127 protein-coding genes, 2 tRNA genes and 1 other RNA gene (2 of these 130 running past the window's edge) are annotated in these 106,864 nt (G+C 67.8%); 64 read left to right on the forward strand and 66 right to left on the reverse strand.

Annotated elements, in window-relative coordinates; all coding sequences use genetic code 11:
- Positions 1–89 carry the 5' portion of an NUDIX hydrolase gene (locus LI334_RS04920; RefSeq protein ID WP_227262058.1) on the reverse strand. It extends 472 nt beyond the left edge of the window, so only the first 89 of its 561 coding nucleotides appear in the window; its start codon is at positions 87–89; its stop codon lies beyond the left edge, outside the window.
- Between the two features lie 155 nt (positions 90–244).
- Between LI334_RS04920 and LI334_RS04925 the strand changes: the two genes are divergently transcribed.
- The 7 genes from LI334_RS04925 to LI334_RS04955 all read left to right on the forward strand — a co-directional run bounded on the left by LI334_RS04925 (position 245) and on the right by LI334_RS04955 (position 4,230).
- Entirely contained in the window at positions 245–424 is a 180-nt protein-coding gene (locus tag LI334_RS04925) for a DUF1918 domain-containing protein (RefSeq protein WP_227262059.1), read from the forward strand.
- A gap of 60 nt (positions 425–484) precedes the next feature.
- Positions 485–901 carry an RNA-binding protein gene (locus LI334_RS04930; protein ID WP_227262060.1) on the forward strand — a complete coding sequence of 139 codons (417 nt, stop codon included), beginning with the start codon at positions 485–487 and terminating at the stop codon, positions 899–901.
- Positions 901–1,596: an RNase P subunit p30 family protein gene (locus LI334_RS04935; RefSeq protein WP_227262061.1), complete on the forward strand. Its 696-nt coding sequence runs from the start codon at positions 901–903 to the stop codon at positions 1,594–1,596. Before LI334_RS04930 ends, LI334_RS04935 begins: the two co-directional genes overlap by 1 nt.
- Entirely contained in the window at positions 1,580–2,188 is a 609-nt protein-coding gene (locus LI334_RS04940) for a class I SAM-dependent methyltransferase (RefSeq protein WP_227262062.1), read from the forward strand. Before LI334_RS04935 ends, LI334_RS04940 begins: the two co-directional genes overlap by 17 nt.
- Entirely contained in the window at positions 2,185–2,664 is a 480-nt protein-coding gene (locus LI334_RS04945) for an Rpp14/Pop5 family protein (RefSeq protein ID WP_227262063.1), read from the forward strand. Before LI334_RS04940 ends, LI334_RS04945 begins: the two co-directional genes overlap by 4 nt.
- Positions 2,665–2,667: 3 nt before the next feature.
- Positions 2,668–3,426 carry an archaeal proteasome endopeptidase complex subunit alpha gene (gene psmA / locus LI334_RS04950; RefSeq protein WP_227262064.1) on the forward strand — a complete coding sequence of 253 codons (759 nt, stop codon included), beginning with the start codon at positions 2,668–2,670 and terminating at the stop codon, positions 3,424–3,426.
- A 78-nt stretch (positions 3,427–3,504) separates the two neighbouring features.
- Positions 3,505–4,230, forward strand: a complete 726-nt coding sequence (locus LI334_RS04955; protein ID WP_227262065.1) for a ribosome assembly factor SBDS — start codon at positions 3,505–3,507, stop codon at positions 4,228–4,230.
- Here the strand turns inward: LI334_RS04955 and LI334_RS04960 are convergent.
- From LI334_RS04960 to LI334_RS04975, 4 genes are all read right to left on the reverse strand, one after another.
- The gene (locus tag LI334_RS04960) at positions 4,227–4,853 is read right to left on the reverse strand and encodes a helix-turn-helix domain-containing protein (RefSeq protein WP_227262066.1); all 627 of its coding nucleotides are present in this window, start codon (positions 4,851–4,853) and stop codon (positions 4,227–4,229) included. The two genes, LI334_RS04955 and LI334_RS04960, sit on opposite strands and share 4 nt — an antisense overlap.
- 45 nt (positions 4,854–4,898) lie before the next feature.
- The gene (locus tag LI334_RS04965) at positions 4,899–5,285 is read right to left on the reverse strand and encodes a group I truncated hemoglobin (RefSeq protein WP_227262067.1); all 387 of its coding nucleotides are present in this window, start codon (positions 5,283–5,285) and stop codon (positions 4,899–4,901) included.
- Between the two features lie 117 nt (positions 5,286–5,402).
- Complete coding sequence (locus tag LI334_RS04970; protein WP_227262068.1) at positions 5,403–6,155, reverse strand: hypothetical protein; 753 nt, start codon at positions 6,153–6,155, stop codon at positions 5,403–5,405.
- A 213-nt stretch (positions 6,156–6,368) separates the two neighbouring features.
- Entirely contained in the window at positions 6,369–6,689 is a 321-nt protein-coding gene (locus LI334_RS04975) for an FUN14 domain-containing protein (protein WP_227262069.1), read from the reverse strand.
- Between the two features lie 81 nt (positions 6,690–6,770).
- Here LI334_RS04975 and hflX point away from each other — a divergent pair, with 81 nt between their 5' ends.
- The gene (hflX, locus tag LI334_RS04980; protein ID WP_227262070.1) at positions 6,771–8,078 is read left to right on the forward strand and encodes a GTPase HflX; all 1,308 of its coding nucleotides are present in this window, start codon (positions 6,771–6,773) and stop codon (positions 8,076–8,078) included.
- Here hflX and moaC read toward each other — a convergent pair.
- The 4 genes from moaC to LI334_RS05000 are packed head-to-tail and all read right to left on the reverse strand — an operon-like array spanning position 8,075 to position 11,201.
- Positions 8,075–8,548, reverse strand: coding sequence for a cyclic pyranopterin monophosphate synthase MoaC (gene moaC / locus LI334_RS04985; protein WP_227262071.1), 474 nt, complete (start codon positions 8,546–8,548; stop codon positions 8,075–8,077). The genes hflX and moaC overlap by 4 nt on opposite strands.
- Positions 8,541–9,968: an NAD(P)H-hydrate dehydratase gene (locus LI334_RS04990; RefSeq protein ID WP_227262072.1), complete on the reverse strand. Its 1,428-nt coding sequence runs from the start codon at positions 9,966–9,968 to the stop codon at positions 8,541–8,543. Before LI334_RS04990 ends, moaC begins: the two co-directional genes overlap by 8 nt.
- 38 nt (positions 9,969–10,006) lie before the next feature.
- Positions 10,007–10,285 (reverse strand): acylphosphatase, encoded by a 279-nt coding sequence (locus LI334_RS04995; protein WP_227262073.1) that lies wholly within the window; start codon positions 10,283–10,285, stop codon positions 10,007–10,009.
- Between the two features lie 25 nt (positions 10,286–10,310).
- Positions 10,311–11,201 (reverse strand): DNA-3-methyladenine glycosylase family protein, encoded by an 891-nt coding sequence (locus LI334_RS05000; RefSeq protein ID WP_227262074.1) that lies wholly within the window; start codon positions 11,199–11,201, stop codon positions 10,311–10,313.
- A 94-nt stretch (positions 11,202–11,295) separates the two neighbouring features.
- Between LI334_RS05000 and LI334_RS05005 the strand changes: the two genes are divergently transcribed.
- On the forward strand, positions 11,296–11,631 hold the full coding sequence (locus LI334_RS05005) for a DUF555 domain-containing protein (RefSeq protein WP_227262075.1): 336 nt from the start codon (positions 11,296–11,298) through the stop codon (positions 11,629–11,631).
- Positions 11,632–11,669: 38 nt separating this feature from the next.
- Here the strand turns inward: LI334_RS05005 and LI334_RS05010 are convergent, their stop codons facing one another.
- Positions 11,670–11,903, reverse strand: coding sequence for a UPF0058 family protein (locus LI334_RS05010; protein ID WP_227262076.1), 234 nt, complete (start codon positions 11,901–11,903; stop codon positions 11,670–11,672).
- Positions 11,904–12,029: 126 nt separating this feature from the next.
- Between LI334_RS05010 and LI334_RS05015 the strand changes: the two genes are divergently transcribed.
- Positions 12,030–12,428 carry a translation initiation factor IF-2 subunit beta gene (locus LI334_RS05015; protein WP_227262077.1) on the forward strand — a complete coding sequence of 133 codons (399 nt, stop codon included), beginning with the start codon at positions 12,030–12,032 and terminating at the stop codon, positions 12,426–12,428.
- Here LI334_RS05015 and LI334_RS05020 read toward each other — a convergent pair.
- The 3 genes from LI334_RS05020 to LI334_RS05030 are packed head-to-tail and all read right to left on the reverse strand — an operon-like array spanning position 12,425 to position 13,377.
- Positions 12,425–12,610 carry a DUF7836 family putative zinc-binding protein gene (locus LI334_RS05020; RefSeq protein WP_227262078.1) on the reverse strand — a complete coding sequence of 62 codons (186 nt, stop codon included), beginning with the start codon at positions 12,608–12,610 and terminating at the stop codon, positions 12,425–12,427. The two genes, LI334_RS05015 and LI334_RS05020, sit on opposite strands and share 4 nt — an antisense overlap.
- Before the next feature lie 43 nt (positions 12,611–12,653).
- Positions 12,654–13,046 carry a DUF2267 domain-containing protein gene (locus LI334_RS05025; RefSeq protein WP_227262079.1) on the reverse strand — a complete coding sequence of 131 codons (393 nt, stop codon included), beginning with the start codon at positions 13,044–13,046 and terminating at the stop codon, positions 12,654–12,656.
- A 46-nt stretch (positions 13,047–13,092) separates the two neighbouring features.
- Positions 13,093–13,377: a DUF357 domain-containing protein gene (locus LI334_RS05030; protein ID WP_227262080.1), complete on the reverse strand. Its 285-nt coding sequence runs from the start codon at positions 13,375–13,377 to the stop codon at positions 13,093–13,095.
- 98 nt (positions 13,378–13,475) lie between these two features.
- Here LI334_RS05030 and LI334_RS05035 point away from each other — a divergent pair, with 98 nt between their 5' ends.
- The 3 genes from LI334_RS05035 to LI334_RS05045 are packed head-to-tail and all read left to right on the forward strand — an operon-like array spanning position 13,476 to position 15,369.
- On the forward strand, positions 13,476–14,801 hold the full coding sequence (locus tag LI334_RS05035) for an FAD-dependent oxidoreductase (RefSeq protein ID WP_227262081.1): 1,326 nt from the start codon (positions 13,476–13,478) through the stop codon (positions 14,799–14,801).
- Positions 14,802–14,846: 45 nt separating this feature from the next.
- On the forward strand, positions 14,847–15,065 hold the full coding sequence (locus LI334_RS05040) for a hypothetical protein (RefSeq protein WP_227262082.1): 219 nt from the start codon (positions 14,847–14,849) through the stop codon (positions 15,063–15,065).
- Between the two features lie 22 nt (positions 15,066–15,087).
- Positions 15,088–15,369: a DUF7545 family protein gene (locus LI334_RS05045; protein WP_227262083.1), complete on the forward strand. Its 282-nt coding sequence runs from the start codon at positions 15,088–15,090 to the stop codon at positions 15,367–15,369.
- A 1-nt stretch (position 15,370) separates the two neighbouring features.
- Here the strand turns inward: LI334_RS05045 and LI334_RS05050 are convergent, their stop codons facing one another.
- Complete coding sequence (locus LI334_RS05050; RefSeq protein WP_227262084.1) at positions 15,371–16,120, reverse strand: CehA/McbA family metallohydrolase; 750 nt, start codon at positions 16,118–16,120, stop codon at positions 15,371–15,373.
- Between the two features lie 39 nt (positions 16,121–16,159).
- Positions 16,160–16,840 (reverse strand): 2,5-diamino-6-(ribosylamino)-4(3H)-pyrimidinone 5'-phosphate reductase, encoded by a 681-nt coding sequence (locus tag LI334_RS05055; protein ID WP_227262085.1) that lies wholly within the window; start codon positions 16,838–16,840, stop codon positions 16,160–16,162.
- An 80-nt stretch (positions 16,841–16,920) separates the two neighbouring features.
- Here LI334_RS05055 and LI334_RS05060 point away from each other — a divergent pair, with 80 nt between their 5' ends.
- The 3 genes from LI334_RS05060 to LI334_RS05070 are packed head-to-tail and all read left to right on the forward strand — an operon-like array spanning position 16,921 to position 20,362.
- Positions 16,921–18,192, forward strand: a complete 1,272-nt coding sequence (locus LI334_RS05060) for a Single-stranded DNA binding protein (RefSeq protein ID WP_227262086.1) — start codon at positions 16,921–16,923, stop codon at positions 18,190–18,192.
- Positions 18,189–19,625: an RPA family protein gene (locus LI334_RS05065; protein WP_227262087.1), complete on the forward strand. Its 1,437-nt coding sequence runs from the start codon at positions 18,189–18,191 to the stop codon at positions 19,623–19,625. The genes LI334_RS05060 and LI334_RS05065 overlap by 4 nt, the downstream gene beginning before the upstream one ends.
- On the forward strand, positions 19,625–20,362 hold the full coding sequence (locus tag LI334_RS05070; RefSeq protein WP_227262088.1) for a metallophosphoesterase: 738 nt from the start codon (positions 19,625–19,627) through the stop codon (positions 20,360–20,362). The genes LI334_RS05065 and LI334_RS05070 overlap by 1 nt, the downstream gene beginning before the upstream one ends.
- A 136-nt stretch (positions 20,363–20,498) precedes the next feature.
- Here the strand turns inward: LI334_RS05070 and LI334_RS05075 are convergent, their stop codons facing one another.
- The gene (locus LI334_RS05075) at positions 20,499–21,266 is read right to left on the reverse strand and encodes a creatininase family protein (protein ID WP_227262089.1); all 768 of its coding nucleotides are present in this window, start codon (positions 21,264–21,266) and stop codon (positions 20,499–20,501) included.
- 95 nt (positions 21,267–21,361) lie between these two features.
- On the opposite strand from LI334_RS05075, the gene LI334_RS05080 reads away from it, so the two are divergent.
- Positions 21,362–24,193 (forward strand): DEAD/DEAH box helicase, encoded by a 2,832-nt coding sequence (locus LI334_RS05080; RefSeq protein ID WP_227262090.1) that lies wholly within the window; start codon positions 21,362–21,364, stop codon positions 24,191–24,193.
- Here LI334_RS05080 and LI334_RS05085 read toward each other — a convergent pair.
- Genes LI334_RS05085 through LI334_RS05095 form a run of 3 tightly spaced genes read right to left on the reverse strand, consistent with a single transcriptional unit; the run spans position 24,190 to position 26,569 of the window.
- The gene (locus LI334_RS05085) at positions 24,190–24,756 is read right to left on the reverse strand and encodes a response regulator (RefSeq protein WP_227262091.1); all 567 of its coding nucleotides are present in this window, start codon (positions 24,754–24,756) and stop codon (positions 24,190–24,192) included. The genes LI334_RS05080 and LI334_RS05085 overlap by 4 nt on opposite strands.
- The gene (locus LI334_RS05090; RefSeq protein WP_227262092.1) at positions 24,753–25,847 is read right to left on the reverse strand and encodes a sensor histidine kinase; all 1,095 of its coding nucleotides are present in this window, start codon (positions 25,845–25,847) and stop codon (positions 24,753–24,755) included. Before LI334_RS05090 ends, LI334_RS05085 begins: the two co-directional genes overlap by 4 nt.
- Positions 25,848–25,888: 41 nt before the next feature.
- On the reverse strand, positions 25,889–26,569 hold the full coding sequence (locus LI334_RS05095; RefSeq protein ID WP_227262093.1) for an HAD family hydrolase: 681 nt from the start codon (positions 26,567–26,569) through the stop codon (positions 25,889–25,891).
- Between the two features lie 114 nt (positions 26,570–26,683).
- Between LI334_RS05095 and LI334_RS05100 the strand changes: the two genes are divergently transcribed.
- From LI334_RS05100 to LI334_RS13060, 4 genes are read left to right on the forward strand one after another with little or no spacing between them, the layout of a single operon-like run.
- On the forward strand, positions 26,684–27,754 hold the full coding sequence (locus LI334_RS05100; RefSeq protein ID WP_227262094.1) for a hypothetical protein: 1,071 nt from the start codon (positions 26,684–26,686) through the stop codon (positions 27,752–27,754).
- Positions 27,755–28,822, forward strand: a complete 1,068-nt coding sequence (locus LI334_RS05105; protein WP_227262095.1) for an ABC transporter — start codon at positions 27,755–27,757, stop codon at positions 28,820–28,822.
- A gap of 1 nt (position 28,823) precedes the next feature.
- Positions 28,824–29,480, forward strand: a complete 657-nt coding sequence (locus LI334_RS05110; protein WP_227262096.1) for an ATP-binding cassette domain-containing protein — start codon at positions 28,824–28,826, stop codon at positions 29,478–29,480.
- 32 nt (positions 29,481–29,512) lie between these two features.
- Positions 29,513–29,647, forward strand: a complete 135-nt coding sequence (locus LI334_RS13060) for a DUF7128 family protein (protein WP_264476819.1) — start codon at positions 29,513–29,515, stop codon at positions 29,645–29,647.
- On the opposite strand, the gene LI334_RS05115 is transcribed toward LI334_RS13060, so the two are convergent.
- Positions 29,648–30,067 (reverse strand): DUF5796 family protein, encoded by a 420-nt coding sequence (locus LI334_RS05115; protein ID WP_227262097.1) that lies wholly within the window; start codon positions 30,065–30,067, stop codon positions 29,648–29,650. It lies immediately after the preceding gene.
- A gap of 92 nt (positions 30,068–30,159) precedes the next feature.
- On the opposite strand from LI334_RS05115, the gene LI334_RS05120 reads away from it, so the two are divergent.
- From LI334_RS05120 to LI334_RS05130, 3 genes are all read left to right on the forward strand, one after another.
- The gene (locus tag LI334_RS05120; protein WP_227262098.1) at positions 30,160–31,023 is read left to right on the forward strand and encodes a shikimate kinase; all 864 of its coding nucleotides are present in this window, start codon (positions 30,160–30,162) and stop codon (positions 31,021–31,023) included.
- Positions 30,951–31,286, forward strand: a complete 336-nt coding sequence (locus LI334_RS05125) for a chorismate mutase (RefSeq protein WP_343749969.1) — start codon at positions 30,951–30,953, stop codon at positions 31,284–31,286. Before LI334_RS05120 ends, LI334_RS05125 begins: the two co-directional genes overlap by 73 nt.
- Positions 31,287–31,358: 72 nt before the next feature.
- Positions 31,359–32,627 carry an outer membrane protein assembly factor BamB family protein gene (locus tag LI334_RS05130; protein ID WP_227262100.1) on the forward strand — a complete coding sequence of 423 codons (1,269 nt, stop codon included), beginning with the start codon at positions 31,359–31,361 and terminating at the stop codon, positions 32,625–32,627.
- A gap of 15 nt (positions 32,628–32,642) precedes the next feature.
- Here the strand turns inward: LI334_RS05130 and LI334_RS05135 are convergent, their stop codons facing one another.
- From LI334_RS05135 to LI334_RS05150, 4 genes are all read right to left on the reverse strand, one after another.
- Positions 32,643–35,069, reverse strand: a complete 2,427-nt coding sequence (locus tag LI334_RS05135) for a DUF2309 domain-containing protein (protein WP_227262101.1) — start codon at positions 35,067–35,069, stop codon at positions 32,643–32,645.
- Positions 35,059–36,543 carry a proton-conducting transporter transmembrane domain-containing protein gene (locus LI334_RS05140; RefSeq protein ID WP_227262102.1) on the reverse strand — a complete coding sequence of 495 codons (1,485 nt, stop codon included), beginning with the start codon at positions 36,541–36,543 and terminating at the stop codon, positions 35,059–35,061. The genes LI334_RS05135 and LI334_RS05140 overlap by 11 nt, the downstream gene beginning before the upstream one ends.
- 175 nt (positions 36,544–36,718) lie before the next feature.
- Positions 36,719–37,201, reverse strand: coding sequence for an Lrp/AsnC family transcriptional regulator (locus tag LI334_RS05145; protein ID WP_227262103.1), 483 nt, complete (start codon positions 37,199–37,201; stop codon positions 36,719–36,721).
- A gap of 69 nt (positions 37,202–37,270) precedes the next feature.
- On the reverse strand, positions 37,271–37,951 hold the full coding sequence (locus tag LI334_RS05150) for a carbonic anhydrase (RefSeq protein ID WP_227262104.1): 681 nt from the start codon (positions 37,949–37,951) through the stop codon (positions 37,271–37,273).
- A 129-nt stretch (positions 37,952–38,080) separates the two neighbouring features.
- Here LI334_RS05150 and LI334_RS05155 point away from each other — a divergent pair, with 129 nt between their 5' ends.
- The 3 genes from LI334_RS05155 to LI334_RS05165 all read left to right on the forward strand — a co-directional run bounded on the left by LI334_RS05155 (position 38,081) and on the right by LI334_RS05165 (position 39,665).
- Positions 38,081–38,275 carry a cold-shock protein gene (locus tag LI334_RS05155; protein ID WP_145848151.1) on the forward strand — a complete coding sequence of 65 codons (195 nt, stop codon included), beginning with the start codon at positions 38,081–38,083 and terminating at the stop codon, positions 38,273–38,275.
- A gap of 114 nt (positions 38,276–38,389) precedes the next feature.
- A complete protein-coding gene (locus LI334_RS05160; protein WP_227262105.1) occupies positions 38,390–39,223 on the forward strand; it encodes a geranylgeranylglycerol-phosphate geranylgeranyltransferase in 834 nt (277 codons plus the stop codon).
- Positions 39,224–39,254: 31 nt separating this feature from the next.
- Positions 39,255–39,665 (forward strand): CoA-binding protein, encoded by a 411-nt coding sequence (locus tag LI334_RS05165; RefSeq protein WP_227262106.1) that lies wholly within the window; start codon positions 39,255–39,257, stop codon positions 39,663–39,665.
- Positions 39,666–39,703: 38 nt separating this feature from the next.
- Here the strand turns inward: LI334_RS05165 and LI334_RS05170 are convergent, their stop codons facing one another.
- The gene (locus LI334_RS05170) at positions 39,704–40,684 is read right to left on the reverse strand and encodes a PLP-dependent cysteine synthase family protein (protein ID WP_227262107.1); all 981 of its coding nucleotides are present in this window, start codon (positions 40,682–40,684) and stop codon (positions 39,704–39,706) included.
- Positions 40,685–40,711: 27 nt separating this feature from the next.
- Entirely contained in the window at positions 40,712–40,951 is a 240-nt protein-coding gene (locus LI334_RS05175) for a DUF5798 family protein (protein WP_227262108.1), read from the reverse strand.
- An 88-nt stretch (positions 40,952–41,039) separates the two neighbouring features.
- Here LI334_RS05175 and ffs point away from each other — a divergent pair.
- Positions 41,040–41,356, forward strand: an RNA gene (gene ffs / locus LI334_RS05180) — signal recognition particle sRNA.
- 37 nt (positions 41,357–41,393) lie between these two features.
- On the opposite strand, the gene LI334_RS05185 is transcribed toward ffs, so the two are convergent.
- From LI334_RS05185 to LI334_RS05195, 3 genes are read right to left on the reverse strand one after another with little or no spacing between them, the layout of a single operon-like run.
- Positions 41,394–41,579 carry a hypothetical protein gene (locus tag LI334_RS05185; protein ID WP_227262109.1) on the reverse strand — a complete coding sequence of 62 codons (186 nt, stop codon included), beginning with the start codon at positions 41,577–41,579 and terminating at the stop codon, positions 41,394–41,396.
- Between the two features lie 31 nt (positions 41,580–41,610).
- A complete protein-coding gene (locus LI334_RS05190; protein WP_406675870.1) occupies positions 41,611–42,489 on the reverse strand; it encodes a mechanosensitive ion channel family protein in 879 nt (292 codons plus the stop codon).
- On the reverse strand, positions 42,486–42,731 hold the full coding sequence (locus tag LI334_RS05195) for a YhbY family RNA-binding protein (protein WP_227262111.1): 246 nt from the start codon (positions 42,729–42,731) through the stop codon (positions 42,486–42,488). The genes LI334_RS05190 and LI334_RS05195 overlap by 4 nt, the downstream gene beginning before the upstream one ends.
- 96 nt (positions 42,732–42,827) lie before the next feature.
- Between LI334_RS05195 and LI334_RS05200 the strand changes: the two genes are divergently transcribed.
- Positions 42,828–42,992 carry a hypothetical protein gene (locus LI334_RS05200; protein ID WP_227262112.1) on the forward strand — a complete coding sequence of 55 codons (165 nt, stop codon included), beginning with the start codon at positions 42,828–42,830 and terminating at the stop codon, positions 42,990–42,992.
- A gap of 67 nt (positions 42,993–43,059) precedes the next feature.
- Here LI334_RS05200 and LI334_RS05205 read toward each other — a convergent pair whose 3' ends face one another.
- Together LI334_RS05205 and LI334_RS05210 are read right to left on the reverse strand one after the other, a co-directional pair.
- A complete protein-coding gene (locus LI334_RS05205) occupies positions 43,060–43,335 on the reverse strand; it encodes a ribonuclease P protein component 4 (RefSeq protein WP_227262113.1) in 276 nt (91 codons plus the stop codon).
- A gap of 137 nt (positions 43,336–43,472) precedes the next feature.
- A complete protein-coding gene (locus tag LI334_RS05210) occupies positions 43,473–44,675 on the reverse strand; it encodes an outer membrane protein assembly factor BamB family protein (protein WP_227262114.1) in 1,203 nt (400 codons plus the stop codon).
- A gap of 138 nt (positions 44,676–44,813) precedes the next feature.
- Between LI334_RS05210 and LI334_RS05215 the strand changes: the two genes are divergently transcribed.
- On the forward strand, positions 44,814–45,875 hold the full coding sequence (locus LI334_RS05215) for a glycosyltransferase family 4 protein (RefSeq protein WP_227262115.1): 1,062 nt from the start codon (positions 44,814–44,816) through the stop codon (positions 45,873–45,875).
- A 24-nt stretch (positions 45,876–45,899) separates the two neighbouring features.
- Positions 45,900–46,997: a glycosyltransferase gene (locus tag LI334_RS05220; protein WP_227262116.1), complete on the forward strand. Its 1,098-nt coding sequence runs from the start codon at positions 45,900–45,902 to the stop codon at positions 46,995–46,997.
- Here the strand turns inward: LI334_RS05220 and LI334_RS05225 are convergent.
- Positions 46,994–47,398, reverse strand: a complete 405-nt coding sequence (locus tag LI334_RS05225; protein ID WP_227262117.1) for a hypothetical protein — start codon at positions 47,396–47,398, stop codon at positions 46,994–46,996. The two genes, LI334_RS05220 and LI334_RS05225, sit on opposite strands and share 4 nt — an antisense overlap.
- A 102-nt stretch (positions 47,399–47,500) precedes the next feature.
- Here LI334_RS05225 and LI334_RS05230 point away from each other — a divergent pair, with 102 nt between their 5' ends.
- The gene (locus tag LI334_RS05230; RefSeq protein WP_227262118.1) at positions 47,501–47,671 is read left to right on the forward strand and encodes a cytochrome P450; all 171 of its coding nucleotides are present in this window, start codon (positions 47,501–47,503) and stop codon (positions 47,669–47,671) included.
- Here the strand turns inward: LI334_RS05230 and LI334_RS05235 are convergent.
- A complete protein-coding gene (locus LI334_RS05235) occupies positions 47,668–48,831 on the reverse strand; it encodes an NAD(P)/FAD-dependent oxidoreductase (protein ID WP_227262119.1) in 1,164 nt (387 codons plus the stop codon). The two genes, LI334_RS05230 and LI334_RS05235, sit on opposite strands and share 4 nt — an antisense overlap.
- 39 nt (positions 48,832–48,870) lie before the next feature.
- Positions 48,871–49,848, reverse strand: coding sequence for a phosphomevalonate decarboxylase MvaD (gene mvaD, locus LI334_RS05240; protein WP_227262120.1), 978 nt, complete (start codon positions 49,846–49,848; stop codon positions 48,871–48,873).
- Between the two features lie 68 nt (positions 49,849–49,916).
- Between mvaD and LI334_RS05245 the strand changes: the two genes are divergently transcribed.
- On the forward strand, positions 49,917–51,299 hold the full coding sequence (locus LI334_RS05245; protein WP_227262121.1) for an NAD-dependent succinate-semialdehyde dehydrogenase: 1,383 nt from the start codon (positions 49,917–49,919) through the stop codon (positions 51,297–51,299).
- 30 nt (positions 51,300–51,329) lie between these two features.
- On the forward strand, positions 51,330–52,013 hold the full coding sequence (gene nth / locus LI334_RS05250; RefSeq protein WP_227262122.1) for an endonuclease III: 684 nt from the start codon (positions 51,330–51,332) through the stop codon (positions 52,011–52,013).
- A gap of 107 nt (positions 52,014–52,120) precedes the next feature.
- Here nth and LI334_RS05255 read toward each other — a convergent pair whose 3' ends face one another.
- Complete coding sequence (locus tag LI334_RS05255; protein WP_227262123.1) at positions 52,121–53,173, reverse strand: M42 family metallopeptidase; 1,053 nt, start codon at positions 53,171–53,173, stop codon at positions 52,121–52,123.
- Between the two features lie 45 nt (positions 53,174–53,218).
- Positions 53,219–54,283, reverse strand: coding sequence for a polyprenyl synthetase family protein (locus tag LI334_RS05260; RefSeq protein ID WP_227262124.1), 1,065 nt, complete (start codon positions 54,281–54,283; stop codon positions 53,219–53,221).
- Between the two features lie 92 nt (positions 54,284–54,375).
- On the opposite strand from LI334_RS05260, the gene LI334_RS05265 reads away from it, so the two are divergent.
- The 4 genes from LI334_RS05265 to LI334_RS05280 all read left to right on the forward strand — a co-directional run bounded on the left by LI334_RS05265 (position 54,376) and on the right by LI334_RS05280 (position 56,963).
- On the forward strand, positions 54,376–54,642 hold the full coding sequence (locus LI334_RS05265) for an MTH865 family protein (RefSeq protein ID WP_227262125.1): 267 nt from the start codon (positions 54,376–54,378) through the stop codon (positions 54,640–54,642).
- A 66-nt stretch (positions 54,643–54,708) separates the two neighbouring features.
- Positions 54,709–54,849, forward strand: a complete 141-nt coding sequence (locus LI334_RS05270; RefSeq protein ID WP_227262126.1) for a hypothetical protein — start codon at positions 54,709–54,711, stop codon at positions 54,847–54,849.
- Positions 54,850–54,913: 64 nt separating this feature from the next.
- Positions 54,914–56,221: a M28 family peptidase gene (locus LI334_RS05275; protein ID WP_227262127.1), complete on the forward strand. Its 1,308-nt coding sequence runs from the start codon at positions 54,914–54,916 to the stop codon at positions 56,219–56,221.
- Positions 56,222–56,225: 4 nt separating this feature from the next.
- Positions 56,226–56,963: an NAD(+)/NADH kinase gene (locus LI334_RS05280; protein WP_227262128.1), complete on the forward strand. Its 738-nt coding sequence runs from the start codon at positions 56,226–56,228 to the stop codon at positions 56,961–56,963.
- A gap of 12 nt (positions 56,964–56,975) precedes the next feature.
- Here the strand turns inward: LI334_RS05280 and LI334_RS05285 are convergent, their stop codons facing one another.
- Positions 56,976–57,479 carry an SRPBCC family protein gene (locus LI334_RS05285; protein WP_227262129.1) on the reverse strand — a complete coding sequence of 168 codons (504 nt, stop codon included), beginning with the start codon at positions 57,477–57,479 and terminating at the stop codon, positions 56,976–56,978.
- 81 nt (positions 57,480–57,560) lie between these two features.
- On the opposite strand from LI334_RS05285, the gene LI334_RS05290 reads away from it, so the two are divergent.
- Positions 57,561–58,283: an NAD(P)-binding protein gene (locus LI334_RS05290; RefSeq protein WP_227262130.1), complete on the forward strand. Its 723-nt coding sequence runs from the start codon at positions 57,561–57,563 to the stop codon at positions 58,281–58,283.
- Between the two features lie 221 nt (positions 58,284–58,504).
- Here the strand turns inward: LI334_RS05290 and LI334_RS05295 are convergent, their stop codons facing one another.
- Positions 58,505–58,996, reverse strand: a complete 492-nt coding sequence (locus tag LI334_RS05295) for a hypothetical protein (RefSeq protein ID WP_227262131.1) — start codon at positions 58,994–58,996, stop codon at positions 58,505–58,507.
- Positions 58,997–59,086: 90 nt separating this feature from the next.
- Between LI334_RS05295 and coaBC the strand changes: the two genes are divergently transcribed.
- Positions 59,087–60,253, forward strand: coding sequence for a bifunctional phosphopantothenoylcysteine decarboxylase/phosphopantothenate--cysteine ligase CoaBC (gene coaBC / locus LI334_RS05300; protein WP_227262132.1), 1,167 nt, complete (start codon positions 59,087–59,089; stop codon positions 60,251–60,253).
- Positions 60,254–60,278: 25 nt separating this feature from the next.
- Complete coding sequence (locus tag LI334_RS05305; RefSeq protein ID WP_227262133.1) at positions 60,279–60,533, forward strand: hypothetical protein; 255 nt, start codon at positions 60,279–60,281, stop codon at positions 60,531–60,533.
- Here LI334_RS05305 and mnhG read toward each other — a convergent pair.
- Genes mnhG through mbhE form a run of 7 tightly spaced genes read right to left on the reverse strand, consistent with a single transcriptional unit; the run spans position 60,530 to position 66,450 of the window.
- Entirely contained in the window at positions 60,530–60,856 is a 327-nt protein-coding gene (gene mnhG / locus LI334_RS05310) for a monovalent cation/H(+) antiporter subunit G (RefSeq protein WP_227262134.1), read from the reverse strand. The genes LI334_RS05305 and mnhG overlap by 4 nt on opposite strands.
- Positions 60,853–61,149 (reverse strand): monovalent cation/H+ antiporter complex subunit F, encoded by a 297-nt coding sequence (locus LI334_RS05315; protein WP_227262135.1) that lies wholly within the window; start codon positions 61,147–61,149, stop codon positions 60,853–60,855. Before LI334_RS05315 ends, mnhG begins: the two co-directional genes overlap by 4 nt.
- A complete protein-coding gene (locus LI334_RS05320) occupies positions 61,139–61,720 on the reverse strand; it encodes a Na+/H+ antiporter subunit E (RefSeq protein ID WP_406675869.1) in 582 nt (193 codons plus the stop codon). Before LI334_RS05320 ends, LI334_RS05315 begins: the two co-directional genes overlap by 11 nt.
- The gene (locus LI334_RS05325; RefSeq protein WP_227262136.1) at positions 61,717–63,279 is read right to left on the reverse strand and encodes a complex I subunit 5 family protein; all 1,563 of its coding nucleotides are present in this window, start codon (positions 63,277–63,279) and stop codon (positions 61,717–61,719) included. Before LI334_RS05325 ends, LI334_RS05320 begins: the two co-directional genes overlap by 4 nt.
- The gene (locus LI334_RS05330) at positions 63,276–63,605 is read right to left on the reverse strand and encodes a sodium:proton antiporter (RefSeq protein ID WP_227262137.1); all 330 of its coding nucleotides are present in this window, start codon (positions 63,603–63,605) and stop codon (positions 63,276–63,278) included. The genes LI334_RS05325 and LI334_RS05330 overlap by 4 nt, the downstream gene beginning before the upstream one ends.
- The gene (locus tag LI334_RS05335; protein WP_227262138.1) at positions 63,602–64,063 is read right to left on the reverse strand and encodes an MnhB domain-containing protein; all 462 of its coding nucleotides are present in this window, start codon (positions 64,061–64,063) and stop codon (positions 63,602–63,604) included. Before LI334_RS05335 ends, LI334_RS05330 begins: the two co-directional genes overlap by 4 nt.
- Positions 64,060–66,450 (reverse strand): hydrogen gas-evolving membrane-bound hydrogenase subunit E, encoded by a 2,391-nt coding sequence (gene mbhE / locus LI334_RS05340; protein WP_227262139.1) that lies wholly within the window; start codon positions 66,448–66,450, stop codon positions 64,060–64,062. The genes LI334_RS05335 and mbhE overlap by 4 nt, the downstream gene beginning before the upstream one ends.
- 83 nt (positions 66,451–66,533) lie before the next feature.
- Here mbhE and hpt point away from each other — a divergent pair, with 83 nt between their 5' ends.
- From hpt to LI334_RS05385, 9 genes are all read left to right on the forward strand, one after another.
- On the forward strand, positions 66,534–67,100 hold the full coding sequence (gene hpt, locus LI334_RS05345; protein WP_227262140.1) for a hypoxanthine/guanine phosphoribosyltransferase: 567 nt from the start codon (positions 66,534–66,536) through the stop codon (positions 67,098–67,100).
- Between the two features lie 158 nt (positions 67,101–67,258).
- Positions 67,259–69,217 (forward strand): ABC transporter substrate-binding protein, encoded by a 1,959-nt coding sequence (locus tag LI334_RS05350; protein ID WP_227262141.1) that lies wholly within the window; start codon positions 67,259–67,261, stop codon positions 69,215–69,217.
- 35 nt (positions 69,218–69,252) lie between these two features.
- Entirely contained in the window at positions 69,253–70,233 is a 981-nt protein-coding gene (locus LI334_RS05355) for an ABC transporter permease (protein WP_227262142.1), read from the forward strand.
- Between the two features lie 3 nt (positions 70,234–70,236).
- Positions 70,237–71,400, forward strand: a complete 1,164-nt coding sequence (locus LI334_RS05360) for an ABC transporter permease (RefSeq protein ID WP_227262143.1) — start codon at positions 70,237–70,239, stop codon at positions 71,398–71,400.
- Positions 71,397–72,446 carry an ABC transporter ATP-binding protein gene (locus tag LI334_RS05365; protein ID WP_227262144.1) on the forward strand — a complete coding sequence of 350 codons (1,050 nt, stop codon included), beginning with the start codon at positions 71,397–71,399 and terminating at the stop codon, positions 72,444–72,446. The genes LI334_RS05360 and LI334_RS05365 overlap by 4 nt, the downstream gene beginning before the upstream one ends.
- Positions 72,443–73,771, forward strand: a complete 1,329-nt coding sequence (locus LI334_RS05370) for an ABC transporter ATP-binding protein (RefSeq protein ID WP_227262145.1) — start codon at positions 72,443–72,445, stop codon at positions 73,769–73,771. Before LI334_RS05365 ends, LI334_RS05370 begins: the two co-directional genes overlap by 4 nt.
- A 57-nt stretch (positions 73,772–73,828) precedes the next feature.
- Positions 73,829–74,563, forward strand: a complete 735-nt coding sequence (locus tag LI334_RS05375) for a DJ-1/PfpI family protein (protein WP_227262146.1) — start codon at positions 73,829–73,831, stop codon at positions 74,561–74,563.
- A gap of 65 nt (positions 74,564–74,628) precedes the next feature.
- A tRNA-Met gene (locus LI334_RS05380) sits at positions 74,629–74,703 on the forward strand.
- A 230-nt stretch (positions 74,704–74,933) separates the two neighbouring features.
- Entirely contained in the window at positions 74,934–77,168 is a 2,235-nt protein-coding gene (locus tag LI334_RS05385) for a DUF2298 domain-containing protein (protein WP_227262147.1), read from the forward strand.
- Here LI334_RS05385 and LI334_RS05390 read toward each other — a convergent pair.
- Both LI334_RS05390 and LI334_RS05395 read right to left on the reverse strand, forming a co-directional pair.
- Entirely contained in the window at positions 77,165–77,428 is a 264-nt protein-coding gene (locus LI334_RS05390) for an HAH_0734 family protein (protein WP_227262148.1), read from the reverse strand. The genes LI334_RS05385 and LI334_RS05390 overlap by 4 nt on opposite strands.
- Positions 77,429–77,454: 26 nt before the next feature.
- Complete coding sequence (locus tag LI334_RS05395; protein WP_227262149.1) at positions 77,455–78,447, reverse strand: hypothetical protein; 993 nt, start codon at positions 78,445–78,447, stop codon at positions 77,455–77,457.
- Between the two features lie 104 nt (positions 78,448–78,551).
- Between LI334_RS05395 and LI334_RS05400 the strand changes: the two genes are divergently transcribed.
- The 5 genes from LI334_RS05400 to LI334_RS05420 are packed head-to-tail and all read left to right on the forward strand — an operon-like array spanning position 78,552 to position 80,736.
- Positions 78,552–78,836, forward strand: coding sequence for a 50S ribosomal protein L44e (locus LI334_RS05400; protein ID WP_227262150.1), 285 nt, complete (start codon positions 78,552–78,554; stop codon positions 78,834–78,836).
- Positions 78,836–79,009, forward strand: coding sequence for a 30S ribosomal protein S27e (locus tag LI334_RS05405; RefSeq protein ID WP_227262151.1), 174 nt, complete (start codon positions 78,836–78,838; stop codon positions 79,007–79,009). Before LI334_RS05400 ends, LI334_RS05405 begins: the two co-directional genes overlap by 1 nt.
- The gene (locus LI334_RS05410) at positions 79,006–79,809 is read left to right on the forward strand and encodes a translation initiation factor IF-2 subunit alpha (protein ID WP_227262152.1); all 804 of its coding nucleotides are present in this window, start codon (positions 79,006–79,008) and stop codon (positions 79,807–79,809) included. The genes LI334_RS05405 and LI334_RS05410 overlap by 4 nt, the downstream gene beginning before the upstream one ends.
- Positions 79,806–79,976 carry an RNA-protein complex protein Nop10 gene (locus LI334_RS05415; protein ID WP_227262153.1) on the forward strand — a complete coding sequence of 57 codons (171 nt, stop codon included), beginning with the start codon at positions 79,806–79,808 and terminating at the stop codon, positions 79,974–79,976. The genes LI334_RS05410 and LI334_RS05415 overlap by 4 nt, the downstream gene beginning before the upstream one ends.
- Before the next feature lie 4 nt (positions 79,977–79,980).
- Positions 79,981–80,736 (forward strand): proteasome assembly chaperone family protein, encoded by a 756-nt coding sequence (locus LI334_RS05420; RefSeq protein ID WP_227262154.1) that lies wholly within the window; start codon positions 79,981–79,983, stop codon positions 80,734–80,736.
- Positions 80,737–80,794: 58 nt separating this feature from the next.
- Here the strand turns inward: LI334_RS05420 and LI334_RS05425 are convergent, their stop codons facing one another.
- Positions 80,795–81,574 (reverse strand): DUF7839 domain-containing protein, encoded by a 780-nt coding sequence (locus LI334_RS05425; RefSeq protein WP_227262155.1) that lies wholly within the window; start codon positions 81,572–81,574, stop codon positions 80,795–80,797.
- A gap of 236 nt (positions 81,575–81,810) precedes the next feature.
- On the opposite strand from LI334_RS05425, the gene LI334_RS05430 reads away from it, so the two are divergent.
- From LI334_RS05430 to LI334_RS05440, 3 genes are read left to right on the forward strand one after another with little or no spacing between them, the layout of a single operon-like run.
- On the forward strand, positions 81,811–83,004 hold the full coding sequence (locus LI334_RS05430) for a threonine synthase (protein ID WP_227262156.1): 1,194 nt from the start codon (positions 81,811–81,813) through the stop codon (positions 83,002–83,004).
- Between the two features lie 48 nt (positions 83,005–83,052).
- On the forward strand, positions 83,053–83,721 hold the full coding sequence (locus LI334_RS05435) for a metal-dependent transcriptional regulator (RefSeq protein WP_227262157.1): 669 nt from the start codon (positions 83,053–83,055) through the stop codon (positions 83,719–83,721).
- Complete coding sequence (locus LI334_RS05440) at positions 83,718–84,452, forward strand: TMEM165/GDT1 family protein (protein WP_227262158.1); 735 nt, start codon at positions 83,718–83,720, stop codon at positions 84,450–84,452. Before LI334_RS05435 ends, LI334_RS05440 begins: the two co-directional genes overlap by 4 nt.
- Here the strand turns inward: LI334_RS05440 and LI334_RS05445 are convergent.
- The 11 genes from LI334_RS05445 to LI334_RS05495 form a co-directional block, all read right to left on the reverse strand.
- Positions 84,449–85,135 (reverse strand): HD domain-containing protein, encoded by a 687-nt coding sequence (locus LI334_RS05445; RefSeq protein WP_227262159.1) that lies wholly within the window; start codon positions 85,133–85,135, stop codon positions 84,449–84,451. The genes LI334_RS05440 and LI334_RS05445 overlap by 4 nt on opposite strands.
- A gap of 113 nt (positions 85,136–85,248) precedes the next feature.
- On the reverse strand, positions 85,249–85,566 hold the full coding sequence (locus LI334_RS05450) for a hypothetical protein (protein ID WP_227262160.1): 318 nt from the start codon (positions 85,564–85,566) through the stop codon (positions 85,249–85,251).
- A 69-nt stretch (positions 85,567–85,635) separates the two neighbouring features.
- Positions 85,636–85,708, reverse strand: a tRNA-Gln gene (locus LI334_RS05455).
- A 116-nt stretch (positions 85,709–85,824) separates the two neighbouring features.
- Positions 85,825–86,172, reverse strand: coding sequence for a hypothetical protein (locus LI334_RS05460; RefSeq protein WP_227262161.1), 348 nt, complete (start codon positions 86,170–86,172; stop codon positions 85,825–85,827).
- A 37-nt stretch (positions 86,173–86,209) separates the two neighbouring features.
- On the reverse strand, positions 86,210–86,650 hold the full coding sequence (locus LI334_RS05465; protein ID WP_227262325.1) for a metal-dependent transcriptional regulator: 441 nt from the start codon (positions 86,648–86,650) through the stop codon (positions 86,210–86,212).
- A 34-nt stretch (positions 86,651–86,684) separates the two neighbouring features.
- Complete coding sequence (locus LI334_RS05470) at positions 86,685–87,179, reverse strand: ferritin family protein (RefSeq protein WP_227262162.1); 495 nt, start codon at positions 87,177–87,179, stop codon at positions 86,685–86,687.
- Between the two features lie 50 nt (positions 87,180–87,229).
- A complete protein-coding gene (locus LI334_RS05475; protein WP_227262163.1) occupies positions 87,230–87,727 on the reverse strand; it encodes a GNAT family N-acetyltransferase in 498 nt (165 codons plus the stop codon).
- A 34-nt stretch (positions 87,728–87,761) separates the two neighbouring features.
- The gene (gene sufD, locus LI334_RS05480) at positions 87,762–88,976 is read right to left on the reverse strand and encodes a Fe-S cluster assembly protein SufD (protein ID WP_227262164.1); all 1,215 of its coding nucleotides are present in this window, start codon (positions 88,974–88,976) and stop codon (positions 87,762–87,764) included.
- Positions 88,973–90,400, reverse strand: a complete 1,428-nt coding sequence (gene sufB / locus LI334_RS05485) for a Fe-S cluster assembly protein SufB (protein ID WP_227262165.1) — start codon at positions 90,398–90,400, stop codon at positions 88,973–88,975. The genes sufD and sufB overlap by 4 nt, the downstream gene beginning before the upstream one ends.
- Positions 90,401–90,409: 9 nt before the next feature.
- Positions 90,410–91,315, reverse strand: coding sequence for an ABC transporter ATP-binding protein (locus LI334_RS05490; protein ID WP_227262326.1), 906 nt, complete (start codon positions 91,313–91,315; stop codon positions 90,410–90,412).
- A 120-nt stretch (positions 91,316–91,435) separates the two neighbouring features.
- The gene (locus LI334_RS05495; protein WP_227262166.1) at positions 91,436–94,135 is read right to left on the reverse strand and encodes a DNA-directed DNA polymerase; all 2,700 of its coding nucleotides are present in this window, start codon (positions 94,133–94,135) and stop codon (positions 91,436–91,438) included.
- 95 nt (positions 94,136–94,230) lie between these two features.
- Here LI334_RS05495 and LI334_RS05500 point away from each other — a divergent pair, with 95 nt between their 5' ends.
- Genes LI334_RS05500 through LI334_RS05510 form a run of 3 tightly spaced genes read left to right on the forward strand, consistent with a single transcriptional unit; the run spans position 94,231 to position 95,172 of the window.
- Positions 94,231–94,425 carry a DUF7331 family protein gene (locus tag LI334_RS05500; RefSeq protein WP_206022045.1) on the forward strand — a complete coding sequence of 65 codons (195 nt, stop codon included), beginning with the start codon at positions 94,231–94,233 and terminating at the stop codon, positions 94,423–94,425.
- 31 nt (positions 94,426–94,456) lie between these two features.
- Positions 94,457–94,750: a DUF7322 domain-containing protein gene (locus tag LI334_RS05505; RefSeq protein WP_227262167.1), complete on the forward strand. Its 294-nt coding sequence runs from the start codon at positions 94,457–94,459 to the stop codon at positions 94,748–94,750.
- Complete coding sequence (locus LI334_RS05510; protein ID WP_227262168.1) at positions 94,747–95,172, forward strand: DUF7346 family protein; 426 nt, start codon at positions 94,747–94,749, stop codon at positions 95,170–95,172. Before LI334_RS05505 ends, LI334_RS05510 begins: the two co-directional genes overlap by 4 nt.
- On the opposite strand, the gene rad50 is transcribed toward LI334_RS05510, so the two are convergent.
- The 3 genes from rad50 to LI334_RS05525 are packed head-to-tail and all read right to left on the reverse strand — an operon-like array spanning position 95,159 to position 99,294.
- The gene (rad50, locus tag LI334_RS05515; RefSeq protein WP_227262169.1) at positions 95,159–97,825 is read right to left on the reverse strand and encodes a DNA double-strand break repair ATPase Rad50; all 2,667 of its coding nucleotides are present in this window, start codon (positions 97,823–97,825) and stop codon (positions 95,159–95,161) included. The two genes, LI334_RS05510 and rad50, sit on opposite strands and share 14 nt — an antisense overlap.
- On the reverse strand, positions 97,822–99,003 hold the full coding sequence (mre11, locus tag LI334_RS05520) for a DNA double-strand break repair protein Mre11 (protein ID WP_227262170.1): 1,182 nt from the start codon (positions 99,001–99,003) through the stop codon (positions 97,822–97,824). Before mre11 ends, rad50 begins: the two co-directional genes overlap by 4 nt.
- 42 nt (positions 99,004–99,045) lie before the next feature.
- Positions 99,046–99,294: a MarR family transcriptional regulator gene (locus LI334_RS05525; protein WP_145848011.1), complete on the reverse strand. Its 249-nt coding sequence runs from the start codon at positions 99,292–99,294 to the stop codon at positions 99,046–99,048.
- A gap of 111 nt (positions 99,295–99,405) precedes the next feature.
- Between LI334_RS05525 and pan1 the strand changes: the two genes are divergently transcribed.
- From pan1 to LI334_RS05540, 3 genes are all read left to right on the forward strand, one after another.
- Entirely contained in the window at positions 99,406–100,617 is a 1,212-nt protein-coding gene (gene pan1, locus LI334_RS05530) for a proteasome-activating nucleotidase Pan1 (RefSeq protein ID WP_227262171.1), read from the forward strand.
- A 193-nt stretch (positions 100,618–100,810) separates the two neighbouring features.
- A complete protein-coding gene (locus LI334_RS05535) occupies positions 100,811–101,614 on the forward strand; it encodes an aminoglycoside N(3)-acetyltransferase (protein ID WP_227262172.1) in 804 nt (267 codons plus the stop codon).
- A gap of 97 nt (positions 101,615–101,711) precedes the next feature.
- Positions 101,712–102,986: an ABC transporter substrate-binding protein gene (locus LI334_RS05540; RefSeq protein ID WP_227262173.1), complete on the forward strand. Its 1,275-nt coding sequence runs from the start codon at positions 101,712–101,714 to the stop codon at positions 102,984–102,986.
- Positions 102,987–103,061: 75 nt separating this feature from the next.
- On the opposite strand, the gene LI334_RS05545 is transcribed toward LI334_RS05540, so the two are convergent.
- The 4 genes in view from LI334_RS05545 to LI334_RS05560 are tightly spaced (each overlapping or abutting the next) and all read right to left on the reverse strand, a layout consistent with a single transcriptional unit that may run on beyond the window.
- Positions 103,062–103,808, reverse strand: a complete 747-nt coding sequence (locus tag LI334_RS05545; RefSeq protein ID WP_227262174.1) for an ABC transporter ATP-binding protein — start codon at positions 103,806–103,808, stop codon at positions 103,062–103,064.
- Positions 103,805–104,683, reverse strand: coding sequence for an ABC transporter ATP-binding protein (locus LI334_RS05550; protein ID WP_227262175.1), 879 nt, complete (start codon positions 104,681–104,683; stop codon positions 103,805–103,807). Before LI334_RS05550 ends, LI334_RS05545 begins: the two co-directional genes overlap by 4 nt.
- Positions 104,676–105,983, reverse strand: coding sequence for a branched-chain amino acid ABC transporter permease (locus tag LI334_RS05555; RefSeq protein WP_227262176.1), 1,308 nt, complete (start codon positions 105,981–105,983; stop codon positions 104,676–104,678). Before LI334_RS05555 ends, LI334_RS05550 begins: the two co-directional genes overlap by 8 nt.
- On the reverse strand, positions 105,980–106,864 hold the 3' portion of the coding sequence (locus tag LI334_RS05560; RefSeq protein ID WP_227262177.1) for a branched-chain amino acid ABC transporter permease. 402 nt of this gene lie beyond the right edge of the window; only the last 885 of its 1,287 coding nucleotides appear in the window; its start codon lies beyond the right edge, outside the window; the stop codon is at positions 105,980–105,982. The genes LI334_RS05555 and LI334_RS05560 overlap by 4 nt, the downstream gene beginning before the upstream one ends.

Here is a 106,864-nt window from a genome sequence, read left to right on the forward strand (position 1 = left end):
TCGTCGTGGGCGTCGCTGATGCGGTGGTAGGCGCGTTCGGCGGTCTGTTCCGCGCGTTGCGCGAGGAACCACGTGTCGTCAATCGGCATTGCTCGGTGGTTCGTGCGCGTGACTCCGGGGGCGGTTCGGCGTGCGCGTGGTGTGGGCGTAAAGTATCATGGGTTTCTGTTGACGACAAGGCGGCATAACGTTTCTGTCGGGGCGAACCGGGGGGCTTTTGGCCGGGCCGCGGGAATCCCGAGGTATGAGCTTCGAAGAAGGTGACACGGTCGTCCTGCACGACGAGCACAGCGACTTCGACGGTGAGACGGGCGAAATCACGCAGAAGGTCGAGACGATGTTCGGCGACGCGAACTACACGATTTCCTTCGAGGACGGCCAGGAGGCCGGCGTCCCCGAGGACAACCTCGAAGCCGCGGAGTAATCTTCGAGAGCGGTTCCGCGAACAACCGCGTTTTTCTCCCTCGGGTTCGTAGAGCGAGTAATGAGTTCGGTTCCGTTCCACTACATCGACCTCCGCGCGTTCTGTTACGAGACGGAGGCTGACGACCGCGTCGAGTCGGCGCTCCGCTACTTCCTGCCGGAGGACGCGGAGGTACAGCGCGCGGAGAGCCGCGGGCACAACGGCGACCGCATCGTGGTGTTCTCGGCGCGCGTGGAGCTGGCGGACGACCTCCGCCACGTGCTCGAACGCCTCCGAGAGGGCGCGGACATCGACCGACTGCGCGACGAACTGGACGACCGGGTGACGGAGAACTGCGAGTTCTTCGCGCACCTCGACAAGCAGGCCGCGTTCGACGGTGAGGCGGAACTCGGGGACGGCATCTCGCTGCGCGCGAAGGTCGAGGCGTACCCGGCGAAGCGCGAGGCGGCGCTGGAGAACGCGCGGGAGGCCCTGTGATGTACGAGGCCGTGTTCGCACATCCGGACGGCGCGAGCACGGTCTCGCGGTTCGCGGACGCGCTCGCGGGCGTCGAGTACGACGGCGTCGTCGTCCGGAGCAGGGCGGGCGACCGCCCCGAGTTCGACGCGGAGCGCGTGCGCGAGGAGCACGGAATCGACGTGGTCGATGGGGTGACGGTGGCGGCCGACGACCCGACGGGGGCGAGCGGCGCGGTGGCGAACCTCCGGTCGGACGCGACGGTGCTCTGCGTGCGGGGAGGGGACGCGACGATGAACCGGTACGCGGTCGAGGAGGAGAAGGTGGACGTGCTCTCCCGGCCGGGGAGCGACGTGAACCACGTGATGGTGAAGGCGGCGAAGCGCAACGCCGTCCGGCTGGAGTTCGACTTCGGGCCGGCACTGCGCGAGTCCGGGGGCGAGCGCGTGCGGGCGCTCCGCGGCCTCCGGAAGCTCCGCGAAATCGTCGAGCACTACGACGCGCCGTACGTCGTGAGCGCCGCGCCCGCGAGCCACCTGGACGTTCGCGCGCCCCGGGAACTCGTCGCCGTCGCGGAACAGGCGGGGTTCGGCGAGGCGTGGGTTCGCGCGGGTCTCCGGGAGTGGGGGGTTCTCGCGGCGCGGAACCGGGAGCGGATGTCCGCCGACTTCATAGCGCCCGGCGTGCGTAGGGGACGGTATGAAGAAGACGCTTGACGAGCACGCCGCGCGTTTCGACGACATCGCCGCGGAGTACGACGAGAACAAGAGCGAGGAGTACAACGAGTGCGTCCGCCTCGTCGTCGAGCACGCCACGGCCGGTCTTTCGGGCGACGAGACGGTGCTCGATTTGGCGACGGGGACGGGCGCTATCGCGCTCGCCGTCGCGGACGCGGCGGGCCGCGTGGTCGGCCGCGACATCAGCGAGGGGATGATGGCGGAGGCGCGCGCGAAGGCCGACGAGCGCGGCGTCGAGAACGTCGAGTTCGGCGAGGGGCGGTTCCGGAGTCCGAACTACGACGGCTCCGTGGACGTGGTGACGTCGAACTTCGCGATGCACCACCTCGCGGACGACGAGAAGCGCGAGGCCATCGACGTCATCGCCGGCCTCGACCCCGAGAAAATCGTGCTCGGGGACGTGATGCTATTCGGGGAACCGAACCCCGAGGAACCCTTTTTCAGTCCCGACGTGGACGACCCGGCGACGGTGGGCGTGCTCGCGGACGCGTTCACGGACGCCGGCTACGCGCTCACGGCGGTCGAGATGGTGCACGACCACGTCGGCGTGCTGGTCGCCGAGCGCGCATGAAGCACCTCCCGAAGCACTTGCGGCCGCGCTGGCGGTACCTCGCCGTGGAACTCGAAGGCTGGCCGGACGCCGCGTTCTCGCGGGGGGCGTTCCAGCGCGCGCTCTGGTACGCCGCGGGCAACCTCCTCGGCGACCCGGGGAGCGCGGACGCCGACCTGCGCGTGTTCTCCTTCGCGTTCGCGGACGGAACGGGGGAAGCCATCGTGCGGGCGCGCCGCGGCCACGTGAGCGAGGCGCGGGCGGCGCTCGCGTGCGTGACCGCCGTCGACGGCGAGGCCGTTCGCGTCGCCGTCCGCGGGGTTTCGGGGACGGTGCGTGCCGCGGAAGAAAACTATTTAGGACGCGCGAGTTTAAGTACGGGCGAGGAAGAAGTCGTGTTCAGGAACGCCACCCGGCGCGCCGTCGCTCGCGACGGCCGCATCGACATCGACGTCGAGGGTGCGTACGTGGGCGCGACCCGCTCTGATTTGGACTAAACTATGCAGGGTCAAAACCAGCAGCAAGCATACGACCGAGGTATCACGATCTTCTCCCCGGACGGTCGGCTCTATCAAGTGGAGTACGCCCGGGAGGCCGTCAAACGAGGCTCCGCGTCCATCGGGGTGCGCGCCGAGGACGGCGTCGTCCTCCTCGTGGACAAGCGCATCCGCTCCTCCCTGATGGAGGAGACGAGCGTCGAGAAGATTCACAAGGCAGACAACCACATCGGCATCGCGTCCGCGGGCCACGTCGCCGACGCCCGCCAGCTCATCGACTTCGCGCGCCGGAACTCCCAGGTCAACCGCCTCCGCTACGACGAGGCCATCGGCGTGGAGACGCTGACGAAGGACATCACCGACCACATCCAGCAGTACACGCAGGTCGGCGGCGCGCGGCCGTTCGGCGTCGCGCTCCTCATCGGCGGCGTGGACGAGGACGGCAGCCCCCGGCTGTTCGAGACCGACCCGTCCGGCACGCCGAACGAGTGGAAGGCGCTCGCCATCGGCTCCGGCCGCGACGACATCCAGAGCTATCTGGAGGAGAACTACCAGTCCGACCTCGAACTCGACGAGGCCGTCGGCCTCGCGCTCCGCTCGCTCGCGGAGAGCCACGAGGAGGGTCTCACCGCGTCCGGCATCGGCGTCGCCACCGTGGACGCCGAGTCCCGGAGTTTCGTCGAACTGACGAACGACGAGATAGACGAGTACCTCGACGACTTCGACCTGCAGGCCGAGTCCGACGACGAGAGCGAGGAGTAATCCCGTCGCTTTCTTTCGCTTTCCGCTCCGGGAGCGACGGCTACCACCTTTTTCCCGTCCGGGGGCGTAGCGGCTGGTATGATTTCGCTCGACGAAGCCGTAACAGCGCGGTTGGAGTCTCACGGGGAACGCTTCGAGGTGCTCATCGACCCGGACGCGGCGCTCGCGATGAAGCGCGGCGAGTTCGACGGCGACCTGGAGGACGTCATCGCCGCCCGGGACGTGTTCGAGAACGCCAGTCGCGGCGACCGGCCCGCGGAGGAAGACCTCGAAACCGTGTTCGGGACGACCGACCCTCTCGAAATCATCCCCGAAGTCGTCGAGCGCGGGGAGATTCAGATTACGGCGGAACAGCGAAAGGAGATGCAGGAGCAAAAGCGCAAGCAGCTCATCAACACCATCGCGCGGAACGCGGTGAACCCCCAGATGGACAACGCGCCGCATCCGCCCGACCGCATCGAGAACGCGCTGGAGCAGGCGGGGTTCACGGTCGACCCGATGGAGCCGGTGGAGAACCAGGTTGACGACGCGCTCGACGCGCTGCGGCCCGTGATTCCGATTCGGTTCGACGAGGTGACGGTGGCGGTGCAGGTGCCCGCGGACTACGCGGGGAGCGCGCAGGCCCAGATTCGGCAGTTCGGCGACCTGGAGCGCGAGGAGTGGCAGGCGGACGGCTCCTGGGTCGGCGTGCTGACGTTCCCGGCGGGGATGCAGAACGAGTTCTACGACCTCGTGAACGAGCACACGAGCGGCGAGGCGGAGACGCGCATCATCAAGGAGAAGGACGAACTCTCGACGCGCTAACTGTCGAGGTGGGCGTGGACGAGCGCGCGCTCGGCGCGGTGGAGGATACCGCTCACTGTCGATTTTGCGAGGCCGACGTCTTCGGCGACGTCCGTGAGCGAGCACGCCCGGGGTTCGTCGTAGTAGCCCGCGGCGGCCGCCGCCTCCAGTACGTCCCGTTGGCGGTCGGTCAGCGGGTCGCGCTCTCCGGTCGCGTCCGCGTCCACGCGCTCCAGTCGGTAGTCCACGCCGCGCGCGTCGAGTTCGTCGCCGAGCCGCGAGAGGCGTTCGTGGGTGGCGGTGAGCGTCCAGCGCGCGACGCCGTCGCTGACCTCGAACGGGAAGTCGAGCGGGAGTTTCGCGGAGCGGGTCGCGGAGAGCAGGGTGGGGGTGCGCGTCTCGAACTGCACGAGCACGCCGTCCTCTGCGGGGAGCACGTCACCGTCGCGGAGCGCGTCGCTCGACGCGACAACCGCCGCCATCTCGTCTGACGGGATGCCGCGCGCTTCGACGAGGCCGACGCCAGCGCCGTCCTCGGCCGGGAGCGCGGAGAGCACGCGGAACGTCGCGTCGGGGTTCTCGCGGGTGACGGGGGCGAGCCACATCTCGTCGGGGAGCGTGATGGCGAGCGTCGCGCGGGTCACGGCCGCGGATAGGGGGGTCGCGGAAAAAACTCCGCCGATGCCGGCCTACACTGCGCCCGCGGGCGCTTCGACGTCCTCCTCGACGACGGGGTCGCGGAGCGCCTCGACCTCGTCCAGAATCGCCTCGACGTGTTCGTCGGGCACGTCGTTCTCGCGGAGCGCGGCTTCGAGGTTCTCCGCGGTTCGGTCGAACGCTTCGTGCGTGATACCCATGCCGTCGTGCGCGGATTCCATGTCGTCGCCGTCGTACTCGACGGGGCCGCCCGCGACGGCGCTGATGAACTGTACCTGGTGGGCGAACAGCGCTTGCTTGTCCACGCCGTCGAAGTACGGCGTGAGGTCGTCGTCGGCGAACATGCGGTCGTAGAAGTCGGAGACGACGGACTCGACGGCGTCGCGGCCGCCGATGTCCGCGTAGATGCTCTGAGCCATTGCAGTCGGTACTCGGGGCGCGCGACCGGAGTACCTACGCCCGAACGTGTTCGCACTGCGGGACGCTACCACGGCTCACGAGCGGTGGTGCGAAAGAAGAATCGGTCGCGGGCGGGGTTACGCCCAGGCGGGTTTCGTGACGGTCACGTCCCCGCGCTCGAACGTGAACTGCTTCGAGACGGTCGCGGGTTCGCCATCGATGGTGGTCGTGTAGCTCACGGAGATGTCGGTGACGAAGCCGTTCGGCGTGACGGTCGCACTCAGAGTTTCCGTGGCGGCCTCGCCGTACTCGGTGCTGACGTTGACGGCGTCGGTCGCGCGGAGCTCGACGTTCCCGTCGTCGGTCTCGGAGACCTCTAGCTGGCCGGCCGCGAGGAGCGTGTAGAGGTACTCGCTCCACTGGTCGGGCGTGCGGACGAGGTCGGTGTCACCCGGGCCGCCGACGGTCGCGGTGGTGGTGTTGCCGTCGTCGTGCGTGTACTGGACGGTGCCGGTGGTGGCGTTCGACCAGAACGCGACGCTACTGTAGTCGTTGCCGGGCGGGGTGGCGCTGTAGCCCCGGGACGCGGATAGCGTGTCGCCGCTGGCCTTCGTGGTCTGCATGTAGGCCTCGTAGCCCGAGCCGTTGACGCGGACGGACGTGATTTCGGTAACCTCGTAGTCGGACGTCCGGAGCGCCTCGGCGTGCGCGTCCGTGAGGTCGAACCCGCTCTCGACGCCGGCAGCGGTGACGCCCGGCGGGTAATCGACGGACGCCTGGGTCGTGGTGGTGTTCGTGGTCGGTGCGGTCGTGCTCCCGCCGGTGCCGCCGCAGCCCGCGAGTGCGAGCATGGCTGCGAGCGCTACCGCGAGGAGGGCAGTCCTTCGCATGCTTTCGAATCGAAGCACCCCTCGGATAAGTAAGTTCTCTTACAGTACTGTTATGGGTACACATACCACGAAAATACGGCCCGAAACCGACCGAACCCGCAGAAAAGAACCCGCCGAATACTATCCGCGCCGGAACCCGACGAGGAAACCGCCCGTGAAGCCCCACTTTTTCCGGGCGCTGGCACGCGCCCGGAAAACCTGGAGGAAAAACCGTTATCCGCGCCGGAATCCGACGAGGAAACCGCCCGTGAAGCCCGCGGAGATGGAGAGCGTGGAGAGGATGGTGTTAATCCACTCGGGCGGGGTGCCGTTCTGTGCGGCCTCGCTGGCCTGCACCGCGCCGGCAGTGAGGCGTTCCCAGTCCACGGTGAGGATGCCGCGGGATTCGAGGAACTTGAACAGCGCGAGCTCGATGCCGACGAGGACGGCGATGAGTTTCGCGACTTTCTTCGCCGCGAACCCGATGATGCCGCCGATGACCGCGCCGCTCCCGAACTCGATGCCGAGGGAGGTCGGGTCGATGTTGACTGCCATACCGTATCCGTCGCCGTCCGCTTTTAAGGCTCTTGTGCCGCGCCCGGTGCTTAAGTATTCTCGGCCCCTACCCTCGTGTAAGTGACAGGCGCACGTACACCTGACACGGCCGTCGTCGCGAAGCGCGTCGATTCGGGCACCGCGGACACGGACGAGGTTCGCGACCTGGTTCGGGCGGCGGGCTACGACGTCGTCGGCGAGGTCACGCAGGCACGGAAAGCCGACCCCGCGCTCCAGCTCGGCGAGGGGAAGGTCGAGGAGCTCGCGACGCTGGTGCGGGACACCGGCGCGGACACGGTCGTGTTCGACAACCGGCTCGGCCCCTACCAGATCTTCAACCTCGGCGGGAAGCTCCCGGACGGGGTGGAGGTCGTCGACCGGTTCACGCTCATCCTCGACATCTTCGGCCAGCGCGCGCACACCCGGAAGGCCCAGTTGCAGGTCGAACTCGCGGAACTCCGGTACGAACTCCCGCGCGCCGAGGCGAAGACGAGTCTCGCGAAGCGCGACGAGAAACCCGGGTTCATGGGGCTCGGCGAGTACGACGAGAGCCGCGAGCAGGACATCAAAGACCGCATCAGCCGCATCCGGGACGAACTCGCGAACATCGAGAAGACGGAGGAACACCGGCGCGACCAGCGCCGCGAGTCCGGGTTCGACCTCGTCGCGCTCGCCGGGTACACGAACGCCGGGAAGAGCACGCTGATGCGGTCGCTCGCCGCCGACCTCGACGTGGACGAGAACGAGGAGCGCCACCCCGACCTCGACACGACCGCGGAGTCCCGCGACATGCTGTTCACGACGCTCGGAACCACCACCCGGCGACTCGACATGGAGAACCGGGACGTGCTCCTCACGGACACCGTCGGGTTCATCAGCGACCTCCCGCACTGGCTCGTCGAGTCGTTCAAGTCCACGCTCGAATCGGTCTACCAGTCCGACCTCGTCCTCCTGGTGGTGGACGCAACCGAGTCCGTCGAGGACATCCGGGAGAAGCTGGTGACGAGCCACGACACGCTCTACGAGCGCAACGAAGCCCCCATCGTCACCGTCCTCAACAAGGTGGACGAGGTGCCCGAGGACGAACTCGCGGAGAAGCGAGCGGCGCTCTCCGCGCTCGCGCCGAACCCCGTCGCGGTCTCAGGGAAGGAGGAACTGAACCTCGACGCGCTCCGCGAGCGCATCCACGACGAACTCCCCGACCGGGAGCGCGAACGCCTCGTGATGCCCCTGACGGACGACACGATGAGCGTCGTCTCCTGGGTGCACGACAACGCGCACGTCCGCGACGTGTCCTACGGCGACGACGAAGTGGTCGTGGACTTCGAGGCCCGACCGAGCATCGTGGAGAAGACGCGCTCGAAGGCGAGCAACCTCGCGGAAGCCTAGTTCTTCTCCTTCGCCACGACCTCGACGTTCTCGATGCGCGTCCCCGGGTACTGGCCCGATTCGTCCTTCTCGGCGGCTTTCACCATGTCCCAGACGACGTTCAGCCCAGTAGTGACGCCCTCCAATGCCTCCATCTCGCAGCCGGTCTTTCCCGTGGTTTCGACGGCAACCTCCAGCACGACGCGGTCGTCGCGCACGTCGAAGTCGGTGTCCACGTTCGTGATGGGTATCTGGTGGCACATCGGAATCGTCTCCCACGTGTGCTTCACGGCCTGTATCGCGCCGACGCGCGCGGTGGCGAGGACGTCGCCCTTCCCGATTTCGTCCGCGCGAACCGCGTCCACCGTGGACTCGGAGAGGTGAATCTCGCCGCGCGCGACCGCGCGGCGCTCGCTGTCCGGCTTCTCGCCCACGTCCACCATCTGCACGTCGCCCTCGTCCGTGGTGTGCGTCAGGTCGTCGTCAGTCATCGTCGTAGAGTGCGTGCGGGAGCCTCGTAAGCAGGTCGCTCGCGAGCAACCCGTAGCCGTTCTCGGCGACGGCGTCGTCGCCCGCGCGACCGTTCGCGTACGCGGCGAGCGCGCCGGCGTCCACGGGCTCGGTGACGGAGAGGAGCGCGCCGGTCGCGCCCGCGAGCACGTCCCCGGTTCCGCCGACGGTCATTCCGGGGTTGCCCGTGCGGTTCGCGCGCGTCGCCTCGCCGTCCGTGACGATGTCGTACGCGCCCTTCACGAGTATCGTGTGCCCGAGGTCGGCGGCGAACGACTCTACCGCCGCCATGCGGTCGCGCCACTCGGACTCGCGCGGGCCGCCCATTTTCACCAACTCGCCCTGATGGGGCGTGCAGACGAGCGTCGCCTCGGTGTCGACGTCCGGAACGACCTGGAGGGCGTCGGCGTCCACGACCGCGCGCCCCTCGTAGTCGGCGAGGAACTGGCGGACGGCGCGCAGGGTGTCGTCCGCGTCGCCGAGCCCCGGCCCCAGCACGACCACGTCGCGCTCGCTCGCGCGGTCGAGGAGCGTCTCGACGTGCGTCGGCTGGAGGCGCGTGCCGACGAACGGTTCGACGATGAGGTCTTCGCTGTACCCCTGCACCTCGTCCGCGACCGGTTCGGGGCAGGCGACGTACGCGAGGTCAGCGCCCGCGCGGAGCGCCGCCTGCGCCGACAGCGCCGGCGCGCCCGTGTACGGCCCGCCGCCGATGACCGTCACCTTCCCGAAGTCGCCCTTGTGCGCCTGCGGGTCGCGCCCGAGGACGTTACGGTCGCCCGGCCCGACGAACAACTCGGCCGCCTCGGGGATGCCGATGTCAGCGACCGTGACGGTCTCCCCGTCCAGTCCGGGTTTCGCGTCGTGGAAGGTGACGACGCGGTCGGCGTCCACGACCGCGCCCGGCGTCTCGCCCGTGTCCGCGTCCATGCCCGACGGCACGTCCACGGAAACGACGGTCGCCTCGGACTCGTTGATGGCGTCGATGGCGGACGCCTCGGGTTCGCGGGGCGCGCCCGACACGCCCGTTCCCAGCAGGGCGTCCACGAGCACGTCCGGCTCCCCGAAGTCGAGCGCGCGCGAGTCCGAGACTTCTTCCGCGGGGATGTCGCTCTCCGCGAGCGCGCCCCAGTTCTCCCGACTGATCGCGGTGGTGATGGTCTCGCGGCGGCCGAGAAGGTGGACGGACACGTCGTGGTCGGCGAGGAAGCGCGCGGCGACGAACGCGTCCCCGCCGTTGTTCCCGCGGCCCGCGACGACCGCCACGGACGCGCCCGGGTCGGCGACCTCGCGCACCTCGCGCGCGACCGCGTTCCCGCTCGACTCCATCAACTGCTTGCGTGAGACGCCGAGCGCCTCCGCGTTCTCGTCCACGGCGGCCATCCGCCTGCTCGAAATCATACTCTACTCCTCTGTCTCGGCCGCCGTAAATCCGCGGGCTACCGCCGAATCTCGAACGACTCGACGCCCGCCGGCTCCCCGTACTCCACGGATACGTCCGTCACGTCGGCCCGACGACTCCCTGTGTGACACCACTCCACCATCTCTTCCACGGCGTCCTCGTCGCCCTCGAAGACGGCTTCGACGCGGCCGTCCGCGAGGTTCTTCACCCAGCCGTCCACGCCGCGCTCGCGGGCGGCGTCCCGCGTGCTCGCCCGGTAGTAGACGCCCTGCACGGTTCCGGAGACGAAGACGTGCGCGCGGATTCGCTCGCTCATACGTCGCTCTGGTGGCGGGTCGGACTTAGTTCCCGCCGCCGTTGCGCAGGTGATGGAACAGATACGTCTGGGTGTAGCCGGCGTACGGTCCGAACTGTTCGCGGAGCGCGCGCGAGGTGTCGGCGTAGTTCCCGCGGGCGCAGTCGGGGTAGTAGTCCTCGATGGCGGTGCGAATCCAGGTGTCGAGCGGGACGGCGTCGAGGTAGTCGAGCGAGAAGAGCAGGACGCAGTCCGCGACCTTCTCGCCGACGCCGACGAACCCCGTCATCGCGTCGCGGGCGTCCTCGTAGTCCAGTCCACGGATGTCGTCTCTGGTGAGTTCGTCGGACGCGACGAGTTCGGCGGTGCGCTGGACGTAGGGCGCGCGGTAGCCGAGGCCGAGGTCGCGGAGTTCGTCCTCGGTCGTCTCGGCGAGCGCGTCGGGCGTCGGGAACGCGTGGTAGGTGCGGCCGTCGAACTCGATGCGCTCGCCGTACGCCTCCCGGAGGGACTCCTGCATGGCGAAGATGCGTTCGACCCGCATCTGCGCCGAGCAGATGAACGATATCAGGCAGCCGAAGAATGGGTCGGAGACGATGCGCATCCCCCAGTAGCGGTCGTACGCGGCGTCCACGAGGTCGTCGGTGTTCGCGGCGGCGCGTATCGCGTCGAGGTCGTCGTCCAGTCGGAGGAGGTCGTGGAGGCGGGCGTCGGCGTCGGTGGTGGCCTCCCAGACGAGTTCGTCGTCGGTCTGCCGCACCCGAATCACGTCGCCGTCGGCGACGGTGGCGTACCAGGCGTCGCCGCCGTGCGCGCCGTCCGTCTCGTAGGTCGCGCCGTCCTCGCGCGTCCAGAGGTAGGACTGGCCGGATTCGAGGGTGGACTGGAGGTCGAACGCTGACGCGAGGGAGTCGAGGGGTATCGACCCGGTTTCCATACCTCCTCTCGGTCGCGTCCCGGCCAAGTGTCCGTCGGTCTCGCGTGCTAACGCGGGGCAAAGAACTATAGCGGCGTGGGAGAGACGCCCCGCTATGGACTGCCGCGTCGTCCTGGAGGCCGCCGTCCCCGTCTACGACGTCGAGACGCCCGACGAAGCCGTTCGCATCGCGGTTTCGAAGACGGGCGAACTCCTCAACCCCGACCTGAACTACGTCGAAATCGGCCCCGCGACCCGCGAGTGCCCGAACTGCGGCGACTCCGAGGACGCCGCGTTCGTCGCCGCGGACGAGGGACTGGTCGCGCTCGAACTCGAACTCACCGTCTACAACGTCGACCGCGACGAACACGCCGCCCGCATCGCGCGCTCGGAGCTCGGCCAACACCTCACGGACATCCCGCTCGCCGTCAGTCGCGTGACGGACGCGTAGCTACGTCGTGTGCGTGTACCGCGAGAACTCTCGATGGGTTAGTCAGCCTGCGCAGCGACCTTCTCGGTCTCGGGCTCCACGGACGTCGTGATGCCGGACGCCAGTGCGAACACTGCTGCTTTGTGTTCGGTTTTCGATTTGTGGATGGATGTCGGTCGCACCCCCAGATCCTGGTATTCGTCGAGCGTGACGCCGTCGTCTTCCACGCCCTCGTAGAAGTTGCTTACTTCGGCGAGCAGTCCGTGCAGGTGGATGAGCTCCTGCTTCTTCATGACAGCACATTCTAACGGCTACGGGGACTTAGTAGTATCTTGAGGAAGGTTAACACACTTCTCTGTGGGTGGCTCAGCGCGTCTCGTGCCGAACCGCTTTTACGTCCTCTCGCCCCATTTCCCGGTATGGATTACGAGGAGCAACTCGACCGAGCGATGAGCGAGAAGCCCGACGTCGCCGGGAGCGAGAGCCGGTTCGACGTCCCCGAACCCACCGTCCGCAAGGAGGGGAACGTCACTGTCTACGAGAACTTCCAGGCGACCATCGACCGCCTCGGCCGCGACGAGGAACACGTCCTCAAGTTCATCCAGGACGAACTCGCGACGAGCGCCCAGATAGACGAGAGCGGCCGCGCGCGCTTCACCGGCGAGTTCGGCGGCGACCGCGTCGAAGCCGTGCTCGACGACTACGTCGATACGTACGTCCTGTGTCCCGAGTGCGGCCTCCCGGACACGAACCTGGAAACGGAGAACGGAACGGAACGCCTCCACTGCGAGGCGTGCGGTGCGCGCTCTGCGGTCTAACTCTGGAGTTCTTTGAGGTTTTCGAGGTCGCGGTCCGTCCGCATGAACTCGGCCGTGCGGCGGGTCGCGTGACAGTCCGGACAACTGTAGTTCTCGTCGTGTGCGGGGAGTTCGCTCGGCGTCATCTCCCAGTCCTTACTGCATTCCGGACAGAGCAACTGCACGTACGCTTCGTGTGCCATACGTCTGCGTGTGCACGGTGCTCGGAAAAAGATTACCGCCGCACTACTCGTAGTAGTCCTCGCCGACGAGGTCGAAGAGGTCGTCGTATTCCTCGGGGAGCTGGCTCGTCACGTCGAGCAGTTCGGTGGACTGCGCGGATTCACCAACTACGTCCGTCACGACCTGCGCGTAGTAGTGCGCGTCCGCGGGGTCTGCGTTCGCGCGCTCCGCGACGCGTTGCGTGAACTCCTGGTAGTCGAATAGCTGTCCCGAGTCCGCGTTGTGGAGGAAGTAGTCGATTTCGAGCGGGAGTTCGGCGGCGAGGTCGCTCGCCTCGTTCGGCTGGAGGCGCTCGCCGAGCGTCGTCAACACCGCCCGGGTCGCCCGGATGGCGCGCCCGCGGGACGGGAGTTCCGCTCGATGCTGGACTTCGCCCACGAACTCGTCGTGCTTCATGACAGCCGTTCGTTTCCGCCCTCGACCGAAAGAAGTGGTGGCCGGACTACTGCGTGAACAGGTGGCCGTCGGTGGGAACGTCGAACACGCCGATGCGCGCGCCGGCGTCCATCCAGCCGTGGCCGTACGAGAAGGACGCGAGCGCGTTCACGAGGTCGTCCTGTTCGCGGAAGTGCCGGCCGTCTTCGAGGTAGGACTGCGCCATCTCCTCGAACTCCAGCGCGGCCTCCCCGAGCGGCGTGTCCGCGGGCGGCGCGACCTCCGCCGCGTCGAGCGCCTCCGCGAGCAGTCGCTCGTACCGGTTCGTCTTCTCTTCGAGGTCTGCGGGCATACGGGATACGCCGCGAGTGCGGCGGGTAAGCGCTTCGACTGTCGGCGGGACTCCGCGCCAGCGCAACCTACATACTTCCACGGGCCCGAATTCACGGTATGAGCGAGCAGCCCCACGTGGAGATATACACGAAGACGGACTGTCCCTATTGCGAGAAGGCGATGGATCTCTTCGACGCGAAGGGCGTCGAGTACGTGACGTACAACGTCACCGGCGACCCCGAGAAGTTCGAGGAGATGAAGGAACGCGCGAACGGCCGGGAGACGGCTCCCGAGGTGTTCATCGACGACGAACTCATCGGCGGTTGGGACGACACGCACGAACTCGACCAGACCGGCGAACTCGACGAGAAACTCGGCATCGCGGACGACGCACCCGACGGCGTGGAAGAACACCGGAAGCTCGTCATCACGGGCACGGGCATCGCGGCGCTGACCGCGGCCATCTACGCGGCGCGTTCGAACAACGACCCGCTCCTGTTCGAGGGCGACGAACCGGGCGGCCAGCTCACCCTCACCACGGAGGTCGAGAACTATCCGGGGTTCCCGGAGGGCATCTCGGGGCCCGACCTCATCAACAACATGAAGGAGCAGGCCCAGCGCTTCGGCGCGGAACTGAAACACGGCGTCGTGGAGAACGTGGAGCGGGCCGAGCGGCTGTTCCGCGTCGAACTCGCGAACGGCGACGTGTACACGGCCGATTCGGTCATCGCGGCGTCGGGCGCGAGCGCGCGGACGCTCGGCATCCCGGGCGAGGACGAACTGATGGGGTACGGCGTCTCGACGTGCGCGACGTGCGACGGCGCGTTCTTCCGCGGCGAGGACATGGTCGTCGTCGGCGGCGGCGACGCGGCGGCCGAGGAGGCGTCGTTCCTGACGAAGTTCGCGGACACGGTCTACCTCGTGCACCGCCGCGACGAACTCCGCGCGGAGGACTACTGGCAGGAACGCATCGAGGAGCACGTGGAAAACGGCGACATGGAAGTCCTCTGGAACACGGAAGCCACCGAAGTCCACGGGTCGCCCGAGGACGGCGTGGAGTCCGTGAGCCTCGTGCGGAACCCCGCCGGGCATCCGTCGGAGAAACCGGACGACCCCGAGACGGAGTCGTTCGACCTCGACGTGGGCGCGTTCTTCGTCGCCATCGGCCACACGCCGAACACGGACTACCTCGAAGGAACCGACGTGGAACTGGACGACGAGGGCTACATCGTCACGCAGGGCGGCGCGGGCGGCGGGCAGACCGCGACCGGCGTCCCCGGCCTGTTCGGCGCGGGCGACGTGGTGGACTACCACTACCAGCAGGCCGTCACCGCGGCCGGGATGGGGTGTAAGGCCGCGCTCGACTGCGACGCGTGGCTCGAAACCGAGGCCGACCTCGCCGAGTCCGAACCGGCGAGCGGCGAAGCGCCCGCGGACGACTAACGTCACCGAACTGCTTATTTTCCCTCGGTTCGTGGCGCTTCATTAATGACGCCCGCCGACCCACGCGACCTTATTCGGCGGAGCGACTCGTTCACGCTCGCGGAGTTCCACGAGATGGTGGACGACGCGGAGACGATTCTCGAACTCCAGCAGACGGCGCGCATCGACCGCGTGCGAACGATCCGCCTCCTGAAGGCGTGCGGGCGGTACGACGAGTTCGACCGCGGGCCGGTCGAACGCTTCCGCGAACCGCAGGACTCGTAGTACTGGACGTACTCGATGGGGTATGGATTCCGTTTCCTTCACCATCGAGGGTCCTGACGGTAGCGACGACGTCGAACTCCCCGCCGGTCTCATCGACCTCCTGAGCGAGGAAGAAGACGAGTCGTCGGCGCAGGTCGTCGGCGACATCGCCGTGATGGCGTTCACGTCCCGCGCGCACGCCATCGCCCACCACTCCGACGGCGAACCGAGCGACGAGATTCAGTCGCTCGAATCCGAGATGCTCGACGCGTTCGAAGACCGCTTCGGCATGACGTACGGCGAAGCGACCGGCCACCAGCACTAATCTAGAACTGCTGGGCGTACGACGACGGCACCGTCGGCACGAGCGGCGTGCGCGACGTGACCTCGAACAGTCCTTTCTTCACGGCACCCATCGCGTACTGGCGAGCACTCCGGTGGATTGGCGTGCGGCGGCCGCGGACGCCCGTCGAACCGTCCCGGATGGCGGCCACCACGTCGCTCGCCGTCACCGCGGACTTCTCGGGGGCGTCCACGTCGAGTTCGGTGTACGCGCGCCCGACGTTCATCACGTGGTGGGCGTCGCTCGACCCCATTCCGGGGTAGTTCCGGTTGCGCGCGTACCGGCGCGCGCGGCGGTTCCGGAACCCCGTGAACAGCATCGAATTGTAGACTTCGACGGCGTCCACGGCCGTGTCGTCGAGGTAGCGCTTCCGGACGCCGTGTCGGCTCCGCTGGAACGGATGGGGGACGACGGCCGCGCCGCCCAGTTCGCGGACGGCGGCGACGGTGTCCGCGAACGACTCGCCCTTCGGCGGGCGCTCGGTGACGCCGATGGCGAGCAGGTGGCCGTGCCGGGTGGACACTTCGACGCCCGGAATCCCGACGAGACCGTAATCGGGCGCGAGACGTGCGGCGCGCAGGGACGCCTCGATGGCGTCGTGGTCGGTGACGACAATCGCATCGAGACCGATGTCGCTCGCGTGTTCGAGCAGGAGTTCCACGGGCTCGTGCCCGTCGTACGACCCCTCTGAGTGCACGTGCGGGTCGACGCGGAGCGTCACGCGGTCGTCCATTTGCTCCTCGTACGTTCCGCTCCGTGAAAGGCGTACAGGCTAGTCCCCGCCGTTCCGACCGAGCACGTCGTACGTGAGGAGGACGCCGTCGTCCAGCCGTTCCACGTCCGTGAGGTCGAGGCGGGGGAAGTCGTCGGTGAATCCCTCGCCGTCCACGAGCGTGGGGGCGTCCCGGCCGCCGACGACCATCGACCCGACGAAGATGGAGAGGGCGTCCACGAGGTTGTCCGCGAACAGCGAGAAGAGGAGTTCGCCGCCGCCCTCGACCATCACGCGCTCCACGCCCTGAGATTCGAGTTTCGCGAGCGCGTCGGGGAGGGCGACGCGGTTGTTCCCGGCCACGACGCAGTGCGCGCCCGCGCGCTCCAACTCTCGAACCCGCGAGTCGGGGGCGTTCTCGGAGACGAGGACGTACGTGTCGGCGTCCGGGCCGAGGACGCTCGCGTCCGTCGGCGTGCGCGCCTGGGAGTCCGCGACGACGCGCGCCGGGTGCGGGGACTCCTCGCGTTCCGCTCGGGCGGCCGCGAGGTCGGCGTCCTTCAGAGTGAGTGAGGGGTCGTCCGCGAGGACGGTGCCGACGCCGACCATCACCGCGTCGAAGTCGGCGCGGAGTTCGTCCACGCGTTCGAAGTCCTCCGCGCCGCTTATCGCGAACTGCGTGCGTTCCCGCGTGGAGAGCTTTCCGTCGACGCTCGTCGCGGCGTTCACGCGGACGTGCATGCTCCGGGGTTGCGGGGGGCGGGAGAAACGGATTTCGGTCCGCGAACGCTTTTTATTCGCGCCGTCCGAACCGTCGAGTGATGAACATCGACGACCATGCTGAGGATCTCGCCTCCGACCTCGGCGTTGACAAACAGGAGGTCAAGGAAGGACTCGAAAACTTAGTCGAGTACAGCGTCCCCATCGACGAGGCGAAGCAGAGCCTCCGACGCAAGTACGGCGGCGGAGGCGGCGGCGAGAGCACCGGGCCGTCCGCCGCGGACATCGCCGATATCGACACGGAGAGCGGGAGCGTCACCGTGACCGCCGTCGTACTCACGGTCGGCACGCGCTCGATTCGCTACCAGGGCGACGACCACACGATTCTGGAGGGCGAACTCGCCGACGAATCCGGGACGATCTCGTACACCGCGTGGGAGGAGTTCGACCTCGAACCCGGAAAGACGGTCACCATCGGGAACGCGAGCGTCCGCGAGTACGAGGGCCGTCCCGAACTCAACTTCGGGGAGTCCTCGACCGTCGAACCGGCGGACGAACCGCTTGACGTGCCGTACGAGGTCGGCGGCGACCGCGACCTCGCGGAGCTGCGCGCGGGCGACCGCGGGCGGAACGTCGAAGTCCAGGTGGTGGAAGTCGAGACCCGAACCATCGACGGCCGGGACGGCGAGACCGAAATCCTCTCCGGCGTGCTCGGCGACGAGTCCGCGCGCCTCCCCTTCACGGACTGGAATCCACACGAGGAACTCAGCGAGGGCGCGTCCGTCCGCATCGAGGACGTGTACGTCCGCGAGTTCCGCGGCGTCCCCTCCGTGAACGTCTCCGAGTTCTCCACCGTCACCGAACTTCCCGACCCCATCGAACTCGGCGGCCCGACCCGGATGGCGCTTCGGGACGCCGTCGGCCGCGGCGGCGCGTACGACGTGGAACTCCAGGGGAACGTGCTCGAAGTCCGGGACGGAAGCGGTCTCATCCAGCGCTGTCCCGAGTGCGGGCGCGTCACCCAGAAGGGCCAGTGCCGCCAGCACGGTGAGGTGGACGGCGAGGACGACCTCCGCGTGAAAGCCATTCTCGACGACGGCACCGCCACCGTCACGGCGATTCTCGGCCGCGACCTCACCGAACAGGTGTACGGCGGCGGCCTCGAAGACGCACGCCAGCAGGCCCGGGACGCGATGGATCAGGAGGTCGTCGCGGACAGCATCCGGGAGGAGGTCGTCGGCGGCGAGTACGTCGTGCGCGGCCACCTCTCCGTGGACGAGTACGGCGCGAACCTCGAAGCGACCGCGTTCCGGCCCGCGGACGACGACCCGGCCGCGCGTGCCGAGGCCTTCCTCGCGGAGGTGGACGCATGAGTTCGAACTCGACCCCCGACGACCGACCGAGCCGGGAGGTCGCGTGGCGGGTGTTCGCGGCGGAGTTCGACGACGCGGACTTCAGTTACGCCGAGTCGGACGAGGAGCGCGCGCCGAACTACGTCGTCACGCCGACGGGAGCGCGCGTGAACCGGCTGTTCGTCGTCGGCGTGCTCACCGAAGTGGAGCAGGTGAGCGACGACGTGCTCCGCGCGCGCATCGTCGACCCGACGGGCGCGTTCGTGGTGTACGCCGGGCAGTACCAGCCGGACGCGCTCGCGTCGCTCGAACGCCTCGACGCGCCCGCGTTCGTCGCCATCACCGGAAAAGCGCGGACGTTCGAACCCGAGGACGCCGACACCGTCTACACGTCCGTCCGCCCCGAGTCCATCAGCGAGGTGGACGCGGACACCCGCGACCGCTGGGTCGTCCGCACCGCCGAACAGACCGCCGAACGCGTCGGCGTGTTCGCGGACGCGCTCGGCCGCGAGGAACGCGGCACCGACCTCCGGAACGCCCTGAGCGAGGCGGGCGTCCGCCCCGACCTCGCCGCGGGCGTTCCGCTCGCCATCGACCACTACGGCACCACCGAGACCTACCTCGACGACCTCTGCACGGTTGCCCGACAGGCCGCCGAAGTCGTCGCCGGCGACCGCGACGAAGTCGCCGCCACCACGCCCGCCCCCGACGCGGGCGGCGCGGTCGACACTGACCTCTCCGCCGACCTCGACGACGAGACCGAGACCACGGCCGAAACGGAACCGGCGGAACCAGCGACGGAGAGCGAATCCGCGCCCGAATCCGAACCAGTCTCCGAACCGACGACTACCGAATCCGAACCCGAGTCGGACGCCGCGTCCGAACCGGTCGCGGAGCAGGACTCCGAGTCGGAGACGGTGTCGGCGGTCGAAGCGGAACCCGACGCCGCGGACGCCGGGGACGTCGGGACGACCGAGGAGCTCGCGGAGTCCACCGCGCCGGAACCCGAGGCCGTCGAACCCGAACCCGAGGAGTCCGAGAGCCTCGGCGACTTCGAGACGGGGACGGACGAGATGTACGAGTTCGACGAGGAGGAACGCGAGGAGATAGAGGAGGAGTTCGACATGGACTTCTCCACGGGCGACGACATCCCCGAGGCCGGCGAGGCCGGCATCGAACCCGAGGCCGCCGACCCGGACGAGTCCGAGGATTCCTTCGAATCCGAGGCGGCAGACGAGGAAGAGTCGGACGCGTTCGAGGGCGACCTGGAGGACTTCGTCGTGGACACGATGGACGACCTCGACGACGGCGACGGCGTCGACCGCGACGAGGTGATTCGGACGGTCGTGGAAGCGACCGACGAAGACCCCGGTGACGTGGAGGACGCCATCCAGAGCGCGCTGATGAGCGGGCGGTGCTACGAGTCCGGGGAGGACACGCTCAAGGCCATCTGATGGCGCGCGTCGAACCCGTGCCGGACGCGCCCGCGGCGGTCGCGGACGTCGGCGGGGAGTCGGCGCTCGTGGTCGCGGACTACCACGCGGGCATCGAGCGGTCGCTCCGCCGCGAGGGCCTGGAAGTGGATTCGCAGGCGGACGCGCGCCGGGAGCGACTGCTGTCGCTGGTCGTTCGGGAGGGCGTGGAGCGCGTGGTGTTCCTCGGCGACCTCGGCCACCAGATCGGGACGCCGGAGGGCGCGGAGCGCGAGGAACTCGAAGCGCTCGTCCGGGAGTGTCCGGTGCCGGTGACGCTCGTGCGCGGGAACCACGACGGCAACCTCGACGACGTACTCGGCGTCGAGGTGACGCCCGGCGAGGGTGCGCGGTTCGGCGACGTGGGATTCGTGCACGGGCACACGTGGCCGTCGCGGGAGGTGCTCGACGCGGACGTGGTCTGCATGGGCCACGAACACCCGGCCGTGCGGCTGGAGGACGAGGTCGGGGGGTCGCGGGTGGAGCGCGCGTGGCTCCGCGGCCCGCTCGACCCGGGGCCGTTCCGCGAGCACCTCGGGGAGCGCGTCGAGGTGGACGCGGAGCTCGTGGTGTGCCCGGCGTTCAACGACCTCTGCGGGGGGACGTGGGTGAACGTCGAGGGACAGGGGTTCCTCGCGCCGTTCCTCCCGGAGGCGCTGCCGTCGGCGGACGCCTACCTCCTCGATGGCACGCGGCTGGGTGACTACCGCTACCTGTAGGGCGTGCGGCCGACGCGTTCGCGTCCGCGGGCCGTGCGTCGCCAGTACCCGAACGGGTGTCGTCGGGGGACGAGAGTCGAGTCGGCGGCCCGCGGGCAATCGCTAGAACACGCCCGGAGTGGCCGCGGCTTCCTACTTAGACTCTCTCCGGCGGGAGGAGCGCCTCGAACGGCTGGTCGTCGAGCCAGGTGGCGAGCTGGCAGAGTTCGTCGAGCGCGGCGTCGAACAGTTCTTCGCCCTTCTCGGGGGTGGCGTCGGTCTGGTCGCCGAACACGCCGTTCTCGCTGTTCTCGACGGCGTCGTAGAACGTGCGCGCGCCGTTCCGGACGGTGTCGAGGTCGGCGAGCGATTCGACGCCGCCCTCGTGGGCGTCCTGGAGGCGGTCGTCGTGCACGAGTTCCTCGTGGAGGTACTGGATGAGCGCGGTCTCCTTCGGGCCGCCGTGCGGGCCGTTGTGTTCGAACGCGTCGTCCACGAGGTCGGGGATGGAGTTGTCCCACATCCACTCGACGGCGTAGGCGTCCTCGGTGTCGCGGACGCGGCGGCCGACCTCGCGGAGGTGTTGGACGTTCCCGCCGTGCGCGTTCACGAACACGACTTTCCGGACGCCGTGGTAGGCGAGGTTTCGCGTGAAGGACGCGACGTACTGGCGGAACGCGGGCGCGTCCACCCACATCGTTCCCGGGAACTGGCGGTGGTGGGGGCTGACGCCGATGTTGACGGTGGGCGTGCAGAGGAAGCCGGTTCGGTCGGCGGCCCGTCGCGCGAACGCCTCCGCGATGAGGTGGTCGGTGCCTTCGGGGAGGTGGGGGCCGTGTTGTTCGGTGGAGCCGAGCGGGACGAGCGCGACGGTGCCGTCGAGTTCGCCCGCGAGGTCGGGCCAGGCTTCGTCTGCGAGGTACATACTCGGGGGTCGTCCGCCCGCCCCAAGTAGCCCGCGGATGCGGCACGGTAGCACGTTCACGGTGTGCTTATCCGGCCGCCGGCCCTGGTACGCGTATGAGCGACGCGGGCGTCGTCGATGCGTTCAGCCGGCTCTCGCGGCCGGTGCGGGACGCGCTCTCCGAGCGCGGGTTCAGCACGCCGACGGAGCCACAGCAGCGCGCGATTCCGCCGCTGGTCGCGGGCCACGACGGCCTCGTCATCGCGCCGACGGGGACGGGGAAGACGGAGACGGCGATGCTTCCCGTGCTGTCGGCCATCGCGGAGGCCGACCACCGGTTCGGCATCAGCGCGCTGTACGTCACGCCCCTGCGGGCGTTGAACCGCGACATGCGCGAGCGCCTCGACTGGTGGGGCGAGGAACTGGACATCGAGGTGGACGTTCGCCACGGGGATACGACGCAGTACCGGCGCACCCAGCAGGCGGACGACCCGCCGGACGTGCTGGTGACGACGCCGGAGACCTTGCAGGCGATGTTGACGGGCGAGAAGTTGCGGCGCGCGCTCTCGGACGTGCACCACGTCGTCGTGGACGAGGTGCACGAACTCGCGGGCGCGAAGCGCGGCGCGCAGCTCACCATCGGCCTCGAACGCCTGCGCGAACTCGCGGGCGACTTCCAGCGCATCGGCCTGTCCGCGACGGTGGGCGACCCGCGGGAGGTCGCGAACTTCCTCACGGGCGGCCGGGAGTGCGACATCGTGGAGGTGGACGTGACCTCGCAGGTGGAGTTCACGGTGCGCGAACCGCGGGTGCGGGAGTCGGACGAGCGGCTGTCGAACGAACTCTTGACGAGTCCCGAGGTCGCGAGCCACGTCCGCGCGATACGAGAAATCGTGGACGACCACGACTCGACGCTGGTGTTCGTGAACACGCGACAGACGGCGGAGGCGCTGGGGTCGCGGTTCAAGGAACTCGACGCGAACATCGGCGTCCACCACGGAAGCCTCTCGAAGGAGGCCCGCATCGAGGTCGAAGACCAGTTCAAGGCCGGGGAGTTGGACGGACTGCTGTGTACGAGTTCGATGGAACTCGGCATCGACGTGGGCCGCATCGACCACGTCGTCCAGTATTCGAGTCCGCGGGAGGTCGCGCGCCTCCTCCAGCGCGTCGGGCGCGCCGGCCACCGCCGCGACGAAGTCTCCCACGGCACCATCGTCACCGGCCATCCCGACGACACCCTGGAGGCGCTCGCCATCGCCCGCCGGGCCGCCGAGGGTGACGTGGAGGAGACGCCGATTCACCACGGGAGCCTCGACACCGTCGCGAACCAAATCGTGGGCCTGCTGATGGACTTCGGCGAACTCAAGGCGTATCGCGCGTACCAGATCGTGACCCGAGCGTACCCGTTCCGCCACCTCGACGAGGAGACGTTCAAGGCGGTCGTGGAGGAACTCAGCCGGAACCGCGTGCTGTGGCTGGACGAGGAGTCGGACACCATCGAGAAGTCCGGGGGGACGTGGCAGTACTACTACGCGAACCTCTCGATGATACCCGACGAGGAGACGTACGAGGTGTACGACGTGGCCTCGGGGCGACAGGTCGGGACGCTCGACGAGCGGTTCGTCGTGAACTTCGCGGAACCGGGCGCGTCGTTCATCCAGCGCGGCGAGATGTGGCGCATCGCGGAGGTGGACGAGGAGGAGGGCCGGGTCGAGGTCAGCCCCATCGAAGACCCCTCGGGCGAAGTGCCGTCGTGGACGGGGTCGGAGATTCCGGTGCCGTACGACGTGGCGCAGGAGGTCGGGGAGATTCGGGACGTCGTCGGCCCGCAGTTCGAATCGGGCGCTGGCGTCGAGTCGGTGGCGCGCGACCTCACCGCCCCGTACCCGACGGACGCCTACACGGCCGAGCGGGCGCTCGACCCCGTGGAACGAACGGTCGAGGCGGACGCGCCCGTCCCGACCGACGACCGCGTCGTCGTGGAGTCACAGGGCCGCGACATCGTGGTGAACGCCGCGTTCGGCCACCGCGCGAACGAGACGCTCGGACGACTGCTCTCCGCCCTGCTCGGCCAGCGAACCGGCTCCTCGGTCGGACTCGACGTGGGGCCGTACCGAATCTCCCTGGAGGTTCCGCAGGGAATCCGCGCGAGCGACGTGCTCGACGTGCTGGAGGACACCGACCCCGACCACATCCGTCCGCTGCTCGAACTCTCGCTGAAGAAGTCGGACGCGCTCAAATTCACGCTGAGTCACGTCGCGGCGAAGTTCGGCGCGCTCAAGCGCTGGAAGGGCCGGGACGGCGTCGGCCTGAACCGCGTGATGGCCGCTCTGGAGGACACGCCCGTGTACGACGAGGCGATGCGGGAGGTCTTCCACACCGACCTCGACGTGGAGCGCGCGCGGGACGTGCTCGCCCGGATTCAGTCCGGCGACCTCGACCTCGTCGTGCACGGCCGCCGCACCGCCATCGGCGTCGGCGGCCGGTCGTCCGGCCAGGAGCTCCTCACGCCCGAGAACGCGGACGCGAGCGTCATCAACACGGTCAAAGACCGCATCGAGGACGACCGCGTGCGGCTGTTCTGCGTGCACTGCCAGGACTGGGAGCACGAGACGAAGGTCTCCCGGGTGCAAGACCAGCCGGAGTGTCCGCGCTGCGGGTCGACGATGATAGCCGCGCTGAGCCCGTGGGCGGACGACGCCGTGACGGCGGTGCGGGCCGAGGAGAAGGACGACGAGCAGGAAAAACGAACCGAGCGCGTGTACCGGAACGCGAGCCTCGTGCAGGGCCACGGGACGAAGGCGGTGAAGGCGCTCGTCGCGCGGGGCGTGGGGCCGCAAACGGCCGCGCGCATCATCAACAACCACCGGGAGAACGAGGCCGACTTCTACCGGGACATCCTCGAACGGGAACGCGAGTACGCCCGGACGAAGGCGTTCTGGGACTAGATGTCGCGGTAGCTCGCCTGCACGCCCTCCTCGTCCATCGCCGCGAACGTCTCGTCCAGTTCCTCCCGGAGCCGCTCGACCTCCCGCGTGAGCTCCTGGTACTCCTCGCTCTCTTCGAGTTCGCCGTGGGAGCGTTCGGTTTCGAGCGTGGACTGCTTCGCCACGAGCGCGAAAAAGCGCTGGGAGCGCGAGTCGAACGTCGCCCGCGACAGCAAGTCCTCCACGACCTCCCGGAGGTCTTCGCCCGTCACGGGCTTCGTGAGGTAGGTGTCAAACCCCATCTCGATGATGTCCACGTCGGGTTCGACGCCCGTCACCATCGCCACCCGGCAGTCGTAGCCCTCCTCGCGGATGCGGTCGAGCGCCTCGTCGCCGCGCATGTTCGGCATCTCGCGGTCGAGCAACACCACGTCCACGGACGAATCCATCATCGACAGCGCCTCACGGCCGTCGACCGCGGTGAGCACGGTGTACTCGTCGGGGAGCCAGAGCGAGTACGCCTCGGTGACGCGCTCCTCGTCGTCCACCGCGAGCACCACCGGGTTGCCGTCGTCGTCCGTCATTCTATCGCCGGCGAACGGAATTCGAAGCGAGCGCCGTCCGCTTCGCTCTCGGTTATCTCCACGTTCCAGCCGTGCGCGTCAGCGATGGATTTCACGATGTTCAGCCCGAACCCGGTGCCGTTCTCGGAGTCCGTGTACCCGTACTCGAAGACGTCCTCGCGTTTCTCCGCCGGAATCCCGGGGCCGTCGTCCGAGACGAAAAAGCCGTTCCCCTCGTCGAGCTGGCCGACGCGGACGTGCGCGTCCTCGCCGGCGTACCGGACGGCGTTCCCGAACAGGTTCTCGAACACGGTGCGCATGCGTTCGGGGTCGGCCTCCACGTGGTTCGGGTCGTCGATTTCGAGCGACGCGGTCTCGGTTCCCGCGGTCTGCCAGGCGTCCCGCGCTATCGGTTCGAGCGCGATGTGTTCGGTTTCGCCGACCGCCCGCCCCTCCTTCGTGAGCGTGAGCACGTCGTCGATGAGCCGGCCCATCCGGTCGTGTATCTCCTCGACCTCCCGGATGTACTCCTCGCCGCCCTCCGCGTGCGCTTTCGCGAGCGACAACCGCGCCTGCGCGGCGTTCAGGGGGTCGCGGAGGTCGTGGCTGACGATGCTCGCGAACTTCTCCAGCTGCTCGTTCTTCCGTTCGAGCTGGCGTTCGCGCTCGATGCGCTCGGAGATGTCGCGGATGATGCCGGAGAACACCCGGCGGTTCTCGTAGGGGTGTTCCTCGAACGTCACCGAGAGGTGAACCTCGTGGCCCTCTTTGTGCTGGCCGGGAATCTCGATGTCGTTCCAGTTCATCGTCCGCTCTCCGGACTCCACGTAGTCGCTGAGCGCGTTGTAGTGGGCTTGCTGGAGGCGGTCGGGCATCACCTTCGTCAGGTCGCTCCCGATGAGTTCGCCTGGCTCGTAGCCGAACACTCGCTCGACGCTCTCGTTCGCGTACAGAATCGTCGAGGACTCGTCGATGGTGATGATGGCGTCCGACCCGTTCTCGACGAGCGTCTCGAAGAAGTCCTCCCCGTGAATCATGTGGTCGTAGTCGGTGTCCGCTCCCGCGTTCACCGCGGACTCACCGTCCTCGACTGAGTGGTCTGATGTGTCCATGAGCGGGCGTCTGTTGCGTACAGACACTCGACTCGGCCCTATCAACGTGACGGCCCGCGGTCGATGTTGTCCAGCGCGGCGAGCAGGCGTTCGCGGAGGTCGCTCGCGGACGCGGCGACCTCGTCCGCGGCGGACGTGTCCATCTCCCCGGCCTCGTCGGCCTCGTACGCGACGACGTACGCGCCCGCGCGGTCGGCCGCCCGGATGCCGTTCTCGGAGTCCTCCACCACCACGGTCTCCTCCGCGGTGACGCCGAGGCGGGACATCGTCACCTCGTAGATGTCGGGGTCGGGCTTCCCCGGGATGTCGAGGTCGGCGGCGGACACCACCACGTCGAAGCGGCCGTTGAGGTCGAAGCGGTCGAACGCCATCTCCACCCAGCGCGGGTACGAGGACGTGCAGACGGCGAGCGGCACGCCGTACTCGTCGAGGGCGTCGAGGAGGTCGTGAAAGCCCGGCATCAGGTCGGCGTGTTCGGTGTAGACGGCGTCCGCGTGGTCGTCGTAGAACTCGAAGTACTCGTCCGCGGAGTCCACGGTGAGGTCGTAGCCCGCGTCGCGGAGGCGGTCGTACTGGTCGTGGACGTTGATGCCGATGAGGTCGGTGGGTTCGAGGTCGTCCCCGTCCACGACGAGTTCGTCGATGACTCGCTCGATGACGTCCTTCCAGTAGCGTTCCGTGTCCACGATGACGCCGTCCATGTCGAAGATGACCGCGGCCATACCCGCGGTAGGGGCGGCCTGGGGAAAACACGTGCGGCGGTTCGGGCCGGCGACTCGGGGTGTCGGCGAGCGTGTTGGAAAACCGTTATACGAATCCCGACAGAACTCGCGTCCATGAGAGTGCCCTCCCTCCGCGGTGGCGCGAGCGCGCGGTCGGTTCTCGCCGTGCTCGCCGTCGCGATGCTCGTTTCGACCGCCGGCTGCGCCGGACTCCTCGCCGACGACGGCGGGAGTGCGAGCGAGGCCGCGAAACTGGATAGCGTGCCCGCGAACGTCGATTCGCTCGCGTTCGTGGACGCCGAGTCGATGCTCGCGGACGACACGCTCCGCGGCGTGCTGAACACGTACTACGCCGAGCTGAACGAGTCGTCGCCCTACTACTCCGGGCCCACGTCCGTCGCCGAGGCCATCAACGACACCGAGTCCGCGAGCGGGGTGTCCGCGAGTCAGTTCGGGACGATGACGGTGTTCTCGAACGCGAGCGAGCAGGCGGACGGCGAGTCCGGGTCGTTCAACGGCGCGCTCGTCACGTCCTCGCTCTCGAAGGCCGAACTGAAGGCCGCGGTGACGAACCAGACGGGCATGGAGTTCTCGACGGAGACGTACGGGAACGCGACGCTCTGGGTTCCCGACTCCGAGTTCGCGAGCGGGAGCGTGGTCGGCTGGCTCGGTGACGGGACGTTCGTCACCGGCACCGAATCCGCCGCGAAAGCCGTCGTGGACGTGCGCGCCGGGGACGCGCCCGCGGTGAGCGGCGACCTCCGAGAGACGTTCGCGGACACCCGCGCGGGCTACGTGAAGTTCGCGATGACCGTCCCCCAGCAGGAACTCGACGCCGGCCCGTACGCCTCCGAGACCCGGTTCGCCACCGAGAGCCTGAACTCCGTCCAGGTCGTGTCGGGCGCGTTCTACGTCGAGGACACCGACGTCGGGAGCGTGACGAACGTCGTGACGAACACGAGCAGCGCCGCGACGAACATCATGCAGGTGATGCAGGGCGGGATAGCCGCGTACGAACTCGCGTCCGAGGAGGCCGCCGCCGAAACCATCGACAAGATCGAGGTGACGAGCGAGGGGACGACGGTCACGCTCTCCTACGAGAACGCCGCGTCCGACATCGAGGACGCGATAGCGAGCGCGTACAACGAGTCGGAAACGCAGTCTACGACGACCGCGACCGCGTAGATGGGCGTCCCGCCGCTCCTCGCGAAGGAACTCCGCTGGGGCTGGCGGAAGAAACTCCCGTTGTTCGTCCTGTTCGTTCTCGTTCCGGGTCTGTTCGTGTACGGCACGCTCGCGTTCGAGCACGTCCTCCCGACCTCGGTGCCGGTCGCCGTCGCGCCCGCCGGCCCGGGCGTCACCCACGACGACCTCTCCGTCGTCCGGGGTGCGGTGGCGCTGTTCAGCGACCCCGCCATCTACGAGTCGCGGACGGCGGCGATGCGGGCGCTCGCCCACGAGCGCGTGTACGCGGTCGTCACCGCGCCCGCGAACCTCACGACGGGGTCGGGGCGCGCGACGGTCGAACTGTTCGTCTCCGGGAGCGTCGTCCCCTACCTGGAGCCCGCGCAGGTTCTGGCGAACGTCGCGGAACGCGGCGTCGCCTCGCTCACCGACCGCCCCGTTTCGACCGCGTACACGGTCGTCGGCCGCGAGCGCTCGCTCTCCGCGTACCTCCTGCCGACGTTCCTGTTCGTGCTCGTGTTGCTCGTCGCGTTCGCCTACCTCCCGTACAACCTCGCGTCGGAGGAGGCCGCCATCGACCGCCTCCGCCTCGAATCCTCGCTCCACCGCGTGGTCGCGACGAAACTCGCGGCGTTCACCGTCCTGCTCGTCGCGCCCGTCGCGGTGTTCGACCTCGCGAGCCGCGTCCTCGGCACCCCTGTCGGGTTTCTCCGACCGAGCGTCCTCGCCGTGTACGTCCTCTGTTTCCTCGCCGCGGGCACGCTCGCCGCCGCCGTCACCGTCGCCCTGCGGTTCTCCGCGTGGGGACGCCTCGCGAACCTCGCCGTCCTCCTGTTCTGCCTCGCGTTCTCCGGGCTCGCCTACCCCCGCGGGTTCTTCTCCGTCGCGCGCCGCGACTTCGTCACGTCGCTCCCGACCTATCACGCGATGGTCGCCGCGCGCGGGTTCACGCTCCGCGGCCAGGAACTCGCCGCGTACGCGGACACCGTCCTTCTCCTGCTCGGGACGCTCGCCGCCTGTTGCGTCCTGTTCGCGGGGAGCGTGCGGTACTACGAACGAGGTGCCTGAGATGCGCGTCGAAACCCTCACCAAACGCTACGGGGACGTGGTCGCCGTGGACGACGTGACGCTCGACTTCGCGCCCGGCGTCCACTGCGTCGCCGGCCCGAACGGCAGCGGGAAGACCACCCTGTTGCGGTGTCTCGCCGGCCTCACGCGGCCCACGTCCGGCGCGGTGGAGCGAACCGGGCGCGTGAACTACGCGTTCCAGACGCCGAGCGTCTACCACGACCTCACCGTCGCCGACAACCTCGCCGTCTTCGCCGGGTTCGCGGACGAACCCCGGGAGTGGCGCGCGACCCTCGAAGACCGCCTCGGCCTCGCGCCGATGCGCGACCGCCCGGCGAGCGCGCTCTCGGACGGCTACCGCAAGCGCCTCGACCTCGCGCTCGCCCTCCTCGACCGCCCGGACGTACTCGTCCTCGACGAACCGCTCGCCGACCTCGACCCCGCCACCCGGGACGCCATCGTGGACACCATCGAGGCGTACGCGACCGACGACCGGTACGTGCTCGCGTCCACGCACAACCTCGACCGGTTCGACGGCCTCGCCGACCGCCTCACCGTCATGTCGCTCGGGCGCGTCGTCGCCGACCTCGAACGCGACGACTGGAGCGACCCCGAGACGGCGTACGAGCGCGCCCTGCGAGAACACGGGTGGGGGTAACGGTTTTGGGGATAGCGAGCGGAACCACGAGTATGGTCGAAGAGACGACGCGCGACGACATGACGTGGTACGCCTGCGAGAAGTGCGGGCTGATGTTCGACGACCCGGACGACGCCGCACAACACGAGGAGAACTGCGATGCCGAAGACCCCTCCTACCTCCAGTAATCAGGCGAACTCGTAGCTGTACTCGCTCAGTTCGTCCTCCTCAAAGACGAACACTCGCCCGCCCGCCGCCTCGGGGTCGGCCTCGACCTCGATGGCGTACCCGTCCCGGCGCACCGTCACCCCCGGGAACACCGTCTTCTCCCCGTCGGCGTCGAGGAGGACGCGCCCAACACCGGTCTCCTCCAGGATTTCGTCGCTCGTCATCCGGTCGTTCACGTACGTCAGCGCGCCCTCCGTCCCGTCCGGGTCGGTGACGAGCACGTGCACGTCCCGTCCGGGCTGTGCGCGCAGCGTTCCTTCGACTTTCTCCGGGACGCCGTGGTAGAACGTGCGGCGGCCGTCCGCGTACTCCACGGCGACGCCGTCCGCCGCGAGTTCCACGTCCAGCGTGTCCGGAGCCACGTCGCTACGTCCGCTCATACCCGTTCTCGACGCCACGCCGGGAAAAGGCCCGCGGGTCGAGGGTTTGACGCCACCGCCACCTTGAAGCCTCGACTCGCCCACTCTCCCGTATGGACGGCCGCGCCGAAGCGCCCGCCGCGGGCACCGTACTCAACGCGCTCGCCACCGGCCGCGGCTCCGCGTTCGCCATCGACCTCACCGTCACCGCCGAGGTCTCGCTCGACCCCGACGCGGAGTCCGTGACGGGGACGGTCGCGGAGGACGCGGACGCCGACACCGCGCTCATCGAGCGTTGCGTCGAACTCGCGTGCGAGGAGTACGGCGACCCCGCGCTCGGCGGGACTGTGGAGACCGAGAGCGAGATTCCGATGGCGTCGGGGTTGAAGAGTTCGAGCGCCGCCGCGAACGCCACCGTGCTCGCGACGCTCTCCGCGCTCGGCGTCGCGGACGACGTGACGCTGGAGGACGCCGCGCTGCTCGGCGTGCGGGCGGCCCGCGAGACTGGCGTGACGGTGACGGGCGCGTTCGACGACGCGAGCGCGAGCATGCTCGGCGGCCTCACCGTCACCGACAACACCGAGGACGCGCTGCTCGCGCGCGACGACGTGGACTGGGACGTGCTCGTCTGGACGCCGCCGGAGCGCGCGTACAGCGCGGACGCCGACGCCGACCGGTGCGCGCGCATCGCGCCGGTCGCAGAACTCGTGGCGGAACTCGCGCTCGCCGGGCGCTACGAACTCGCGATGACCGTCAACGGCTTCGCCTTTTGCGCCGCGCTCGACCAACCGACCGCCCCCGCCGTGGACGCCCTCCCGCTCGCCGACGGCGTCAGCCTCTCCGGCACCGGCCCGAGCCACGTCGCCGTCGGCCCCGAGGACGCCCTCAAAGAGGTACGAGAACTATGGAACGAGAGACCCGGAACGACGCTACTGACGACGACACGAACGACCGGCGGCCGCGTGCTGACGACATGACCCTCGACGAACTCCGCGAGGAGATCGAGGACATCGACCACGACCTCGTCGAACTCATCGCGCGCCGCACCTACGTCGCGGACAGCGTCGCCCAAGTCAAGGAAGAACAGGGCCTCGCCACCACCGACGAGGAACAGGAAGACGCCGTCATGGAACGCGCCGGCCGCTACGCCGACACCTACGACGTGGACGAGAACATGGTGAAAGCCATCTTCCGGTTGCTCATCGAACTGAACAAGATAGAACAGCGCGAGAAACGGTAGCCTCCGACACTCGGGTACTGGATTCGTATGAAGGGAGAAAGCATCATATATTTGTAGAGTAGGGTTCTATGTGTGCCTGAACGTCCCTCCAGGAGAACACTGCTCAAGTCGGTCGGTACGCTTTCTCTCCCGGCGGTCAGCGCGTCTCCAACGCGTGCACGTACCGGTGATCCTGCCTCTGATTGGTCCGAGTTCGGATATGATTCGGGTAATTCGAGCCACAAACCGGCAGCTACTGCTCCGACCGCTCTCTCGACGCGCTGGACTGCAGCGGTCGATGGCCGAATCGACGCACCGCTCGTCACCGGGGATTCGCTGGTGTTCGTCGCGACGCGGGCGAACACGCTGTACGCGCTCGATACGGCCGATGGAACGGTAGAATGGACGGCCGCTACCAGTGGCGGGCTGATGGCGGCACCGCTCGTCGCGGATGGAACCGTGTTCGCGAGCGCGACGGACGGCTCCGTCTATGCGTTCGACGCGGAAACCGGCTCCCAGGAGTGGCGCGTCCAACCGTGGGAGAAGGGAACCGCCAATACGTCCGGAATCAAAACGGACGGACACTCGCTGTACCTCACGCTCGCGAACAGTGGTGTGTACGCCATTGACCCGGCTGACGGCGGCGTCCGCTGGACGCAACCGGCGATACCCACTACCGAAACGACGCCGGCACTCAGCGATGGAACGGGATACGTCGGTGCGCGCGACGACAGGCTGTACGCGTTTTCGACGAATGACGGGACTATCGACTGGTCATTCGAGGCGGATGGCCGCGTCGAATCCGCACCCGCAGTCGCCGACGGAACGGTCTACTTCGGGACGATAGCGGGAACCGTCTACGCCCTCGACGCCGAGAGCGGGGAGCCACAGTGGTCGTCCAAGACCGGCCACTGGGTCACGGGCTCGCCGGCAGTGACCGACGACACGGTGTTCGTCGGAAGCTACGACCATCACGTGTACGCGCTCTCCCGAACCGACGGCTCCGAACAGTGGTCGTACCGGACTGGAATGTACGTCTCAGCCGGCCCCACCGTCTCGGCCGACAGCGTCTACGTTGGCAGTGAAGACGGACGCCTCTACTCGCTGGACGCGATCGACGGCACGGCGTTCTCGACGACGGACATCGGTTTCCGCGTCCGAACACCGCCCGCGATAGCGAATAACTCGATTTACGTCGGTGATACCGAAGGGAACGTCGCCGCACTAGAGCCAAGACAGACCGAGGAAACCACGTCTCTCGAGAAGTGGCTGCTTCCCGGACTCCTCACGAGTAGCGGGTTGGTCGCGGGAGCCTATCTCTGGCTGCGCCGCGAGCGCTCGCCCGCCGACTCACGTGAGTGAGTTCGCTCTCGCGTTCTAGTCCGCGTCGGCGGACACCGTCTGCCGGGGCGGGTCGGCCACGGGTTCGTCTTCTGCGTCCCATTCGAGGTCGCCCTGGTAGTGGAGCGGCGCGTTCTCCTGTTCTGGGTCGAGGACGGTGAGGTGTATCCAGCCGTTGTCGAGGAGCCGGGTGAGTTCGTCGTGGTCGCGGAGGAGGTCGGTGACGCGGCCGACGGGCGCGTGAACGACGGCGGTGAGGCGGAGCGGCTGGTGGTAGGGGGTGTCGGCGTCGGCGTACAGCGACTGGAGGGGGAGGCCGGTCATGAGGTCGCCGCCGTTCCCCTGGAACACGCCGACGTTCCCGACGGGGTTCTGGGTCACCTTCGACCCGCTCCCGTACACCGCGTTGTCCACGGTGGCGAAGTAGTACTGGTTGTTAATCCACTGCGTGACGACGAGCGGGCCGGTGAGGATGGCTTCGAGGGCGTCGCCGTCCGCGTCCGCGCGCCAGTCGTAGGAGTGGAGGAACGTGCGGCCGTCGAGGTCGGCGTCCGCGGTTAGCTCGCGCGGCCCGACGACGAACGAGGCGTTCCCGGCCAGCCCCCACTCGGGCCGGGTCTCCGCCCAGTCGGCGGCCCGGCGCTCGGTCTCCCGAACGCCGTCCGCGGCGTCGCCGGCCATCGCGTCCGCCCGCTCCGCGGCCGCGCGCTCCCGGGCGTCCGCGAGGTCGCTCCGCACCCGTTCGAGGTCGTCTGCGTGCGTCTCGGGCACGCGCTCGTCGAAGAGCGTGATGTCGTCGGTGGTGGTGTCGTGTTCGGCGGCGACGAAGACGGTGTCCGTCGGGATGTCGAACCCGCGCTCGCGGAGTTCCGCCCTGACGTCGGTGTCGTTGCAGATGACGGCGAGGACGCGGGCGTTCGGGCCGCCGGGGTTTCCGGCGCACGCGCCGCAGTCGAGGCTCGAATCGAACGGGTTGTTCGTCGTCTGGCTCGCGTGGCCCGTGAACACGACGAGGCGAGCGAACTCCTCCCAGCCCATCAACTCGAACGCGTTCTGGGCGTACTCGACCTGCTCCTCGAACGACAGGCCCTCGCGGAGCGCGTACACCCCGTCCGGGTTGTAGTCGATGGATGGCTCGCAGAACTCGCGCTCGTCGGGCGCGTAGTCGGTGTCGTGGAGCGCGTCGTACACTCTGCCGGGGAGGAGCGTGCGCGCGGCGAGCGCCGCGCCGTACCACGGGCCGGCGCTCTCCACGAAACTGAACGCGGTCGCCGCGTTCGACTTCAGGCTCTTGAGCACGCTTTGGCCCGCGTCGAGGAGGCCCCGCCGGTGGTCGTGGCGCTCCCGCGCCGCCCCGGCGTCCGGGACGGGCCGGTCGGTGATGCGGTGCTGGGCGTCCACAATGGGCGGACACGCGTCCCCGGCGGCGTCCGCGTCGTACCCCTGGTAGCGCATCGGAATCCCGAAGAACCCCGCGTAGCCGTAGGTGTCGTACGCGCCCACGGCTTCGACGTGCCGCCGGATGATTTCGGAGCGCGTGTCGATGCAGAACACGAACTGCGCGTCCGGCCGCCCGCGCTCGCCGGATTCGCCGTCCGCGGATTCGTCGGGGTCGGACACCGCGCTGAGGAGGCGCTCGCGGTGGCTTTCCTCCCACGCGGTCAGCCAGAGTTCGGGGAGCGGAACCCCCGCATCCGCGCCGGTGTCTTCGGTGTCGTCGGGGCGGAGCGGGGCGTCGAGGCGTTCCGCGAGCAGGAGGCGCACCGCGAGGTACTCGGTCAGCGAGATTGGGTGGGTGGCCTGCCAGGGGTCTGCGTCGTCGCCCGCGCGTTGCTTGATGAAGCCCGTCCAGCCGGGGAGCGCGGCGAGCTGGTGTTCGAATATCGTCTCCCACTCTCCCTGCGGATACGCGGAGAGCACGCTCTCAAGCGCGTCTACGGGGGTCTCCGGGAGGTCGGACGGCCGGTCGCAGTCCGGTATCTCGGAGTCGTGGGGAGCCATCTCGCGCCACGCCGCGTAGAACCCGGCGTCCCGGTTCGGCATCGACCACTTCGCCTGCCCCTGGTCGAGGAAGGCGGTCAGCCACTTCGACAGCACGCGGTCGACCGCGTCCGCGGCGTCCGTCTCGGAGCGCGCGCCGGCGTCCGCGGTACCGTCCGCGTCCGCTGCCATCTCGTCGAGCAGGGCGTCCGGCTCCCGAGTGATACCGTGGTCGTCGAGCACGCTCGCCAGCACGCCGGGGTCGATTCGGTCGGCCTCCCAGGCCCGCCGGAATATCTCGGGCGCGGGGTAGCCGCGGCCGCCGAACAACTGTTCGGCCTCCGCGACGGCCTCGTGGAACGGCCGGTCTTCGAACCCGGAGAGGGGGTTCGCGGTGACGAACGAGTGGAGCGGCCAGACCGCACCGACGTTCTCCGCCGCGCGCTCGATACTGCTCGCGAGGTAGTGGGATTCACGCGTCATTGTAGTTCTCCGCGGTGGTGAGTTCGGTTTCGGGGGCCGGCTGTGAGAGGTTCAGGAGGGCGACGTAGAGCCGCGTGCTCGATTCGTGCCAGCCGCGTTCGACCGCGAGGTACGCGGCGAGGAAGGCGGCGGCGACGATGCCGTGCACGGCCGAGAGGTCGGTGGGCGCGTGCGTCATCGGCACGCCCGCGAGTACGGTCGCGACGGCGGTGAACAGCACGCCGTAGACGGCGACGGGGACGACGACGATGACAGGGAGGACGACGAGCGCCGCGCCCGGGGAGAGGTTCGCGCGTTCGAGCGCGTCGCGGGCCGCGTGGAGCGCCGTCAGGGCGACGAGGCCGGCGAGGACGAGCCCGGAGTCCGGTTCCGTCCCCTTCCCGGTGAGCGCGACGAACACCGCGCCGCCGACCACCGCGGCCCCGAGGCCGACGACGAGCGACGGGAGCGACGCGCCGCTCCGGGAGTGCTCGACGGGCGCGGTCTGTTCGACCGCGCTCCCGGAGGAGAGGAACAGGTAGGCCTTGTAGAAGCCGTGGAGGATGAGGTGGGTGATGGCGGCGGCGAAGAACCCGAGGCCGCACTGAAGTATCATAAAGCCCATCTGGGCGACGGTGGAGCCGCCGAGCCGGCGCTTCACGTCCGGGCGGACGAGCAGGAGCGCCTGTCCGACGAGGGCGCTCGCGGCCCCGACGACGACGAGCACCGCCATCGCGGTCGGGATGTCGGCGAACACGGGCGCGAAGCGCGCGAGGAGGATGCCGCCGGCGTTGACGAACCCGGCGTGCATCAGCGCGGACGCGGGCGTCGGCGCGGTCATCGAGGACAGCAGCCAGTCGTGGAAGGGGAACAGCGCGGACTGAATCATCGCCGCGAGGAAGAGGCCCAGGATGGCGAGCCAGGCGACTTCGGGCGAGAGCGTGCCGGCGTGTGCGAGAATCCCCGAAATCGTGGTCGTTCCGGTCGCCCACGCGAGGAGCGCGAGCGCGCCGGCGAGCGCGCCGCCGCTCGCGAGGAAGTACCGCCGCGTGAGCGTCTCGGCGGCCTGCGCCTGCTCCCAGCCGCGGGCGTGCCCGATGAGTTCGGCCATCGTCAGTCCCATCGCGACCCACGCGGCGGCGAACAGCGCGACGTGGTCGGCGGCGGCGACGACCATCACCGCGAGCGTGAAGCCGAACGTCAGCGCGAAGAGCCGGTCGATGGCGGCGTCCCCGGCCATGTACCGCCGGGAGTAGGAGTGAACGATGCCGCTGAAGAACGCGACGGCGACCCAGACAACCGCGGTCAGGCCGTCCACGGCGACGACTCCCGGAACCCGCCACGCGGCACCGTTCGCGACCGAGATGGCGGCCGTCGCCAGGCTGAGCGCGAACAGCGTCCAGACGGCGGCGGTCGTCGCTCGCGCCACCCCCGAAGCGGACGGCGTCGTCTCCGGGAGCTGTACCGAGTCGTTCGCGCGTGAGTGTCCGGTCATCGTTCGAGTTCCCGCCGCACGGGCCGACACCCCCGCAATTCCAGGTGAGTCGTGAGCGAACTGGCCCGCCTTACCCAACTATACGAACAGACTGGTTATTATAGGCTTTGGTACGACCAAATTGTTCCCTTGGGATTGGGGCGATAACAGGATGTTCGATAATGAAGGAGTGGGGTTACTCGTCGCTCGCCGCGCGCTCCCGGGTGAGGTCGTCGAACGGCGTCGTCTCGTGACTCCGCACGAGCACCTCGTCCGAGACGGTCAACTCCATGTCGAGGAGGGCGTTCGCGACCGTCGTGATGTCCTCGTCGGTCTCCCCGACGACCGTCACGAGCAGGTTCTCCTCGCCCGTGACCAACTCCTGCACCGACACGACGCCCGGAATGTCGAGAATGTCCTGGATGCGCTCGCCGCGCTTCGGAATCGGGGCCGTGCAGAACAGGAGCATCCGGAGCGGATACCCCGACTTCTGGTAGTCCACGTTCGCGCTGTACCCCTTGATGACGCCCTCGGATTCGAGGCGCTGGATGCGCTTTCGCACCGTGCTCGACGACGCGTCAGTACGGTCGGCGATTTCGGCGGACGAGAGGTTGCGAGCGTCCTCCTGGAGCGCGTAGATGATCTCTCGGTCGATATCGTCGAGCTCGTACTCGGTCATGCGCTCCGTTTACCCCCGCGCGCATAAGGCGCTTCGCCTGCCCACGGCCGTCCCGGTCGCGCGGCCGTCTCAGTGCGTGACGCGGCGCTGGACGCGCCCCGCGAGGTCGGGATGTCGCTCGCGGAGCACCGATGGGTCGCGCTCGCCGTCCACGTTGACCACGTGCAGTTCGCCGCGCTCGCCGTCGTAGGCGTCCTGGAAGTCGTAGACGACGCCCGCGACGGTCGTGCCGTCCGGCACGTCCTCGCTCTCGCGGAGCGCGCGCACCTGCCGGTCGACGTTGCACTCCACGAGGTCGTTCACCGTGTCCGCGCGCCCGCGGCCGTCCGGCAGGCGCTCGATGCAGGGTTCGAGTTCGGGCCGCAGGAGGCCGATGCAGTGTCGGATACCGGGCGGTTCGCTGACGACATCGGTCGTGATGGCGTCGTAGGTGGCGGTGACCGCGCCGCACCCCGAGTGCCCGACGACGACGGCGAGATCGGTGCCGGCGTGTTCGAGCGGGTAGAGCACGTCCCCGGAGACGACCGTGCCCGCGCCGGTGCGCTGGACGACCCGGTTCCCGATGTTCGAACACGTGAACACGCGGCCCGGTCGGTCGTTCCCCCACATGTGGTCTTGGAGGACGCGGGAGTCCGAACAACAGACCGTCACCGCCTCGGGACGCTGCACGTCCTGCACGTCGTCGAACCGGTCGCGGAACGCGGCGACGTGCCCGTCGTTCCCGGCGAGCAGCGCGGCGAGCGTGTCCATACGACAGGAAGGGGACGCCCCGGTTAGAAACCTCGCCCTCCCGCGTCCCGGCTCCGTTCGCGCGCCGTGGGCCGTGGTACACGTACCCTCGGAAGTGTTATACGTAAACGGGGCGTACGAATGCTTGTAATGGCAAGCGGAAAAGTTGATTTCTTCAACGACACTGGCGGCTACGGATTCATCGAGACTGAGGACGAGGACGAGGACGTGTTCTTCCACATGGAAGACGTCGGCGGCCCGGACCTCGAAGAAGGCACTGAGGTCGAGTTCGAGATCGAGGACGCCCCCAAGGGCCCCCGCGCGAAGAACGTCACCCGCCTCTAAGGCGAGTTCTTCCGGACTTCTACTAACCGACTTTTCGAACGCCAGCGACGGCGTTCGCGTCTCGACTCGCGTCGAGACGACTGTTTTATACTCACTGGTGAGTGACGACGTTGTATGTCGAGCACGGTTCGTGGCGCCGTCGAACTGACGCGTCCCGGGAACGTCGTCGCCGCGGGCGTGCTGACGTTCGTCGGCGCGTTCGTCGCGGGCGGCGCGGCCGACTACCCCCTCCACACGGCGGCCGCCGTCGCGGCGACGATGCTCGCTATCGCGGCGGGGAACGCCATCAACGACTACTTCGACCGCGACATCGACGCCATCAATCAGCCCGACCGCCCGATCCCCCGGGGCGCGGTGTCGCCGCGGGGCGCGCTCGCGTTCAGCCTCGCGCTGTTCGGCGGCGCAATCGTGTGCGCGCTCGTCCTCCCCGTCCTCGCCATCGCCATCGCGGGCGTGAACCTCGTCGCGCTCCTCGTCTACACGGAGTACCTGAAGGGCCTCCCGGGCGCGGGGAACTTCGTCGTCGCCTACCTCGTCGGGAGCACGTTCCTCTTCGGCGCGGCCGCCGTCGGCGACGTGGCCGCCGGAGCCGTCCTGTGCGCGCTCGCCGCGCTCTCCACGTTCACGCGCGAGGTCGTGAAGGACGTGGAGGACATCGCGGGCGACCGCGAGGAAGGCCTGAACACGCTCCCGATAGCCGTCGGGGAGCGCCGCGCGCTCGTCGTCGCCGCGCTCTCGCTCGTCGTCGCCGTCCTCGCAAGCCCCCTCCCCTACCTCTGGGAGGTCTTCGGCGCGCCCTACCTCGCCGTCGTCGCCGTCGCCGACCTCGTGATGCTGTACGCCGCCTACGAGTCCTTCAGCGACCCGACACGCGGTCAGTTCCTCCTCAAGTACGGGATGTTCCTCGCCGTCGTCGCCTTCCTCGTCGGCCGCGCCGCCGCCCTCTGAACTTATCCCGCTCGCGCCCCACTTCTCTAGTATGCCCGTCGAGAGCGACGACGAACTCCGCGAGATACTCCAGGCAGAGACCATCGCCGTCGTCGGGTGTTCGAGCACGCCCGGCAAGGCCGCCCACGACATCCCGAAATACCTCGCAGACCACGGGTACGAGGTCATCCCGGTCAACCCCTACGCCGACGAAATCCTCGGCAAACCGGCCTACGACTCCCTCGACGACGTGGCGGAAGACATCGACCTCGTGGACGTGTTCCGCCCCGGCGACGAAGCTCCCGGAATCGTCGAGCGAGCGATCGCCCGCGACGACGTGACAACCGTCTGGCTCCAGCTCGACATCACCAGCGACGAGGCGGCCGAGATGGCGGAAGACGCCGGCCTCCGCTTCGTCCAGGACAAGTGCATGAAAGTCGAACACCGGCGGCTCCTCGGCTAGCGAACAAGCGATAAACGAGCGAAATCGGAGTTTTCCGGTCAGCCTTCCCACTCGGCGTAGGTTCCGTAGATGTCCTTGGAGAGGTAGCGCTCGCTGGAGTCGGGGAAGATGGTGGCGACGGTGTCGTGGGGGGCGTCAATGACGCCGTCGGCGATGTCGTCGGCGACCTGGCAGGCGGCGACGCTGGCCGCGCCGGCGCTGGACGCGACGAGGTGGCCTTCCTCGCTAGCGAGGCGTTTGAGTTCGTGGTGGGCGGCCTCGTCGGAGACCTGAATCACGTCGTCCACGAACTCGGGGTCGAACAGTTCGTTCGTCGCGGGGTTGTGCGTGCCGATGCCCTCGGTCTTGTACTCGTCCTCCTCGACGTGGTCGCCTTCGAGGCGCGCGTAGAGCGAGCCCTCGGGTTCGACGGCGACGACGTACGTGTCGGAGTTCTGGTCGCGGAGGTAGCGCGCGGTTCCCATGAGGGTGCCCGCGGTGCCGCAGCCGGCGACGATTGCGCCGACCTCGCCGTCGAGCGCGTCGTGAATCTCGGGGCCGGTCGTCTCGTAGTGCGCCTCCGCGTTCAATGGGTTGGAGAACTGCTGGGGGACGGCGGCGTTTTCGAGTTCGCCCGCGAGTTCGTGCGCGCGCTCGATGGCGCGCTCCATCCCGTCCTCGGTGGGCGTGTTGATGACCTCAGCGCCGAGCGCGCGCATCAACGTCTGTTTCTCCACGCTGAACCGCTCGGGCACGACGAACACCGCGTCCAGATCGAGCTGGCGGGCGGCGACCGCGAACCCGATACCGGTGTTCCCGGCCGTGGGTTCGATGACCGTGCCGCCGGGCGCGAGGTCGCCGCGTTCGAGCATCTGTTCGAGCATGTACTTCCCGATGCGGTCTTTCACGCTCGCGCCGGGATTGAACGACTCCAGTTTCGCGTACACGGGCGCCTCGTCGGGCGACTCGTGCACGCGAACCAGCGGTGTCTCCCCCACCGTGTCGAGAACCGAATCGAGGGGTTCGCGGTGCGTCGTCATCTACTCCCTCCTATCGCCGCGCGTTCTTTAGGCGTTGTCATCGCCGTCCGACTCGCCCGTATCCACGTCGAGTTCGGTGGCGATGGCGTCGAGGACTTCGCCCTGTCGCGCGACCTCGCGTTCGAGCGCCTCCACGCGTTCGTTCGTGTCGATGACGGTCTCCTGGGTCTGTTCGACGTCCTCGCGGATGGACTTGACGCGCGCCTGCAGCGAGTCGGCCACGTCCGCGAGCTTCTGCACCTTCTTCGCCGTTCCTCCGAGTCCCATACTCGCCCAAGCGAACGGGACGTTGAAGGGTCTTCCGCCACCAATCCGGGGGAGACGAAAGGCCCTTATGGGGGAGTCGACTATCGTGAACTGGACTAGGCCGGGCGGTTTGGCCCCGCCCCACCCACCCGCACTACGGTCATCAGCGGGGGCCGAACGCCGGGCGAGTCCGGGCTAACCCGCCCGGGCCCCGGAAGCCGACAGAGAAGCCTCGTCCTTCGGGGACGGCGGTCCGCGACGCGCGCCTGCAGGGGCGTCGTCGCCGCGGTTCGCCGATGGGACCCCGTCAGGCACGGAAGTGAGCAGCGGACCATCGGACGTTCGCCGCTCGAAGGGTCGCGGGGCGGAGGAGGCGACCGGGACTACCCGGGCGGGACGGCTCGGGCGACCCCGGCACGTCCACCATTCATACCGGATTTCGCGCTCGTAGCCAGTGCCTCGTTTAGAACCGCCGTTTTCCGCGTCGATGGTAGACGACCCAGTAGGCTATCGGCCAGCAGACCAGCATCGCGGCGAGGTTCACGGGGAGCGTGCTGGTCGAGTCGGGTGGCAGAACGAGCGCTGTGGCACCGGCCAGGACGGCGAATATCGCGCACGCGACGACGATGAATCGCTGGGACGCCTTCACGGTCGAACGTGGAAAGAGCGCGGAAAAAGTGTTACTCGTCGCCGAACCCGGCGATTTCGTCGCCCTGCACCTGGAGTTCGCCGTCGAGGGTGCGGGTCGGGTAGGGGATGTCGATGCCTTCCTCGTCGAAGCGCTCCTTCACGGCGGTGACGTACTCGCCGCGGGTCTTCACGAAGTCGGCGCGCGAGGGGTTCTGAATCCAGAACCGGCTCTTGAGGCCGACGTAGGAGTCGCCGAGTTCGGTGAGGCGGACGGTGACGCCGGGGTCGTCCATGATGCCGTCGTGTTTCTCGGCTTCCTCGACGATGATGTCCGTGGCTTTCTCGATGTCGTCGTCGTAGCCGATGCCGAAGAGGAACTGGAGGCGGAGTTTATTCTTCGCGACGGGGTTCTTGATGACGCCGTCGGTCAACTGGGAGTTCGGGACGGTGAGGAGTTCGTTGTCGAACGTGCGCACGCGAGTGACGCGGAGGCTGATGTCCTCCACGACGCCGGAGTACGTGCCGTTGTCCCACTCGATCCAGTCGTCGATGCGGAACGGCTTGTCCGTGTAGATGAAGACGCCGGCGACGAAGTTCTGGAGGACGTCCTGCATCGCGAGGCCGATGGCGAGCGTCGCGGCGGCGGCGATGGTCGCGAGGCTGGTGAGGAAGTTCCCGTAGCCCGCGAACCCGAACGCGACGCCGAACCCGACGAACACGATGACGATGCGCACGAGGCGCTTCAGGGGTTTCCGGGAGTGCGCGTCGAGGTCGCGGGCTTTGAGCGCGCGGTCGACGAGCGGGACGACGGTGAGGCGGCCGACGAGGTAGACCGCGAGGAAGGCCACCACGAAGTAGAGGAGTTGGGTGACGGCGAGCGCGTACTGGGGGATGGCGTCGTCGAGGAACGGGAGCGGTTCGACCATCAGTGGTACACCGCCGTGTTCCCGCGAGTCCTGACGAGGTCGGCGCTCGCGCGGTCAGCGAGGTCGTCGGCGAGTTCCTCGGTGTCGGTGCCGCCGCGCGACGAGCGGAGGAACTTCACCTTCACCACGTCGCGGGTGTCGAGCTGGTTTTTGAGTTCGTCCACGACCGACTCCACACCCTCCTTTCCGACCCACACCGTCACGTCGGCGTTGTGCGCCTTCGTCTTGAGTTCCTCTGTGGTCATGTCTACGCACCCGTTCGGGCGCGTCTTAAAAGAATCGTACGGCTCTCCCGGCACAGACCCGAACCTTTTTCGTTTAGGCTCGCCTAAACCAGCGTGATGGCTCCGCCACCGGCCACCACAGACCCGCCACGCCGCGCGGACGAACCGGACATCCCGCTCGTCACCGCGCGCACCGTGGGCGACGACCGAACCGTCTTCACCGAGGACGACAACACCGACGGCTGGATAGCCACCGACATCACCGTCGTCCCCCTCCGATAACTCCCGTCTCCCGACGGACGCACCGCCTCGTGCATGCCACGGTGCGTCCCTCATGCCACCACGCCCGTCAGTCGTACGGATACCGCGCGTGCGCCCCGCAGTCACACGTCACCACCACGTGCCCGTCCTGCGTGCGAACCCGCGCGTTCCGCCCCGGAATCAGGTAGGAATCACAGGAATCACAGGAAAAACGCTTGAGCTTCCGCGGGAGCGAGAGGCGGTGGCGCTCCGCGATGCGACGCGCCCGCCGCACGTACGTCCGCGCGCGCTCCGCGTCGCCCGCCGCGGCCGCCTCCTTCGCGAGCAGCCCCAGGCGCTCGATTCGCTCCGCCGCTATCTTCATCGCCCGATGCTCGGGGGCCGCCGCCGAAAACGGTTCCGGTGATTATGCATAGGAGCACACTATTCTATTCAAATTATTGACGGCGGGGGTGGGAATACAATTGAGAGTATTTTTAACAGTCTCCCATTCCGTCTCTCCTAATTAGACGGGGTTCCCCATCGATATGCGATAAGTTCGGTTTGGTCTCCCGCGAGGAGGTGGTCTCCTGTTGCGGCGACGGGTGATTGAATCTCACCGAATCGTTTTTCGACACCCGATTCGGCGTTGACTAACTGGTGCGCATACGTTCCGCCTTTACGGAGGTCAGCGACGAAATCGCCTCCAAGCCCAATGCGAGTTATTGCGCCTCCGTCATAGACTGTACTCCACCGGATATCCTCTCCGTGATGGGGAATCGAAATAATACTGTCCGCAGATTCAGACAAACTGTAGACGTTTAGTACGAGCGAAGAAGCCGTGACGATTGGATGCCACACTCGCCACTCGGTGATTTTCGGGTCGAGGCCTATCGTCCGTCTCAGTGTGCCATCGGCCGCATACGTCTGTACGCTCTTGTTCACTAATACGTGAATCCCGTACTCGGTGAGAACGGGTGGTATCCGCGTCGGGCCCATATCTACTGTCCATTCACGTTCTCCTGTCGCTGCATTAAGCGCGTCGAGTGTTCGGTCAGTTGTTGCCAGATAAACCGTATCAGTGCTCGCCGTTGGGATTCGAGATATCTCCGAGCGCGACCAGCTCTTTCGCAGGGTGGCCGAATCGTATCTCCGAACTGCCACCGTTCCACGGTCGCGACAGCTGAGAATACCGTTCTGCGTGCGGAGTATCGGCCCGACACCAGCGTCGTCGACCGTTCGCGTTGCAACGATGGCTCCCGACTGCGCGTCCAGTGCGTAGAGTACGCCTGTGTCACCCGTTCGCGGCGCGGCGTTGACGAACACGCGATTCGCGTCGGGGGCGACGAGCGGCGTGCCGATTCGGTTCGCGTCGAGTGGCGTCCGCCAGTTCCGCCGGCCGGTTTCGAGGTCGAGTGCTTCGATGTAGCTGGTTTCCCGGTACTCGGAATCCGGGCCGTACGCGACGTAGGCCGTGTCGGTCGTCATCACCGGGTCTTCCAGGGTACTCTCCCGGTCGCCGTACTTCGACCAGAGCGGCGTCGACTCCGGCCGGTTTCCTTTCACGGGCGCGGTGTACGTTCTGGCGGGGTCGCGGCCGTACATCCGCCAGCCGGGAACGGCGTCGCCCGTGCGCACTGGGGCCGGCTCCGTCGAACTCGCACAGCCCGCGGACGCCGCGACACCGGCTACGATTCCGGTCGTGAGGAACTCGCGCCGGTTCATACATTTTATACCATCATCTAGGTTAATAAAGGCGGTTGGCGTTTCCGAGTGACCAAGACTCCGGGGTCGGCCTTCCGTTCGCGCTCGCGAGTGAGGCGTTTCGGTGGGGTTTTTCGCCCGCCCCCGCGTTCTCGGTGTATGCGCGTCCTCAACTACCTCGAACTGGAAGACCGCCTCCGCGGCGGTATCGTCACCGCGACTCGCCAGCAGCGCGCGGCGCTCGCGGACACCGACGTCGAGGTCGTCACGACGCCCTGGCAGGGCGGCACGCCGTTCGCGGCGGGGAAAGCCCGACTCACGGGCGCGCCGTTCTTCCGCGAGTACGACGTGGCGCACTGCAACACCATCGGCCCGGGGTCGCTCGCGGTCGCGCGCCACGCGAAGCGCAACGACATCCCACTGATTCTGCACGCGCACACGACCGCCGAGGACTTCGCGGACTCCTTCCGCTTCTCGACGCAGGCCGCGCCCGCCCTCAAGCGCTACCTCAAGTGGTTCTACTCGCAGGCCGACCGCGTGCTCGTCCCGAGTCAGTACACGAAAGACCTCCTCGACTCCTATCCCGTGGACGCGCCCATCCAGACCATCACGAACGGCGTGGACGCCGCGAGTCTGGAGGGGTATGAGTCGTTCCGTGAGGAGACCCGGGAGCGCTTCGACATCGACGACCTCGTCGTGTTTTCGGTGGGTGAGGTCATCGAGCGCAAGGGCCTCACCACCTTTTGCCGGGTCGCCCAGGACACCGACTTCGACTTCGCGTGGTTCGGGCCCTACGAGTCCGGGCCGCAGGCGTCGAAGACGACGAAGCGCTGGGTCGAAGACCCGCCCGAGAACGTGACGTTCACGGGCTACATGGACGACAAGCGCGCGGCGTTCGGCGCGGGCGACATCTACATGTTCCCCGCGAAGGTCGAGAACCAGGGTATCGCCGTCCTCGAAGCGATGGCGTGCGGGAAACCGGTCGTCCTCCGCGACATCGACGTGTTCGACGAGTTCTTCACGGACGGCGAGGACTGCCTGAAAGCCGAGACGGACGCCGAGTTCGCGGACGCGCTCGAACGCCTCCGCGACGACCCAGACCTCCGCGAGCGCCTCGGCGAGGGCGCGCGCGACACCGCGGCCGAGCACAGCCTCGACGTGGTCGGCGACCGCCTCACGGACGTGTACCGCGAGGTCGCGGGGAAAGGAGACGCCCTATAAGGCGGGGGTGAGTACCGCCGCACAATGGTTCCACGGGTCGCCGCCTTCACGGACACCTACCTCCCGACGGTGAACGGCGTCACGTACACGATTCAGACGTGGCGCGACCGCTGGCGGCAGCGCGGCGGCCGGATGCCCGTCGTCTACCCCGGGTCGGACGAGTACGCGCCCGACGACGGCGAACACCCCGTTCGCAGCCTCCCGTTCCCGTTCTACGAGGGGTTCCGACTCGGAACGCCGACGATTCCGCGCGCGCTCGACGACGTGGACGTGGTGCACGCGCACACGCCGTTCGCGCTCGGCGTCGCGGGCTACCGGCTCGCCCGCCGGAACGACCTCCCGTTCGTCGCGCACTACCACACGCCGACGAGCGAGTACGCCGAGTACATCGTCCCCGACGCCGTCACGGGGTTCACGGAGCGCGCGAGCGAGCGCTGGGAGCGCGTCTTCCTCGACCGCGCCGACCTCGTGCTCACGCCAAGCGAGGAGACGAAACGCCACGTTGAAACCGAAATCGGCGTGGACACGCCCGTCGAAGCCCTCCCGAACGGCATCGACCTCCAGCAGTTCCGACCGACCGACCCCGCCGAGTTCCGGGAGCGTTTCGACCTCCCGGACGGCCCGCTCGTCGGGTACACGGGCCGGCACGGCTACGAGAAACGCCTCCGCGACCTCGTGGACGCCGCCGCCGAAGTGGATGCAACGCTCGTCTTTGGCGGGGACGGCCCCGCGCGGAGCGACCTCGAAGCCCGCGCCCGCGAAAACGGGGTGGACGCGCGCTTCCTCGGCTTTCTCGACCGCGCCGACCTCCCCGCGTTCTACTCGTCGCTGGACGTCTTCGCGTTCCCGAGCCCCGTCGAAACCCAGGGACTGGTCGCGCTCGAAGCGAACGCCTGCGGCACCCCCGTCGTCGCCGCGGACGCCGGCGCGCTCGCCGAGACCGTCGTGGACGGCGAGACCGGCTACCACTACCCGCCCGGCGACACCGCCTCGTTCGCGCACGCCATCGAGCGCGCGCTCGCCGACCGCGACCGACTCGCGGAGACGTGTCTCGAACACAGAGAACGCGTCGGCGTCGAGAAAGCGGTCGACCGCCTCGAAGCGGTCTACGAACGCCTCTAGTCTTCGAGCGCGTTCGCGATGCGGTCGAGCTTGTTGTTCGTGCGCTCGACTTCCTTCCGGAGCTGTTCGACCTCGCGCGCGAGCTTCTCGCTCGACTCGCTCCCGCCCTCGCCGCGACCGCCGCGACCGCCCGGCCCTGCGCCGCCGGGGCCGCCGCCCATGCCGCCGGGGCCGCCACCGCCCATCATGCCGCCCATCATCTGCGCGAACGGGTTCCCGCCGCCGCCCATGCCGCCGGGGCCGCCGCCGCCCATCATTTCCTCCATCTTCTCGCGGCGGTCTTCGGCGGACTCGTCGCCGCCCTCCTCGCGTTCCTCCGCTCGCTTCTCTCGAATCTCCTCGATTCGCTCGCGGAACGAGGACTCCTCTTCTCCGTCGTCTTCGGGTTCGTCTTCCGGCATACGCGGGGGTTCGACTGCCGGCGGGAAAAGCCCTTCCACGTCGCGACGGCGGATAGACCTATTACGGTTCTCGACAATCCCCGTGGTAACGCGACGAACTCCATGAAGACAGACAGCGACCCGACGAGCGAGGAGGAGTTCCACGACGAACTACGGGCGTTGCTCGCGGCGGCCCACGAACGCGGCGTGGACGTTCGGGGCGGCTGGGACTGCCGGTTCGACGACGGTGGCCCCGACTTCGAGGTGGTGGTCGTGGAGGCGCAGAAACCCTAGTCGAGCGCGTCGAGGTCGGGGAGGGCGGGCGCGCCCTCGACGTCCTCGCGGACGACCTCGATGGCGTTCCGGAGTGAGCCGTGTTCCGCGAGGTAGGCGACGCCGACGCTCGACTTCACGACCTCCGCGGCTTTCCCGGTGAGGACTTCGGGGCCGAGCTGTGCGACCGCGCCGTCCCCGACGCTGACCAGCCAGCCCGGGCTCTCGAAGCGCCACTGCTCCAGCCGGGGGTCGAACCCGTCTGTCTCCTCCAGGGACGCGAGGAGGTTGCGGGCGGCGACGTCCGTGGCGCGCACGGCGGCCTGCGCGCTCGCCGGGACGACCGCGCCGTCGGCGTCCACGACCCTGGCGGCGTCCCCGACCGCGAACGCGTTCTCCGCGAATTCGAGCGTCCCCCGGACGCCCCGGCGTTCGCCGTCGAGCGCGTCCGGCCCGCGGATGCCGCCCGTCCAGACGAACTGGTCGTAGGCGATGGGGTCGCGTTCCGCGAACTCGACTTCGGCGTCGGTCGTGCCCGTCACGGCGGCGTTCGTGTGGACGGTGACGTCGAGGCGGTCGAGTTCGCGGCGGACGGCCCGCCGGAAGTTCTCCGGGAACCCGGTCGTCACGTCCGCGGAGCGGTCGACGAGCACCACGTCCACGTCGTCTTCGACGCCTTCCTCGCGCGCGAGCGCGGCGAACTCGCCCGCGACCTGCACGCCGGAGAGCCCCGCGCCGCCGACGACGACCGTGCCGCCGCCCGTGTCGAGAACGCCCTCGAAGTCGCGGCGGGCGCGCGCGGCGTGTTCGAGGCGCTTCATCGGCGTCGCGTGCTCCTCCACGCCGGGGAGGTCGTAGAACGCGGTCTGCGCGCCGAGACAGACCGCGACCGCGTCGTACTCCAGGTCGCCGCCGTCGTCGAGACTCACGGTCTTCGCGTCGGTGTCGATGCCGCGCACGGTGTCCTCTCGAACCTCGGCGCGCTCCGTGAGGTCGGTGAGGGGGATGGTGATGGCGTCCGTGAGGCCGGGTTTCCGGATGACGCGGTGGAGTTCGTGCTGGACGAGGTGGTCGCCCGTGTCGTCCACCAGGAGTAGTTCCGCGTCCCTGGGGAGGCGGTCTTCCAGTTTCCGCGTGAGCAACAGTCCCGCGTATCCTCCGCCGAGCACGACGACTCGCATACGCATAGATGCCGCGCCGCCACCGAAAAGCCACCGGCCCTAGAACAGCGCCTCGCTCTCGTCCAGCACGCGCGCCGGCCCGCCGACCTCCCAGACGCGCGTGTCGACGCCCGTCGCCGCGATGGCGTCCTCGACGTCCTCGGCGTGTTCCGCGGTGGTGTTCACGTAGACGGTCGCGCCCGTGTCCGTCGAGAACCACGCCGGCGTCCCGTCCGCTCGCAACTCCCGCACGGTCTCGAACACCTCCAGGGTGTCGGGCTTCCAGTACACCCAGCCGGCGGGACCGGTCATCGTGGTCGCGGCGAGCGAGAGCGAGTCGTGCTCCGCGGTCTCGAACACGCGCTCCGTGTCGCCGGCGCGGACGGCGTTCCGCATCTCCGCGAGCTGGTCTTCGACGTGGACGCGGCGCGCGTCGAACATGTGGCTGTCCTCGGCCTCGTCGTGCGCGGCCTGCGTCTCCTTGTACGCCGGAACCTCCGCGATGACGATGCGGATGTCCTCCTCAAGGCTGTCGGCGGCGTCGAGGCGGTGGCTCCGGCACTCGGCGTCGCTCATCCCGCCGCCGAGGTCGGAGTACCCGCCGGTGACGGCGCGCGCGGCCGACGCGGAACCGCGGCGGGCGATGGTGGACATCTCGGGGTGGCTGAGGTCGAGGCCCGCGGCCTCGCAGGCGGCGACGGCGGCCGCCGCGAACCCGGAAGCGGAGGAGCCGAGGCCGATGTTCGTCGGGAAGTCGTTCTCGCTCACGAGTCGCGCGCGGGTGTCGATGCCGGCGCGCTCGCGCACCTCGTCCAGCACGCTCTCGATGCGGTCGGCCCCGCTCCCGGTCACGCGGTCGCCGCCGATGACGTACTCGTCCGCGTCCAGGTCGTCGTCGAACGCGACGGTCGTGGTGGTGTTGGCGGGCGCGGTGCAGACGCTGATGCTGTCGTGGTAGGGGTAGCGCGCGTCGTGGTCGCGCATCCCGTGGTACTTCACGAGCCCCTGAATCGGGTGGGCTTTCGCGGTGGCCTTCATACGTCGTAGGCGTCGCGTCGCCGGCATAAACGCCCCGGAAGCCCCCGGGCGGCGCAAAAACCTTTGTCGTGGCATCTCGTGGCACGCGTATGGAGAGCGTGAATCCAGCGACGGGAGAGCGAGTCGAGACGTACGACGAACACGACGACGGGGACGTGGAGGACGCGCTCGCCGCCGCTGACGACGCGTTCCAGGACTGGCGGGAGGTGCCGATTCGGGAGCGCGAGAAACTGCTCGCGAACGCCGCGGACGTGCTCCGGGAGAACAAAGAGCGGTACGCGAAACTCATCACGCGCGAGATGGGGAAACCCATCGAGCAGGCGCGCGCGGAGGTCGAGAAGTGCGCGTGGGGCTGTGAGTACTACAGCGAGCACGCGAGCCAGCACCTCGGGGACGAACCGCGCGCGAGCCCCGCGGGCACGGAGGTGTTCACGTCGTACGAGCCGCTAGGGACGGTGCTCGCGGTGATGCCGTGGAACTACCCGTTCTGGCAGGTGTTCCGGTTCGCCGCGCCCTACCTCACCGCGGGCAACACGGGGGTTCTGAAGCACGCGTCGAACGTCCCCGGGTGCGCGAAGGCCATCGAGGAGGTGTTCGTCGAGGCCGGGTATCCCGAGGACGTCTTCCAGACGCTCCTCGTCGGGTCGGGGAAGGTGGACGACATCCTCGCGGACGACCGCGTGAAGGCCGCGACGCTCACCGGGAGCGGGCCCGCCGGGCGCGCGGTCGCGGAGACCGCTGGACGCCACCTGAAGAAGACCGTGCTGGAACTCGGCGGGAGCGACCCCGTCGTCGTGCTGGACGACGCGGACATCGACGAGCACATCGAGACGATGGCGCAGGCGCGCTACCAGAACACCGGCCAGTCCTGCATCGCGGGCAAGCGCTTCATCGTTCACTCGGACGTGTACGACGAGTTCCTCGACGCCTTCCTCGACGAAGTCGATGGGTACTCGGTCGGCGACCCCGAGAACCCCGAGACGGACGTGGGGTCGATGGCGAGCGAGGGCCTCATGGAGGAACTCCACGAGCAAGTCCGAGAGAGCGTCGAGGCGGGCGCGACCGTCGAACGCGGCGGCGAACCCCTGGATAGAGCGGGCGCGTTCTACCCGCCGACGGTGCTCACGGACGTGCCGAAGGGCAGTCCGGCGGACGAACAGGAGTTGTTCGGACCGGTCGCGTCCGTCTTCGAGGTCGATAGCGAGGCGGAGGCGGTGGAGAAGGCGAACGACACGGACTTCGGTCTCGGCGCGAGCGTCTGGACGGAAGACCGCGACCGCGGCGAGCGCGTCGCCCGCCAAATCGAGGCCGGCTGTACGTACGTGAACCAGCTCACGAAGTCCGACCCGCGCGTCCCCTTCGGCGGTATCGGCATCTCCGGGTACGGCCGCGAACTCGCGAGCGACGGCATCCGCGAGTTCGTGAACCGGAAGACGGTCTGGATTGAGTAGGTCTAAGCGCCCGGCGCTCCCTCCCTCGGTATGGGCGAACGTCCCGATTCTCGGAGCGCACACGTCGAGGAGGTCATCGACCGACTCAGCGACGAGTACCCGGAACCCGAAATCTCCCTGAACTTCTCGAACCGGCTCGAACTCCTCATCGCCGTCGTGCTGTCCGCGCAGTGCACGGACGAGCGCGTGAACAAAGTCACCGCCGACTTGTTCGAGAAGTACGACTCCGCCGAGGACTACGCGAACGCGGACGAGGACGACCTCGCAGAAGACATCAACTCTATCACGTACTACAACTCGAAGGCGGGCTACATCACGAACGCCTGCGCGAAAATCGTCGAGGAGCACGACGGCGAAGTGCCGGACTCGATGTCCGACCTCACCGACCTGCCCGGCGTCGGCCGGAAGACCGCGAACGTCGTGCTCCAGCACGGCCACGACATCACGGAAGGCATCGTCGTGGACACGCACGTCCAGCGCATCAGCCGGCGACTGGGCATCACCGAGGAAGAACGCCCCGAAGCCATCGAGGACGACCTGATGGACGTGGTTCCCCGCGAACACTGGAAGAACTACACGCACTGGCTCATCGCGCACGGCCGCGACACCTGCACCGCCCGCAATCCCGACTGCGCGGACTGCCTCCTCGAAGACATCTGTCCCTCCTCAAAACTCGACAACAGCGTCGACCTCGCCAGCGGCGACGCGTGGTAGGAAAACCCCGAACCGCTTACAGTCGGTAGTCGTTCTGCGCGGACCGTTTTCTGCGGCGGGCACGGGCGGCCCGCCGCGAAAACCCTCCACGAAAAAACCGCGTCCGCCTAGAGCCGGTAGTCGTGTTCGCCGTCCTCGCTGTCGAGGAACGCGGTGACGAGGTCGATGGTTGCGTCGATGTCGTCGCCGTTGGCGGCTTCGACGGGCGTGTGGAGGTAGCGGGTGGGGATGGACACCGCGCCGACGGGTTTCGCGCCGTGCGTGTTCTGGAAGCCGGCGGTGTCCGTGCCGCCCGCGGGGAGGACTTCGAGCTGGTGGTCGATGTCCTCGGTTTCGGCGACGGTGCGGAGGCGCTTGTGGACGTTCGGGTTCGTGATGACGCTGCCGTCCTTGAGCTTTATCGCCGCGCCTTCGCCGAGCGTGGTGACGTAGTCGGCCTCGTCGCTCACCTGCGGAACGTCGTTCGCGACGGTCACGTCGAGCGCGAGCGCGAGGTCGGGGTCGAGGTCGACGCCGAGCGCCCGCGCGCCCCGCAGACCGACCTCCTCCTGCACGGTCGCGGCGAAGTGCACCGTCACGTCGGGGTCGATGCGCTTTGCGGCCTCCAGCATCGCGAACAGGCAGACGCGGTCGTCGAGGCTCTTTCCGGTGACGTTCTCGCCCACCCGTTCGGTGCGCTGGTCGAGCGTCACCTGGTCGCCGACGGAGACGAGGTCGTCGGCGTCGTCGCCGTCCAGTCCGAGGTCGACGTACACGTCGTGCACCTCGTCTTTCTTCCCCTGCTCGTCCTCGTCCTGGGTGTGCGGCGCGAGCGACCCGATGATTCCGGGAACGTCCTTCTCATCGGTGTGGACGGTGACGCGCTGCGCGCGGAGGATGCGGGCGTCCCAGCCGCCGAGCGCGTCCAGCTGGAGGAAACCGTCGTCGGTGACGTGACGCACCATGAATCCGATTTCGTCCATGTGCGCGGCGACTGCGACCTCGTAGTCGGGGTTCTCCGCGCCCTCGATGGTCGCGACGACGTTCCCCATCGAGTCCGTGCGCAGTTCGTCCGCGACGCCGTCGAGTTCGCGGCGGACGATGTCCCGGATTCGGTCTTCGTAGCCGGGGACGCCCCGGGCTTCCGTGAGTTCCTTCAGCAGATCGAAGTCGAACGACATACCGAGAAATCAGCCGACCACGCGTATAAAACGACGCGTTCCGGACTATACGTCCCGTTCCACGACGAACCGCGTGAACTCCTCTAAATCCGCCTGCGCGTCCGGCGTCAGCGGCACGTCCACGAGGTGGTCGCGGGCGTCCGCCGCGAGGTCGAGCGCGCGCTCCCGGGCGTACGAGAGGCTGCCGGTCTCCTGGATGATGTCGATGGCGTCCAGCACCATCTCGTCCGTGGTGTCGTCGCTCGCGAGGATCGTTTCGAGGCGGCTGGCCGCGTCCGCCTCGGCGTTCTCGACGGCGTGCACGGTCATCAGGGTCTTCTTCCCCTCGTGGATGTCGTTCCCGAACGCCTTCCCGAAGTCGCCCGCGCGGTCGAGCGAGTGCTCGATGTCGAGGATGTCGTCCCCGATCTGGAACGCGATACACAGCGTCTCCATGTAGTCCGCGAGCGCGTCCTCTATCGCGGGCGGCTGGTGGGTGACGATGGCGGCGAGCCGGCCGACGATGCGGCCGAGACACCCGGTCTTGCACGCGCACATCTCCATGTACTCGGCCTCCGTGAGGTTCACGCCGTCCTCGTTGTGCCAGTGGATGTCCATTCCCTGCCCGAGGTGGGTGCGGTTCAGTTCGTACGTCAGCATCTCGTAGACCGCGAGCCGGGTCTCGTCGTCCAACTCGGCGGGGTTCCGGGACACCACTTTGAGCGGGATGAAGTAGAGCGCGTTCCCCGCGTTCAGCGCCACGTCCTCGCCGTAGCGGTGGTGGAGGGCTTCCTCGCCCCGGCGGAGGGTCGCGCCGTCCTCCACGTCGTCCACGATGATGGTGCCGTTGTGGAGGATTTCGGGCACCGTCGCGTACGGCAGGAACCGCTCGGGGTCGCCCCCGAGTCCCTCGATGATGCGGAGGAACGCGACGGCGCGCCAGCGCTTCCCGCCGCGGTCGAGGAGATCCCAGACGGGGTCGTGCAGGCCCTCCGCGAGGGCGTCCGCGTCGTACTCGTACCGCGCGTCACCGAAGAACTCCGCGACGTACGCCTCGTCGGGGTCGCGGGGGAGGACGCGCGCGATGGCTTCGTCCACGGCGGGCCGCCACTCGGCCAACGTCTCGCGCATACCCCAGGAGAGGATGTCACCGCGCAAAAAACTTCAGTTCCCCCGCGCACCGTTCCACAATCCTTAACGTCGAACCGCGCACAGGTGTGTCCATGAGTGACGAACTCGAAGCCGAACTCCGCGCAGAGCTCACGGACGCGTTCGAGAACGCCGACTACCCCGTGAAAAACCAGATGGGGCTCGTGCCCGCGCTCCCGAACGGCCCCGCGACGAAGTTCGAGGCCGGCGACGGCGAGGTCTCCTTCACCGCGATGGAACTCGCGTCCAAACTCAGCGGGAACGCCGACTTCCCCTACGACGACGTCGAGAGCCTCGTCGACGACATCATCGAGGGCCTCAAGGACGACGGCACCCTCTAACGTCGGCGTTCCAGCGGCTGAGAACCGCCCCCGTGTTTTTCGTGCGTTCGCGTCGAACAGTCGCGCATGGAAGTGCGAGTCGACCGCCTCGGCGTCCTCGGCGTGCTGGGCGTCCTGGGTGTTGTGACGAACGAACCGGCGCTGTTCGGCCTGTTCGCGCTGTTCGCGTTCTTCGCGAGCGACCGCACGATACCGGTCGGCGAGTAGGCCGTACCGGCAACCCACTCGGTCTCCCGTAACCGTTAGGTGCGTCCTGCGTGGACTCTCGGGTATGACCGAGTGGATCGGCGACACCTTCACTTCTGACACTGGCTGGAACCACCTCGAACGACTCGTGGACGTCGGCGACCGGATGGCCGGAAGCGACGGCGAGCGGGCGGCCGCGGAGGCGACGCGGGACGCGCTCGCGGAGTACGCAGACGACGCGTGGCTGGACGAGTTCGAGATTCAGGGCTGGGAGCGCGGACGTTCGGAAATCGAGGCGGGCGACACCGAACAGGACTGCATCGCGCTCCCGCGGTCGCCCGCCGGCGACGTGTCGGGCGAGTTCGTCGACCTCGGGTACGGGCTCCCGTCGGACTTCGAGGAGCACGACATCGAGGGGAAGGTCGTGATGGTCGCGTCGAACGTCCCCGACTACTTCGACCGCTTCATCCACCGCCGCGAGAAGTACTACTACGCCGTCGAGGGCGGCGCGGCCGCGTTCGTCTTCCGGAACCACGTCGAGGGCTGTCTGCCGCCGACGGGGAGCGTCGGGAACGCGGACGCCCCCATCGGCGACATCCCCGCCGTCGGCGTGTCGAAGGAGGTCGGTTCCCGGCTCTCCCGGCGCTTCGACGGCGACGACGTGTCCGTCTCGGTGGACGCGGAGACGCCCGACGCGACGAGCCAGAACGTGCACGCGACGCTCGGCCCCGACACGACCGAGGAACTCCTCGTCACGAGCCACGTGGACGCGCACGACATCGCGGAGGGCGCGATGGACAACGGCGCGGGCACGGCGATGGTCGTGGAACTCGCGCGCACGCTCGCCGAGCGCGAGGAGGAACTCGACACGAAGGTGCACTTCGTCGCGTTCGGCGCTGAAGAGGTCGGGCTCGTCGGCTCCGAGTACGACGCCGCGAAGCGCGACCACGACGACATCGAGGCCGTGCTGAACTTCGACGGCGTCGTCCGCGGCCGCACGCTCTCCTTTACGACGCACGGGTTCGACGCGCTCGCGGACGCCGCTGAGCGGGTGGGCGAGCGGTTCGGCCACCCGGTGACGACGACGCCCGAACTCGGCCCGCACTCCGACCACTGGCCGTACACGCAGTGGGGCGTCCCCGGCTACCACGTGATGAGCGAGACCGGTGACGAGGGCCGCGGCTGGGGGCACACGTTCGCGGACACCCTCGACAAGCTCGAAGCCCGGGACTTCCGCGAGCAGGCCATCCTCCTCACCGACCTCGCCGTCGACCTGGCGAGCGACGAGTTCGCGGTCGCGCACGCCAGCCCCGCGGACATCGCGAGCCAGCTGGAGGACGAGGACAAGGCGAAGGGGATGAAGATAACGGGCGACTGGCCGTACGACGAGTGAGTCGATGACGGGACTCTCGGACGTGGAGACGGTGGGCGTGCGCGGCGAGCGTGCGGACGCCCTCGCGGCGTTCGTCGCGGAGCACGACCGCGACCCCGTGACCGGCGACCCCGGGGCCGTGGCGGACGCCGACCTCGTGGTGGCGGACGGCGAGGCCGCGCTGTACGACCTCGTGCGCGCCGGCGCGGACGCGCCCGTGCTCGTGCTCGGGGACGTGCCCGGCATTCCGTCCGCCCGCTGGGAGCGCCACGCGAACGCGATGACGCACGCGTTCGTCGGGAACGCGGGCGTTCACGCGACGCCGCTCCTGTCCGTCCGCGCGGACGGCGAGACGTACCGGGCGCTCGCGGACGCGATGGTCGTCACGGACGAACCCGCGCGCATCTCCGAGTACGGCGTCCACGCGGCGAACGAGACCGTGGACACGGTGCGCGCGGACGGCGTCACGGTCGCCACGGCGGCCGGTAGCAGGGGATACGGGAGCGCCGCTGACGGCCCCGTCGTCGCGCCCGGCGTGGACGCCGTCTCCGTCGTCCCCGTCGCGCCGTTCCGCGTCGACCAGTCGAACTGGGTGCTCCCGCTCCCGACCGACCTCACCGTCGAGCGCGAAACCGCCGACGTGGTGTTGCTCGTGGACGACCGCGAGGTCGCCACGCTCGACCACGACGCGACGGTTCGCATCGACCACGGCGGCACGCTCCCCGTCGTCACCACGCCCGAGACCACCGGCTTCTTCGACTGACGACGCCGCGCTTCACTCCGTAGACACGCGGAGCTCCACGTTCCGGCGTTCGCCTTCGAGGTCGGCGACGACGCGCTCGACGACGCGCTCGCCCTCCTCGACGACGCGTTCGGCCGCCTTCTCCACCACCCAGTCGAGGCTGACGAACGCCGGGAGCGACACCGCGTTGTCCGCCGACGCCGGGTCGTACTCGACTTCGAGCGTCACCCGCGACCCCGCGCCCGACTCGGTTTCCACGGGGTCGATTCGCCAGCGCCCGCTCGCGTCGAGGTCTTTCGTCACCTCCCACTCGATGCGGTGTGGCGGCTCGACCGCCGTCACCTCGGAGTGGACGGTGTAGGTGAGTTTCCACCACGAGAAGTGGAGGCGATAGCGGGTGCCGGGACCGCCGTCGCCGGACTGGTCGACGCCCGTGAGGTGTTTCGAGTACGCGGCGTACCCGGGGAAGTCCAGCAGGAACTCGTACGCCTCGCTCGGCGGGATGCGGACGACGGTGCTGACCGAGAGCCTGTTCACGGCCTGCCCTGGGTGCGCCCGGGGCTTAGTTCGCTCGCCGGAACCGGGACGCTTCTCAATCCCCGCCGTCTTCTCTCGGGTATGTCCGACACACCCACCGTTGGCATCGTCGGCGGCGGCGTCGCCGGCCTCACCGCGGCGACGTTCACCGCGCGCGCCGACCTCGAAACGACCGTGTTCGACGCGGGCGAATCCATCTTCGCGCGGAACGCGCACGTCGAGAACCTCCCCGGGTTCCCGGCGGGCGTCAACCCCCGAACCTTCCTCGACCTGACGCGCGAGCAGGCGACCGAATCCGGCGCGAACGTCGTTGACGCCGAAGTCGCGGACGTGACCGCGACCGGCGGCGGCTTCGAGGTCACCGCGGACGAGACCCACGAGTTCGACTTCGTCGTCGTCTCCTCGTGGTCGGACGCGTCCTTCCTCGACGACCTCGGCCTCGACTTCATCGAACAGGGGACGAAGACGTACCTCGACACGAACGGCCAGGGCCGGACCGGCGTTCCCGGGCTCTACGCGGCGGGCCGGGTCGCGGGCCGCTACCACCAGGCCGTCGTCTCCGCGGGGAGCGGCGCGGAGGCCGCGCTCAGCCTCATCGAGGACTCAGACGTGCCCTTCTACCACGACTGGGTCGCGCCCGAGGGCTACTTCACGGGCCGCGGTCGCGAGGTGCCGCCGGGCTGTGAGGAAATCGACGAGGCGGAACGCGAGCGCCGCGAGCGCGCGTCGATGGAGCGGATGCGGGAGGCGTTCAGCGAGCGCCACCCGGACACGCCGACGATGCATCCGTCCGTCGAGGAGTAACCCCGTCGCACGCTACCACGCCACATTATTTCTACGGCTATTCCTGAATAACAAAACTCAAAAGGGCGGAACCAATATCCTCGCTTGCTCCTCGGTGGAGCGGTGGTCGGCACGACGGCGTTGGAAGTGGTTGGATGACAGACGCTGTCAGCGGCCGACCACCACTCGACTCATTGAAATAGCGCCACATAAAAGTGTGCTCTGGCTGGTATATTTGCGAGCTACGCGTGGTCTACGACGCGCACCGCGTACGACGCGTCCAGCGCCGCAGTCCCGCGCCGCACGAACCAGACCTTCGTCGTCTCCGCGCCCGTGATGCTCGTGTCCACCGCGACGTGCGCGCGGAGCGTGCCGTCGTAGCGGTCGAACCCCGTGAGACACGCCGCGCGCGGACGCGCCCGGTTCCGCACGAACACCACCGCGAGCGCGCGCTCCCCGAAGTCCGTCCCCGCGACGAACGACGCCGCGTACTCCGGGAGGGCGTCGTGCCACTCCGGGCGCGACCGGTACACGTCCATCCCCCGCACGCGGCCTCCGACGAACCGGGGCGCGTCCGCGAACGTCACCTCCCGAACCTCGCCGCCGACGGGATTCGCGCACGCCTCCGGGAACGACTGGCTCGTCCGCGAGCGGAGCGTTGGCGTCGCGGAGCGCGCGCTACACCCAGCGAGCGCCGCGAGCGCGGCCGCCGACACGAACGCTCGTCGCTTCACACTCCAGACCTGTCACGACACGAATTATATGTTGGGGTCGGGGCGCGTTCTCCAAACTACTTTGACGGTGCTCGCCCTCTCCTCGGACGAATGCTGGAGGGAGTGAACGTCGCGCTCGGCGTCTCCGGGAGCATCGCGGCGGTGAAGGTAGTCGAGTTGGCGCACGAACTCCGCCGCCGCGGCGCGTCCGTCCGCGCCGTGATGACGGAGAGCGCGCAGTCCATCGTCCACCCGTGGGCGGTCGAGTTCGCCACCGACGACGACGTCGTGACCGACATCACCGGCCGCGTCGAGCACGTCGAACTCTGCGGCCGCGACGGCTGGGCGGACGTGTTCCTCGTCGCGCCCGCCACCGCGAACACCGTCGGGAAAATCGCGAGCGCCGTGGACGACACGCCCGTCACGACCTGCGCGACCACCGCGCTCGGCGCGGACGTACCCGTGGTCGTCGCGCCCGCGATGCACGAGCCGATGTACGACCACCCCGGCGTCCTCGACGCAATCGACCGCGTGCAGTCCTGGGGCGTCTCCTTCGTCGACCCGCGCGTCGAGGAGGGGAAGGCCAAAATCGCGACCGAGGACGCCATCTGCCTCGACGTGGCGCGCGCCGCTGGCGACCGCCCCCTGGAGAACCGCCATGTCGTCGTCACGTCGGGCGCGACGAGCGAACGCATCGACCCCGTGCGCGTGCTCACGAACCGCGCGTCCGGCAGGACGGGGCGGGCCGTCGCCCGCGCGTGCTACGTCCGCGGGGCCGACGTGACGCTCGTGCACGACGGCGACGACGCCCCCTACGCGACCGTCGAACGCGTCGAGTCCGCCGCGGAGATGCTGGACGCGACGCTCGACGCCTGCCGGGACGCCGACGCGCTCGTCTCCGCGGCCGCCATCAGCGACTACACTGTCGAACCCAGTCCCGAGAAGATTCGGAGCGGCCAGGAACTCACGCTCGACCTCGAACCCACGCCGAAACTCATCGACGAGGTTCGAGAGACCCACCCCGACCTCGCTATCGTCGGGTTCAAGGCCGAGACCTCCGGCGAGGACGACGAGATGCTCGAACAGGCCTGCAAGACCCTGAAGCGCGCCCGACTCTCGTTCGTCGTGGCGAACGACGCGAGCGTCATGGGCGGCGAGGACACCCGCGCGCTCCTCGTGGACGCCGACGAACACACCGAGTTCACGGGAACGAAGACCGGACTCGGCCTGCGAATCGCGGACGAACTCGCGCGCGTCCTCGGCCGGCAGAACGACTAACACCCCGGCTTCGCTAGCGTCGGACGTGCCCTCCCTCGACAGTGTGCGGACGCGCTGGAGCGAACTGACCGCGTTCGACTCGACGGGCGTCGCGGTCGTCGTGGCCGTCCTCACGGGCGCGCTCACGTTCGTGGTCGCGCTCGGCGCGCTCTCCGTTCTCGAACGCGTCGTCTCCTACTCGTCGCTCCTCGGCGTCGCGACGACGATAGTTTCGTTCGTCTGTTCGTACGCGGCCGTCTGTTACGCCGCGACCAGCGTCATGGAAAAGCGACGTGGTTAGTCGTCGTCCTCGGGCCAGTCGGCGTTCCCGAAGAACTCGACGCCCATCTTCTGCGCGGAGCGCGAAATCATGTGCGCGCCGGTCGGCGTGGTGAGGAAGAGGAAGACGATGCCGACGAGCGACGTGAGGCCCTCGCCGGACGGGCCGAAGTAGACGAACCCGGCGAGGAAGATGGACGCCGCGCCGAGCGTGGTCGCCTTCGACGTGGCGTGCATGCGGTTGTACACGTCGGGCAGGCGGAGCAGGCCGAGCGTGCCGATGGTGAGGAAGACGCTTCCGACGACGAGCAATGCGGTGACGACGGCGGCGGTGAGCGTGTTCATTGGATGATGTCCCCCTCGATGACGTACTTCGCGACGGTGACGGTGCTGACGAACCCGACGATAGCCAGGACGAGGCCGATGAGGACGAACAGGCCGCGGCCGGTCGCGAGCGCGAACAGGACGCCGATGGCGACGACGTTCGTGCCGATGGTGTCCAGCGCGACGACGCGGTCGGGGACGGTCGGCCCCTGAATCACGCGATAGCTACAGGCGAGCGTGAGGAGCGCGGCGACGACCAGCGAGGCATGAATCGCGTAGTCGAGGAACGCGGGGACGGCGGCCTCACTCGCCACCGGACTCACCCCCGTTCTCCGCGTCCCGCTCGGGGACGGGGTCGCCGGGTTTCAGTTCCTCGTCGAAGATGACGAGCGCGTAGTCCTCCCACGTCCGGATGGGGTCGATGACCTCCTCGTCCGTCGTGGCGGCCATTGCGTGCACGTAGAGCGCGTTCTGGTCGTCGTCGTAGTCCATGGTGAGCGTGCCGGGTGTGAGCGTGATGCTGTTCGCGATGGTCGTGATGGCGATGTCGCGTTCGACCCGCAACGGAACCGTCACGACCCGGGGTTCGATTGGGAGTCGGGGGTCGACGACGCGGCGCGCCACGTCGAAGTTCGCGGTGAGGAGTTCCCAGAGGAACACCGCGATGTAGAGCACCGCGTAGGGGACGGTGCGCGCGAGGCGCACGAGGTTGACGCGGCCGGTGAAGAACTCGCGGAACACGTACGCGGTCGGGAGGCCGAGCGCGAGGCCGATGAGGGACTCCTGGGCGAGGTTCCGCGCGGTGAAGCGGACGCCCCTGACGAACAGCCAAAGGACGGCGAGCGCGACGCCGGTCGCCTGCCAGCGCTTCACGGGGAGTTTCACGCGTGACCACCTCCCTGTTCGAGGACGGACGTGATGTACGCGGTGCGGTCGAGCGCGGCGTCAGCGCCCGCGCGGGCGAACTCCAGAATCGGGTTGAAGCCGACGCCGGCGGCGACGACGCCGAGCGCGAGCGCGACGACGCACGCCACCTGCACGCTGTCGGCGTCCCAGCCCGCGACCGCGGCCGACTGTTCGCCCCAGAACCCGCGGTTCCAGGCGTTCGAGACGTAGGCGACGGTGAGTATCGCGCCCACCAGCGCGGCCGCGAGTCCGACGACCACGTCGGTCTGCGCGAGCGCGTCGAACACGAGGAACTTCCCGAAGAATCCGACGAGCGGCGGGATGCCGACGAGGCCGAGGCCGCCGAGAAGGAACGCGCCGGCGACCACGGGCGACTGCCGTGCGAGGCCGCCGAGGTCGTCCAGCCGCCTCGTCCCCGCGGCGTCCTCGACGACGCCGGAGAGGAGGAAGAGCAGGCTCTTCGCAAGCGCGTGGGTGAGCGAGTAGACGAGCGCGGCGGCGATACCGACGGCGGCGAGTTCCGGGCGGAGCGCGGCCGCGGCGAGCGCCGCGAAGATGAACCCGACCTGGCCGATGCTCGAATACGCGAGCAGGCGGTCGAGGTCGTGCTGGCCGACGGCGGCGATACCGCCGAACAGCATGCTCAGGACGGCGCTGGCGAGCAGGACGATGCCGAAGAAGCCCAGGACGGTGTCGCCGGGCACGGCGAGGTCGGTGAGGGGTGCGGCGGCGAACACGGTGAAGTAGAGGCGGATGACGGCGTAGACGCCGACTTTCTTCACGACGCCCGCGAGCACGGCGGAGACGGGCGCGGGCGCGGCGGCGTACGCGTCCGGCACCCACCAGTGGAAGGGAACCGCGCCGGCCTTCACCATGAACACCGCGAACAGGAGCGCGGTGAGGCCGAGGACGGGCGCGACGTGGACGCCGTACTGCTGGGCGTTCGCGAGGCGGTGCGCCATGTCCGCCATGTTGAGCGTGCCCGTGGTGGCGTACAGGCCGCCGATGGCGAGCAGCATGACGGCGCTCCCGACGAGGTTGAGCACGACGTACCGGAGGGTCGCGGTCGTCTGCTCCGGCCCCGAGTAGAAGACGACGAGGACGTAACTGGAGAGGAGCATCACTTCGAACCAGACGAAGAGGTTGAAGATGTCGCCGGTGAGGAAGGAGCCGGTGACGCCGACCACCATCAGGTGGAAGAGCGGGTGGAAGGACACCTTCTGGCCGAACGCGGAGACGTGGCGGGTCGCGTACACGAGCGCGGGCAGGGTGACGACGGCGGAGATGGCGAGCATGAACGCCGACAGCGAGTCCGCGACGAGCACGATGCCGTAGGGTGCGACCCAGTCTCCGAGGTGGTAGACCGCGGGGCCGCCCGAGGGGTAGACCGCGGTGACGAGCCACGCGACGGCGGCGACGTACCCGAGTCCGCCGAGCACGCTGAGCGCGCGCTGAACGCGGCCGAACCGCCGGGTGAGGAGCGTGAGGATGGCTGTGCAGAGTGCGACGAGTAACGGCGCGATGACGAACTGATTCATAGTTCCTCCAGGTCGATAGTGCCGTGTTCTTCGTAGACGCGGTACGTCAGCGCGAGCGCGAACGCCGTCGTCCCGAACCCGATGACGATGGCGGTGAGGACGAGCGCCTGCACGAGCGGGTCGGTCGTCCCCGAGAACGGCGGGCCGTGGTGGCTCAGCACGGGGACGGAACCCGCGATGTCGCCCATCGTGATGAGGTAGGCGTTCGCGGCCTGACTGATGATGGTGACGCCCCAGACGACACGCACCACGTCCCTGCGGAGGACGAGGTAGGTGCCGAACGCGAACAGCGCGCCGAGCACGACGGCGAGGGTCGTTTCAGTCATTCTTCACCCACCACCGAGAGAATCGTGAGGAGGCTGCCGACGACGACGCAGTAGACGCCGAAGTCGAACACCACCGCGGACGCGAGTTCCATGTGGTCGTAGAGCGGGAAGGACGCGTACGTGTAGCCGTACGACATGAACGGCATGCCGAGCGCGACGAAGGCGAGGCCGCTCCCCGCGGCGACGGCGAGACCGACGGCGAACAGCCGGCGGTAGTCGGAGACCAGTCCGTGCTGGATGTGTTCGACGCTCCCGCCGATGGAGCGCTGGAAGACGGTCTCTTCGAGGAAGTCGAGGCCGTACGCGATGTAGACCAGTGCGAGGCCGGTGGCGGTGAGGACGCCCGCGATGAACCCGCCGCCGGGGAGGTTGTGGCCCTGCAGGAACAGCGCGAACGACGTGATGAACACGATGGGAACCGCGAGCCGCGTGACCGTGCGGAGGATTATCGTGCTCATTCCGCCTCACCTCCGCGTTCCCGCATCGCGATGAGGGTCACCACGGAGAGCGCGGCGATCGCGACGACGGCGATTTCGCCCATCGTGTCGAACGCACGGAGGTCGACGAGGATGACGTTCACGATGTTCGTCCCGCCGCCCTCCTCCACCGCGAGTTCGACGATGTGTTCGGTGTCGATGCCGGAGACGGGGTTCATGCTCGCGGACGGGTCGCTCCCCGCGGTGGCGAGCAGGACGGTCACCGTGACCGTCGCGCCCACGAGCACGGAGAGACCGGCGTCCCGGAGCTTCCGGGAGAGTCGGGTCTCGCCGTAGTAGGACGGCAGTCGGTCGAGCACGAGCAGGAAGATGACGAGCACGAGCGTCTCGACGACGAGCTGGGTGAGCGCGAGGTCGGGCGCGCTCGCGAGGATGTAGAAGATGGCGAGCATGAACCCGAGGATGGAGAGCGTGAGCACGCCCGTCGTGTGCGAGGGCGCGACGGTCACCGCGGCCGCGGCGACGACGGCGGTGACGAGGACGAGGAGGAGCGGAATCGACAGCGAGTACGAGAGCGGGGGCAGGGACGCGCCGACGGCGGCGTACCCGGCGAGCGCGAGGCCCGCGGTGGCGGCGAGCGTCCAGGCGGCGTACGTGCGGAGCTGGCCGGTCTGGACGACGCGCGCCGCGCCCCGGGAGACGCCGTCGAGGCCGCCGACGGCGGTGTCGTACCACCAGTCGGCGCGAACCGGCGGAACCGCGCGGAAGAGCGCGTGGAGCGCGTCGTGGATGCGACCGTACGCCGGATAGGCGACGAGGCCGAGCGCGATGGTCGCGGCGCTCATCGCGAGCGCGGGACTGACGTACGTCGGAACGTAGTAGGAGAACTCGTGGCCGCCGTGGCCGCCGACGGTCGTGCTGTTCACGATACCGGCGACGAACTCCGTGATTGGCGCGAAGCCCGCGTGGAATGACGCGAGCAGGCCGTTGAGGCCGATGGTGCCCGCGACCACGGCGAGCAGGACGGGCGGCGCGAGCATCGTCAGGGGCGGGCGGTGGACGTGCCCGAGGCCGCTCGGCTTCTCCCCGAAGAACAGCATCAGGAAGCGCACCGAGTAGAGGAACGTGAACACGCTCCCGAGCACGGCGACGGCGGGGACGACCCACGCGAGGCCGCCCGCGTGCGCGGCGAACTCGTACGTCGTCTCGAAGAGGAACTCCTTCGAGTAGAACCCGTTGAACGGCGGGACGCCCGCCATCCCGAGCGCCGCGACCACGGTGACGGCGGCCGTGATGGGGAGGTCGCGCCTGAGGCCGCCGAGTTCGCTGATGGTTCTCGTCCCGGCTTCGTGCGCGACGATGCCGGCGACGAGGAAGAGGGGCGCTTTGAACATCGCGTGGTTCAGGATGTGGAACGCGCCCGTCTCCGCGCCGAGGACGGACGCGAACCCGAACCCGGCGACGATGAGACCGAGGTGGCTCGCGGTGGAGTACGCGAGCAGTTGCTTGATGTCGGTCGCGGCGATGGCGAGGACGGCGGCGACGGTCATCGTGACGAGGCCGAGCGTCGCGAACAACAGCGTCCACTCGTCGGTGGCGAGGACGGGGCGGAGGCGGCCGACGAGGTAGACGCCGGCTTTCACCATCGTCGCGGAGTGGAGGAACGCCGACACCGGCGTCGGGGCTTCCATCGCGTCCGGCAGCCAGATGTGGAGCGGAACCTGCGCGGACTTCGCCGCCGCGCCGATACCTACCAGAACGACGACGGGCAGGAGGACGCCCTGCGAGCGCAGGGCCTCCCGGACGAGTTCGGGCTGGTCGAGCATCGTCGCGATGCTGAACGTCCCGGTGGCGTTCGCGAGCAGGACGAACCCCACGAGCATGAACAGGCCGCCGCCCACGGTGACGAACATGGACTTCCGGGCGGCGTACAGCGACGACTCCTGGCCGGAGTAGTGGCCGATGAGGACGAACGAGGCGATGCTGGTGAGCTCCCAGAACACGAAGAGCGCGACGAGGTCGGCGGCGAGCGCGACGCCGAGCATCGACCCCATGAACGCGAGCAGGGTCGCGTAGTACTTCGCGAGGCCGGGTTCGCCGTGCATGTAGCCCGCGGAGTACGTGAACACGAGCACGCCCACGCCCGACGCGAGGAACGCGACGAGCAGGGAGAGTCCGTCCACGTACAGGCTCAGCGAGACGCCGAGCGCGGGAATCCACTCGACGGCGACGACACCCTCCGTTCCGTACTGGGACGCGGCGAGCCCGAAACAGGCGAGCGCCACGACCGCCGCGAAGTACGCCGTGCGCTCGCCCAGCGCGCGATGGACGAGCGGCGTGACCGCGGCGGCGACGAACGGCAGTGCGAGGAGCGCGAGCACTACCGGTAGGTCGGGGGTTGGTTGCACGGGCGTACGATGGGGTACTCGTAACTTAATCGTTCGCTCTTGGCGATTCGTCAGTTTTTACTCTCGGCGCACGTAGCGTCAGCATGGATAGGCTCAAGCGGTCTCTCCTCGACGCGCCGATCATCGAGAAAGAGGGCTACCAGTACTTCGTTCACCCCATCAGCGACGGCGTTCCCGTCCTGGAACCCGAACTCCTCCGGGAGATAGTCATCAAAATCATCCGGAAGGCCGAAATCGAGGGTGTGGACAAAATCGTCACGCCCGCCGCCATGGGCATCCACATCTCCACCGCGGTCAGCCTGATGACGGACATTCCGCTCGTCGTCATCCGCAAGCGCTCCTACGGCCTCGAAGACGAGGTCTCCCTGACCCAGCAGACGGGCTACTCGGAGTCCGAGATGTACATCAACGACGTGCACGCGGGCGAGAAGGTGCTCGTGCTCGACGACGTGCTCAGCACGGGCGGCACCCTGCGCGCCATCACGGACGCCCTCGACCACATCGGCGCGGACGTCAGCGACGTGGTCGCGGTCATCAAGAAGGAGGGGCCGAACGAGCTCGACGAGTCCGACATCGACGTGAAGACGCTGATAAACGTGGACGTGGTGGACGGCGAAGTCGTTATTACGGACGCGGACGGCGACTACTGACGAGACGCCGCCTCGCGCGCCCGTAACGTATTTTCATGATGGTTTAGGATTTTAGCCAACTTCTTTCAGCCCTTTGGAAATCGTAGAGAAGCGCCGGGTTCCCCAACACACCTTCTGCTATCGAAGAATATTTATGCACATGTTTGTTTTTCCATAGCATGCCATCCGGCAACAAGAGACGGAACCAACTGGCAGGCGACGAAGACGGCGGCGAGGGAGGCCTCGACCGGCGTCGCGTGATGCAATACATGGCCGCGACCGGCGTGGCCGCGAGCATCGCGGGTTGTAGCAGCGGCGACGACTCGACCTCCACCACCAGCGGAACGACGACCTCCGGAACCTCGGTCTCCCAGGACGAGATCCCCTCCGGCGGCACGTTCATCTACGGAACCACCGGAAACACGAACGGCCTGAACGTCTTCCGCGTCGGTGACGGAGAGACTTCCGCGCGAGCGGAGATGGTCATGGACTTGGGGTACGTCCGCGAGAGCCCCGAGTACTCGGACTTCCTCCCGCTCTGGTTCGAGGACATGACGGTCGAACAGCCGGTCAACCAGATCGACATCAAACTCCGCGAGAACCTCCAGTTCGGCGAAGGGTACGGCGAACTGACCGCGGAGGACTACCTCTGGTGCATCGACAACATCTGGACGGCCGACTGGGCGAACTTCACGTACGCTTCCGAGTTCACTGTCGGGAGTGACGAAGAGCCGATCCAGTTCGAGAAGGTGGACAAGTACACGATTCGGGAGACCATCCCGAACTCGCGGCCGTTCTTCCCGTACAACGAGCCGCTCTCCTACATGTTCCCGATTCCGAAGGAGATCGCGCAGCCCTACGTCGAAGACCAGAACGCGGAGGGCCTCGCGCAGGACAATGCGATTATGCGCGCGACCTTCAACGGGAACCTCGGACCGTGGGACCTCAAGCGCTGGTCGCAGCAGTCCATCATGGAGTTCGAACGTGGAGAGGACTACTACCTCCGCGAGGCGGCCGCGAACGACGACCGCGTCCCCGAAATCTTCACCGAAGCGCCGTACTTCGACGAGTACCACTTCCAGTACTTCGACAAGGCCCAGACGGCGCGGCAGGCGCTACAGGCCGGCGAAATCGACGCAACGTTCATCCCGTCGACGCAGGTCGGCTCGTACGAGAACAACGAGTCCGACGACCTCCAGCTTTACGAGAACCCCTACCGCGCCTGGTCGGGGTACCTCGGCATCAACCACCGCGCGAACGGCTGGAGTCAGCTCCGGAACAAGGAGGTTCGCCACGCGCTGGCGCACATCTACAACAACAACTTCGTCGTCGAAAACATTGCCGACGGCCGCGCCGCGGCCCAGAACACGCTCCATCCGTCCTGGGGTCCGTACGCGCCCGACGACCCCGTGACGTTCGAGGGGTCGCTCGAAACCGCGCGCGAACTCCTCGAATCCGGGACGTCGAGCGACTACGGCTACAGCGGCGACACGTTCGTCGGCCCGGACGGAAACCAGGTCGAACTCACGGTCGTCTACCAGTCGGGTGAGACCGACGACCTGCGCGCCGCCTACCTCAAGCAGCGGCTGAACCAGGTCGGTATCGCGCTCAACCAGGAGACGACCTCCTGGACGAGCCTCCTCAGCAACTTCTTCCAGCCGGGCCAGAAGGCGTCCGGGTTCTCCGGCACTATCGGGTACGGCGAGGACAACACCAGCGGCGGCCCGTACAACCCCGGTCCGTGGGACGAAGTTGTCTCCTCGAACTCCTGGGACTTCATGCTCACGCTCGGGTTCTCGTACGGCCCGCTCACGCCTGCCGGCACCATCGCGAGCCTGTTCGGCGAGCAGGGTAACTTCAACGCGTACGGCTACACGCCCGACCGCGACCTCGGAGCGATGCGTGACGAGGCGCAGACCGCGGAGAGCCGCGAAGCCGCTCAGAGTACAATTCAGGAGATGCTGAGCTACCTCTCCGAGGAGCGCCCGGTCATCTTCGAGTACAACCCCTTCAACTTCTACGCGTACCGCAACCAGGTGCAGAACATCGGCGAGAGCCCGCCGGAAAGCTACTGGAACATGCTCCAGGACCGGTCTTCCACGCGGATGTACTTCTCCAACGGAAGTAGCGGCCGTTAACTGCCGCCTATACGCCCTCACCACGTCATATATTTATGAAATGGTATATAGTGAAGCGCATTCTGTGGACGTTCGTCGCGGTGTGGATCGCGCTCACGTTCACGTTCGCGCTCGTCACTGCGTCCCCGAACCAGGGACAGATGCAGGCGATGATGAGTTGTGCGACGACCGGCGAAGACCCCGCCGAGTGTAGGGAGCAGTTCCGCGAACGGGAAGGGCTCGACACGCCCGTCACCGAGCGGTACGTGAACTACATGGTGAACATGGCGACCCTGAACTGGGGGTGGTCCGACTCCCGGTCGCAGATGGTGATTCCAGCGATACTGTCCGCGTGGAAGTTCACCGCGCAGTACGCGATACCCGTCCTGATACTATCGACACTGATAGGGTACGGTATCGGACTGTACTCGGCGTACAAACCCTACACGGTCACTGACTACGCCGGGTCGTTCGTGGCGTTCTTCGGGATTAGCATCCCGAACTTCTGGTTCGCCATCGTCCTGATAATGTTATTTGCCGTGAACATAGACGCCCTCCCGGTGTACTACCAGAGCGGCATACCACTGGAGTACGGGTGGTTATCAGTGAGGAACTTCCTCCAACTCGTACTCCCCATCACGGTACTGCTCACGGCGTCGCTCGCGTGGCAGATGCGGTACTCGCGCGCACAGGCGCTGGAGCAGATGAATCAGGAGTTCGTCAAGGTCGCGAAGGCGAAGGGCGCGAGCCAGTACCGCCTCATGATTCACCACGTCCTCCGGATGGCGGCGGTGCCGCTCTCGACGAGTTTCGTCGGGAGCCTCCTCGCCATCTTCTGGTCGGGGTCCGTGATCATCGAACAGATATTCGCGATTCCGGGACTCGGCTACATGACGTACACCGCCATCGTCGAGCAGGACACGGCGCTCATCCTGGCGACCACCCTGCTCACGGTGTTCCTCGCCATCATCGGGAACCTCCTCGAAGACATCGCGTACGTCGTGCTCGACCCGCGGATCGACTACGGTAACAGATAAACAATGTCATCAGATTATAACGATATCTCGTTCGAGGACATCGAGTGGGACTCGCAGGACGTCTCGACGTTCGCCCTCACTCGCGCCGGGATTCTGGAGCTACTCTCGTACCTCGTTATCGGCGCGCTGTTCGTGTACGACCACTTCGTCATCGAGAACGCCCACCCGCTCATCTTCGGGTGGGACGTGCTCAGCGTCGAGTGGTTGTTCCTCGTGACGCTCGTCGCGATGTTCTTCCACGGGTTCTACCCGCTCTACAAGAACGAACGGATGCGGCAGTTCTACTGGAAGCGGTTCAAGAAGAACAAGATGGCGGTCGTCGCGCTCGCGTGGCTGGCCTTCATCTTCGTCGTCGGCATCTTCGGGCCGGTCGTCGTCGACCCGCCCCAGATCCGGTTCGACAACCGCATCCTCCCGCCCGCCGGCGTCACCGCGACCATCAACGGCGTCGAGAAGACGGGGACGATGCAGTACCCGTTCGGGACGTCCGCCGAGGGACGCGGCATCCTCGCGCTCGTCGTGTACGGGATGCGCGTCAGCATGGAAGTCGGCTTCATCGCGACCGTGTTCACGGTGCTCATCGGCTCGCTCGTCGGCGCGGTCGCCGCGCTCGCGACCGCGATGGACATCGGGTGGATGGACGAAGTCCTGATGCGGTACACGGACATCCAGTCCGTCTTCCCGACGTTCATGCTCCTGCTCCTGCTGACCTACCTGTTCGGCAGTAAACTCTGGATGATCATCCTCCTCTTCGGGTTCTTCAGCTGGGAGGGCGTCGCCCGGACGGTTCGCGGCGAGGCGCTCCAGCGCTCCGCGGAGGAGTACATCATGGCGGCGCAGGCGTCCGGCGCGAACATGCTGTACGTCGTCCGCCAGCACCTGATTCCGAACTCCGCGAACAGCATCATCATCAGCGCGACCGTCTCCGTCCCCGGGTTCATCCTCGGGGAGGCGTCGCTCGCGTTCCTCGGGTTCAGCGACCCGAACACGTTCTCGTGGGGTCGCACCATCGCCGCCGGGCAGGCGAACATCGAGCAGGCCTGGTGGATATCCACGATTCCGGGTATCTTCCTGTTCCTTACCGTGCTCGCGTTCTACTACGTCGGCGAGGCGATGCGTGACGCGATGGACCCCCGGCAGGAAGTCGGTGGAGGTGGTGGCCTGTGAGCGACCCCCTCCTCTCCGTCGAAGACCTGAAGACGCACTTCCACACTGAGGACGGCACCGCGTACGCCGTCGACGGCGTCTCGTTCGACGTGAAGCAGGGCGAGACCGTCGCTATCGTCGGCGAGTCCGGGAGCGGGAAGACGGTGACGAGCGAGTCCATCACGAAGATTCTGGACATGCCGCCCGGCGAAATCGTCGAGGGAACCGTCACGTTCGACGGGATGGATCTCACGTCGATGACCGGGAAGGAACTCCAGAAGATTCGCGGAAACCGCATCAGTCACATCTTCCAGAACCCCCAGAACGGCCTGAACCCCGTGTACAAGGTCGGCCGCCAGATCGGGGAGACGCTCCGCATCCACCGTAGCGACATGTCGAAGAAGGAGGTTCGTCGGCGCGTCATCGAACTGCTCGACGAGACCGGGATTCCGGAGGCGAGCGCGCGCGTGGACGACTACCCGCACGAGTTCTCGGGCGGGATGAAACAGCGCGTCCTCATCGCGATGGCGCTCGCGTGCGACCCCGACCTCCTCATCGCGGACGAGCCGACGACGGCGCTCGACGTGACGATTCAGGCGCAGATTCTCCGCCTCCTGGAGGACATCCAGGAGGAGATGGGGATGAGCATCATCTTCGTCACGCACGACCTCGGCGTCGTCTCCGAAATCGCCGACCGCGTCGTGGTGATGTACTCCGGGAAGGTCATGGAGACCGGGACGGTCGAGGAGGTGTTCCAGAATCCCTCGCATCCGTACACGAACGCGCTCATCGAGTGCCTCCCGGGCCGCGGTCGGTCGATGAACCGCATCCCGGGCGCGCTCCCGAGCGTCACGAACCCGCCGGAGGGCTGTCGGTTCCATCCGCGGTGTGAGTTCGCGACCGAGGACTGCCGGACGGGCGACCAGCCGCCCCGGCACACCATCGAGGGGTCGCACGACGCCTCCTGTGTCTACTACGGACCGGGATACGACGCGTCCGACCTCACGTTCGACGGCGCGCAGAACGCGAACCAGCAGGACGTCACCACCGACGGAGGCGAACGATGAGCCAGCAGCTATCCACATCCACGGCCCGCGAACCGCTTCTCGAAGTCCGGAACCTCAAGAAGCACTACCCGATAACGCAGGGGCTGTTGAACAAGGAGGTCGGCCGCGTGCGCGCGGTCGACGGCATCTCGTTCGACATCGCGCCCGGCGAAACCGTCGGACTCGTCGGCGAGTCCGGCTGCGGGAAGTCCACGGCGGCGGAGAGCATCCTCCGCCTCGAAGACCCGACCGAGGGGAGCGTGAACTTCGACGGCGAGGACATCACGACGTACAACGACACCGAACTGAAGCGGTTCCGCCGCGAGGCCCAGATGATCTTCCAGAACCCGGATTCGAGCTTCGACCCCCGGATGACGATGGGAGAGTCCATCTCGGAGCCGCTCCGGATTCACAACGTCGGGCCGCGCGAGCGCCGCCACGAAATCGCGCGGAACCTCCTGGAGCGCGTCGGTTTGAACGCCGACGACGCCGACCGCTACCCGCACGAACTCTCCGGCGGCCAGAAACAGCGGGTCGCGCTCGCCCGCGCGCTCGTCGTCAACCCACGCCTCATCGTGGCCGACGAGCCGGTGAGCGCGCTCGACGTGTCCGTGCAGGCGGAAGTCCTCTCGCTCCTGCAGGACATCCAGGACGAGTTCGACCTCTCCATCCTCTTCATCAGTCACGACATGAGCGTCGTGCGGGAGGTCTGCGACCGCGTCGCCGTGATGTACCTCGGGAAGATCGTGGAGATCGGTGACACCGAGTCGCTCTTCGAAAACCCCCAGCATCCGTACACGCGGGCGCTCCTCCGTTCCATCCCGACCGTCGACCTCGATTCGCGCGGTATCGACGCCGGCCTGCACGGCGAGGTGCCGAACCCCTCGAACCCGCCGTCCGGGTGTAACTTCCACTCTCGGTGCCCGGAAGTCATCCAGCCCGAGGGCTACGAGTTCGAACAGGAGAACTGGCGGGGCGTGATGAACCTCCGCGTCTCGATGAACGAACACGGCGTGGACGTCGACGGGCTCCGCGAGTTCGTCGGGGTCGAGGACGACGAGTCCGCGACCGCGGCGGAACGCGAGCGCATGAAGGACGAACTGCGCCGCGAGCACGACATCCCCGAGCAGCTCACGAGCAGCGCGGCGGAATCCGTGCTCGACGAGGCGCTCGACGACATCGTCCGCCGGAACCTCGACGACGCGCGGTCGCTGCTCGCCGACGAGTTCGAGACCGTGTGCGAGCAGTCCGAACCCGACCTGATGGACACCGGCACCGGCCACCCGGCCGCCTGCCACCTCCACGCGGACGGCGTCGCGCAAACCATCGAACCCGCGGACGACTAACCGGCACTCGCCACCGCCGGCACACCGCTTTTCCTCGCGGCGGCCGTTCGTTCTCGTATGTCTCGTGCGTTGTTCGTCGTGAGCGAGGAAGGCTACTGGGGCGAAGAGTGCGCGGAACCACTGACGACGCTCGACAGCGCAGGCTTCGATATCACGGTGGCGACGCCGTCCGGGTCGCCGCCCGTGCTGGACGAGCGCTCGGCCGACCCGGACGAGGTCGGCGAGGAGACGGCGGAGTTCGTGCGTGACGTGCACGAGAACGACGACCGACTGAACGACCCCGAGCCGCTCGCCGCGGTCGAGGCGGACGGGTACGACGCGGTCGTGTTCCCGGGCGGTCACGGCACCGCGTGGGACGTGAATCAGGACAGGGACGCCCGTCGCCTCCTCCGGAACGCGGTCGCCGGGGACGACGGGAAAGCGCTCGTCGTCTGTCACGCGGTCGGTATCCTCGCGTTCACCTACGAAGCGCCACGCGCTTCGGAAGACGCGAGCGGTGGTGAACCGCGAGCGCGACGTGAGAACGACGGCGGCGAGTTCCTCGTGGACGGTCGCGATGTCACCGGGTTCCCGAACGCGTGGGAGGAGGGCATCGTGGACGACTACGACCGGATGCCGGACGGCCGCAAACTCCCTTACTGGGTCGAGGACGAGGTCGAGGCGGCGGGCGGCGACTGGGACGCGGAACTCGACGCGGACACTTCCGTTACGGTGGACGGCGACCTCGTCACCGCCCGCGGCCCCGAGTCCTCCGCGGCCGCCGCGGACGCCCTCCTCGACGAACTCGACTGAGGGGAGAACTCCCACACGGCGACCGAATCACAACCCTTATTCGTCGGACTCGACTACGAACTGGTAGCGGGATGGGATAGCCAGGAGATTCCGCCGGGCTCATAACCCGGAGATCGGTAGTTCAAATCTACCTCCCGCTACTTCTGGCGTGAACACCGAACTCACTTACAGGTGAGTTCGGTCGTGAACGAACTCGTACGCGAGTAGATTTGAATCAGGAAGTGGCGCGTACGCGGAACGACCGCGGTTCAAATCTACCTCCCGCTACTTCTGACGTGCAGTACCTCGACCAGCGGCCGGTGTTCGAGGTTCCGGCTTCGCTTCTCGGATATCCCAAAGCGTATGCCGTCGGCCGCGGGTGTTCGTGGTGATGGAGTACGGGGTCGTCGCCGCCTGGTGGGTGTTGTTGGTGGCGTTGCTCGGACTGGGGGTGCCGGCGGCGTCGCGGCTTCTCCCGGACGCGCGGGACGGCGGGGCGTTCGTCGCGCTCCCGCTCGTCGTCGTGTCCGTGACGGTGCCCGTCCTCTGGCTCGGACGGGTCTCGTTCGGTCTGCCGGTGGTTCTCGGCGTGCTCGCGGTGTTCGCGGGCGGGTCGCTGTGGCTCGCGCGCGACGGGCTCGACGTGGACGGGCGCGCGCTCGCGGCGACCCTCACGGTGTTCTCGGCGGCGTTCCTGTTCCTGATAGCGGTGCGTGCGGCCGACCCCGGCGTGTACGCGAGCGGCGGCGAGAAGTTCCTTGACTACGGACTCCTCCGGTCGCTCCTTCGCGGCGACAGCCTGCCGCCGGAGGACTTCTGGTTCGCGGGCGAGCACGTCGTCTACTACTACGGCGGCCACCTCGTCGCCGCGATTTTCACGACGCTCGCGGGAACCGACCCCCGGTTCGCGTACGGCCCGGCGCTCGCGTCGTTCTACGCGATGGCCGTCACCGCAGTCTTCGGGTTCGGGCGCGAACTCGCGCGCCGCCGCGGCTATCGGCCGCTCGCCGGTGGCGCGCTCGCGGCGCTCCTGTTCGGTCTCGCGAGTAACGTCCGCACGCCCGTTCGCGTCGTCGTCACGCTCCTCCCCGACGGCGTCGGGCGCTGGCTCGCGAACCTCGCCGGCGTCCCCTACGACGCGGCCGTCATCGACCCGGGGACGTTCTCGTATTGGCCGGCGAGCCGCGTCATCCCCGGAACAATCAACGAGTTCCCGCTGTTCGCGTACCTGAACGGCGACCTGCACGCGCACATGATGAGCGTCACCGTGCTCGTCGCCGCGCTCGCGGTGCTCTACGCGTACTGGCGCTCCGAGGGCGCGTGGCGTCGCCGCCTCCTCGTCTACGGCGCGTTCCCGCCCGTCCTCGGCCTCTTGCTCGCGACGAACACGTGGAGCTTCCCCACCGGTGTCGGGCTGGCGTGGCTCGCGCTCGCGCTCTCCCCCCGTCCGCCGTGGACGCTCCTCCCCGAGCGCGTCCAGCCCTCGCTCGACGGCGTGCGCGCCGAGGTCGGGCGTCCCGTCGTCGCCCTCCTGCTCGTGCTTCCCGTCGTCCCGCTCGCGCTCGCGTGGACGTGGCCGTTCGTCTCCACGGTGCTCCTCGCCGGCGCGAGCAAGCAGACGCTCGCCGTCCTCCCCGAGCGCAGCCCGCTCGGGCCGTTCGTGCTCGTGCACGGCGCGTTCCTCGCCGTGTTCGCCGCGTTCCTCGCGCGGACGACCGCCCGCGACCGGGATACCCGAGCGCTCGCCGCCGGCGTCGCCGCTACAGTGCTGGCGCTCGCGGCGTTCGGCTGGCTGTTCGACCTCGTCGGCCTCGCGCTCGCCGGGCCGCTCGTCGCCGCCGGCTGGTACGCCCTCCGCCGCCGGGACGCGGGCTACGAGACGATGCTCGTCGTCGCGGGCGCGGGCCTCGTCGTGCTCGTGGAGTTCGCGTACCTGAACGACGCCGCGGGCGCGGGCCGGTTCAACACCGTGTTCAAGGTGTACGCGCAGGTCTGGGCGCTCTGGGCCATCGCCGCGGGCGTCGCGCTCGCCGGCGTCCTCCCCCACGCCCGCGACCGACTCCCCGCCCCTCGCGAACTCGACCGCGCGACCGCGCTCCGCGTCGCGCTCGTCGCCCTGCTCGTCTGCTCGCTCTGCGTGCCGTACGCGTCGCTCTCGCTCTCCCGGCACTTCGCGGACATGGGCGACCCGTCCCTGGACGCGTTCGAGACCGCCGAGGACTACCATCCCGCCGAGGCCGCCGCCATCGAGTGGATGGACGAGACCATCGACGGCCAACCGACCATCGTCTCCCGTCCGAGCAGCGACATCTACCAGTGGGCGAACCCCGCGTCCAGCCTCACCGGCATCCCCACCGTCGCCGGCTGGGTGCACGCCCGGAACTACCACGATTCGGCTCGCTACGACCGCCGCGTCCGGGACGTGAACTTCGTCTACACGCTCGACAGCGCGGAGTCCCGAGCGGTGCTCCTCGACTACTACGACGTGCAGTACATCTACTACGGGCCGCTCGAACGCGACGCCTACGGCTCCGTATCGTTCGAGTCCGAACCCGGAATCAGCGTCGCCTACGAGAACGAGGAGGTGACCGTGTACGCCGTGAACCAGTCCCGGCTCGCGGCCTAGCTCCGCGCGCTCGCCGGGTCGACGACCGTCACGTCCTCCGCCTGCACGCGCTCCACGTCGAGCCACTGCGGGACGAAGTTCCGCTTCTCGAAGTCCTCGCGCTCGTCCTCGGTGCCCATCGTGCACCAGAGCTGGACGCGCTTCGGACCGTGCCAGTCGCCGTTCCGCGAGATGCCGAAGAGGATCTGTTCCTCGCCGTCGTGTTCGATGACGGCGTCCTTCCCGACGCCCGGATCCCCGTCGATGATGAGCCGCTTCATGACTGGAGCGTGCGCGGGCGGGCCGATTAAACGCTTCGCACTCCCCCGCGGTCGTACCACCGCGCGAGCGCGAGCAACGCGCCGCCGACGACGCCCGCGGGGAGCGTGACGGTGAGCGCGACCAGCCACCACGGAACGACGACGCCGGGCCCCGCGCCCGTGTCTGGGTAGGCGACGACGAGTATCCACGCGAACACGGCGACGAGGACGGCGACGAACCCGGCGCGTTCGAGTTGCTCTCGGCTCGCGGCGATGCTCGGCGTCCCGAGGAGCGTGGCGGAGAGTCCGAGGAGGCCGGCGAGCAGGAGGCCGAACCCGGGCCCGTAGAGCAGCGCGCCGCCCGCGGCGGTGCGGAGCGTCGCCGGGCCGTACGTCGCGACCACGGCGAGTTCGCCGCGCAGGCCGGGGAGCGCGGCGTCGTCGGGCGCGAACACCACGAGGCCCGGGGAGACGCCGGCCATCCCGGTGCCCGTGGAGTCGTTCCACCGGACGACCCGTTCGTGCGCGGTCATCGCGGACGGCGCGCCGGTCACCTGGTAGTCCACGGGTGCCCGTATCGTCACGTCCGCGCCGCTGGGGCGGTAGTCGTTCCCGTAGCCCGCGAACGGCGCGAACAGCACGCCGCCGCCCGGGCCGGTGTGGACGACGCCGTCGAGGCGGTACGTCACGACGAGGGCGTCGCCGTCGAGGCGCGCGTGGACGTTCGTGGTCGCATGGTCGAACCGGTGGTCGAACGCCTCGGTCACGACGAGGCGACGGAGCGTGTCGTTCTCGCGGAACGCCTCGGCGGTCTCCGGGTTCGCGAGCGTCGCGCGCTCCGTCCACGCGCTCGTGCCGTTCGCGGCGACGGCGACGGTGACGGAGACGTTCTCGACAGCTGATGCGGGGTAGTCGTGGCGCTCGCCCGCGAACACGGGAAAGCCGTCCACGTCTTCCGGGGGCGGGCGGGCCGCGACGGGTGCGGCGACGGCCGCCGCGACGAGGAGGGCGGCGAGCGCGAGGAGGGCGCGTCGAGACACGGGTGTGCGTACGACGCACACGACATTGGGTTTTCGGTGGGCGGGGTCGAACCGTGCGGATTTTAAGGCCCCCAGTCGAAGCAGACGACAAGAGTCGATTCACTATGCAGATGCCACGCCGCTTCAACACGTACTGCCCGCACTGCAACGAGCACAACGAACACGAGGTGGAGAAAGTCCGTTCCGGCCGCACGTCCGGCATGACGAAGGTCAACGGCCGCCAGCGCGACCGCAAGACCTCCCGCATCGGGAACGCCGGTAAGTTCTCGAAGGTGCCGGGTGGCGACAAGCCCACCAAGAAGACCGACCTCAAGTACCGCTGCAGCGAGTGTGGGAAGGCCCACCTCCGCGAGGGATGGCGCGCCGGCCGACTGGAGCTTCAAGAATAATGCCCGGGAACTTCTACAGCGTCGAATGTCCGGACTGTGAGAACGAACAGGTCGTCTTCGGGAAAGCCTCCAGCGAGGTCGCGTGCGCCGTCTGCGGCACGACGCTCGCGCGCCCGACCGGCGGGGAGGCCGACATCGAGGGCGACGTCCTCGAAACCGTCGAGACTCGATGAAGTACGAAGGCTGGCCCGAGCCCGGTGAACTCGTCGTCGGAAAGGTCGACGAGATAGAGGACTTCGGCGTGTTCGTCGACCTCGAGGAGTACGAGGACAAGCGCGGGCTGGTCCACATCAGCGAGGTCGCGTCCGGCTGGATCAAGAACGTCCGCGACCACGTCCGCGAGGGGCAGACGGTCGTCGCGAAAGTCCTGGACGTGGACAGGGACGCCCAGCAGATAGACCTCTCCATCAAGGACGTCAACGAACACCAGCGCTCGGACGCGATTCAGGACTGGAAGAACGAGCAGAAGGCCGATAAGTGGATGAGCATCGCGTTCGGCGAGGAGATGGCGGACGACCAGTTCCGCGCCGTCGCGAACGAACTCATCGCGGAGTTCGGCAGTCTCTACGAGGGCTTCGAGCAGGCCGCCATCCACGGGCCGGACGCGCTCGACCCCACCGACCTCGACGAGGACGACGTCGAGGCTGTCGTCTCCACGGCGCGCGACAACGTCTCCGTGCCCTACGTCACGGTCACCGGGTACGTCCACCTCGAATCCCCGGCGGGGGACGGCGTGGACGACATCAAGGAGTCGTTGCAGGCCGCCGAGGGCGACGGCGAGATTCCGGACGAAATCGACCTGGACGTGACGTACGTCGGGTCGCCGGAGTACCGCATCAAGGTGCAGGCGCCGAACTACAAGACCGCGGAGGACGAACTCGAAGCGAGCGCCGCCCGCGCGACCGACGCCATCGCCGCGGCCGGCGGGAGCGGTGAGTTCCACCGCGAGCGCCAGCTCGACGAAGACCAGTGAAGTCAGACATCCGGGTGTGCCGCGACCACGACCGCCCGGTGTACACGCTCTCTTCTACCTGTCCCGAGTGCGGGGCGGACGCCGAGAACAGCGCGCCAGCGCCGTTCAACCCCGAAGACCCGTACGGGGAGTACCGACGCGCTCTTAAGAGACGCGTTCGGGACTAGGAGCATGCAGGAACTCGAAGTCGAGACGGTCGCGGACGCCGACCTCACGAACCCCGTGTTCGTCGAGGGGCTTCCGGGCGTCGGGCACGTCGGGAAGCTCGTCGCCGAGCACGTCGTCGAGGAGGGGGAGAGCACGCTCGTTCGGCGCGTGTACTCGGAGCACTTCCCGCCGCAGGTGACTGTGGGCGACGAGGGCGTCGCGGAACTCGCGCACGTCGAGGTGCACGCCGTCGAGACGGAGGGCCGCGACCTCCTCGTTCTCACGGGCGACCATCAGGCGCAGGAGAACGCCGGCCACTATCGCGTGACGGACGCCTTCCTCGACATCGCCGAGGAGTTCGGGGTTTCGGACGTGTTCGCGCTCGGCGGCGTTCCCACGGGCGAACTCATCGAGGAGTACGGCGTCGTCGGCGCGGTCAGCGACGAAGCGCTCGCGGCCGACCTGGAGGAGGCCGGTGTCGAGTTCCGGTCCGAGGAACCCGCCGGCGGTATCGTCGGCACGAGCGGTCTCCTCCTCGGTCTCGGCGGCCGCCGCGGGTTCGACGCCGCGTGTCTGATGGGTGAGACCTCTGGCTACCTCGTCGACCCGAAGAGCGCGAAAGCCGTCCTCGAAGTCCTCGAATCCCTCCTCGGGTTCGACGTGGACTTCGACGCGCTGGACGAGCGCGCGGACGAGATGGAGGACGTGGTCGAGCAGATGCAGCAGATGGAACAGGGGCCGAGTCCGGGGAGCGAGGACGACCTCCGGTACATCGGCTGACTACGGACTCTCGGGGTTTCTCTTCTGACGTGCGGAACGCGGATTGTGAGCCTGGTGGTTAGAGGTCGACGACTTCGTAGGTTGCGCCGGCGTCCCGGAGCGGGTCGGTGACGCGGCCGACGGCGTCGGCGGTGGCGACGACGACGACTTCGAGCCCGCGGCTCGCGGCGTCCGCGGCCACGTCCCCGACGGCGAACGTGGTCGCGGGTTCGGTGTCGGTCTTCCGGAGCGCGACGACGGCTTCGACGCCGGCGGCGAGCACGAGGTTTGCGCGGCTCGCTTCGGCGGCGAGTTCGTCGAGCGCGACCTCGTTGCTGCCGCCGGAGCGCACGGGCGGCACCTGGTAGACGGTGACGGAACCCGGCGCGAGGTCGATGATGCCCTCGAAGCCCGTGACGCCCACGTCCTCGCCCGCGGCGGCGTCCGTGGTCGCGACGCCCGTCGCCGGCCCTTCCTCGCCGGGGGTGGCGTGCAACAGTCCTTCGCGCATGTCGAGCGTGACGGTGTCGCCCTGGCTGATGTCGCCGGTGGCGATGGCGGCGTCCTCCTGCACGCTCCCGAGTACGTCCTCGGTCACGCGGTCTGCGTACCGCCGCACGTCGTCCGCCGTCCGGAGGAGCCAGTCTACGCCCTCCTTCGTGATGCGGTAGCGCGAGCGTCCCTCCTTCTCCACCAGTCCCTCCTCCGTGAGTTCCCGGATGTACTCGGAGACCGCCTGCGTGGTGACGCCGACGGCGTCCGCTATCTCGCCCTGACTCACCGCGGGCTGCCGGTCCGCGATTTCCACCAGAATCCGGAAGCGCGTCGCGGAGCGCTTATCGGAGAGCACGTCGGCCATACGCGATTCGGGGGGTGGAACGCTCAAAGTTCCACCGGTCGCGCGAGGGAGCAGGGTGAGCGAGTGCGACCCAGCAAGCGGAGTTTGCGTTGGTCGCGTGAGCACGCAGTGAGCGAACGCGACTCAGTCGAACTGTGTTCGACGGTAGTCGCGCGAGGGAGCGAAGCGAGCGAGTGCGACCCGGCGGGGCGTCCCGCAAGGGTAACTCCTTTCGACGCGGGTCGTGGAGTACGTGTATGGAGACGACTGAGGCGTTCACTGGGTTGCGGTGCGTGGATTGTGGAGAGTCGTTCGACGCCGAGGAGGCGACGCATCGGTGTCCGGAGTGTGAGGGGATTCTCGACCCCGAGTACGATTTGGACGCGCTCGACGTGTCGCGGGAGACGTTCGAGTCCCGGCGATTCGATTCGATGTGGCGGTACGAGGAGCTCCTGCCGTTCACGCGGGAGTCTGCGGTGTCGATGGACGAGGGGGCGACGGCGCTGGTGGAGGCGCCGAAGCTCGCGGACGAACTCGGCGTCGGGCGCGTCCTCATCAAGGACGAGGGCCGGAATCCGACGGGGACGTTCAAAGACCGGGGGCAGACGGTGGCGGTGACCGCGGCGAGTCAGCACGGCGCGAGCGACGTGGCGCTTGCGTCGGCGGGGAACGCGGGGCAGGCGGCGGCGGCGTACGCGGCCCGCGCGGGCCTGGACGCGCACGTGTTCCTGCCGTCGCGGTCGGGGTTCACGCAGAAGGCGATGGTGAACGTGCACGGCGGCGACATGAACGTCGTCGAGGGCCGCATCGGGGACGCCGGCGCGGCGTACGAGGGCGCGATGGCGGAGAACCCCGAGTGGTACTCGGTGAAGACGTTCGTCACGCCGTACCGCCACGAGGGGAAGAAGACGATGCTGTACGAGACGGTCGAACAGCTCGACTGGGAGGTGCCGGACGCGGTCGTCTACCCGACGGGCGGCGGCGTCGGGCTCGTGGGGATGCACAAGGCCGCGAAGGAGCTCCGCGACCTCGGGCTGACCGGCGACCTGCCGGCGATGTACGCGGCGCAGGCGGAGGGCTGTGCGCCGGTCGTGCGGGCGTTCGAGGAGGGTCGTGACGTGCACGAGCCGTGGCAGAACCCGGACACCATCTGCGGCGGCATCGAGATTCCCGACCCGGGCGCGAGCCCGCTGATTCTGGACGCGCTCAGGGAGTCCGACGGCGGCGCGGTCGCGACGAGCGACCAGGACATCCTCGACTCCGCCGTCACGGTCGCGCAGAACGAGGGCGTCGAGATGGGCGCGACGTGCGCGGCGGCGGCGTCCGGCGCGTGGGAGCTCGCCCAACGCGGCGAGTTCGATGAGGAGGACACCGTCGTCCTCCTGAACACGGGTCACGGGAGCAAGGACGACGACGTGCTCCGCAGTCACCTGATGAGCAAGGGCATCTAGTCGGGGACACAAACTTCATAGTTAGACGGTTCTAATTCTCGGTATCGAATGCTCTCCGACGTGATGGAGGACTACCTGAAGACGATTTACATGCTCCAGCGCGAGCACGGCCCGCCCGTCCGCACCTCGACCGTCGCGGACGCGCTCGACGTGACCTCGCCGACCGTCACCTCGATGCTGGAGAACCTCGAAGACCGCGGGTTCCTGGTTCGAGAGAAGTACAAGGGCGTCGAACTCACCGAGGACGGCGAAGCCGTCGCGCTCGAAGTGCTGCGCCACCACCGCCTCCTCGAAGCCTACCTCGCGGAACACCTCGACTACGAGTGGTCGGAGGTGCACGACGAGGCGGACGCGCTCGAACACCACATCAGCGAGGAGTTCGAGCGCCGGGTCGCGGACGCGCTCGGCGACCCCCGCGTCGACCCGCACGGTGACCCCATCCCGAGCGAGGACCTCACGCTCGCGGAGGACGACACCGTCTCGCTCGCGAGCGCCGAACCCGGCGACAGCGTCGTCGTCGCGCGCGTGAGCGACCGCGACGACGAGGAACTCCGCTATCTCTCCGAGGTCGGCGTCGAACCCGGAACCGCGCTCACCGTCACGGACACCACGCCCATCGGCACGCTCGTCCTCGACATCGACGGCGAGACCGTGACGCTCCCCGAATCGGTCGCCGCGACCATCCGCGTCCGCCCCGCCGCCGAGGCACAGCCATGACCGCGAGCGGCCTCCAGGGCGTCATCGAACAGTACGCCCACTACGGACCGTTCCTCGCGGCGTTCCTCGCGAACCTCCTCGCGACCTTCGGCGACAAGGGCCAGCTCGCCGTCGTCACGCTCGCCACGAAGTACGACGCGAAACGCATCTTCCTCGGCGCGATGGCCGCCTTCGCGGCGTGGAGCGCGCTCGAAGTCGTGTTCGGCAGCACCATCACACGCGTCGTCCCCGCGTCCGCGATGACCGTCGCGACCGGCGGGCTCTTCCTCGTCTTCGCGGCGTGGACGCTCCTGAACGTCCTCAACACCGTTCGCGCCAGCCCCCTCACGCCCTACGACCCCGCGACCCTCGTCCCCGCACCCCTCCGCGGACTCACCGAAGGCCACGGCCCGACCCTCACCGGATTCACGTTCATCGGCCTCGCGGAGTTCGGCGATAAGACCCAACTCCTCACCATCGCGCTCGCCGCGACGTTCCCCGACTCGCTCGTCTCCGTCTTCCTCGGCGTCGTCGCGGCGCTCGCGCTCCGCACCGGCGTGGACGCTCTCATCGGCGAACAGGCCGAACGCGTCCTCCCCTCGCTCTACATCGAGGCCGCGTCCGCCGTCGTGTTCGCCGCGTTCGGCGTGTTCGTCTTCGGACTCATCGACGACCTCGTGCTCATCATCGCCGTCGTCGCCGCGCTCTTCTTCTGCGTCGGCGCGGCCGCAGAACGCTCCCGGGTCGTCTAGGGCCGGTCGTCCGTCTCCATCCGCGCGACCTCGCCCTCCAACCACTCCCGGAACCACCGCACGCGCTTCAACCGCTCGTGCGCGATGGACTCCGCGGCGTCGCTCTCCACGCGACTCACCGCCTCCTCGCCGCGCTCGTACACGCGCTCTATCATCTCCGCCGAATCCATGTGCGTGCGCGCCTCGTACCCCATCCGCAACAACATCAACACGGTGCCGTTCGCGCCGACCTTGTCCAGGAGGTCGGCCTCCACGAGACACCGCGCCTCCAGGGAGAGGTCGCCGAGCGACCCCTGATAGGAGTGCTTCGCGATCGCGTCGCAGACGCGGTCGACGAACGACGCCGGATAGTCACCGTGCGTCTCCAGGAACTGCCGCGCCACCCGCGCCCCCTCCTCCGCGTGCACGTCCTGGTCGGCTTCGAGTTTCGCCACGTCGTGGAAGAGCGACGCGACCCGAACCACGTCCACGTCCGCGCCCTCCCGGCGAGCGATCTCCACCGCCAGGTCGGTCACGTTCAGGATGTGATTGAACCGGTACTCCGCGGAATGCCACGGATACCACCGCATCCGCCCGCCGCCGTCCTCGTTCTCAACGCTCGCGGCGAGATAGTCCGAGACGAACGTCTTCATCTCCGCTATCTTCTCCGACGACACGGGCGAATCCCTTATCTCGACGCCCATCTCGCCACCTCCGTTCGAACCCGATACGTACAACTCATTACGTACACGAACGCCTGTTTCGCTCTTTAGCCTTTTGCAGACCACTCACACACCCGCGAAGAACCCGCGACGCGCTAGTTCGCGCGCTCGCCCGGCAACCGCGCGTCCTCGATAGCGCGCTCACACTCCAACAACGCCTCCGTCCGGTCGTCCACACCGTCGAGGCCGACCGACTCCACCACCGACCACCCGTTGTCGAGCACCACCGCCTTCGCCCACGACTCCGTCACCAACACCACCGCCTCGCTCACCGTCACCTCCTCCATCGACTCCGCCCGCACCGCCTCCTCCCGCTCCACCGGCACCACCAACTCGAACGCGTCCGACTCGTTCAACGCCGCCACCTCACCCATACTCAACGCCCGCCCCGGCAACGACTCCAAGACACTCATACCACCAGCAACACGCTCAGCGAGGAAAACCACTCCGCTCCCACCAAAGAAAAGTTAGACATGTGATAGTAGTCCCGGGCGGATTCGAACCGCCGTCAACGGCTCCAAAGGCCGCTATGATTGGCCACTACACCACGGGACTTCACGCCGCTCAGCCCGTGTACCTCGCAGCTCCGTCGGAACTGCTCACCACCACGGGACGTCTCGTGCACTTCAGAATCGGGAACCCAGTCTAATATGCGTTGCGAGACTCCGGCGTTACCGGTCGGTCTCGTCGCCGCTCTCCACGTCGATTCGGGTGACGTCGCCCGAGTCCGTGGTTCGGTCGCGGCCGCCGAAGATGGTGGTGCGGACGTCGTCCGCGAAGGATTCCACCTGGGATTTGAGCGTGGAGACTTCGTCCTCGAAGGTTTCGACGGTGCGTTCGACGTAGTGGACGCGTTCGACGGGGATGCGGCGAACCACGTCCTTGCCGTCGTCCTCTCCGATTTTGAGTATCCAGTGGTCTTGGAAGTACGCGATGTGTTCGTTCTGGAGTTCGCGCGTGACAGTGCCTTCTTCCGGGTCGTCGTAGACGATGCGCGCCGTGCCGAGGTCGTCGTCCATACGCGTACTGGGAGGGCAAGCGGTGTAGGTGTGGCGGCTAGTCGTCGGCCTGCACGCCTTCGAGTTCCTCGACGAGTTTCCCGCACGCGTCGGCCTCGGGGTCGAAGCAGGCGGGACAGTCGGGTTCGCGGTCGATAATCATGTCGAGGCGGTCGGCGACGGTCTCGTCGATAACGGGTTCGAGCTGGCGGGCTTCCTCCCGGTACTCCTCGACGTCGAGGACGTTCGCGAGGAAGCGTTCGAGGATGCAGTACGTGCCGAGCGCCTCGACCGCGCGCGCCTCGCCGTCGTCGGTGAGCGCCGCGCCCTTGTACTTCTCGTGCGTGACGAGCCCGCGGTCTTCGAGCTTCCCGATCATCTCGTTCACGCTCGCGGGACTCACGTCGAGGCGGTCGGCGAGCGCGCCCGTGGACGCCGGGCCGTCCTCCAACTGCTGGACGACGAAGATAGTCTTCAAGTACTGGTCGGCGGTGTTCACGCGAACCACCTCCTGGTTCGTCGTTGGAGCACGCTCATACGCGGTCCTCCATGAGGTTCGCGACTTCCTCGACGCCTTCGGCTTCGGCTTGTCGGATGTCGCTGAGCACGCCGAGTAGGCTGTCGCGGGGGATGCTGAACTCGGCGTCGCTGGATTCGATGGCGTCGATGAGGTCGTCGTAGAACTTGTATGCCGTTTCCTCGCCGTTCAGTTGGTCGTAGAGCACGCCGTCGAAGTCGTCGGGGCGCGTCTGTGCGTACTGGGCGTTCACGAGTGCTTGGATGTCGTCGAACGGGATGCTGTCCGCGTCCAGTTCGTCCACGAGGTCTTCGAGGCGTTGGCGGTGCTTGTGTGATTCCTCGCGGGCGTCCGCGAGGAGTTCCTCGATGCGTTCGTCGCGTTCGTCCGCGGGGAGGCGCTGGTAGTGCTGGTACGCGCGGGCTTCCACGACCTCTTCGAGCACGATACCGATCTGGAGGAGGCGCGCGAGTTGGTCGTCCGAGTCCACGCGTGCGGCGACTGAACTCACGGTTCACCTCGGCGTCCGTCCGTCATACTCGCTCCTTGGGCCGCGCGAACTTAAACGGTGTCGTCCAGTCGTTTCGCGTACACCGCGTCCCGCGCGTCGAACTCGTTCGGCTTCTCGCGCACGAACTCGAACCCGCGCGACTCGTAGAACCCGCGGGCGCGGTCGTTCCCGGCGAGCACCACCAGTCGAAGCCGGGACGCCGACGCCGGCAGCTCCGCCGCCGCCGCGTCGAGCAGGCTGGTGCCGACGCCCTCGCCGTAGTGGTCGGGGTGGACGTAGATGCGGTAGACGCTCCACGTCCCGTCCCCATCTCCCGGTCCGACCTCCACGAACCCCCGCACGCGCTCGCAGTCTGCGACGAGGAACACAGAGTTCGCGCTCTCGATGGCGTCCCGGAGGTCGGCTTGCGTGTAGTGCTCCGCGAGGAACGCCTCGACGTGGTCGTCGCCGATGAGGGGCGCGTGCGCCTCGTGCCACGCCGCCACCGCTATCTCCCGGACGCGCGCCGCATCCCCGGGAACCGCGTTCCGGACGGTGCTGTCGCTCACACCGACGGGTCGCGGCCGCGAAAGAAAAAACCGCCTAGTTGAGGCGCTCGTGGATGCGCTCTTCGAGGTCGTCGCGGAGTTCGTCCACCTCGATCTCTTCGAGGACGGGGACGTAGAACCCCTCGACGAGCATGTTCTTCGCCGTCTGCGGCGGAACCGCGCGGTTCTTCATGTAGAACAAGTCCTCCTCGTCGATCTGACCGACCGTCGCGGAGTGACTCGCTTCCGTGTCGTGGTTGTTGATGATGAGCTTCGGGGACGCGTCCGCCTCGGACTCGTCGCTCAACATCAGCGTGTTCTCGCGCTGATAGCTGGAGGTGTCCCAGGCGTCCCGGCCGACGTCCTGCGTGCCCTCGTAGACGGAGCGCGCGTGGTCGTCGATGACGCCGCGCGTGACGAGGTCGGCGGTCGTGTGCTCGGCACGATGCCAGACCGCGCTGTCCAGGTCGAAGTGCTGGTCGTCGTGCCCGAAGAACGCGCCGACGATCTGGGTCTCCGAACTGTCGCCGTTGAGCTCGGTGCTGACCGCGGTCTTCGTCAGCCGACTCCCGAGGTTGCCCTCGATCCAGTTGATGGTGCTGTATGTGTCGGCGTCGCCGCGCTTCACGGTGTAGTTGTACGTCTGCTGGTCGAAGTCCTGCAGGCTCCCGTACTGGACGTACGAGTTCTCGCCCGCCGCGATTTCGACGATACCCGAGTAGTACCGCTCGCCGTCGAGCGCCGAACCGGTGTCCTGTCGTTCCAGGATGGTGACGGACGCGTTCTCCTCGGTGACGACGAGCGTGTAGTTGAACAGCGACCGGCCGTTCATCGTCGTCCGCACCTTCACGTCCTCCGCGTCCACGCCCCGCGGGACGTAGATGACCGTGCCCGTGGTGAACAGTGCCGTGGAGAGCGCCGTCAGCCGGTTCTCCGTGGTCGGGACGATAGACCCGAAGTGCTCCTTCACGAGGTCTTCGAGGTCGGCGTCGTCGAGCGCGCGGTGGAACGGAACGACGGTCGCGTCCTCGTCCACTTCGAGGTCTTTCTCCTCGGTCTGCTCGTGCGGCTCGACGAGCGCTTCGAAGTCGAGGTCTTCGAGGTTCGTCCACGTCCGACCCGGCGTCTGGATGACGCTCGGGAAGTCGAGGCCGTCCAGTTCGTCGAGCGCGTCGAGGCGTGTTTCGAGGAGCCACTCCGGCTCGTTTCGCTCGTCGGAGAGCTGGCGAACCGTCTCCTCGGTGATGCCGTCGTGGAGTTGCGTGCTCATCCGAGACTCCCCTCCATCTCCAGTTCGATGAGGCGGTTGAGTTCGACCGCGTACTCGATGGGCAGTTCCTCCGTGATGGGTTCGATGAACCCGGCGACGATCATCTGCTTCGCGTCGTCGTCGTCCAGTCCGCGCGACTGGAGGTAGAAGACGTCCTCGTCGCCGATCTTCCCGACGGTGGCCTCGTGGGCCACGTCCACCTTCGACTCCTCGATCTCCATGTACGGCATGGTGTCGCTGGTGGACTCGTTGTCGAACATCAGCGCGTCACACTCGACGGACGTGCTGGAGTTCTCCGCACCGTCCGCGATGTGGACGAGGCCGCGGTAGTTCGTGCGGCCGCCGTCCTTGCTGATGGACTTGGACTCGATGGTGGACTTCGTCTCGGGCGCGTTGTGGTAGACCTTCGCGCCGGTGTCGATGTCCTGGTCTTCGCCCGCGAACGCGATGGTGATGTGGTTGTCCGTCGCGCCGCGACCCTTGAGGATGGTGCAGGGGTAGAGCATCGTCGCCTTCGACCCCATACTCCCCGAAACCCACTCCATCGTACCGTTCTCCTCGACGATGGCGCGCTTCGTGTTGAGGTTGTACGTGTTCTTCGACCAGTTCTGCACGGTCGAGTACTGCACGTGGGCGTCCTCGCCGACGAAGACTTCGACGCCACCGCTGTGGAGGTTGTGCGTGCCGTACTTCGGCGCGCTACACCCCTCGATGTAGTGGACTTCGCTGCCCTTCTCCGCGATGATGAGCGTGTGCTCGAACTGCCCCATCCCCGCGGAGTTCATGCGGAAGTACGCCTGAATCGGCATCTGCACCGTCACGTCCTCGGGGACGTAGACGAAGGAGCCGCCGGACCAGACCGCGCCGTGGAGCGCGGCGAACTTGTTGTCGCTCGGGGGCACGTTCTTCGTCATGAAGTGCTCCTTCACGAGTTCGGGGTGTTCCTGGACGGCCTTGTCCATGTCCATGAAGATGACACCCTTCTCCTCCCACTGCTCCTGCATGTTCTGGTAGACGATCTCGGACTCGTACTGCGCGCCGACGCCCGAGAGCGCCTCGCGCTCGGCTTCCGGGATGCCGAGCTTCTCGAACGTGTCCCGAATCTCGTCCGGGAGGTCTTCCCAGGACTCCGCGCCGCCGCGCACGTCGATGTCGGGGCGGATGTAGGGAACGATCTCCTCGATGTCGAGTTCCGTGAGGTCGGGCTGGCCCGGCCAGTCCGTCGGCATCGGCATCTCCTGGTAGTGTTCGAGCGCGCGCAGACGCCGCTCCAGCATCCAGTCGGGCTCGTCCTTGTCTTCCGAGATGAGACGGATGGTCTCCTCGGTCAGTCCTTTCTCCGACTCGAACGCCGACTTCTGCTCTTTCTTGAACTCGAAGCGGGCTTCCGTGTCGGTTTCTTTGAGGTGTTCGTCTGAACTCATAATCGTGGTTTAGGCCGCGTTGTAGACCTCGTCACGCACCCAGTCGTACCCCTTGTCTTCGAGCTTCGCCGCGAGCTCGGGGCCGCCTTCCATCGCGATCTCGCCGTCGAGCATGATGTGAACCGTGTCGGGCTCGACGTAGTCGAGGATGCGCTGGTAGTGCGTGATCTGGAGGATGCCGGTTCCCTGTTCGTCGCGGAGGGCGTTGATGCCGTCCGCGACGTCCTGCAGGCGGTCGATGTCGAGACCGCTGTCGATCTCGTCCAGCACCGCGATAGCGGGTTCGAGAATCGCGGCCTGCAGGACTTCGTTCTGTTTCTTCTCACCGCCGGAGAACCCGGCGTTGAGGTAGCGCTGCGCGAACTTCTCGTCCATGTCGAGGAGTTCCATCTTCTCCGAGAGGAGCTGCTGGAACTCGGCGACGCCGACGTCGCCCTCGTCCGCGGGGCCCTCCATCGGGCTGGTGTCGTAGCCCGCGTCCTCCTCTTCTTCCTCCTCGTCCTCGCCGAACAGGAGTTCCTCGCGCTCGTCGAGCTTCGCGTTGAGCGCGGTGCGGAGGAAGTTCGTCATCGTGACGCCCTCGATTTCGGCGGGGTACTGGAACGCGAGGAACACGCCGAGCGCGGCGCGCTCGTTCGGCTCCAGTTCGAGGAGGTTCCACTCGCGTGCGTCCTCCGGAATCTCGTCGACGTCGCCGAAGTCGTCGTCGTCGAGCGTGAGCGTGATGGAGCCCTCGGTGACTTCGTAGGCGGGGTGTCCGGCGATGACCTTGGAGGTCGTGGACTTCCCGCTGCCGTTCGGACCCATCAGGGCGTGAATCTCGCCGGAGTCGACTTCGAGGTCGACACCGTTGAGAATCTTCTCGCCCTCCTCTGCGACTTCCGCGTGTACGTTCTGTAGTGTAAGCGTAGCCATGCCTTCAGTCATCTCGAAGGAGGTGTTTGCGACGCATAATGCTTACGCATCCCCGGGTGTCATCTTCTCGCAAAGCAAAATTTATTTCGCGAACGTAGAATCGGCGCGCCCTGCCGGGGGTTACATGTACGACCCGAGTCCGGTCTGGGTCTGCCCGCTCTTCACTTCCTCCCACGACACTTCGAGCGCCTCCAGGATGCGCTCGATGGGGCCTTTGAGGGTCTTATCGAGCATCGTGTCCCAGTCGATTTCGAACTCCGCGGGCACCTGGTCTGCGTACTCATAACAGATGACGTCGGGGTCGCGCTTGAACTCCCCGTAGAGCGGGTCGGTCTGGGGGTCGAGGCCCTTCTCGGATTCGACGCGCCGCCAGAACTCCGGTCGAACCTTTGCGAGGTAGAGGCGTTTCGGCTTCGACCCGCGCTGGAAGTTCGTCCCCAGCAGGAGGTTCGCGTACTTCGCGCCCCGAACCTGCGCGGTGTCCGTGTCGTAGTTGTCGAGGCGCTTTCCGATACCGCCCGGGATGCCCACGTCGTCCAGGTTCACGTTGCCGTCCCGGAAGTCCTCGATGATGCCGTGCACGTAGTCCTTCACGTTGTCAATATCTTCTCCGTGGACGATGCGGTCGATGACCTCCTTCTGCACCTCCTTCGTGATGGGCGCGATGTCGCTTCGCTTGTACTCGAAGCCCGTGATGTCGATGTCGTCCACGTCCTTGCCCTCCTTCCAGACGATGTGGCCCGCGTACCGCTTTTTCTTCCCCGCCTGGAAGAACCGCCGATAGAGCTTCTCGAACTCGATCTGGAACCGGTGTTCGTCCGCGTTCAGGTCGTCGCGCGCGAAGTCGTCGTACCGGCCGTTGATGTGCTCTTCAATCTCGAACGAGGTCTCGATGGCTTCCGCCTTCGAGAACTCGGGGCCGAGTTCCAGCATCACGCTGTCCGTGTCGCCGTACGCGACCTCGTGGCCGATTTCGTTCGCGGCCCGTTCGGTGAACTCGATGACGTCCCGTCCGGTCGCGGTCACCGCCGCGCCCATCTCCTTGTCGTAGAGGCGGAAGCGCTCCCAGCCCAGCACGCCGTACAGCGAGTTCATGATGACCTTCACCGCGGCCTGCTGGCGGTCGAACCGCTCGTAGCCCTCGCTGTCCGGGTCATGGTCGTTCCGCCGCGACTTCTTCTGCTCGCGCTCTTCGAGGAGTTCGTCCACCATCTCCCGAATCACGCCGTCGGGATTCTTCTGGAAGTGCGTGCCGTTCGGCGCGACGTACGTCTCGCCCTCGTACTCCTCCGGATTGACTTTCGTCTCGGGGCTGGCGTTGATGGTCACCATGCACATCGGGTACAGGCTCTTGAGGTCGAGCACGGTGACGTTCTCGCGGACGCCCGTGATGGGGTCGAACACCGCGCCGCCCTCGTAGTCCTCAGACTCCTGCTGGCCCTTCGAGGGGAGCGCGAAACTCCCGTGCACCTTGTGCAGGACGTACATGTCCACCGCGTCCCCGGGCGTCGTCGCGTCCTCCAGTTTACACCCGACGAAGGACGCGACCTCCTCCCAGAACGGAATCACGTCCTGCTTGCGGTCGATTTCGACGCAGAGCTCCACGTCGCGGACGTTGTACTCCAGGAGGCGTTCGGGGTCTTGCTCCCAGAGGTCGCCGATATCGCCCGTGTAGCGTTCCTTCCCGACGCCGAGTTCGGTCTCCGCGACGGCGTCGAGGCGGTAGGAGTCGAGTTCGCTGAACTGCGTGCGCTGGTAGGCGTACAGGAGGTCGAACACCACGCGGCCCTTCACGTCGGGGCCGCCCCAGCCGCCCGTCCACACCTCGTTCACGCGGGAGAGCCGGTCGTAGGACATCCCGAGCACGTCGAGGCGGTCGATGAAGTACGGCGCGTCGAAGTCCTCGAAGTTCCAGCCCGTGAGCACGTCCGGGTCCGTGTCCTCGACGTAGGTGAGGAAGGCGTCCAGCATCGCCGCCTCTTCGTCGAACGACCGCACCTCGACCGACGCGTCCGCGTTCTCGTCGAGGAGGTCGTAGTCCGCGAGGTCGTCGGGCGCGGGAACGTCGGCGTCGGGGGCGTCGTAGAGCCACGCGATGTACTCGTCGCGGTAGTTGTCGTGGCTGGTGAGGCAGACGATGGGTTCCTCGCCGTCCTCCGGGAACCCGGAGCGGTCGTCCACCTCGATGTCGAACGTGTTCACGCGCAGGCTGGCCTCGGCTTCCACGGGTTCGACCTCGCCGTGGTGCGCGACGAGCGCGCCGTCCTCCTCGGCGCGGCGCTCGGGCACCCGCAGGCCGCTGTTCACGTCCTTGTCGATGAGGAAGCGGTTCGGGAAGAGGATGTCCGCCTCGTAGTGCTCGAAGCGGTCGCGAATCTGCCCCACGTCCCGGGGCGTCCGCCCGAACACCTTCGTCAGTTCCTCGCCGCGGATGCTCTCGTAGCCGTCCTCGCTGCCGGTGATGACGTCGTCCTGCAGGTCGCCCTCGGAGAGGCTGTCGGTAGGCGTGTAGAAGTAGGGGCGGAAGCCGTGCACGCGGACGTGCTCGGGCGTGTCGTCCTCGCGGCGGCCGAAGACGTGGATGACGGGGCGTTCGCGGCTCCCTTGTCCCTCGACGGTGTAGTCCACCTGCGTCACCGCGATGTCCAGGGTTCCCTCGGCGTCCGGGAGCGCGCCCTCCTCGGCGTCGATGATTTCGTTCACGACGGGGTCGCCGTCCCCGGCGACGTACCGCGCCTCCGCGGCGGGCCGGTCGCCGTCCCCCGCGGCGTCCGCGTCGTCCCCGCCGCCGTCGAAGTCCGTCAGGCTGGCGTTAGGCATTGGGTCTCCCTTGGTCGCGCCCGACTAAAAGACCCTGCGTCCGCCGACCGACGGGGAAAAGGGTTATACCGTGGTACTTCTTATCGTGGGGTGAGGTGACACACGTGTCCGACCACGCGACGACGGGTGACGAAGAGCGCCGGAACCACGTACCCCAACTACCGGAGGGGGAGGAGGGTCCGACCGTCGAGTCCTACGACACCGAGGACGGGGTCGTACTCTACGACGCGGACAACCCGCTCGCGTGGCTCAAGGCCACGAACGCGACGCCGCTCGCCGAGCAACGATAACTTTTCTTCGCTCCGACGGCTCTCACTATCCGTGTACAACCCGCTGAAACCACAGACCGCCGTCCCCGACACCGACGACGACGAGGACGGGGAGTCCACGGAGGTGCCGACGGAGATTAAACTCCGGTTCTGGAAGCTCGTCGCCTTCCTCAACGTCGGCATCCTCCTGTTCGCGCTCGGCCTCATGTTCCTCGCGTTCCGCGGCCTCCTCGTCGTCGGCGGCGGCACCGCGCTCGCCGGCGCGGCCATCCTCGCGTACTGCGCGTGGGACTACAAGCGCTCGAAGGCCCGCATCGGCGAAATCATCGACCGCCAGGACGAATGACTCGAACGGTTCGGTACGACGGCGACGTGTACGTGCTCGTGAAGGAGTCCGCGGAGAGCAGTCTCCTGCGCGACCCGGATACCGGCGAGGAGGAGTACGTTCCGAACGACGCCGTCGAAGCGCTCGACAGCCCCGCGCTCGAAACCCGGGCCGCCGTCGTCCCCGAGAGCGTGCGCGCCGTCCTCCGCGTCGCCCACGACGACCGCTCGCTCGGCCTCCTCATCGACCTCCACGAGAACGGCTCCCGGCCCGTCCGCGACATGCTCACCGACTACGAGTACTGCGAGAGCGACCTCCTCGGCCTCCTCACGGAGTGCCGGGCCGCCGGCGTCGTCGAGGAAGTCACGGTCGCCGGCGAACCCGGGTACGGCCTCACCTCGACCGGCGACCGCGGCGTCGCGAAACTCCTCAATCGGCGTTGAGCGTCGGCGTGTCGTGCTCGACGTGCGAGCGGTTCGTCGTCGCGTCCTTCTGCACCCGCACGAGGTCGTCCGCGGCACCGAGCAGGCTCTCGTCGTGACTCACCACGAGAATCTGCTCCACGCCGATGTCCCGCATCGACTCCACCAGTTCCACGAGCTGCGAGACGTGCCCGGAGTCGAGGAACACCGTCGGTTCGTCGAGAATCAGCGGCGGCATCGGCGCGGATCCCTCGATGCCCTCGGAGAGCAACCGATAGATGGCGCACCGGAGGCTGAGGTTGAACAATGCGCGCTCGCCGCCCGAGAGCTGTTCGGGGTCGAGGCGCTCGCCGTCCTTCTGGTACACCGTCAGCTCGTACGTCCCGTCCAGTTCGATGCGGGCGTACGAGTCGTTCTGGTAGACGAGGTCGAACGTCTCGTTCAGCAGGCGCTCTAGTCTGTCGACGTTCCGCTGGCGTAACTCGGCGCGCAGGTCGCCGTAGAGGGATTCGAGGGACTCCGTCTCCTCGTGCACGCCCTGTAACTCCGAGACGGTCTCGTCGAGCGCGTCGCGCTCCTCGCGCAACCGTTCGAGCGTCTCGATGTCCTTCTTCACGCCGCCGAGCTTCCCCTGAATCTCGTCGCGTCGCTCGCGCAGGGTGTCGAGTTTCTCCGCGACCTGGTCGAGGTACTGCTCGGCCTCCTCCTTGTTCGCCTCCGCCGTCTCGATGCGCTCCTCGTCGTACGCGGATTCGAGCGAGCGCTTTCGCTCCCGGAGTTCCGCCAGGCGCTCCCGGCGCTCCTCGTTGCGCTCGCCGAGGCTCTCGCGTTTCTCCGCCACGCGCTCGGCCGCGTCGCGCTCGCGCTCGCGCTCCCGCAACGCCTCCGCGAGGTCGCCCAGCCGTTCGATTCGCTCGTCCAGCGACTGCTTCTCCGTCTGCAAGTCCCCGAGCCGTTCCCGGCGCTCCTCCACGCGCTCGCGGGCCTCTGCGGCCTCGGCGCGCTTCTCCTCGGCGCGCTCCGCGAGGTCGTCCGCGCGCTCGCGGGCCTCCGCCGCGTCCGCGCGCTTCTCCGCGACCGACTCCGCCTTCGCCTCCCGAACCTCCGTTTTCGACTCGCGGCGGGATTCGAGGTCGGCGACCGACCGCTCGACGGCTTCCAGTTCCTCCGCGCGCTCGATGCGCTCCGTCACGTCCTCGATATCGCTCTCGATGTCCGCAACGTCCGATTCGAGGTCGCTGACGCGCTCTCGGTACTCCTCGATGGACGCGACGTGCGGCGACCCCTCCACCGGCTGCCCGCACTCCGGACACTTCCCCTCCGCGAGCAGTTCCTCGGCGTCCTCGACGCGCGACCGCGCGGACGCCAACTCCTCCCGGACGTCGGTGCGCTCGGCGCGCAGTTCCTCGCGCTCCGATTCGAGTCGCTCGCGGTACTCGGCGGCCTCGCCGAACGCGACCGGCGCGTCCGCGAACGCCTCACGCGCCTCCCCGATGTCGCTCTCGATGTCCGCGATGGTCGAGTCGAGTTCCGCGACCTCGTCGGCGGCGTCCGCCGCGTCAGATTCGAGATTGTCCGCGCGCTCGCGCGCCTCCGCGGCGCGCTCCGCGAGGTCGTCCGCGCGCTCCTCGAAGGACTCCGCGTCCTTCCGGTCGCTCGTCATCTCGTTCGCGACCTCCTGCACGTCCGCCTGTACGTCGTCGCGCTCCGATTCGAGGTCGTCCCGTCGCGCCTCGACCGCGTCGAGGCCGGCGTCCCCGTCGAGGTCGGTGTCGGCGAGGAGCGATTCGACGCGGTCGTCGAGGTCGCTCGCGCGCTCGCGGTGCTCGCGCACCGTCTCCTGGAGGCTGTCGCGCTCGCTCTCGGTGTCGCTGATGGCGTCCCTGAGTTCCGCGATGGTCTCGCGGACGGAGTCGAGTTCCGCGCGCTTCTCCTCGTACTCGGAGAGCACGCGCTCCGCCTCCTCCTTCGTCTCGCGGGCGTTCCGCCGGTTCTCCTCGAAGCGCTCGATTTCGGACGCGACCTCCGCGAGGTCGGACTGCAGGGCGTTCCGGCGTTCGTGCAGGCCCTGGTCTTCGAGGTCGGCCACGTCCTCCGCGCGCTGTTCGAGGCGGCTCCGGTACTCCGTCAGCACGTCCTCGACGCCGAGGCGGGCGTCGCCGGCGCGCTCGCGGTACTCCTCCAGTTTCCCGAGCTGGAGGAGGTCGTCTATCATGTCCTGGCGCTCGCTCGGACTGGCGTTGATGAGCTTGTTCACCTCGCCCTGCCGGACGTACGCGCAGTTCACGAACGCGGACGCGTCCATCCGCAGGAGGTCGGCGACGTGCGATTCCACGTCAGTCACGCCCTCGATGCTCCCGGAGGGCGTCGTGAGGACGCAGTCGTGGCGGCCGACCCGGCCATCGCGCACCTTGAGTTCGCGGGAGAGTTCGTACTCCGCGCCGTCGTGACTGAACCAGAGCGTCACCGACATCTCCTCCGTGCCCGTCGTCACCACCTCCGCGGCCGTCCCCGAGACGGCGTCCGTGCCGTACAGCGCGAAGAAGCAGGCTTCGAGGAGGCTCGACTTCCCGCTCCCGTTCAGGCCGTACACGACGGTGACGCCGCGGTCGAGCCGCACGTCCTCCGCGTCGTAGCACTTGAAGTTCCGAATCCGCACGCGCTCGAACTTCACTGGAACTCACCCATCGCCGCCTGCCCCTCGCTCTCCTCGTCGGGAACCGATTCCTCCCCGTCGCCCTCACTGCCGATCACGGCGTCGGGAGCGTCCGAAATCGCCTCCTGAACGCGGTCTTTCACGGCGTCGCGGACGTTCGCGTCCGCGAGCTTGCTCTCCCGCACGGTCTCGTCGATGTCGCGCGCGGTCTCGCTGAGTCCGAGGTCGCGCACGCGCTCCCGGACGGCCTCGTCGGGGTCGGCGAAACTCACGTCGATGTCCGATTCGTCCTCGACCTCGCGGCGGTCGTTCACGCGCGTGACGAGCGCGCCGCGTTCCGCCCCGAACGATTCCACGTCCGCGGGCGTCACCTGCCCGCCCTCGCCCTCGATGGTGACGACGACCACGGCGTCCTCGACGTCGGCGTCACGGACGCGGTCGCGGACGTACGCCGTCCCCTCGTCGCCCTGGAGGTCGAGGTCGAGGAAGACGAAGTCGCGGGTATCGACGCCGCGGCGCGTTATCTGCGCGTCCCCGTCGAACGTGACGATGTTGTAGCCGCGGGGGTCGCGTTCGCTCGCGCTCGCGCGCTCGGTCGACCCGCAGTACGTCACCCACGTGTCCAGCACTTCGGCGCGGTCGGGCGCGTGGTTGTCCCCGAGGAGGAACGCGTCGAAGTCCACGTTCGCCTCGCCGAGCACGGTCTCGGTCTCCCAGTTCGCGTGCGGGAACGGCGTGAACAGGCCGTGCGAGACGAGCGCGGCGTGCTCGGTCTCCGGCGGGGCGAACTCGTAGTCGAGCTGGTCGCGCTTCGACTCGGGAACGTAGTCGAGGCCGTAGAACGTCGTGTCACCGACGCTGGTTCCCTCTGCGTCGAGGCGGGTGGCGAGGCCGAGCGTCTCGAAGAGGTCGAGCCACTGGCCCTGCCGGGTGCTCTCGTGGTTCCCGACGACGGCGAGGAAGGGGATGTCGTGTTCGCGGAGCGGTGTGAGGATGTCGATGGTGTCGAGGAGGTCGGGGAGTCCGGGCTGGCGGTCGTGGTAGAGGTCGCCGGCGTGCACGACCGCGTCCACGTCGTCCGCGACGGCGTCCTCGACGACGCTCCGGAACGCGTCCGCGAAGTCCTGGCGGCGCACGGGAGAGTGGTACTGGCGATAGCCGAGGTGGGTGTCCCCCGTGTGGATGACGCGCGTCATTGTCACTCCCTACTCCGGCGTTCGCGGATAAAGGTTCGGCGCTCAGACGTCGAGGCTGTAGAGGCGTTTGCGGGCGTCGGTGAAGGAGAATCGGGAGTCGACGAGGCCCTCGTCTTCGAGGCGGGTGAGCGCGTAGCGGACGGTGCGCGCGGGGAGGAGGGTTTCGTCGGCTATCTCGCTCTGCGTGAGGGTGTCTTCGTACTCCAGGACTTTCGCGACGAGTTTCGCGCTCGGCGGGAGGTCGCGGACGCGTTCGAGGGTGTCGGCTTCGGCGGACTGAATGGCGCTCATCACCACCCACTACAGGATACCGGAAGATAATAACTTCGGTTCTATCTAATTACTGTGGGTGATATTACTGTCACCCGAACTCATTTAGGAACCGCCGCCCTAACACTGGTGATGACCGACACCGTCGACGACGTCGACCTCCCGTACGAGGACGACGCGTCCAAGCAGGAGAAAATCGACGCCCTGCAGGAGCGCCTCGACGTCCTCGAGGAGCAGAACGAGGAGATGCGGGACGAATTGCTCGACGCGAACGCGGAGAACAACAAGTACCAGCAGAAACTCGAACGCCTCAACCACGAGAACAAGAAACTCAAGCAGTCCCCGCTGTTCGTCGCGACCGTCCAGGAACTCAACGACAACGGCGCTATCATCAAACAGCACGGGAACAACCAGGAAGCCCTCACCGAGGTCACCGACGAACTCCGCGAAGACCTCGAACCCGGCGCGCGCGTCGCCGTGAACAACAGCCTCTCCGTCGTCCAGCGCCTCGACGACGAGGCCGACGTTCGCGCCCGCGTCATGCAGGTCGAGGAGTCCCCCGACGTGGGCTACGAGGACATCGGCGGCCTCCACGACCAGCTCCAGGAGGTCCGGGAGACCGTCGAACTCCCGATGGAGAACCCCGACATCTTCGACACGGTGGGTATCGACCCGCCGAGCGGCGTGCTCCTCCACGGCCCGCCGGGCACGGGGAAGACGATGATGGCGAAAGCCGTCGCCGCACAGACCGACGCCACCTTCATCAAGATGGCCGGCTCGGAACTCGTCCACAAGTTCATCGGCGAGGGCGCGAAACTCGTCCGCGACCTCTTCCAGGTCGCGCGCGACCACGAACCCGCCGTCGTCTTCATCGACGAAATCGACGCCATCGCCTCCAAACGCACCGACTCCAAGACCTCCGGGGACGCCGAAGTCCAGCGGACGATGATGCAGTTGCTCTCCGAGATGGACGGCTTCAGCGAGCGCGGCGACATCCGCATCATCGCCGCCACCAACCGCTTCGACATGCTCGACCGGGCCATCCTCCGCCCCGGCCGGTTCGACCGCCTCATCGAAGTCCCCCACCCCGACGAAGACGGCCGCGAGAAGATCTTCCAGATCCACACGCGCGGCATGAATCTCGCCGCCGACGTGGACTTCACCGAACTCGCCGAGGAAACCGACGGCTCCTCCGGCGCGGACGTGAAAGCCATCTGCACCGAAGCCGGCATGTTCGCCATCCGCGACGACCGCGACGAAGTCACCATGGCCGACTTCCGCAACGCCTACGACAAACTCACCAACGACGACGAAGAACCCGACGTCTCCCGTACGTTCGCCTGAAAGCCCTTTTTCGGGCGCGGAGCGCCCGAAAAACCCCTTTCAATGTCCCAACCCAGCGTGGTCGGGCCGTGCGGGTCGCTCCCGCCGTTGTGACGCCCGCTATTGTTATCCGTTCTTTTCGCTCCTGGCAGTTCTTTCAGTGAGTGCGCCGTCTCCGAGAAGACTTATGCCGGGCGTGCCGCCGTGTGGTGGTATGAGCGAAGGAGACGCGGTCGAGGCAGTCGAGGAACCGGTGACGCCCGAGCGGCTCGCGAGCGACCTCCGCGACCTCGGCGTTCGCGGCGAGACGGTTCTCGTGCACTCGTCGATGTCGAGCCTCGGCTGGGTTCCCGGCGGCCCGCAGGGCGTCGTCGAGGCGCTCCGGGACGCCGTCACCGAGGCCGGGACGATTGTGGTGCCGACGCACACGAGCCACCTCTGCACGCCCGGCGTCTGGGAGAACCCGCCGATTCCCGACGACTGGCTCCCGGCGGTTCGGGAGTCGATGCCGGCGTTCCGGCCCGACGTGACGCCCTCGCGCGGCGTCGGGGCGGTTCCGGAGTGTCTCCGCACGCATCCGGACGCCGTGCGGAGCGACCACCCCCAGTACTCCTTCGCGGCGTGGGGCGCGGACGCCGACGCCATCGTGGCGACCCACGAACTCGACCGCGGCCTCGGCGAGAACTCGCCGCTCTCCGCCGTCTACGACCGCGACGGACTCGTCCTGATACTCGGCACCGGCCACGACACGAACACCTCGCTCCACCTCGCGGAGACCCGCGCGGACTACGAGCGCGACGAAACCGTCGAGGAGGGGCCGATGCTGGTGGACGGCGAGCACCAGTGGGTCGAGTTCGCGGACATCGAGCGGACGACCGACGACTTCGACGCGGTGGGCGCGGCGTTCGAGGACGACGTGGGCGTCGAGACGGGTCGCGTGGGCGCGGCGGACGCGAAACTCCTCGACCAGCGCGCGCTCGTGGACTACGCGACAGAATGGTTCGGCCGGAACCGCTGAGCGAGAACGTCCGTTTCCGGCGTCGCTGGGCCGTCCACCGCAATTTCTGCCAGTACTCTCGGAACAGATTTATGTGGTGGAAGCCAAATCTTGAGGTATGCCATCCAATGTCAATAGACGTGACGTGATTCGTGGCGTCGGTGCCGCAGGCATCGTCGGACTCGCCGGCTGTTCGAGCAACGGCGGCGGCGACGACGGAACCACGACCAGTAGCGGCGGAACCACGACGTCGTCCAGCGCGCGCACCCTCAAGCAGGGCGTCCTTCTCCCGACGACGGGCGGACTCGCGGACCTCGGCGTCCCCATCAACAACGGCGCGATTCTCCCGCGCATCCTCCTCGAAGGCGAGACGGACTTCACGCTCGACTTCTCCGAGCAGGACACGCAGACGGACGCGAACGCCGCGCAGTCCGCGGCGCAGACGCTCCGTAACTCCGGCTACCCGGCGGTCACGGGTGCGGCGTCCTCCGAGGTGACCATCGCGGTGGCGAACAACGTCTTCATCCCCTCGGGGATGGTCGGCTGTTCGCCGGCGAGCACGTCGCCCGCCATCACCGACCTCGAAGACAGCGGCCTCATCTACCGCACCCCGCCGACGGACGCGCTCCAGGGCGAAGTCCTCGCGCAGGTCGCGATGGAACGCCTCGACGCCTCCACGGCGGCGACGATGTACGTGAACAACTCCTACGGTCAACTGCTCTCCCAGAGCTTCGCCACCGCGTTCCAGAACGCCGGCGGCGAGATGCTCCAGCAGGTGTCCTTCCAGAAGGCCCAGAGCTCGTACACGTCCCGTCTCAGTCAGGCGCTCTCGGACGACCCCGGCGTCGTCATCGTCATCGGCTACCCCGAGAGCGGGAAACAGCTGTTCCGGGACTTCTACACGGACTTCGACTCGGACGTCCCGATTCTCGTCACGGACGGCCTGCGCTCCGCGAGCCTCCCGTCCGACGTGGGCAACGACATGTCGAACGTCACCGGCACCGCGCCGCTCGCGGCCGGCCCGGGAACGGAGTACTTCACGGAGCAGTTCCAGTCCGAGTTCGGAAACGAACCCGGCGTGTTCACGTCCCAGGCGTTCGACGCGACGGCGGTGTGCCTGCTCGCGAACGCCGCCGCGGGCGAGAACAGCGGCGCGGCAATCGCCCAGGAGATGCAGGCCGTCGCCAACCCCGGCGGCGAGGAAGTCCTCCCGAGCACGCTCGCGGAGGGCCTCGACATGGCGGCTTCGGGCACCGAAATCCAGTACAAGGGCGCGTCCAGCGCGGTCGACTTCGACGAGAACGGCGACCTGAAGGCCGCGACCTACGAGTACTTCGGGTTCGAATCCGGCGGCGGCATCCGCACCATCGACGAGATTCAGTTCACGGCCTGACCCCGCGACCCCCGTTTTTCTTTCGACCCGCTCCCGGGAGCACCACTCGATAGTTCGCGAAAAACGAGATTCGACCTATCCGCCGAGGAAGTCCTGACGCACCTCCTCGTCGTCAAGGAGGGTGTCGCCGTCGTCCATGTAGCGGTTCTCGCCCTGCACGAGCACGTATCCGCGGTCGCAGCGCCGCAGGGCTTCCTTCGCGTTCTGCTCGACCATCAGGATGGACGTGCCGTCGTCGTTGATGCGGTCGATGCGGTCGAACATGTCCGCGACGAGGTCGGGCGCGAGACCCGCGGACGGTTCGTCCAGCATCAACAGGTCGGGGTCGAGCATGAGCGCGCGCCCCATCGCGAGCATCTGCTGTTGGCCGCCGGACAGCGACCCCGCGGTCTGCTCCTGGCGTTCTTCGAGGATCGGGAACCGGTCGAACACGTCCCGCAGGCGTTCTTCCGGCACGTCGTCGAGGATGTACGCGCCCATTTCGAGGTTCTCGCGCACGCTCAGTCCCGCGAACACGTTCTCGTTCTGCGGGACGTACCCCAGGCCCTCGTGGATGATGTCCTCGGGGTTCCAGCCGTGGATGGCCGTGTCGCCGAACGTGATGGTGCCGTCCATGTAGTCGGTGAGCCCGAACACGGACTTCATCACGGTGGACTTCCCCGCGCCGTTCGGCCCGACGATGGTGACGTACTCGCCGTCCCTGACGTCCAAGTCCACGCCGGAGAGCACCTGGAGGTCGCCGTAGCCCGCGTCGAGCGACCGCACGGAGAGCAGGCCGGCCTCGTCGTCGGGGAGCCGGGCGTCCGCGGACGCGCCGGTCATACCGTCCCCCCGAGGTAGGCCTCGATAACCTCCTCGTTCTGCGTGATCTGTTCCGGCGGCCCCTCGTCGAGGACGCGCCCCTGGTGCATGACGATGACGTGCTCGCAGTTCTCCATGATGAGGTCCATGTCGTGTTCGACCAGGAGGAAGGTCAGGCCCTCCGACTCCCGGAGTTCGTGGATGCGGTCTAAGAGTTTCTCTTCGAGCGTCGGGTTGACGCCCGCGAACGGTTCGTCCAGCAGCATCACGTCCGGGTCGGTCATCAGCGCGCGGGCGAGTTCGAGGAGTTTGCGCTGGCCGCCGGAGAGGTTGCCCGCGAGTTCCTGCGCGAGGTGGTCGATTTCGAAGAACTCCAGGGTCTCCCACGCGCGCTCGCGGACGGACTCCTCCTCGGCGACGACGCCCGACCGGAGGCCGGGTAGCACGGAGCGCGTCGCGGATTCGCCGGACTGCCCGCCCGGCGCGAGCATCATGTTTTCGAGGACGGTCATCTCTTCGAGCTCGCGCGCTATCTGGAACGTCCGAACCAGGCCGCGCTGCGCGATTCGATGCGGGGATTCGCCCGTTATCTCCTCGTCGCGGAAGTGGACGCTCCCGCTCGTCGGCTCGTGGACGCCCGTGATGCAGTTGAACGTCGTTGACTTCCCCGCGCCGTTCGGCCCGATGAGGCCCGTGAGCGAGCCTTCCTCGACGGAGAACGTCGCGCCGTCCACGGCGGTGATGCCGCCGAACTCCTTGCGGAGGTTGTTCACGCGGAGCGGGAGGCTCTTCGGCGTCGTCTTCGCGGCCTCCTCGGCGGGCGAGTCCCGCGATTCGGGTTCCGCGTCCAGTTCGCCCTCGGTCTCGGGTATCTCGGTGTCGTCTGCGTCACTCATCGGAGTCACCTCCGGCGTTCGCGTTCGCGGGACGGCTCTCCTCTGAGAGGGAGACGGCGGCCGCGGTTTCGGTGCGGTCGCCGAGGATGCCGTCCGGTTTGTACTGCACGAGCAACACGAGCAGAGCGCCCATGAACATGAAGCGTAACGTGTCGATGTTCGCGAGGAGGAACGCGACGATGGCGAGCGGGTCGCCCGTGGAGACGGTGGTCACGACGTTGTCGGGCGCGCTCGGGAGCGCGACGTTGTAGTCCGCGAGCAGTTTCACGACCACGTCGGAGAGTATCGGCGGGGCTTCGTAGAGCAGGCTGGCGAACACCGCGCCGCCGATGATGCTCCCGACGTTCGACCCGGAGCCGCCGATGATGAGCGCGATGAAGATGTAGAACGTGAGTTCCGGCCGGAAGTTCGTCGGAACGACCGACGCGCGCGGCCCCATCGCGTACCAGAGGATGCCGGCGAGCCCCATGAGTCCGCAGCCGAGCGCGAACGCCCGCACCTTGAAGCTCTGGGTGTTCTTCCCGAGGGATTGCGCGGCGACCTCGTCCTCCCGAATCGCCTTGAGAACGCGGCCGAACGGCGACTTCCCGGCGCGTTCGAGCAGGAGGTAGACGAACAGGAGCACGACGAGCACGCCGAGCGTGTAGACGATGTTTATCATCACGATGCGGGTGAGGTCGAGCGGTTCGCCGAGGCCGAACACGAACGACCCGAGCGCCGTCGGCTCGGAGATGATGCTCCCGGGGTCGGTGAGCAGGAGCGTCTGGACGGGGCTCGTCGGGAGGTTGTCGAACCCGCTCGCGCCGCCCGTGATGTCGATGAGGACGGGCGAGTTCAGGGTGAGCCGGATGATTTCGGAGAACGCCACCGTGACGATGGCGAGGTAGTCCGCGTCCAGCCGTAACGCCGGGAGCGCGGCGACCAGTCCGATGACGACGGCGGCGAGGATGCCGCCGAGCACGCCGACGGGGAGCGGGAGGCCGAGGCCGGGCGGGACGCCGCCGGGGTCGGCGGAGAGGATGACCGTGGTGTACGCGCCGACGGCCATGAAGCCCGCGACGCCGATGTTGAACAGGCCCGTGTACCCCCACTGGATGTTCAGCGCGAGCACGGCGATGGCGTAGACGGCGGAGAGGAACGTCACGCGGCGGATGGTGGCGACGACGCCGTACGTCGGGTATTCGAGGAACGCGCTGAGCGCGTAGAACAACAGCCAGATGCCCGCGAACAGCGCCGCGACTTTGAACGCGTCGTTGCGCACGACCTGCCGGAGCAGACTCGGCGTCTCGTTCTCGCTCATGTCGTCTTCACCCCGCTGAAGATGCCGGACGGGCGGAACAGGAGGATGAGAATCATCAGCAGGAACGCGGTCGGGCGCGCGAACGCCGACCAGTCGCCCTGGAGCCAGACGAGCGACACGCGGCTCGCGAGCCCGATGACGAGGCCGCCGGCGATTGCGCCGTAGATGGAGCCGATGCCGCCCATGATGACGGCGGCGAAGATGAGGAGGAGGAGCCGCCAGCCGGTCGTGAACCCGAGACCGCCCTGGCTGAGCACGAGCAGGAAGCCCGCCGCGCCCGTGAGGCCTGCGCCGATAACCCAGGTCGTGGTGATGACGCGCTCGGTCGGGATGCCGGTGACGCGCGCGAGGTCGCGGTTGTCCGCCATCGCGCGCATCGCCTTCCCGAGTTTCGTGCGCTGCAGGAGGACGTGCAGGCCGAGCATGAGGAGGACGGCGATGACGATGAGCGTCACTTCGTGCGCGTTCACGATGAGTGCGCCCGCGTTACTCGGGACGAGCACGGACGGGAACAGGTCGACGAGGAACGCCGGGGCGACATCGGCGACGGTTTCGGCGAACCCGACGACGACCTGAACGAGGTCGAAACTCGGCAGGCGCTCCGTCGAGGTGACGATGCGGCGGCTGTTCCCGAACACGAGGCTGATGAGGTAGCGGAGCGCGAACGCGACCCCGACGGACGCGATGAGGAGCGAGATGCCGTCTGCGTCCCGGATGGGGCGGTAGACGACGCGGTCGATGGCGAGCGCGAACAGGAGCGTCGCGAGGATGGACACGGCGAGTCCGAGGAAGACGGCGAGCGGGGAGAGCCAGAGGTTCGCGCCGGCGTCTCCCGGGGGCGTGCGCAGGAGGACGAGGTTGACGAGGTCGAGGCCGCCGAA

Origin of the sequence: Salarchaeum japonicum (assembly GCF_020614395.1) — an archaeon.
GTDB lineage: Archaea > Halobacteriota > Halobacteria > Halobacteriales > Halobacteriaceae > Salarchaeum > Salarchaeum japonicum.

Coding starts and splice junctions, on each gene's coding strand:
- LI334_RS04925 (WP_227262059.1), top strand. CDS start 245: ATGAGCTTCGAAGAAGGTGACACGGTCGTCCTGCACGACGAGCACAGC.
- LI334_RS04930 (WP_227262060.1), top strand. CDS start 485: ATGAGTTCGGTTCCGTTCCACTACATCGACCTCCGCGCGTTCTGTTAC.
- LI334_RS04935 (WP_227262061.1), top strand. CDS start 901: ATGTACGAGGCCGTGTTCGCACATCCGGACGGCGCGAGCACGGTCTCG.
- LI334_RS04940 (WP_227262062.1), top strand. CDS start 1,580: ATGAAGAAGACGCTTGACGAGCACGCCGCGCGTTTCGACGACATCGCC.
- LI334_RS04945 (WP_227262063.1), top strand. CDS start 2,185: ATGAAGCACCTCCCGAAGCACTTGCGGCCGCGCTGGCGGTACCTCGCC.
- psmA (WP_227262064.1), top strand. CDS start 2,668: ATGCAGGGTCAAAACCAGCAGCAAGCATACGACCGAGGTATCACGATC.
- LI334_RS04955 (WP_227262065.1), top strand. CDS start 3,505: ATGATTTCGCTCGACGAAGCCGTAACAGCGCGGTTGGAGTCTCACGGG.
- LI334_RS04965 (WP_227262067.1), bottom strand. CDS start 5,285: ATGGCTCAGAGCATCTACGCGGACATCGGCGGCCGCGACGCCGTCGAG.
- LI334_RS04970 (WP_227262068.1), bottom strand. CDS start 6,155: ATGCGAAGGACTGCCCTCCTCGCGGTAGCGCTCGCAGCCATGCTCGCA.
- LI334_RS04975 (WP_227262069.1), bottom strand. CDS start 6,689: ATGGCAGTCAACATCGACCCGACCTCCCTCGGCATCGAGTTCGGGAGC.
- moaC (WP_227262071.1), bottom strand. CDS start 8,548: ATGACTGACGACGACCTGACGCACACCACGGACGAGGGCGACGTGCAG.
- LI334_RS04990 (WP_227262072.1), bottom strand. CDS start 9,968: ATGATTTCGAGCAGGCGGATGGCCGCCGTGGACGAGAACGCGGAGGCG.
- LI334_RS04995 (WP_227262073.1), bottom strand. CDS start 10,285: ATGAGCGAGCGAATCCGCGCGCACGTCTTCGTCTCCGGAACCGTGCAG.
- LI334_RS05000 (WP_227262074.1), bottom strand. CDS start 11,201: ATGGAAACCGGGTCGATACCCCTCGACTCCCTCGCGTCAGCGTTCGAC.
- LI334_RS05005 (WP_227262075.1), top strand. CDS start 11,296: ATGGACTGCCGCGTCGTCCTGGAGGCCGCCGTCCCCGTCTACGACGTC.
- LI334_RS05010 (WP_227262076.1), bottom strand. CDS start 11,903: ATGAAGAAGCAGGAGCTCATCCACCTGCACGGACTGCTCGCCGAAGTA.
- LI334_RS05015 (WP_227262077.1), top strand. CDS start 12,030: ATGGATTACGAGGAGCAACTCGACCGAGCGATGAGCGAGAAGCCCGAC.
- LI334_RS05020 (WP_227262078.1), bottom strand. CDS start 12,610: ATGGCACACGAAGCGTACGTGCAGTTGCTCTGTCCGGAATGCAGTAAG.
- LI334_RS05025 (WP_227262079.1), bottom strand. CDS start 13,046: ATGAAGCACGACGAGTTCGTGGGCGAAGTCCAGCATCGAGCGGAACTC.
- LI334_RS05030 (WP_227262080.1), bottom strand. CDS start 13,377: ATGCCCGCAGACCTCGAAGAGAAGACGAACCGGTACGAGCGACTGCTC.
- LI334_RS05035 (WP_227262081.1), top strand. CDS start 13,476: ATGAGCGAGCAGCCCCACGTGGAGATATACACGAAGACGGACTGTCCC.
- LI334_RS05040 (WP_227262082.1), top strand. CDS start 14,847: ATGACGCCCGCCGACCCACGCGACCTTATTCGGCGGAGCGACTCGTTC.
- LI334_RS05045 (WP_227262083.1), top strand. CDS start 15,088: ATGGATTCCGTTTCCTTCACCATCGAGGGTCCTGACGGTAGCGACGAC.
- LI334_RS05050 (WP_227262084.1), bottom strand. CDS start 16,120: ATGGACGACCGCGTGACGCTCCGCGTCGACCCGCACGTGCACTCAGAG.
- LI334_RS05055 (WP_227262085.1), bottom strand. CDS start 16,840: ATGCACGTCCGCGTGAACGCCGCGACGAGCGTCGACGGAAAGCTCTCC.
- LI334_RS05060 (WP_227262086.1), top strand. CDS start 16,921: ATGAACATCGACGACCATGCTGAGGATCTCGCCTCCGACCTCGGCGTT.
- LI334_RS05065 (WP_227262087.1), top strand. CDS start 18,189: ATGAGTTCGAACTCGACCCCCGACGACCGACCGAGCCGGGAGGTCGCG.
- LI334_RS05070 (WP_227262088.1), top strand. CDS start 19,625: ATGGCGCGCGTCGAACCCGTGCCGGACGCGCCCGCGGCGGTCGCGGAC.
- LI334_RS05075 (WP_227262089.1), bottom strand. CDS start 21,266: ATGTACCTCGCAGACGAAGCCTGGCCCGACCTCGCGGGCGAACTCGAC.
- LI334_RS05080 (WP_227262090.1), top strand. CDS start 21,362: ATGAGCGACGCGGGCGTCGTCGATGCGTTCAGCCGGCTCTCGCGGCCG.
- LI334_RS05085 (WP_227262091.1), bottom strand. CDS start 24,756: ATGACGGACGACGACGGCAACCCGGTGGTGCTCGCGGTGGACGACGAG.
- LI334_RS05090 (WP_227262092.1), bottom strand. CDS start 25,847: ATGGACACATCAGACCACTCAGTCGAGGACGGTGAGTCCGCGGTGAAC.
- LI334_RS05095 (WP_227262093.1), bottom strand. CDS start 26,569: ATGGCCGCGGTCATCTTCGACATGGACGGCGTCATCGTGGACACGGAA.
- LI334_RS05100 (WP_227262094.1), top strand. CDS start 26,684: ATGAGAGTGCCCTCCCTCCGCGGTGGCGCGAGCGCGCGGTCGGTTCTC.
- LI334_RS05105 (WP_227262095.1), top strand. CDS start 27,755: ATGGGCGTCCCGCCGCTCCTCGCGAAGGAACTCCGCTGGGGCTGGCGG.
- LI334_RS05110 (WP_227262096.1), top strand. CDS start 28,824: ATGCGCGTCGAAACCCTCACCAAACGCTACGGGGACGTGGTCGCCGTG.
- LI334_RS13060 (WP_264476819.1), top strand. CDS start 29,513: ATGGTCGAAGAGACGACGCGCGACGACATGACGTGGTACGCCTGCGAG.
- LI334_RS05115 (WP_227262097.1), bottom strand. CDS start 30,067: ATGAGCGGACGTAGCGACGTGGCTCCGGACACGCTGGACGTGGAACTC.
- LI334_RS05120 (WP_227262098.1), top strand. CDS start 30,160: ATGGACGGCCGCGCCGAAGCGCCCGCCGCGGGCACCGTACTCAACGCG.
- LI334_RS05125 (WP_343749969.1), top strand. CDS start 30,951: ATGGAACGAGAGACCCGGAACGACGCTACTGACGACGACACGAACGAC.
- LI334_RS05135 (WP_227262101.1), bottom strand. CDS start 35,069: ATGACGCGTGAATCCCACTACCTCGCGAGCAGTATCGAGCGCGCGGCG.
- LI334_RS05140 (WP_227262102.1), bottom strand. CDS start 36,543: ATGACCGGACACTCACGCGCGAACGACTCGGTACAGCTCCCGGAGACG.
- LI334_RS05145 (WP_227262103.1), bottom strand. CDS start 37,201: ATGACCGAGTACGAGCTCGACGATATCGACCGAGAGATCATCTACGCG.
- LI334_RS05150 (WP_227262104.1), bottom strand. CDS start 37,951: ATGGACACGCTCGCCGCGCTGCTCGCCGGGAACGACGGGCACGTCGCC.
- LI334_RS05155 (WP_145848151.1), top strand. CDS start 38,081: ATGGCAAGCGGAAAAGTTGATTTCTTCAACGACACTGGCGGCTACGGA.
- LI334_RS05160 (WP_227262105.1), top strand. CDS start 38,390: ATGTCGAGCACGGTTCGTGGCGCCGTCGAACTGACGCGTCCCGGGAAC.
- LI334_RS05165 (WP_227262106.1), top strand. CDS start 39,255: ATGCCCGTCGAGAGCGACGACGAACTCCGCGAGATACTCCAGGCAGAG.
- LI334_RS05170 (WP_227262107.1), bottom strand. CDS start 40,684: ATGACGACGCACCGCGAACCCCTCGATTCGGTTCTCGACACGGTGGGG.
- LI334_RS05175 (WP_227262108.1), bottom strand. CDS start 40,951: ATGGGACTCGGAGGAACGGCGAAGAAGGTGCAGAAGCTCGCGGACGTG.
- LI334_RS05195 (WP_227262111.1), bottom strand. CDS start 42,731: ATGACCACAGAGGAACTCAAGACGAAGGCGCACAACGCCGACGTGACG.
- LI334_RS05200 (WP_227262112.1), top strand. CDS start 42,828: ATGGCTCCGCCACCGGCCACCACAGACCCGCCACGCCGCGCGGACGAA.
- LI334_RS05205 (WP_227262113.1), bottom strand. CDS start 43,335: ATGAAGATAGCGGCGGAGCGAATCGAGCGCCTGGGGCTGCTCGCGAAG.
- LI334_RS05210 (WP_227262114.1), bottom strand. CDS start 44,675: ATGAACCGGCGCGAGTTCCTCACGACCGGAATCGTAGCCGGTGTCGCG.
- LI334_RS05215 (WP_227262115.1), top strand. CDS start 44,814: ATGCGCGTCCTCAACTACCTCGAACTGGAAGACCGCCTCCGCGGCGGT.
- LI334_RS05220 (WP_227262116.1), top strand. CDS start 45,900: ATGGTTCCACGGGTCGCCGCCTTCACGGACACCTACCTCCCGACGGTG.
- LI334_RS05225 (WP_227262117.1), bottom strand. CDS start 47,398: ATGCCGGAAGACGAACCCGAAGACGACGGAGAAGAGGAGTCCTCGTTC.
- LI334_RS05230 (WP_227262118.1), top strand. CDS start 47,501: ATGAAGACAGACAGCGACCCGACGAGCGAGGAGGAGTTCCACGACGAA.
- LI334_RS05235 (WP_227262119.1), bottom strand. CDS start 48,831: ATGCGAGTCGTCGTGCTCGGCGGAGGATACGCGGGACTGTTGCTCACG.
- mvaD (WP_227262120.1), bottom strand. CDS start 49,848: ATGAAGGCCACCGCGAAAGCCCACCCGATTCAGGGGCTCGTGAAGTAC.
- nth (WP_227262122.1), top strand. CDS start 51,330: ATGGGCGAACGTCCCGATTCTCGGAGCGCACACGTCGAGGAGGTCATC.
- LI334_RS05255 (WP_227262123.1), bottom strand. CDS start 53,173: ATGTCGTTCGACTTCGATCTGCTGAAGGAACTCACGGAAGCCCGGGGC.
- LI334_RS05260 (WP_227262124.1), bottom strand. CDS start 54,283: ATGCGCGAGACGTTGGCCGAGTGGCGGCCCGCCGTGGACGAAGCCATC.
- LI334_RS05265 (WP_227262125.1), top strand. CDS start 54,376: ATGAGTGACGAACTCGAAGCCGAACTCCGCGCAGAGCTCACGGACGCG.
- LI334_RS05270 (WP_227262126.1), top strand. CDS start 54,709: ATGGAAGTGCGAGTCGACCGCCTCGGCGTCCTCGGCGTGCTGGGCGTC.
- LI334_RS05275 (WP_227262127.1), top strand. CDS start 54,914: ATGACCGAGTGGATCGGCGACACCTTCACTTCTGACACTGGCTGGAAC.
- LI334_RS05280 (WP_227262128.1), top strand. CDS start 56,226: ATGACGGGACTCTCGGACGTGGAGACGGTGGGCGTGCGCGGCGAGCGT.
- LI334_RS05290 (WP_227262130.1), top strand. CDS start 57,561: ATGTCCGACACACCCACCGTTGGCATCGTCGGCGGCGGCGTCGCCGGC.
- coaBC (WP_227262132.1), top strand. CDS start 59,087: ATGCTGGAGGGAGTGAACGTCGCGCTCGGCGTCTCCGGGAGCATCGCG.
- mnhG (WP_227262134.1), bottom strand. CDS start 60,856: ATGAACACGCTCACCGCCGCCGTCGTCACCGCATTGCTCGTCGTCGGA.
- LI334_RS05325 (WP_227262136.1), bottom strand. CDS start 63,279: ATGAATCAGTTCGTCATCGCGCCGTTACTCGTCGCACTCTGCACAGCC.
- LI334_RS05330 (WP_227262137.1), bottom strand. CDS start 63,605: ATGACTGAAACGACCCTCGCCGTCGTGCTCGGCGCGCTGTTCGCGTTC.
- LI334_RS05335 (WP_227262138.1), bottom strand. CDS start 64,063: ATGAGCACGATAATCCTCCGCACGGTCACGCGGCTCGCGGTTCCCATC.
- hpt (WP_227262140.1), top strand. CDS start 66,534: ATGGATAGGCTCAAGCGGTCTCTCCTCGACGCGCCGATCATCGAGAAA.
- LI334_RS05350 (WP_227262141.1), top strand. CDS start 67,259: ATGCCATCCGGCAACAAGAGACGGAACCAACTGGCAGGCGACGAAGAC.
- LI334_RS05355 (WP_227262142.1), top strand. CDS start 69,253: ATGAAATGGTATATAGTGAAGCGCATTCTGTGGACGTTCGTCGCGGTG.
- LI334_RS05360 (WP_227262143.1), top strand. CDS start 70,237: ATGTCATCAGATTATAACGATATCTCGTTCGAGGACATCGAGTGGGAC.
- LI334_RS05370 (WP_227262145.1), top strand. CDS start 72,443: ATGAGCCAGCAGCTATCCACATCCACGGCCCGCGAACCGCTTCTCGAA.
- LI334_RS05375 (WP_227262146.1), top strand. CDS start 73,829: ATGTCTCGTGCGTTGTTCGTCGTGAGCGAGGAAGGCTACTGGGGCGAA.
- LI334_RS05385 (WP_227262147.1), top strand. CDS start 74,934: ATGGAGTACGGGGTCGTCGCCGCCTGGTGGGTGTTGTTGGTGGCGTTG.
- LI334_RS05390 (WP_227262148.1), bottom strand. CDS start 77,428: ATGAAGCGGCTCATCATCGACGGGGATCCGGGCGTCGGGAAGGACGCC.
- LI334_RS05400 (WP_227262150.1), top strand. CDS start 78,552: ATGCAGATGCCACGCCGCTTCAACACGTACTGCCCGCACTGCAACGAG.
- LI334_RS05405 (WP_227262151.1), top strand. CDS start 78,836: ATGCCCGGGAACTTCTACAGCGTCGAATGTCCGGACTGTGAGAACGAA.
- LI334_RS05410 (WP_227262152.1), top strand. CDS start 79,006: ATGAAGTACGAAGGCTGGCCCGAGCCCGGTGAACTCGTCGTCGGAAAG.
- LI334_RS05420 (WP_227262154.1), top strand. CDS start 79,981: ATGCAGGAACTCGAAGTCGAGACGGTCGCGGACGCCGACCTCACGAAC.
- LI334_RS05425 (WP_227262155.1), bottom strand. CDS start 81,574: ATGGCCGACGTGCTCTCCGATAAGCGCTCCGCGACGCGCTTCCGGATT.
- LI334_RS05430 (WP_227262156.1), top strand. CDS start 81,811: ATGGAGACGACTGAGGCGTTCACTGGGTTGCGGTGCGTGGATTGTGGA.
- LI334_RS05435 (WP_227262157.1), top strand. CDS start 83,053: ATGCTCTCCGACGTGATGGAGGACTACCTGAAGACGATTTACATGCTC.
- LI334_RS05440 (WP_227262158.1), top strand. CDS start 83,718: ATGACCGCGAGCGGCCTCCAGGGCGTCATCGAACAGTACGCCCACTAC.
- LI334_RS05445 (WP_227262159.1), bottom strand. CDS start 85,135: ATGGGCGTCGAGATAAGGGATTCGCCCGTGTCGTCGGAGAAGATAGCG.
- LI334_RS05450 (WP_227262160.1), bottom strand. CDS start 85,566: ATGAGTGTCTTGGAGTCGTTGCCGGGGCGGGCGTTGAGTATGGGTGAG.
- LI334_RS05460 (WP_227262161.1), bottom strand. CDS start 86,172: ATGGACGACGACCTCGGCACGGCGCGCATCGTCTACGACGACCCGGAA.
- sufD (WP_227262164.1), bottom strand. CDS start 88,976: ATGAGCACGCAACTCCACGACGGCATCACCGAGGAGACGGTTCGCCAG.
- sufB (WP_227262165.1), bottom strand. CDS start 90,400: ATGAGTTCAGACGAACACCTCAAAGAAACCGACACGGAAGCCCGCTTC.
- LI334_RS05490 (WP_227262326.1), bottom strand. CDS start 91,315: ATGGCTACGCTTACACTACAGAACGTACACGCGGAAGTCGCAGAGGAG.
- LI334_RS05495 (WP_227262166.1), bottom strand. CDS start 94,135: ATGCCTAACGCCAGCCTGACGGACTTCGACGGCGGCGGGGACGACGCG.
- LI334_RS05510 (WP_227262168.1), top strand. CDS start 94,747: ATGACTCGAACGGTTCGGTACGACGGCGACGTGTACGTGCTCGTGAAG.
- mre11 (WP_227262170.1), bottom strand. CDS start 99,003: ATGACGCGCGTCATCCACACGGGGGACACCCACCTCGGCTATCGCCAG.
- LI334_RS05525 (WP_145848011.1), bottom strand. CDS start 99,294: ATGAGCGCCATTCAGTCCGCCGAAGCCGACACCCTCGAACGCGTCCGC.
- pan1 (WP_227262171.1), top strand. CDS start 99,406: ATGACCGACACCGTCGACGACGTCGACCTCCCGTACGAGGACGACGCG.
- LI334_RS05535 (WP_227262172.1), top strand. CDS start 100,811: ATGAGCGAAGGAGACGCGGTCGAGGCAGTCGAGGAACCGGTGACGCCC.
- LI334_RS05540 (WP_227262173.1), top strand. CDS start 101,712: ATGCCATCCAATGTCAATAGACGTGACGTGATTCGTGGCGTCGGTGCC.
- LI334_RS05545 (WP_227262174.1), bottom strand. CDS start 103,808: ATGACCGGCGCGTCCGCGGACGCCCGGCTCCCCGACGACGAGGCCGGC.
- LI334_RS05550 (WP_227262175.1), bottom strand. CDS start 104,683: ATGAGTGACGCAGACGACACCGAGATACCCGAGACCGAGGGCGAACTG.
- LI334_RS05555 (WP_227262176.1), bottom strand. CDS start 105,983: ATGAGCGAGAACGAGACGCCGAGTCTGCTCCGGCAGGTCGTGCGCAAC.